Origin of the sequence: uncultured Chitinophaga sp. (genome assembly GCF_902168175.1) — a bacterium.
GTDB lineage: Bacteria > Bacteroidota > Bacteroidia > Chitinophagales > Chitinophagaceae > Chitinophaga.
The window spans coordinates 1-115,343 of record NZ_CABHOU010000025.1; the positions used below are offsets into that span (position 1 = coordinate 1).

General features: G+C 48.2%; 86 protein-coding genes, 2 tRNA genes and 1 pseudogene (1 of these 89 running past the window's edge). 50 read left to right on the forward strand and 39 right to left on the reverse strand.

The genetic code is table 11. The features are described from left to right. The 3 genes from QZT80_RS03415 to QZT80_RS03425 all read left to right on the forward strand — a co-directional run. Positions 1 to 305 (forward strand): KGG domain-containing protein (locus tag QZT80_RS03415; protein WP_295117657.1); only part of this gene is annotated, 305 nt, incomplete at its 5' end. Positions 306 to 436: 131 nt separating this feature from the next. Next, positions 437 to 892, forward strand: a complete 456-nt coding sequence (locus tag QZT80_RS03420; protein WP_295117660.1) for a DUF6496 domain-containing protein — start codon at positions 437 to 439, stop codon at positions 890 to 892. 660 nt (positions 893 to 1,552) lie between these two features. Next, positions 1,553 to 3,256, forward strand: coding sequence for a serine hydrolase (locus QZT80_RS03425; RefSeq protein ID WP_295117661.1), 1,704 nt, complete (start codon positions 1,553 to 1,555; stop codon positions 3,254 to 3,256). On the opposite strand, the gene QZT80_RS03430 is transcribed toward QZT80_RS03425, so the two are convergent. Then, the gene (locus QZT80_RS03430; protein WP_295117663.1) at positions 3,253 to 5,685 is read right to left on the reverse strand and encodes a TonB-dependent receptor; all 2,433 of its coding nucleotides are present in this window, start codon (positions 5,683 to 5,685) and stop codon (positions 3,253 to 3,255) included. The genes QZT80_RS03425 and QZT80_RS03430 overlap by 4 nt on opposite strands. 246 nt (positions 5,686 to 5,931) lie before the next feature. Here QZT80_RS03430 and QZT80_RS03435 point away from each other — a divergent pair, with 246 nt between their 5' ends. Next, positions 5,932 to 6,288, forward strand: coding sequence for an HPF/RaiA family ribosome-associated protein (locus QZT80_RS03435; protein ID WP_295117666.1), 357 nt, complete (start codon positions 5,932 to 5,934; stop codon positions 6,286 to 6,288). 75 nt (positions 6,289 to 6,363) lie between these two features. On the opposite strand, the gene QZT80_RS03440 is transcribed toward QZT80_RS03435, so the two are convergent. Further along, positions 6,364 to 6,552 (reverse strand): hypothetical protein, encoded by a 189-nt coding sequence (locus tag QZT80_RS03440; protein WP_295117669.1) that lies wholly within the window; start codon positions 6,550 to 6,552, stop codon positions 6,364 to 6,366. Positions 6,553 to 6,651: 99 nt separating this feature from the next. On the opposite strand from QZT80_RS03440, the gene QZT80_RS03445 reads away from it, so the two are divergent. Next, the gene (locus QZT80_RS03445; protein WP_295117672.1) at positions 6,652 to 7,650 is read left to right on the forward strand and encodes a hypothetical protein; all 999 of its coding nucleotides are present in this window, start codon (positions 6,652 to 6,654) and stop codon (positions 7,648 to 7,650) included. A 233-nt stretch (positions 7,651 to 7,883) separates the two neighbouring features. Further along, entirely contained in the window at positions 7,884 to 8,408 is a 525-nt protein-coding gene (locus tag QZT80_RS03450; protein WP_295117675.1) for a hypothetical protein, read from the forward strand. Here the strand turns inward: QZT80_RS03450 and QZT80_RS03455 are convergent. Continuing rightward, positions 8,405 to 9,325, reverse strand: a complete 921-nt coding sequence (locus tag QZT80_RS03455; protein WP_295117678.1) for a glycoside hydrolase family 43 protein — start codon at positions 9,323 to 9,325, stop codon at positions 8,405 to 8,407. The genes QZT80_RS03450 and QZT80_RS03455 overlap by 4 nt on opposite strands. Positions 9,326 to 9,475: 150 nt before the next feature. Between QZT80_RS03455 and QZT80_RS03460 the strand changes: the two genes are divergently transcribed. From QZT80_RS03460 to QZT80_RS03470, 3 genes are read left to right on the forward strand one after another with little or no spacing between them, the layout of a single operon-like run. After that, positions 9,476 to 10,885, forward strand: a complete 1,410-nt coding sequence (locus tag QZT80_RS03460) for an ATP-binding protein (RefSeq protein WP_295117681.1) — start codon at positions 9,476 to 9,478, stop codon at positions 10,883 to 10,885. A gap of 21 nt (positions 10,886 to 10,906) precedes the next feature. Then, entirely contained in the window at positions 10,907 to 12,574 is a 1,668-nt protein-coding gene (locus tag QZT80_RS03465; protein ID WP_295117684.1) for an FAD-dependent oxidoreductase, read from the forward strand. A gap of 7 nt (positions 12,575 to 12,581) precedes the next feature. Next, positions 12,582 to 12,845, forward strand: coding sequence for a UBP-type zinc finger domain-containing protein (locus tag QZT80_RS03470; protein ID WP_295117687.1), 264 nt, complete (start codon positions 12,582 to 12,584; stop codon positions 12,843 to 12,845). A gap of 235 nt (positions 12,846 to 13,080) precedes the next feature. Here QZT80_RS03470 and QZT80_RS03475 read toward each other — a convergent pair whose 3' ends face one another. After that, positions 13,081 to 13,302 (reverse strand): hypothetical protein, encoded by a 222-nt coding sequence (locus QZT80_RS03475; RefSeq protein WP_295117690.1) that lies wholly within the window; start codon positions 13,300 to 13,302, stop codon positions 13,081 to 13,083. 216 nt (positions 13,303 to 13,518) lie between these two features. Here QZT80_RS03475 and QZT80_RS03480 point away from each other — a divergent pair, with 216 nt between their 5' ends. The 3 genes from QZT80_RS03480 to QZT80_RS03490 all read left to right on the forward strand — a co-directional run bounded on the left by QZT80_RS03480 (position 13,519) and on the right by QZT80_RS03490 (position 15,995). Then, the gene (locus tag QZT80_RS03480; RefSeq protein ID WP_295117692.1) at positions 13,519 to 14,325 is read left to right on the forward strand and encodes a phosphatase PAP2 family protein; all 807 of its coding nucleotides are present in this window, start codon (positions 13,519 to 13,521) and stop codon (positions 14,323 to 14,325) included. Positions 14,326 to 14,638: 313 nt separating this feature from the next. Further along, positions 14,639 to 15,754 carry an acyl-CoA desaturase gene (locus QZT80_RS03485; protein WP_295117695.1) on the forward strand — a complete coding sequence of 372 codons (1,116 nt, stop codon included), beginning with the start codon at positions 14,639 to 14,641 and terminating at the stop codon, positions 15,752 to 15,754. A gap of 19 nt (positions 15,755 to 15,773) precedes the next feature. Beyond that, positions 15,774 to 15,995 carry a hypothetical protein gene (locus QZT80_RS03490; protein ID WP_295117698.1) on the forward strand — a complete coding sequence of 74 codons (222 nt, stop codon included), beginning with the start codon at positions 15,774 to 15,776 and terminating at the stop codon, positions 15,993 to 15,995. A 75-nt stretch (positions 15,996 to 16,070) separates the two neighbouring features. Here QZT80_RS03490 and QZT80_RS03495 read toward each other — a convergent pair whose 3' ends face one another. Both QZT80_RS03495 and QZT80_RS03500 read right to left on the reverse strand, forming a co-directional pair. Beyond that, positions 16,071 to 16,766, reverse strand: a complete 696-nt coding sequence (locus tag QZT80_RS03495) for a LytTR family DNA-binding domain-containing protein (RefSeq protein ID WP_295117700.1) — start codon at positions 16,764 to 16,766, stop codon at positions 16,071 to 16,073. Beyond that, entirely contained in the window at positions 16,766 to 17,788 is a 1,023-nt protein-coding gene (locus QZT80_RS03500; RefSeq protein ID WP_295117703.1) for a sensor histidine kinase, read from the reverse strand. Before QZT80_RS03500 ends, QZT80_RS03495 begins: the two co-directional genes overlap by 1 nt. 146 nt (positions 17,789 to 17,934) lie before the next feature. Between QZT80_RS03500 and QZT80_RS03505 the strand changes: the two genes are divergently transcribed. The 4 genes from QZT80_RS03505 (at position 17,935) to QZT80_RS03520 (ending at position 24,199) form a co-directional block, all read left to right on the forward strand. Next, positions 17,935 to 19,323 (forward strand): TolC family protein, encoded by a 1,389-nt coding sequence (locus QZT80_RS03505; protein WP_295117707.1) that lies wholly within the window; start codon positions 17,935 to 17,937, stop codon positions 19,321 to 19,323. 12 nt (positions 19,324 to 19,335) lie between these two features. Continuing rightward, positions 19,336 to 22,620 carry an efflux RND transporter permease subunit gene (locus QZT80_RS03510; RefSeq protein ID WP_295117710.1) on the forward strand — a complete coding sequence of 1,095 codons (3,285 nt, stop codon included), beginning with the start codon at positions 19,336 to 19,338 and terminating at the stop codon, positions 22,618 to 22,620. Beyond that, positions 22,613 to 23,701 carry an efflux RND transporter periplasmic adaptor subunit gene (locus tag QZT80_RS03515; protein ID WP_295117712.1) on the forward strand — a complete coding sequence of 363 codons (1,089 nt, stop codon included), beginning with the start codon at positions 22,613 to 22,615 and terminating at the stop codon, positions 23,699 to 23,701. The genes QZT80_RS03510 and QZT80_RS03515 overlap by 8 nt, the downstream gene beginning before the upstream one ends. Before the next feature lie 291 nt (positions 23,702 to 23,992). Next, complete coding sequence (locus QZT80_RS03520; RefSeq protein ID WP_295117714.1) at positions 23,993 to 24,199, forward strand: hypothetical protein; 207 nt, start codon at positions 23,993 to 23,995, stop codon at positions 24,197 to 24,199. Positions 24,200 to 24,550: 351 nt separating this feature from the next. On the opposite strand, the gene QZT80_RS03525 is transcribed toward QZT80_RS03520, so the two are convergent. Continuing rightward, positions 24,551 to 25,306 carry an MBL fold metallo-hydrolase gene (locus QZT80_RS03525; protein ID WP_295117717.1) on the reverse strand — a complete coding sequence of 252 codons (756 nt, stop codon included), beginning with the start codon at positions 25,304 to 25,306 and terminating at the stop codon, positions 24,551 to 24,553. A 52-nt stretch (positions 25,307 to 25,358) separates the two neighbouring features. Between QZT80_RS03525 and QZT80_RS03530 the strand changes: the two genes are divergently transcribed. Beyond that, the gene (locus tag QZT80_RS03530) at positions 25,359 to 27,488 is read left to right on the forward strand and encodes a type IA DNA topoisomerase (protein WP_295117719.1); all 2,130 of its coding nucleotides are present in this window, start codon (positions 25,359 to 25,361) and stop codon (positions 27,486 to 27,488) included. On the opposite strand, the gene QZT80_RS03535 is transcribed toward QZT80_RS03530, so the two are convergent. Both QZT80_RS03535 and QZT80_RS03540 read right to left on the reverse strand, forming a co-directional pair. Then, a complete protein-coding gene (locus tag QZT80_RS03535; RefSeq protein ID WP_295117722.1) occupies positions 27,489 to 27,890 on the reverse strand; it encodes a hypothetical protein in 402 nt (133 codons plus the stop codon). A 6-nt stretch (positions 27,891 to 27,896) separates the two neighbouring features. After that, positions 27,897 to 28,118 carry a hypothetical protein gene (locus QZT80_RS03540; protein ID WP_295117725.1) on the reverse strand — a complete coding sequence of 74 codons (222 nt, stop codon included), beginning with the start codon at positions 28,116 to 28,118 and terminating at the stop codon, positions 27,897 to 27,899. Positions 28,119 to 28,289: 171 nt separating this feature from the next. Here QZT80_RS03540 and QZT80_RS03545 point away from each other — a divergent pair, with 171 nt between their 5' ends. From QZT80_RS03545 to QZT80_RS03575, 7 genes are all read left to right on the forward strand, one after another. Beyond that, positions 28,290 to 28,871 carry an RNA polymerase sigma-70 factor gene (locus tag QZT80_RS03545; protein ID WP_295117727.1) on the forward strand — a complete coding sequence of 194 codons (582 nt, stop codon included), beginning with the start codon at positions 28,290 to 28,292 and terminating at the stop codon, positions 28,869 to 28,871. Between the two features lie 68 nt (positions 28,872 to 28,939). Next, a complete protein-coding gene (locus tag QZT80_RS03550; protein ID WP_295117729.1) occupies positions 28,940 to 30,109 on the forward strand; it encodes a FecR family protein in 1,170 nt (389 codons plus the stop codon). Positions 30,110 to 30,548: 439 nt separating this feature from the next. Next, complete coding sequence (locus QZT80_RS03555; RefSeq protein WP_295117732.1) at positions 30,549 to 33,722, forward strand: TonB-dependent receptor; 3,174 nt, start codon at positions 30,549 to 30,551, stop codon at positions 33,720 to 33,722. Positions 33,723 to 33,733: 11 nt separating this feature from the next. Continuing rightward, a complete protein-coding gene (locus QZT80_RS03560; protein WP_295117735.1) occupies positions 33,734 to 35,260 on the forward strand; it encodes a RagB/SusD family nutrient uptake outer membrane protein in 1,527 nt (508 codons plus the stop codon). Positions 35,261 to 35,271: 11 nt separating this feature from the next. After that, positions 35,272 to 35,802 (forward strand): discoidin domain-containing protein, encoded by a 531-nt coding sequence (locus tag QZT80_RS03565; protein ID WP_295117737.1) that lies wholly within the window; start codon positions 35,272 to 35,274, stop codon positions 35,800 to 35,802. Between the two features lie 68 nt (positions 35,803 to 35,870). Then, complete coding sequence (locus tag QZT80_RS03570) at positions 35,871 to 37,175, forward strand: DUF5077 domain-containing protein (protein ID WP_295117741.1); 1,305 nt, start codon at positions 35,871 to 35,873, stop codon at positions 37,173 to 37,175. Between the two features lie 144 nt (positions 37,176 to 37,319). Then, positions 37,320 to 39,740: a TonB-dependent receptor gene (locus QZT80_RS03575; RefSeq protein WP_295117744.1), complete on the forward strand. Its 2,421-nt coding sequence runs from the start codon at positions 37,320 to 37,322 to the stop codon at positions 39,738 to 39,740. Here QZT80_RS03575 and QZT80_RS03580 read toward each other — a convergent pair. The 5 genes from QZT80_RS03580 to QZT80_RS03600 all read right to left on the reverse strand — a co-directional run bounded on the left by QZT80_RS03580 (position 39,737) and on the right by QZT80_RS03600 (position 44,917). Beyond that, positions 39,737 to 40,750: a lipid A deacylase LpxR family protein gene (locus QZT80_RS03580; protein WP_295117747.1), complete on the reverse strand. Its 1,014-nt coding sequence runs from the start codon at positions 40,748 to 40,750 to the stop codon at positions 39,737 to 39,739. The genes QZT80_RS03575 and QZT80_RS03580 overlap by 4 nt on opposite strands. A gap of 195 nt (positions 40,751 to 40,945) precedes the next feature. After that, positions 40,946 to 42,898 (reverse strand): heparinase II/III family protein, encoded by a 1,953-nt coding sequence (locus QZT80_RS03585; protein ID WP_295117749.1) that lies wholly within the window; start codon positions 42,896 to 42,898, stop codon positions 40,946 to 40,948. A 198-nt stretch (positions 42,899 to 43,096) separates the two neighbouring features. Beyond that, complete coding sequence (locus tag QZT80_RS03590; RefSeq protein WP_295117752.1) at positions 43,097 to 43,747, reverse strand: HAD family phosphatase; 651 nt, start codon at positions 43,745 to 43,747, stop codon at positions 43,097 to 43,099. A 130-nt stretch (positions 43,748 to 43,877) separates the two neighbouring features. Continuing rightward, a complete protein-coding gene (locus tag QZT80_RS03595; protein ID WP_295117755.1) occupies positions 43,878 to 44,456 on the reverse strand; it encodes a hypothetical protein in 579 nt (192 codons plus the stop codon). A 104-nt stretch (positions 44,457 to 44,560) separates the two neighbouring features. After that, positions 44,561 to 44,917 carry a hypothetical protein gene (locus tag QZT80_RS03600; RefSeq protein WP_295117759.1) on the reverse strand — a complete coding sequence of 119 codons (357 nt, stop codon included), beginning with the start codon at positions 44,915 to 44,917 and terminating at the stop codon, positions 44,561 to 44,563. A gap of 148 nt (positions 44,918 to 45,065) precedes the next feature. Here QZT80_RS03600 and QZT80_RS03605 point away from each other — a divergent pair, with 148 nt between their 5' ends. The 3 genes from QZT80_RS03605 to QZT80_RS03615 all read left to right on the forward strand — a co-directional run bounded on the left by QZT80_RS03605 (position 45,066) and on the right by QZT80_RS03615 (position 47,165). Next, positions 45,066 to 45,734: an NAD-dependent epimerase/dehydratase family protein gene (locus QZT80_RS03605; RefSeq protein ID WP_295117797.1), complete on the forward strand. Its 669-nt coding sequence runs from the start codon at positions 45,066 to 45,068 to the stop codon at positions 45,732 to 45,734. A 50-nt stretch (positions 45,735 to 45,784) separates the two neighbouring features. Beyond that, the gene (locus tag QZT80_RS03610) at positions 45,785 to 46,375 is read left to right on the forward strand and encodes a hypothetical protein (protein WP_295117800.1); all 591 of its coding nucleotides are present in this window, start codon (positions 45,785 to 45,787) and stop codon (positions 46,373 to 46,375) included. Between the two features lie 286 nt (positions 46,376 to 46,661). Further along, positions 46,662 to 47,165: a DUF6252 family protein gene (locus QZT80_RS03615; protein WP_295117803.1), complete on the forward strand. Its 504-nt coding sequence runs from the start codon at positions 46,662 to 46,664 to the stop codon at positions 47,163 to 47,165. A 65-nt stretch (positions 47,166 to 47,230) separates the two neighbouring features. Here QZT80_RS03615 and QZT80_RS03620 read toward each other — a convergent pair whose 3' ends face one another. After that, positions 47,231 to 49,231: a beta-L-arabinofuranosidase domain-containing protein gene (locus tag QZT80_RS03620; RefSeq protein ID WP_295117806.1), complete on the reverse strand. Its 2,001-nt coding sequence runs from the start codon at positions 49,229 to 49,231 to the stop codon at positions 47,231 to 47,233. 5 nt (positions 49,232 to 49,236) lie between these two features. Further along, positions 49,237 to 50,307, reverse strand: coding sequence for a cellulase family glycosylhydrolase (locus tag QZT80_RS03625; protein WP_295117809.1), 1,071 nt, complete (start codon positions 50,305 to 50,307; stop codon positions 49,237 to 49,239). A gap of 1,057 nt (positions 50,308 to 51,364) precedes the next feature. Between QZT80_RS03625 and QZT80_RS03630 the strand changes: the two genes are divergently transcribed. The 14 genes from QZT80_RS03630 (at position 51,365) to QZT80_RS03695 (ending at position 80,371) form a co-directional block, all read left to right on the forward strand. Further along, positions 51,365 to 53,590: a fasciclin domain-containing protein gene (locus QZT80_RS03630; protein WP_295117812.1), complete on the forward strand. Its 2,226-nt coding sequence runs from the start codon at positions 51,365 to 51,367 to the stop codon at positions 53,588 to 53,590. 11 nt (positions 53,591 to 53,601) lie between these two features. Further along, positions 53,602 to 56,880, forward strand: coding sequence for a SusC/RagA family TonB-linked outer membrane protein (locus QZT80_RS03635; protein WP_295117815.1), 3,279 nt, complete (start codon positions 53,602 to 53,604; stop codon positions 56,878 to 56,880). A gap of 21 nt (positions 56,881 to 56,901) precedes the next feature. Beyond that, positions 56,902 to 58,395 (forward strand): RagB/SusD family nutrient uptake outer membrane protein, encoded by a 1,494-nt coding sequence (locus QZT80_RS03640; RefSeq protein WP_295117817.1) that lies wholly within the window; start codon positions 56,902 to 56,904, stop codon positions 58,393 to 58,395. Between the two features lie 14 nt (positions 58,396 to 58,409). After that, positions 58,410 to 60,110 (forward strand): fasciclin domain-containing protein, encoded by a 1,701-nt coding sequence (locus QZT80_RS03645; RefSeq protein ID WP_295117819.1) that lies wholly within the window; start codon positions 58,410 to 58,412, stop codon positions 60,108 to 60,110. Between the two features lie 36 nt (positions 60,111 to 60,146). Beyond that, complete coding sequence (locus QZT80_RS03650) at positions 60,147 to 61,583, forward strand: fasciclin domain-containing protein (RefSeq protein WP_295117822.1); 1,437 nt, start codon at positions 60,147 to 60,149, stop codon at positions 61,581 to 61,583. A 39-nt stretch (positions 61,584 to 61,622) separates the two neighbouring features. After that, positions 61,623 to 64,784, forward strand: a complete 3,162-nt coding sequence (locus QZT80_RS03655; RefSeq protein ID WP_295117825.1) for a SusC/RagA family TonB-linked outer membrane protein — start codon at positions 61,623 to 61,625, stop codon at positions 64,782 to 64,784. A gap of 33 nt (positions 64,785 to 64,817) precedes the next feature. Further along, positions 64,818 to 66,575 (forward strand): RagB/SusD family protein, encoded by a 1,758-nt coding sequence (locus tag QZT80_RS03660; protein ID WP_295117828.1) that lies wholly within the window; start codon positions 64,818 to 64,820, stop codon positions 66,573 to 66,575. Between the two features lie 25 nt (positions 66,576 to 66,600). Beyond that, positions 66,601 to 69,453, forward strand: coding sequence for a glycosyl hydrolase (locus QZT80_RS03665; RefSeq protein WP_295117831.1), 2,853 nt, complete (start codon positions 66,601 to 66,603; stop codon positions 69,451 to 69,453). A 24-nt stretch (positions 69,454 to 69,477) separates the two neighbouring features. Beyond that, positions 69,478 to 71,595 (forward strand): hypothetical protein, encoded by a 2,118-nt coding sequence (locus QZT80_RS03670; protein ID WP_295117834.1) that lies wholly within the window; start codon positions 69,478 to 69,480, stop codon positions 71,593 to 71,595. Next, positions 71,595 to 74,969, forward strand: a complete 3,375-nt coding sequence (locus QZT80_RS03675; protein ID WP_295117837.1) for a DUF4450 domain-containing protein — start codon at positions 71,595 to 71,597, stop codon at positions 74,967 to 74,969. The genes QZT80_RS03670 and QZT80_RS03675 overlap by 1 nt, the downstream gene beginning before the upstream one ends. Positions 74,970 to 74,980: 11 nt before the next feature. Further along, the gene (locus QZT80_RS03680) at positions 74,981 to 76,876 is read left to right on the forward strand and encodes a rhamnogalacturonan lyase (protein ID WP_295117839.1); all 1,896 of its coding nucleotides are present in this window, start codon (positions 74,981 to 74,983) and stop codon (positions 76,874 to 76,876) included. Between the two features lie 8 nt (positions 76,877 to 76,884). Further along, positions 76,885 to 77,667 carry a rhamnogalacturonan acetylesterase gene (locus tag QZT80_RS03685; RefSeq protein WP_295117841.1) on the forward strand — a complete coding sequence of 261 codons (783 nt, stop codon included), beginning with the start codon at positions 76,885 to 76,887 and terminating at the stop codon, positions 77,665 to 77,667. Positions 77,668 to 77,671: 4 nt separating this feature from the next. Beyond that, positions 77,672 to 78,796, forward strand: a complete 1,125-nt coding sequence (locus QZT80_RS03690; protein WP_295117844.1) for a glycoside hydrolase family 88 protein — start codon at positions 77,672 to 77,674, stop codon at positions 78,794 to 78,796. 177 nt (positions 78,797 to 78,973) lie between these two features. Then, positions 78,974 to 80,371 carry an arylsulfatase gene (locus QZT80_RS03695; RefSeq protein WP_295117847.1) on the forward strand — a complete coding sequence of 466 codons (1,398 nt, stop codon included), beginning with the start codon at positions 78,974 to 78,976 and terminating at the stop codon, positions 80,369 to 80,371. A 201-nt stretch (positions 80,372 to 80,572) separates the two neighbouring features. Here the strand turns inward: QZT80_RS03695 and QZT80_RS03700 are convergent, their stop codons facing one another. The 6 genes from QZT80_RS03700 to QZT80_RS03725 form a co-directional block, all read right to left on the reverse strand. Further along, the gene (locus QZT80_RS03700; protein ID WP_295117850.1) at positions 80,573 to 82,717 is read right to left on the reverse strand and encodes a PQQ-binding-like beta-propeller repeat protein; all 2,145 of its coding nucleotides are present in this window, start codon (positions 82,715 to 82,717) and stop codon (positions 80,573 to 80,575) included. A 48-nt stretch (positions 82,718 to 82,765) separates the two neighbouring features. Beyond that, positions 82,766 to 83,188 carry a MerC domain-containing protein gene (locus QZT80_RS03705; protein ID WP_295117853.1) on the reverse strand — a complete coding sequence of 141 codons (423 nt, stop codon included), beginning with the start codon at positions 83,186 to 83,188 and terminating at the stop codon, positions 82,766 to 82,768. A gap of 267 nt (positions 83,189 to 83,455) precedes the next feature. Then, on the reverse strand, positions 83,456 to 83,830 hold the full coding sequence (locus tag QZT80_RS03710; protein ID WP_295117856.1) for a group III truncated hemoglobin: 375 nt from the start codon (positions 83,828 to 83,830) through the stop codon (positions 83,456 to 83,458). 835 nt (positions 83,831 to 84,665) lie between these two features. Continuing rightward, complete coding sequence (locus tag QZT80_RS03715; RefSeq protein ID WP_295117859.1) at positions 84,666 to 85,631, reverse strand: alpha/beta fold hydrolase; 966 nt, start codon at positions 85,629 to 85,631, stop codon at positions 84,666 to 84,668. Positions 85,632 to 85,784: 153 nt separating this feature from the next. Next, on the reverse strand, positions 85,785 to 86,384 hold the full coding sequence (locus QZT80_RS03720) for an ankyrin repeat domain-containing protein (RefSeq protein WP_295117861.1): 600 nt from the start codon (positions 86,382 to 86,384) through the stop codon (positions 85,785 to 85,787). A 189-nt stretch (positions 86,385 to 86,573) separates the two neighbouring features. Beyond that, on the reverse strand, positions 86,574 to 87,434 hold the full coding sequence (locus QZT80_RS03725; RefSeq protein WP_295117864.1) for a helix-turn-helix domain-containing protein: 861 nt from the start codon (positions 87,432 to 87,434) through the stop codon (positions 86,574 to 86,576). Between the two features lie 134 nt (positions 87,435 to 87,568). On the opposite strand from QZT80_RS03725, the gene QZT80_RS03730 reads away from it, so the two are divergent. Next, positions 87,569 to 88,369, forward strand: coding sequence for a hypothetical protein (locus tag QZT80_RS03730; protein ID WP_295117867.1), 801 nt, complete (start codon positions 87,569 to 87,571; stop codon positions 88,367 to 88,369). Here QZT80_RS03730 and QZT80_RS03735 read toward each other — a convergent pair whose 3' ends face one another. Beyond that, on the reverse strand, positions 88,370 to 89,125 hold the full coding sequence (locus tag QZT80_RS03735; protein WP_295117869.1) for a LytTR family DNA-binding domain-containing protein: 756 nt from the start codon (positions 89,123 to 89,125) through the stop codon (positions 88,370 to 88,372). A 476-nt stretch (positions 89,126 to 89,601) separates the two neighbouring features. Between QZT80_RS03735 and QZT80_RS03740 the strand changes: the two genes are divergently transcribed. Continuing rightward, on the forward strand, positions 89,602 to 89,919 hold the full coding sequence (locus QZT80_RS03740) for a hypothetical protein (protein ID WP_295117872.1): 318 nt from the start codon (positions 89,602 to 89,604) through the stop codon (positions 89,917 to 89,919). 99 nt (positions 89,920 to 90,018) lie between these two features. Here the strand turns inward: QZT80_RS03740 and QZT80_RS03745 are convergent, their stop codons facing one another. Next, positions 90,019 to 91,191, reverse strand: a complete 1,173-nt coding sequence (locus QZT80_RS03745; protein ID WP_295117875.1) for a heparan-alpha-glucosaminide N-acetyltransferase domain-containing protein — start codon at positions 91,189 to 91,191, stop codon at positions 90,019 to 90,021. A 71-nt stretch (positions 91,192 to 91,262) separates the two neighbouring features. Between QZT80_RS03745 and QZT80_RS03750 the strand changes: the two genes are divergently transcribed. Both QZT80_RS03750 and QZT80_RS03755 read left to right on the forward strand, forming a co-directional pair. Then, the gene (locus tag QZT80_RS03750; protein WP_295117877.1) at positions 91,263 to 92,387 is read left to right on the forward strand and encodes a glycoside hydrolase family 18 protein; all 1,125 of its coding nucleotides are present in this window, start codon (positions 91,263 to 91,265) and stop codon (positions 92,385 to 92,387) included. Between the two features lie 224 nt (positions 92,388 to 92,611). Beyond that, complete coding sequence (locus QZT80_RS03755; protein WP_295117880.1) at positions 92,612 to 93,061, forward strand: lipocalin family protein; 450 nt, start codon at positions 92,612 to 92,614, stop codon at positions 93,059 to 93,061. A gap of 195 nt (positions 93,062 to 93,256) precedes the next feature. Here the strand turns inward: QZT80_RS03755 and QZT80_RS03760 are convergent, their stop codons facing one another. From QZT80_RS03760 to QZT80_RS03775, 4 genes are read right to left on the reverse strand one after another with little or no spacing between them, the layout of a single operon-like run. Next, the gene (locus QZT80_RS03760) at positions 93,257 to 94,240 is read right to left on the reverse strand and encodes a DUF5007 domain-containing protein (RefSeq protein WP_295117883.1); all 984 of its coding nucleotides are present in this window, start codon (positions 94,238 to 94,240) and stop codon (positions 93,257 to 93,259) included. Between the two features lie 20 nt (positions 94,241 to 94,260). Further along, on the reverse strand, positions 94,261 to 94,959 hold the full coding sequence (locus QZT80_RS03765) for a hypothetical protein (protein ID WP_295117885.1): 699 nt from the start codon (positions 94,957 to 94,959) through the stop codon (positions 94,261 to 94,263). Between the two features lie 30 nt (positions 94,960 to 94,989). Next, entirely contained in the window at positions 94,990 to 96,525 is a 1,536-nt protein-coding gene (locus QZT80_RS03770) for a RagB/SusD family nutrient uptake outer membrane protein (RefSeq protein ID WP_295117887.1), read from the reverse strand. Positions 96,526 to 96,543: 18 nt separating this feature from the next. Then, entirely contained in the window at positions 96,544 to 99,669 is a 3,126-nt protein-coding gene (locus tag QZT80_RS03775) for a SusC/RagA family TonB-linked outer membrane protein (protein WP_295117890.1), read from the reverse strand. A 477-nt stretch (positions 99,670 to 100,146) separates the two neighbouring features. On the opposite strand from QZT80_RS03775, the gene mgrA reads away from it, so the two are divergent. Next, the gene (mgrA, locus tag QZT80_RS03780) at positions 100,147 to 101,142 is read left to right on the forward strand and encodes an L-glyceraldehyde 3-phosphate reductase (RefSeq protein WP_295117893.1); all 996 of its coding nucleotides are present in this window, start codon (positions 100,147 to 100,149) and stop codon (positions 101,140 to 101,142) included. 50 nt (positions 101,143 to 101,192) lie between these two features. On the opposite strand, the gene QZT80_RS03785 is transcribed toward mgrA, so the two are convergent. From QZT80_RS03785 to QZT80_RS03800, 4 genes are read right to left on the reverse strand one after another with little or no spacing between them, the layout of a single operon-like run. Beyond that, on the reverse strand, positions 101,193 to 102,581 hold the full coding sequence (locus QZT80_RS03785) for a c-type cytochrome domain-containing protein (RefSeq protein ID WP_295117896.1): 1,389 nt from the start codon (positions 102,579 to 102,581) through the stop codon (positions 101,193 to 101,195). Positions 102,582 to 102,584: 3 nt separating this feature from the next. Continuing rightward, complete coding sequence (locus QZT80_RS03790; protein ID WP_295117899.1) at positions 102,585 to 103,502, reverse strand: sugar phosphate isomerase/epimerase; 918 nt, start codon at positions 103,500 to 103,502, stop codon at positions 102,585 to 102,587. Positions 103,503 to 103,507: 5 nt separating this feature from the next. Next, a complete protein-coding gene (locus QZT80_RS03795; protein WP_295117902.1) occupies positions 103,508 to 105,019 on the reverse strand; it encodes a DUF1501 domain-containing protein in 1,512 nt (503 codons plus the stop codon). Positions 105,020 to 105,025: 6 nt separating this feature from the next. Then, complete coding sequence (locus tag QZT80_RS03800) at positions 105,026 to 107,737, reverse strand: DUF1553 domain-containing protein (RefSeq protein WP_295117905.1); 2,712 nt, start codon at positions 107,735 to 107,737, stop codon at positions 105,026 to 105,028. Positions 107,738 to 107,961: 224 nt separating this feature from the next. Between QZT80_RS03800 and QZT80_RS03805 the strand changes: the two genes are divergently transcribed. Continuing rightward, a tRNA-Gly gene (locus tag QZT80_RS03805) sits at positions 107,962 to 108,037 on the forward strand. A 58-nt stretch (positions 108,038 to 108,095) separates the two neighbouring features. Continuing rightward, on the forward strand, positions 108,096 to 108,275 hold the full coding sequence (locus tag QZT80_RS03810; protein ID WP_295117908.1) for a hypothetical protein: 180 nt from the start codon (positions 108,096 to 108,098) through the stop codon (positions 108,273 to 108,275). 52 nt (positions 108,276 to 108,327) lie between these two features. On the opposite strand, the gene QZT80_RS03815 is transcribed toward QZT80_RS03810, so the two are convergent. From QZT80_RS03815 to QZT80_RS03840, 6 genes are all read right to left on the reverse strand, one after another. Further along, entirely contained in the window at positions 108,328 to 108,945 is a 618-nt protein-coding gene (locus QZT80_RS03815) for an HAD family phosphatase (protein WP_295117910.1), read from the reverse strand. 71 nt (positions 108,946 to 109,016) lie between these two features. After that, positions 109,017 to 110,300 carry a DUF2130 domain-containing protein gene (locus QZT80_RS03820; protein ID WP_295117913.1) on the reverse strand — a complete coding sequence of 428 codons (1,284 nt, stop codon included), beginning with the start codon at positions 110,298 to 110,300 and terminating at the stop codon, positions 109,017 to 109,019. Between the two features lie 209 nt (positions 110,301 to 110,509). After that, the gene (locus QZT80_RS03825; protein WP_295117916.1) at positions 110,510 to 110,695 is read right to left on the reverse strand and encodes a hypothetical protein; all 186 of its coding nucleotides are present in this window, start codon (positions 110,693 to 110,695) and stop codon (positions 110,510 to 110,512) included. Next, positions 110,692 to 111,156: a hypothetical protein gene (locus QZT80_RS03830; protein WP_295117919.1), complete on the reverse strand. Its 465-nt coding sequence runs from the start codon at positions 111,154 to 111,156 to the stop codon at positions 110,692 to 110,694. Before QZT80_RS03830 ends, QZT80_RS03825 begins: the two co-directional genes overlap by 4 nt. A gap of 161 nt (positions 111,157 to 111,317) precedes the next feature. Continuing rightward, positions 111,318 to 111,401: transfer RNA gene (locus QZT80_RS03835), tRNA-Leu, on the reverse strand. A gap of 65 nt (positions 111,402 to 111,466) precedes the next feature. After that, positions 111,467 to 112,615 carry a HAMP domain-containing sensor histidine kinase gene (locus tag QZT80_RS03840; RefSeq protein WP_295117922.1) on the reverse strand — a complete coding sequence of 383 codons (1,149 nt, stop codon included), beginning with the start codon at positions 112,613 to 112,615 and terminating at the stop codon, positions 111,467 to 111,469. 159 nt (positions 112,616 to 112,774) lie between these two features. Between QZT80_RS03840 and QZT80_RS03845 the strand changes: the two genes are divergently transcribed. Beyond that, positions 112,775 to 113,815, forward strand: coding sequence for a glycosyltransferase family 2 protein (locus QZT80_RS03845; protein ID WP_295117924.1), 1,041 nt, complete (start codon positions 112,775 to 112,777; stop codon positions 113,813 to 113,815). Between the two features lie 47 nt (positions 113,816 to 113,862). Further along, positions 113,863 to 114,060: a hypothetical protein gene (locus tag QZT80_RS03850; RefSeq protein ID WP_295117926.1), complete on the forward strand. Its 198-nt coding sequence runs from the start codon at positions 113,863 to 113,865 to the stop codon at positions 114,058 to 114,060. Between the two features lie 120 nt (positions 114,061 to 114,180). On the opposite strand, the pseudogene QZT80_RS03855 reads toward QZT80_RS03850, so the two are convergent. Further along, positions 114,181 to 115,343: pseudogene (locus QZT80_RS03855) on the reverse strand (glutamate-5-semialdehyde dehydrogenase) (its annotated part continues 88 nt past the right edge of the window); the annotation flags it as partial.

Here is a 115,343-nt window from a genome sequence, read left to right on the forward strand (position 1 = left end):
CACAAACTCCAGAAGAAAAACCACAACCGGCGAACGGAAACGAAGAAAAACCTAAATCAAGAAGAGGTTTTGCTGCTATGGACAAATCCAAGCAAAAGAGCATTGCCAGTAAAGGCGGACAGGCAGCCCACAGAATGGGCGTTGCACACCGTTTTACTCCTGAAGAAGCACGCGAAGCTGGCCGTAAAGGCGGTAGCATCGTTAGCATGAACCGGGAACACATGGCAGGTATTGGCAAAAAAGGTGGCGAGGCAACCCGCAAACCACGTGCGCCAAAACAAACCAATTCAGACAAGCAGCCATAGAAGTACACAGAAAATTTAATGTAATACATAAGAGTCCCGGCAGATAGGATCGCGAAGCGGTCTACAGCCGGGACTTATCTTTTTTATCAATTTACCCCGTCGGAGCATTTCATTCACTTAAATTCAATGTTATGGCAAAGAAATACGGTAAAAAAGCCAGCGATAAAGTAGAGCGTGCTATGCACGAGATGAAAAAAGGTAAGTTGAAAAGCGGTAGCACGGGCGAAAAGGTAACCAGCCGCAAGCAGGCAATTGCCATCGGTTTATCGGAAGCAAGAGAAGAAGGTGGCAAAGTGCCGAAAAAAGCGGCTGCTAAGCGAGCTGCGCCTAAGAAGAAGGCGGCAGCTAAAAAAGCTGCACCTAAGAAGAAAGCTGCTGCGAAGAAGGCTGCACCGGGAAAGAAAGCTGCTGCGAAAAAAGCCGCTCCTAAGAAGAAAGCTGCTGCGAAAAAGGCTGCACCAGGAAAGAAAGCTGCTGCGAAGAAGGCCGCTCCTAGGAAGAAAGCTGCTGCGAAAAAAAAGGCTGCACCAGGAAAGAAAGCTGCTGCGAAAAAAGCCGCTCCTAGGAAAAAGGCAGCCGTTAAATAGGCGGCTCCCAAAAAGAAGGCTGCGGCTAAAAAGCGTAGTTAGTCCAATACCTTTCCTACTAATCATAAACAAAATGGCCGGTATGTAATGTATACCGGCCTGGTCATTTACAACAGCCAGGAAAGATTCCAGAGCGTTCAGTCGGTATATACACCGCCCTCCGCCGTTCTACCCCTACCCCAATAGTAAGAGAGCATCCATCAAATAGGTTCTTCACTACGCTCACCGACGTATTTATTCCCTCCATTACGAACGCAACAGTAGAGGCCAAAAAATGTCGGGAGTCGAACAAATGCCGGAAAGTTGGCGTAATAGCCGGCGAAAAACGGGCTATCCTCTCACTCCATTACCTTCATATTACCAAAGGAGATAAACGTTTAAATATGGTACGGATACACCGCCCCCGCTTTAAGCTCATCCTGTTAAAGACTGAAGCCAGTAATAGTAGCTTATTCACCCTCCGGCAGTCTCTGCTGAAAGGTAAGTGAGAGACTCCGTTTCTTCAATTCACCAATCCTGCTAACCACCACCGCCAACTTATCACTAAACAATATTAAAATAGTACCTTGTATTGCATAGTACATTATATTACCTTATCTTTGACCCGATATGTAAGTTTCCATCCTGCTTATCCATTTAATTACGTTTAAACTTCTTTATATGAAGAAAACCTCCGCCCTTCTACTACTCTTTAGTTTGGTTACCCACGCTTATGCCCAAAATCTGCCTGCCAAACTTGACTCTGTTTTAAACTACTACGACCAGCACGCCGGCTTTAATGGCAGCGCCTTAATCGCCTATAAAGGCCAGGTATGGCTATCGAAGGGTTATGGCTACCGCAACGTGGAGAAAAACATTGCCAACGACGAAAACAGCATCTACCAACTCGGTTCCATCACCAAACAAATAACGGCTGCCGTTATCCTGAAACTGCAGGAGGAAAAGAAACTGAGCGTAAATGATAAGATCAGCAAGTACTTTAAGAATTATCCCAAAGGCGACAGTATTACCATTGCCAACCTGCTATCGCACACCTCGGGGATTTACAATTACACCGCCAACAGCGCCTTTATGCAGAAACCGGTAACTGAACATCAGTCGCGCGCGGCTATAATGGCACTTTTTGAGAACAAACCGCTGGCATTTACACCGGGCAGCAATTACGAGTACTCCAATTCCAACTATATGTTATTGGGTTACATTATTGAAGATGTAACGAAGATGCCGTACGAGAAAGCCGTACGCAAATACATATTTAACCCGGCCGGCATGACGAACAGCGGCTTCGATTTCGTTGGCCTCTCCCATCCGAAAAAGACCACCGGGTACTTCAGCCTCAATACTCCCTCGTCGTACGTAGACTCCAGCGTAAGTTATGCCGCGGGCGCTGCGTATGCTACCACCGGCGACTTATACAAATGGCATAAGGCTTTACTCACGAATAAGATCATCAACCCAACTTCTGTTGAAGCGGCTTATACACCGCTGAAAAACAAATATGGCTATGGATGGATCATCGATACTATCACCGGGAAGAAGTTGGTAAGCCATACTGGCGGCATTTATGGGTTCAATACCGTAATAAAGCGTGTTCCGACAGACGATGCCTGCGTTATACTGCTCTCTAATGTAGCTAACAACAAAATGAACGAGATCGCTAACAGCCTGCTTAATACCATCTACTACGGCGCGCCTGTTCCCGTAGCGAAAAAGGTGGAACATACCAGCGAATCACTCCGCCAGTACGTAGGGGAATATAAACTAAGGGAAGACCTGCTGGTAACGATAACTGTGCTGAACGGTGCCTTACACGCCAGGCCTACCAATCAGTCGGACAAAACCCTGGTACCGGACGGCGGCGATAAATTTCATGACAGTGAAAATGAAGATATCCGGCTTAGGTTTCAGCGTGATGCAACTGGCGAAGTGAATGGGTTTAAGTTTCAACAGAACGGCGCCGACATGTTCGCCCCTAAGATCATCCCAAAACTGGTAAAGGATATTTTGCACATGGACAGTGTGTTGTTCAATGCTTTCAATAACCGCGACCTCAATGGTATGAAACAGGTATTTGATACGGGCATGGAGTTTTACCACGATAAAACAGGCCTTACCAATTATGATGATAACATTAAAGCCTTTACCACCACCTTCGCCCTTAACAATCCACCACGCCGCGAACTAATACGCAATTCAGTGGAAATTGTGCCGCTGGGCGAATTCGGCGCACTACAAACAGGAGAACACCGCTTTTGCCGGGTAGAAAGCGGCCAGGTAGGTTGCAGCATTTATAAGTTCGTAACTGTCTGGAAAAAAACATCCGAAGGCTGGAAAGCTTCACGCCTCATTAGCTACGGGCACTAACCCGCCCTGTTAGCCTCATCCTCCGAACCTGTCTTTCTTTCCCGCGCGCCCGCTACCTTGGTATTGCCGAAGCGGTAGGTAAAAGACAGGTTTGCTGTTCTGTTTTGCCAGCGGTTATTGACGCGCAGGTATACATTACCATAATTGGCAGTACCCCTGAAACGGTTACTGGCAAAAATATCATTCACGTTCAACTTCAGGGTGGCCTTTTTATTCAGCACTTCTTTCTGCACACCTCCCCAAACACCACCCATGGCTTTAGAAGCAAAGATGCCGTACACAGTAGGTGCTTCAAACCACCCGCCCAATTCCATTTTTATACCGGCGGGCAATGTAAAAGTATTCGTAACATTCAGGTTCCACGACAACTGCGAGGTATAAAAGGTGCTGGTAGTATCGTTAATCTGGTAACGGGTATGATATACCGAACCATTGCTGTTAATGTTCCACCATTTCGTAAAATCGAACGGCGCGGTAAGATTAAGCGAGTAGTTCACCTGCTTACCCAGATTACGGTTCGTGCTGATCGTGATCTGCGTTTTATCGTTCTGTATCAGGTATTCATCGAACAGATCGTTGGTAACGGAGTAAGCGAGCGATGCGATGTACTTGGTTTTGAACACGTAGGTAAGTTCTGTATTGTGCGTGTACTCGGGCCGTAGGAAAGCATTACCGCGGAAGTAGGTATACTTATCCAGGAAAAACAGGAATGGATTGAGCATACCATAACCGGGGCGGTTAATGCGTTTATTGTAAGCCACGGATAATTTATGATTGTCCGAAAACTTATGATCGGCGGTGAAATTAGGGAAATAGTCGAGGTAGCTGCGCCGGATGCGCTCCTTCAAAGAAATGGACTGTGCGTCCGATTCGGTTTTCTCCAGGCGCAACCCGGCGGTGATATCAGTTTTCTTAAACTGGTGTTTGTAGATGGCATAAGCTGCATAAATATTTTCATCGTAGCGGAACTGGTCGTACTGCTGCAGTGCCGGCACATATACACCGCCTAACAGCGAATCGTAGCGATTGTAGTTGTCCGTCTTCACAAAACTTGCTTTTACACCTGCTTCTATTTTAGACTTTTTGTTGAGGGGCAATACCAGGTCCGACTTTATACTATAAATATCAATGTAGGTATAAGGCCTTACGCTGATACCACTTCGTTGTGTAATAGCACCAGTACCGGCCACCTGCATGCTATCAGCCAGCATATTACTGATGTTGTTATGAAATTTTGCATAGTCGGCGTCTACAGACCATTCGGTGCCTAACGTATCGGCCTTCAGTTTATAATTAAGGTTTAAAGTTGTATTGCTAAAGCGGTTGTTGGTGTGAATGGCGGTATGCAATACCGAATCGACCGCCCCACCTTTATTCGCGATTTGTGTAGCACTGGGTGCTTTACGCCTGAAGGCATTGCTGTAACCATTTACCAGCACACCGATGGTTTGTTTGGGAGTGATGAAAAAGTCGACCCCGGCTTTATAAGACCGGTTCGTGAAATCGTTGGTCTGGAATACATCCTGTTGAAACTGCATAGGGGCGTCGCCGCCGGTTAAACGGTGTAGTTCGCGCGTATTATAACTCTCGCGGTTGCCATAGTTAAGCGTACCGAACGCATTAAACTTTTTTGTACGCCAGTTAATACTGCCCCCTACACCATAAAACCAATAGCGGCCCGCTCCTACGTTCGCATTGATGGTTCCGTTAGTACCTGTAAGTTGTCCTTTTTTAGTTTTTATATTGATGATGCCCGATGTACCTGCAGCATCATATTTAGCGCTTGGGCTGGTAATAATTTCTATCTGCGATACTGTTTCGGCGGGCATGCTTTTAAGCAGTTCGGCCAGGGCTTCATTAGAGAGATAAGTCAGTTTGCCATCGAGCATCACTGTTACACCCGACTTACCCCTTACTGCCAGGTTGTCGCTGTTATCAACCGATACACCGGGGGCACGACGTAACAAGTCCATTACGCTGTTACCCGCTGCTGCCACGCTGCTCTCCACGTTCAGTACTGTTTTACCTTCGGCATGTTCTACATAGGGTTTTTGCCCGGTAATATTTACTTCCTTCAGCGATTTGGCAGAAGTGCGAAGACTGACAGCTTTCAGGTCTGCCTGGCGGTTCCCCTCCCCGATCTTAAACGTTTCACTGTTGTGAGTGGTAAAGCCCATTTGGGTAATTTGCAGGAAATAAGTGCCATCGTCTACACCTTCGATTTGGCAACGCCCCTCCGCATCGCTCATTTGTCCTTTAAGTAAGGAGCTGTCAGCCGTTTTTTTAATGGCTACGCCAGCGTAAGGCAAAGGTTTACCGGCTTCGTCAAGTATTCTTACGAACACTTTGCCGTTACTTTTATTTTGCGCACACAGTGGCAAAATGGCAGACAGGCATAACATGGCAGCCAGGATGATTTTTTTTCTCATACAAGTATTTAGAATGCGTTCTGGAAGACGGGGTTGGTTTCTGTTTTTACTGACAAATGTGTTGCGACATATACCAAGCTGGGGCACTCATTGGCCGCTGCATATACTTTAAAGACGGGTTAACCGGCAAAAGGTTGCAAAATGTCTAGGTATTTTTTTCAGGTGGATAAGTTGATGCCGCTCATCCTGCTATACGACCGGTCTTTTCTGGCATAATTACTGCGGCCAGTTAAAAAAACTACAGATATGGAACCTATCATTCAGTCATTGGGATTTAAAGCAAAAACCGAGTTGGAAGATTTTATCACGGATAAGCTACAGGGGATTAAGTACGATAAGATCATTAAAACGGAGGTAACGCTGTTCCTCGGCCCGGATAGCGACCCCGCCAATAAAGTATGCGAGATAAGACTGCATATACCCGGGAACGATTTATTCGCTAAGAGGAACGCTGAGTTTTTCGAGCCTGCCGTAAATGAGTGTATAGATGTACTGCAAAGGGAGGTAAAACAACTGAGGGAGAAGCAGATCGACCGCCGTCAGGCCGATGCCACAGCTATACAGGATGCACTGATGAGCGGTGGTGTGGAAGAAAACGACTAATACTCCGTTAAATCTATAAGTAAAACAGGCGCCATAAGCGCCTGTTTTCGTTTTATGCCGTGTAGTATACTTTCCTCAGGTTTCCCCGGGAAAAGTATCTCTGGGTGTACCGCCGCCCGTTTTCTTATCATCGATATTAAGCGGGGCCCTGTCTCTATTGATGAGTTTATCCTCCCCACCCTTCTTTTGTTTTGCCTTATGTACAAAGTAATAAATCACCACGGCGGCTAACAGTATCAGTGCAATTAATGGTATTGGCTGCATAATTTCCTGTTTTAGTGCAGTATGTGGAGAACAGATACTATGCCTGAAAATTATTTATGGATTTTTTAACAGCTTACATCTTCCTGCCAAAGTTCATGTATGCGAAAACATATCGTCTGTTTGCTGGCCGCACTTACGGCAGGAGCCTGCTTTTTGCGCATAGGCAACCGTTTCCTGAGTCCCTGGATACCTGTTAAGATTATACTGGCGATCGCGCTGCTGCTATTGCTGGCCGGGATATTATCCCCCTTCTTCACCCGCAAAAAACAACACGATATACCCTGGCTGCAAGGCATTATCCGTTACGCCATTGCCTTTGACCTTACCATGTTTGGCTTACAGAAGATATTACACCTGCAGTTCCTGACCCCACTCGCCAAACTGGACGAGCCTTTTAGCCGCTTTAGCGCCGAAGATCTTACCTGGGCGTACTTCGGCCACTCTTACCCCTTCGTGGTAACCATCGCTTTGGCGCAGATCAGCGGTTCGGTATTACTGCTGTTTTCGCGGACCCGGTTGCTGGGTGTTTTTATCCTGTTACCCGTAATGGCCAACATCATTTTTATCGACCTGTTTTATCATCTGGCACCAGGCGTATTAGCACATGCCTGTATCATGATGGCCGGCCTTATTTACCTGTTATTGCTGGATTACCAACAGCTGCGTATTCTCTTTTTCGCTCCCCAACCAGGCATTCCGGCTAATAACCGGGTAATAAAACCACTGTTACGCCTTTCATTGTTCGTCATACCCTGCGCACTGTTGCTGAGCTACAATTTCCCGGATAAACATCCGGAAATAAAAGGCCGCTACGAAGCCCGATACATTAGCGGCTCGCTGGATTCGTTGCGAATTGTATACCTCGATATTGCAAATGAAATTGTACTCGACCTAGGTGGTATTGACAAAAGGTATTATGGCCGGTACGCCTATGACAAAACAACTGGTGCGTTACAGGCAACCTGGCACTTTGGGCGCAATGCCACCGATACATTACATGCGCGGCTGGTTAAGCATAACGATCGCATCGAACTCAAAGGCACTTTAGGACTGGATGAACTAACGTACGAACTGCAAAAAACCACAGACAGACATTAAATTAGCAGCAAAAAGCAGCTAAATACTACCTATGTTTAATACATGCAACATGGGAACTGTACAAACCAGGCATACAGAAACTGAGCATCAGTTACAAAGCGGGTAATATGCACCTCAGTGAAAACAATCTTCAACTCATCCATTACTCGCCGGGAGTACAGGTAATAGCCTGGCCGGAGGAATTGCAGCCTTAATGGCACAGTATTCCGTGGTTATTGGTTAAACGAATGATCATGGATAAGAAAAATCTGCTCATGCATACAGACATCCAGGACAGTGAAAAGGACCAAAAGAAACTGGCGCCTGAAGAAACGTCCATGGAATTACCCGAGGTAAAAGACATTCCGGGCCAGGAACATGTTCACGCAGCACCATTAGGCGAACTGGCCGATACCACCGCCTCTTCTGACGGTGAGGAAGGCACCGGCGTACTGGACGACCTCAATGGCGACGACAGCGTGACTAACGACGATACCAATGTTACCAACACCGAACGCGAACTGCTGGACCGCGCCGCTAACGAAACACCCGGCGACGAAGGCGCATCTGACCTCCGCCGCGCACGCCTCGACAGTGTGGACGAAGACGGTGATGTACTGAACGAAAAAGGTTTTGGCTACGACAATACCGGCGCCGACCTGGACGTACCAGGATCGGAAGACGACGACACGGCCGAAAGTGCAGGCAATGAAGACGAAGAAAACAATGCCTACAGCGACGACAAAAACAACGACGAAGAGACCATCGGTATCCCTTAACGGGTTAACCAGGTAAAGCTGCCAGGGATAAGCTCCGGCAGCGCTCCCGTCCAGTTAAATTGTATGATGGCGGTTTTGCGTGGCGACACCTTTGTGGACGTGTTGTGCGTATGTAACACATACCACCAGCTATTGCCCGCACGCACCACATCACCATGCCCCGAACCGTTTTCGCCGGTATGTTTCCTGCTGATAAAGGGATTGCCGGCCTGCTTTACCCATGGACCTGCAGGCGACTGGCTTACAGCGATACCCACGGCATAATCGGGGTTCCGGAAGTCGTTGCAGGAATAAAACATATAGTATTTACCATTTTTCCTGATCACGGTTGGACCTTCGGATACAGGCCATGAGGCATTTTGCGTATCCTCCCAACCTTTTTCCGCATGCAGGCATTCCTGTAAAGTACCGGGAATAAATGCGTCCAGTGCAGTATTAAGTTGCGTTACGAAGATGCGGTTACCTTCATCAAGGCGCACATGATAGAGGTAAATTTTGCCGCCATCGAACAACACGAACGGATCGATCATTCTTTTATCTGCCGGCAAAGCCTGCAGTTTTTGTTGTTTAAATGGGCCACCAGGATTATCGCTAACCGCGATCGCAATATTTTCATTGGCCGTATAAGCCATGTAAAACTTTTTTTGATAACTAAACACCTGCGGTGCCCAGAACCCTTTTGTACCGTAACTATCCCCCACCTTCAGGGCCATCCCCCCGGCTTTCCAGCTCTGCATATCCTTAGATGTATAAACCGGTATGCCCTTATCGGCATTGCCGCCAGCAGTACCATAAGCATAATACAATCCTTTGTGCCGGATAATGGTAGGATCGGCCAGTAAAAGCGGGAGGCTGTCGCCGGCAAAAACGCGGGCACACAGGAGTAAAATGACGATGACGTGGACTAAACTTTTCATCCGCCTAAGTTACTCGAATAAGGGAAAAAGTAAAATCCGGGCTGCCTGTTGTTGTACAATTCATCGATTTACTATTACAATTCAGCCACCGTTTCGCCTGCCACAAATATTCGCGCAAATATTACCTAACTTTAAGCACGCAAAGTTTTTATGAACATGATTTCTGTTACCAGCGAATACCTGCAAGGCATAGACGTTTTACGGAACGTACCCGAAGATCAGTTACAGTGGCTGATAGACAGCAGCGAGCATTATACCGTAGCCCAGGGCGATTACCTGTTTAAAAAGGGCGATGCCCTGGATAAACTGGTGGTACTGGTGGAGGGCCGTGTGTTCATGTACATTGCACAAAACAATGAACAGCGTGAAATTACCACCCTGCAACCCGGCACCATTACCGGTTACCTTCCATTTTCCCGCGCTACGACCACCTTTGCCAACGGCCAGGCCCTGGACGATTTGCAGGTAATGTCGCTGCCACAGCCACAGGTGCGCGAAATGATCTGCGAGCGATTTGAATTAACAGAAGCGCTGGTGCATGTAATGACCGACCGTGTGCGGGAATATACCTCCAACCAACTGCATAATGAAAAGATGACCGCCCTCGGTAAACTTTCCGCCGGCCTGGCGCATGAATTGAACAACCCCGCATCCGCCGTGGTACGTGGCGCCGTTTCCCTGAAACAACACCTGCAGGCCATGCCCGACTATTTTAAAGAAGTAATGCGCGCGCAGCTCCGCCCCGAAGATGTAGACATGGTTGGGCAGATCATGTTTGCCGTCATCGACGCCCATCAGCATAAAAAACCTTTAAGCATGATGGAAAGGGCCGATCAGGAAGATGAAATAGCCGACTGGTTATCGCAATTCCCCATCAGCAACGTGCAGGAGATCTCAGAGAACTTCGTGGAGTTTGGCTTCACCATCGACAACATGGAAGAGTTCCGCAAACACATCCCGGAAAAAGACCTCTCCCCGATCCTGAACTGGGTAAATAAAAACCTGGTAACAGACAAGATGGTGGCCGATATTGAAGACGCTTCGCAACGTATATCCCGCCTGGTACAATCGGTGAAAATGTTTACCCATATGGACCAGGGCTCATCCAAACAGCTGAGCGATGTACACGATGGCCTCAAAAACACGCTTACCATGCTGGAATACAAATTGCGTAAGGGAAACATACAGCTGGTGCAAACTTTTGACCATAACCTGCCGCCCATTAAAGCGCTGGTAGGAGAACTGAACCAGATATGGACAAACCTGATAGACAATGCAGTGGATGCGATGGACGGTCAGCCGAAAAGCATCCTCGAAATTAAAACGGAAAGAGACAGGGATTGCATAAAAGTACACGTGATCGACAATGGGCCTGGTATTCCGGAAGAAATCAGAAACCGCATATTCGATCCTTTCTTTACCACGAAAGGTATTGGCAAAGGCACAGGTTTAGGCCTCGATATTGTTTGCCAGATCGTGAAACAACACAAGGGCGCTATTAAGGCAGATTCTGTACCCGGCCGTACAGACTTCTGGGTATCCCTGCCCATTAACGGATAAAATATAATATTGTAAGTCAACATGACGAACCTACCTCTCATATTTTGTATTGACGACGATGCGCAGGTATTGCGCGCCATCGTGCGCGACCTGAAAAGCAAGTACCGTGAACACTACCGCGTACTCAGTACCACGGTGGTGAAAGAAGCGTTGGACAGCCTGCTGGAACTGAAGAACAAAGGCGAAACAATTGCCCTGTTCCTCACCGACCAGCGTATGCCCGAAATGGACGGTGTTACCTTCCTCGAGCATGCCCGCAAGTTTTACCCGGACGCCAAACGTGTACTGCTTACCGCCTACTCCGACACAGACGCAGCCATTAAAGCCATCAACACCGTTCAACTCGACTATTACCTGGTAAAACCCTGGGACCCGCCAGAGGAAAAGCTTTACCCGATTATGGACGAACTGCTGGACGAATGGCAGGGCGTGTACCAGCCCGAGTTCCGTGGCATTAAAGTAGTGGGCTACCCGTTTTCCCGCGATTCGCATGCGATAAAAGACTTCCTGGCTGGCAACCTCATTCCTTACCAGTGGATGGACGTACAAACCTCCGAAGAGGCACAACGCCTGCTGGCGCTCAACAATCTTCCTACGAACAAAGTGCCGGTGGTGTTTATGGAAGATGGCTCATACGTATGTAAACCAACTATCAGCCAGATAGCCGAAAAAGTAGGACTGAACCCGCAGATCAAACACGACATGTACGACGTGGTGATTATCGGTGCCGGGCCTGCCGGTTTGGCAGCGGGTGTATACGGTGCATCAGAAGGATTAAAAACCCTGCTGATAGAAAGGCGTGCGCCGGGCGGACAGGCTGGTACCAGCTCGCGCATCGAGAACTATTTAGGCTTCCCTACAGGCCTTAGCGGATCGGAACTGACACGCCGCGCCATTACACAGGCCACCCGCCTGGGCACGGAGTTCATTACCCCCCAGGCCGTAAAAGATATTAAACAGAGCGGCGGTTATAACAAGATCATCCTCGACGATGACCGGGAGATTAACACCCGCAGTATTGTGATTACCACCGGTGTAGACTATCGTAAACTGGATACCAAGGGTGTGGCAGATTTTACCGGTGCGGGCATCTATTACGGCGCGGCTATGACCGAGGCACAGGCCTGTAAAGACCAGGACGTGTTTATTGTGGGTGGTGGCAACTCTGCCGGGCAGGCTGCTATGTACCTGTCTAAGTTCGCCCACCGCGTAAACATCCTGATCCGTAAAGACGATCTTACCAGCACGATGTCGTCCTACCTGATCGACCAGATAGCGGGTACGGAAAACATTGTAGTACGGGGTAAAACCGAGATCATTGAAGCACGTGGCGATACCAAACTCGAGGAACTGGTGATACAGGAAATAGGGACCGGCAACACCACGACGGAAAAAGCCGGCGCCCTGTACATCTTTATCGGTGCCAAACCATTTACCGACTGGATTAAGATGAATATCATCAAAGACGGGAAAGGGTTTATTGAAACCGGCCGGGAGTTGAAGAACTACGACAACTTTTCGAAGATCTGGAAACAGAACCGCGATCCTTACTTACTCGAAACCAGCTGTCCCGGTATATTTGCTGCCGGCGACGTACGCGCCAGCGCCATGAACCGCGTAGCAGCAGCGGTGGGCGAGGGATCGATGGCTATCAGTTTTGTACATAAATTCCTGGCAGAAGTTAAATAAACAATCTATGGCAGTTTGCGAACATATTAAGGCAATAGAAGAAGTAAAAGTTGGAAAAGAAGGCGTTTGTGAAGAGTGTATCAAAACCGGTGCAGAATGGGTGCATTTGCGTACCTGCCAAACCTGCGGCACTACACTTTGCTGCGACGATTCCCGATTTAAACACATGACCAAACATTATCACCGTACACAGCACCCGGTTATCGCATCCGCAGAAACCGGCGAGCAATGGCTGTGGTGTTACCCGGACGAATCGTTCTCTGAATATTGATTTTCAGCACATTAAATATCCACGGGGATTTCACCATGCCTGTTTATGCAGGGAGCTAGATTGGCAAACCAGCAAACATGATATAAATTATATCTCCGGAGATAAAAATTATATGATCGTCGATGCAAAAAGAATCGGCATCGATATAAAATATAATGTCGCAGCTACTTTATCGTGCGTTGACGATTCAAATTGCATGGCCGAAGACTCTTTTTTGCGCGCAATTGCATGATTTTTAATGTAGCCGGCCGCAAAAAGCTGCATCGCCGATATAATTTACATCTCCGGACATGGAAATTATATCGACGTCGATTCTTTTTACATCATCGTTCATACCGGGAACAACACCGGAGATGTAAGTTTCTTCAGCGATGATACATTTTGTATAACCGGAGGTGCTTTCAGCAATATCGATGATATAAATTGTGACAACGACGATACTTTTTACAGGAAGCATGATTGAAATTCAGTCATGCTTCCTTGTTTTTACATGACCGCCGCTGCAAAATTGCATCTTCCCCTGTCAGCTATACCAATGCTATCTTAACATAACCTTATCATTTTACCTCACAATAAGGCATTGTAAAGGCACGTTATACCGGTCTATCTTCCCATTTGCCGGCAGCGGCTTGCAGGAAGATGGATTTACCCTGGAAATGAGCAGAATAATCATATGAGCGGAAGACATATCACTGTCCTTGTACTTTTCGTTTGCGCCGGCAGCAGCACAGCCAGGTGCCAGGCCATCCCAACAGAAAACTTCTTGTCAGATACGCCGCGTATCGAGTGGACAATGCGGACGAAGATGCCAAAAGAGGATAAACCTTTTTCACGCAGGGCGTTTATTATACCGGCCTCGATGATCGTATTTGGTGCAGTAGCGGCCGGTAGTGATGAATTACGGCGTATTGATAAAAATCTGCAGTACGAACTGTACGCAGAAAATCTTCCGAAAAGAACGAAGATTGACAATATACTGCAGTTCACTCCGGCGGCCAGCGTGTACCTGCTTAATATGGCCGGCATCAAAGGAAAGAATAACCTGCGCGACCGTACGGCTATTTTCATGATGTCGATGGCGATTATGAACACGACCGTTTTTACCACTAAACGTCTTACACAGCAACATCGTCCGGATGGCTCCAACTACAGTTCCTTTCCCAGTGGCCACACGGCCAACGCTTTTGCGGGTGCAGAATTCCTGCGCCGGGAATATGCAGACGTATCGCCCTTATATGGTATTGCCGGTTATGCCGTAGCGGCCACGACCGGCTACCTGCGCATCCGCAATAACAAACATTGGTTCAGCGATGTGGTAGCAGGCGCTGGTATCGGCATTCTTTCCACCGATCTAGCATACTACCTGTATCCAAAAATAAAAGACAAAATATTTAAGAACGGTAAACCTTCATCAAGTACAGTTATAACGCCCATGTATTCCAATGGGAGCTTCGGTTTCGGGCTTTCAAGGACGTTTTAACATAATACTTACCGACGAAAGAGAGGCGACTGTGATGGTCGCCTTTCGCTATTTATAGGAAGAACTGTAGTATCATTGCACCATGGTCACATTTGGGTCATGGCCTAAATTATAATGTTGTTGTGCCATTTTATTAGTCTACCTTTAAAGAGCTTCGAAATACTTCTTTACCTGATTTCACTACAATTAACAGTCTAACGATATATATAATTTGTTGTAAGAGTTCCAGTAGAATTACATTTCCTACCTTCTCCTCCTCTGGTATTTAAAGCCGCTAAATCGAAGCTGAATTTTTTACGTTGAAATTTTAAATATGATCACCCGTCAAAAAAAAGAGATTGTGCGTTTTGCGCCCAAAGGCAATAATAGTTTTGCCGAAAGCGTAAAGCTCAATGTTGAAGCATACTTTGCCACTCATGGCCTGTCGAGTTACGGTAATGCCGCCATGTGGTATAAAACCGTGTTTATGGTATTGCTCTATTTTATCCCCTACCTGGTAGTAACATTAGGATTTGTTGCGGGTAATCCCTGGCTATTCCTGCTGATGTATGTATTTATGGGTTTAGGTGTTGTAGGTATCGGAACTGCAGTTATGCACGATGCCAACCATGGCGCCCTGTCCAAAAACAAAAAGGTAAACGGCTTTATGAGCCACATCCTGGAAGTAATTGGGGGCTACACCGTTACCTGGAAAATACAGCATAACATTTTACATCATACCTACACGAACTTAAACGGGCTGGACGAAGATATTACACCTACCTTTTTACTGCGTTTTACACCCAGTGCAGAACGGAAACGTTATCATCGACTCCAGTTTATTTATGCCTGGGGTATATATGCCATCATGACGCTTTTCTGGATGACGATTAAAGACTTCCGGCAGTTGTGGCGCTATAACCAGCACAAGCTGCTTGTTAAAGAGAAAACAACTTTACCCACGGCAATGACGCATCTTACGTTGTTTAAAATGTTCTATTACGGGTACATCATTGTACTTCCCATCCTCTTCTCCGGCTTTGCCTGGTGGATGATCGTGGTAGGTTTTGTAGTGATGCACGTGATTGCCGGATTATCGCTGGCGAGCATATTTCAGCTGGCACATGTCATGGAAAGCTCATCATTTGCCGAACCCGTAACGGACAACCAGGGCAAAAAACAAATGGAAGACAACTGGGCAGTACACCAGCTGCTTAACACCAGTAACTACGCACCTAAAAATGCGCTGCTTACCTGGTTTATCGGCGGACTGAATTTCCAGATAGAACACCATCTGTTCCCTAATATTTGTCACGTACACTATTCAAAAATTTCGCCTATTGTACACCAAACCGCCAAAGCCTACGGCTTACCGTACCATGTACAACCTACCGTACTAAAAGCCTTGTGGAGCCATACCATGATGCTGAAGCAACTTGGCCGTGAATAAAGTAAAAGAACATTCACATATGAAAAACATCAATTTCCAGGGTTTCCAGCATTCAAGCAACTGGAACCTTAAACGGAGCAACCTGCAAAAAGAGTATTACCCTGCTATCACCGAAGCAGACCTCGACTTTGAAGAGCAAAATGAACAGGTAATGTTGGAAAACATACAAAAGAAGCTTGGAAAAAGTGTAGCAGAGCTAAAACGTGTAATGGACAAAAACAGTCCTAATCACTATTACTAATCAGGTGCATTAACTACTGTGTCTATATATGAATGGAGAGAATGTATGGTTACAGGTCCCACCTGTAACCTTTTTTTATCCGTTCAGCCGCTCTATCAGCTTTTGCCTGTAAGTAATACCCACCGGCATACGGAAGTCGTTTACCTGCACATAGTCCTTTCCATGTGAACCAATTTTCTCAATAGAAACGATGTACGATTTATGAATACGGATAAACTTGGCTGATGGCAAACTATGTTCGAGATCGTTGGTAGTAATGGAGGCGAGATAGGTTTTATGCGGTGTAAACAGCTTCACATAGTTACCCAGGCTTTGTGTATACAACAGTTCATTAAGATCGATATCCACCATCTCCCCATCTACCTTTACCGCCAGTGAACTGGGGGCTATCACCACGCTGCCACGGTCGCTTACATCGTAATAGCTAAAAAAACGGTCTACACACACCAGGAAACGCGGAAAAAAAATCGGCTTCATCAGGTAATCGATCACACCATAGTCATAACTTTCCAGTGCAAACTCCGAATAGGCAGTAGTTAACACTGTTTTAGGGGGATGAGTTAAACTGCGTAGTAAGTCCAGCCCGGTAATTTCAGGCATATTAATATCGAGAAACATCAGGTCTACCTCATGCTGCTCCAGGTACTGTTTAGCTTCCACACCATTATAAAACTGGCCGATCAGTTCCAGGTCGGGCACCTGGTTCAGGTGACTGATCAGCACATAATGTGCTGCCGGTTCATCATCTACAATAATACACGTCTTCCTCATTATAACTGCAGGTTAAATTCCACAATATATTCATCTCCCTTCTCTCCCATTTCCAGCGTATACTTTCCGGCATAAAGGATGTTAAGCCTTTCCACCGTATTGCGTAATCCTATTTTGGTAGAAGTAACCGCAGCCTTCTTTTTCGGCACCGAGTTCACGATCCTGAAAGAAAACCTTTTGTTTTTTACCTCGGCAAAGATATGGACAAAACAGGCGTCGATAGAGCCTGTGCCATGCTTAAACGCATTTTCCACGAAAGCGATCAGCAACATGGGCGAAATACGATAATCGCCCTCCACATCCATATCCTGCTGGTAGCTGATGTCGCAGCGGTAGCCAATACGTTCCTTTTCCAGCAGGATGTAACTTTCTATAAACGACAATTCATCGTTCAGCGCCACCATTTCCCTTTGTGAGCTTTCGAGCTGGTAACGCATCAGCGTAGATACCTGCATGATAAGATCGGGCGCACGTTTCGGAAATTGGAGACTGATGCCGTATAAGGTATTAAAAGTATTAAACAGGAAGTGCGGGTTTAACTGGCTGCGCAGCAGGTTCAGCTGCATTTCGGCGATCAGTTCCGCCTCCTTTGTTTTACGTTTTTGTTCGCGGTAGTACTTTAAGAGCAAAATTGGGCCCATGATGCAGATAAAAGTGGCGATCATGGAGGCCAGGTGATATAGATAGGAATCCTGCTTTACCGATTTGTACAGATAACAGTTTTTATACAACCATTCGCCGGCCACTTCATGTAAGATACCAGCAAACACCAATGCCAGTAATATACTTGAACCCGTATACACCAGCGGTTTATGATCTTTAAGCAGGATGGGCAGCAGGAAGTAACGGTTCAGCTGAGCGTGCGAATAAAGTACAAAGAAGTACAGGCAGCCCTTCCAGAACTTTTCCCAGGTGGTAATAAGCACCCAGTCGTTCATGGAGAACAAAACGAAAGTAAATATCAATATGATTAATTCCTGCAGCCACTTCTGCTCCAGGAGGTTTTTTGTACCTATTCTCAAAACGGATGCATTTACAATTCCTGCAAAATAAGGGTTTGTGTTTGATTTAACATGATCCTTAATGACGAATTGCATTGGTCATTTACAACTATAATAAGTGATGAAGATGAAGTTATTTCGCGTTTGGATTTAAGCCATGTTTACGAATGATCCAGAGAAAAATTATCCTTAGCTCGGCCTTTCTTTTGTGCTCAACAGGCCTGTTTGCACAGGTGTTGACGGTCAAAGATGCAATAGAAACGGCAGTCACGAATTACAACAGTATCAAAGCCAAAGCGGCCTACGCCAGCGCCTCCCGCGCTTCCGTAACACAGGTACGCCGCGAAGTAATGCCCAACCTGGTAGTATCAGGTCAGCAGGACTATGGCACCGTAAACGGGCAAAACGGCCCGGCTTACGGGTTTGGCGGTTTTGGTGTGGCATCTTCAGGCCTCCCCTTAGCGGAACAGAACTGGAATGCAGCGTTTGGCGCGCTTTATCTCGCCAACTTTAACTGGGACTTCTACACTTTCGGAAAAGTACGCGAACGTATTCAAACTGCGGAACGTATTGCCGAAAGAGATGCTTCCGACCAGGAACAGGAAAAGTTCCAGCACGAGGTACGTGTAGTGTCTGCCTACCTCAACCTGCTGGCCGCCCAGCGTATTACCCGCTCGCAGGAAAACAACCTGGCCCGGGCCGATACCTTCCGGCTGGTAGTAGTTACCAAGGCACGCAACGGCCTCATCGCCGGTGTAGACTCCTCCCTGGCCAACGCCGAAGTAAGTAACGCCCGGCTGGCCCTTATCCGTGCAAAAGCCCTGGAGCAGGAAAGAGCCAACCAATTGTCGTTGCTGATGGGCATTGCACCGCAGCAGCAGTTTACGCTCGATACACTGTTCATCACCCGCATACCCGGCAACGTGGTATCGGCCGACACTGTATCTTCCCAACACCCCCTGTTACAGTTTTACAACAACCGTACGCGGGTAAGCCTTGAACAGGAGCAGTATTACAGGGCCATGAAGTATCCTAACTTTTCCCTGTTCTCTGTATTCCAGACCAGGGCCTCTGGTTTCAGTCACCTTTACGCTTCCGACCAAACGCAGTTCACACATAATTACTGGGATGGTATTAAACCCAGCCGCAGTAACTACCTGTTTGGTGTAGGCGTAACCTGGAACCTTACTTCCATACTGCGCGCAGGCCAGCAGGAGGTAGCACAGCACAAGGTTACGGAAGGTATGCGTTATGAGGCCGACCTGGTAAACCAGCAACTGAAAGCCCAGCAGGACCTTGCCGGCGTGAAAATGAAGAACGCGCTGGATGCTTACAACGAAGCACCTTTACAGGTTCGGTCTTCGTCCGACGCCTACCTGCAACGCTCGGTATTATACCGCAACGGTCTTAATACGATCGTGGATGTTACCACCGCGCTGTACTCGCTTAACCGCGCCGAAACCGACCGTGACATCGCCTACAGCAATGTATGGCAGGCACTGTTACTCAAAGCTGCATCGACTGGCAACTTATCCATATTTACGAATGAATTTTAATCCGACGGACCAATGAACCTAATTCGCCTAGCACTCCGGAAACCCATATCAATCATGGTATTGGTGGTAGGACTGTTTTTCTTCGGTATATCGGCGGTGAGAGATATTAAGGTAGACATCCTGCCTAACATGAACCTCCCTGTGATCTACATCGCCCACCCGTTTGGCGGCTACACGCCCGACCAGATGGAAGCTTACTTCGGTAAACAATATGTAAACATACTCCTGTTCGCCAACGGTATCAAAAGCATTGAAACCAAAAACGTTCAGGGCCTTACGCTGATGAAGCTTTCGTATTACGAAGGCACCAACATGGCGCAGGCAGCAGCCGAAGTAAGTGCCCTCGCCAACAGGATACAGGCCGCCTTCCCACCGGGATCGCAGCCGCCTTTCGTGATCCGCTTCGATGCTTCGTCGCTGCCGGTAGGACAACTGGTACTGAGCAGTCCCACCCGCAGTAACAACGAATTACAGGATATCGCCAACGTTTATGTACGTGCGATGTTCACCTCTGTACCCGGCCTGCTTTCGCCCCCACCCTTTGGCGGCAGCCCCCGTACCATCGAAATTAACGTGGACCCGGAAATGCTCCGCTCCCACAACCTTACACCCGACCAGATCGTGGAAGCCATTCGCCTGAATAACCAAACGGCACCTTCCGGTAACGTACGCATCGGCGATAAAAACTACATCACACCAACCAACAATACCATCCGTAACCTGAAAGAGTTTGAGGATATTCCCATCTTTAAGGGCGGCGTACAAAACCTTTACCTGCGGGATGTGGCTACTGTTAAAGACGGGGCTGATATCACCGCCGGCTATGCACTGGTAAACGGAAAACGTTCGGTATATGTGAGCATTGCCAAGGCAGGCGACGCATCTACCTGGGAAGTGGTAAAAAGACTCAAAGCCAACCTGCCGCGCATTCAAAGCACCTTACCCGAGGATGTAAAACTCAGTTACGAGTTCGACCAGTCGGTGTATGTGATCAACTCGGTAAAAAGCCTGGTAAGTGAAGGCATCATTGGTGCGGTGCTTACCGGTTTAATGGTACTGCTGTTCCTGGGCGACCGGCGCGCAGCACTGATCGTAATCCTCACCATCCCTGCCTCCATTATTTCCGGCGTATTGTTCCTGAAGTTATTCGGGCAAACGATCAATATCATGTCGCTGAGCGGCCTGGCGCTGGCCATTGGTATATTGGTGGATGAGAGTACGGTAACGATCGAAAACATTCACCAGCACCTGGATATGGGTAAACCAAAGGCACTGGCCATTTGGGATGCATGTAAGGAAATCGCTTTCCCGAAACTGCTCATCCTCTTCTGTATCCTCGCGGTGTTTGCCCCGGCCTTTACCATGACAGGCATTCCCGGTGCATTGTTCCTTCCACTGGCTTTGGCCATCGGATTCTCTATGATATTCTCTTTCCTGCTTTCTCAAACCTTTGTGCCCATCATGGCCAACTGGATCATGAAATCGCATCATAAGAAAGGAGACAAACGTACGGATGAAGAGATATTAAGAGATGCCAAACTTTCACCTGAATCGGAGAAAGATACTTTTGACCAAAAGAAAGTACTGGTAGAGCGTGACGACTTTAACAACGACGGTAAGATCAGTTTCTTCGAACGTTTCCGCAACCGCTTTATGCGCTTTAGCGACAGGCTGATGCCGAATCGTAAACTGGTAACAGTCCTTTACCTGGTGATCATAAGCGGCCTGGCCGTATGGATGCTCAACTCCATTGGTAAAGACGTACTGCCCCGCACTAACTCCAGCCAGTTCCAGCTGCGCCTGCGTGCCCCGGACGGCACCAGGGTAGAAAGAACAGAGCAGAAAGTAATTGCGGTGTTGAACGAACTGGAAAAAGAAGTAGGCAAAGAACATATCGCGATTTCATCCGTGTACGTTGGGCAGCACCCCGCGCTGTTCTCCGTATCGCCTATCTACACCTTTACGGCTGGCCCGCACGAAGCCGTGTTCCAGGTGGCGCTTAAAGACTACCACCACGACATGGACGAGTTCAAAGAGCGCATCCGCGAAAGAGTGAAGAAAGAACTGCCTGATGTAAAGATCTCCTTTGAGCCGATAGAACTCACCGACAAAGTACTGAGCCAGGGCTCTCCAACACCGATCGAAGTACGTATTGCCGGTAAAAACAAAAAGATCAACGAAGAATACGCGAATAAGATCGTAGCGAAACTAAAAGAGATCGATTATTTCCGCGACGTACAAATTGCGCAACCTATCAAATATCCTGCGTTAAACATCAATATCGACAGGGTACGTGCAGCACAACTGGGCGTTGATCTGAATGAGGTATCCCGTTCTCTGATTGCCTCTACTTCCTCCAGCCGTTACACCGATAAAAACACCTGGATAGATGAAAAGGCCGGTCAGCCCTACAGCGTGCAGGTGCAGGTACCGCTTAACCAGATGACCAACGAGGACCAGCTCGGCGAAATCCCGTTACTGCGCAACTCCGCCCGTCCAATTCTCAGCGATGTGGCCACCATTACCGCTGATACCGTGAATGGTGAAAATGATAACCTTGGCGCGATGCCTTATTTATCGGTAACCGCTAACCTGTATAAAAAAGATCTGGGGGTGGCATCCGACGATGTAGACAAAGCACTGGCATCGCTGGGTGAACTGCCACGTGGTTTGTTCATTGATCGTATCGGGTTAAGTACCGTATTGAACGAAACGCTCAGCAGCCTGCAATCGGGCCTTATCGTAGCGATTGTGGTAATATTCCTGATGCTGGCGGCGAACTTCCAGTCATTCAAAGTATCGTTTGTAGTGCTTACCACCGTACCTGCCGTGGTACTGGGATCATTGCTGATGTTACGCCTTACAGGATCAACGCTGAACCTGCAATCGTACATGGGTATCATTATGTCCGTAGGCGTATCTATCGCCAACGCCGTATTGCTCATCACCAATGCCGAGCAATTGCGTAAACACAGTGGCAACGCTTTATCTGCGGCAAGAGAAGCTGCAGGCTTAAGGCTTCGCCCGATCATTATGACCAGTGTGGCCATGTTGATGGGTATGTTACCAATGGCCATCGGTCATGGCGAAGGTGGCGACCAGATCTCGCCATTAGGCCGCGCCGTAATCGGTGGACTATTATTCTCCACCATTGCCGTACTAGTTGTATTACCGCTGGTATTCGCATGGGTGCAGGGTAAAACATCTACCCAATCCATTTCCCTCGATCCGACCGACGAGGAAAGCAAACATTTTATATCATCATTATCCGACAAAAATACACAGACCAATGCGTAGGACATTCATGTTACCGGCTGCCATCCTTTTAGTTTCCGCATCAGTGGCATGGGTTGGCTGCGACTCGTCTAAAGGTGAACCCGCGAAAGAGGCAACCGCAGCCCCGGTAAAGGAAACCATCAGCCTCGAAAAAGGCACGATATCCACTAATCTTACCCTTCCTGGCGAGCTCATTGCTTTTCAGCAGGTAGACCTCTACGCCAAAGTGAGCAGCTTTGTAAAAACGCTCACCGTGGATGTAGGCAGCGAGGTAAGGGCAGGGCAGTTACTGGCCGTGCTGGAAGCGCCTGAGATCAGTTCCCAGTTATCAGGCGCCAGCTCCAGGTTACAGGCACTCGAAGCTGTATATACCGCCAGCAAAGCCAATTACAACCGTTTGCTCGAAACCAGCAAAACACCCGGCACCATTTCGCCCAACGACCTGGATATGGCCAATGGCAGGCAGCAGGCCGACTACGCATCTTTGCAGGCCGCTAAAGCCGCTTACAAAGAGATCAGCGATAACCGTAACTACCTCGAGATACGTGCCCCGTTCAATGGCGTAATTACCTCCAGGAACGTAAGTGCCGGCGCTTTTGTAGGCCCTAACGGCAAAGAGCCCATCTTCACCTTACAGCAGCAAGACCGACTGAGGCTGGTAGTGGCCGTACCCGAAGTATATTCCGTATTCCTGCGCAAAAGCGATAAAATAGATTTCTCCGTGAAGTCGATGCCCGGCGAACAGTTCTCCGCCAACATCAGCCGACTGGCTGGCGCGCTGGACAACCGGCTGCGTTCGCAGCGTATTGAGATGGACGTGCCCAATACTAATAAAAAGCTGTTGCCAGGCATGGTAGCTGAGTTAAAGGTAGCCTTACCCGCCACCGACAGTGCTTTCGTGGTACCGGCATCCGCCGTACTGACCTCCTCCGAAGGCGTGTTCGTAATTAAAGTGAATAATAACAAGGTAGAATGGGTGCCCATTAAAAAGGGACGCGAAGCCGACAAAAAAGCCGAGATATTCGGCGACCTCCACACTTCCGACACCATCGTGAAAGAAGCCACAGAGGAAGTCCGCAACGGCTCTACCTTCAAAAAATAGGTTGTTGTTTTCGATTTATACGCTACGGCCGTCATCCTCCGGGGTGGCGGTCTTTTTTTTGTGGAACGGGCGGAAGGATATGATTCAGCCGCCGTTGCGTCGCACACTGAAGCGGCAGTAACAGTATCGGGCAATATTTAGTTCTTCCATGGCCGCGGTGTTTACACCACGCTGTAAAGAATTTACTTAAGTACTGGTAATGCCATATATAACTGTTCCGGCTATATCGTGCCAATACGCCTCGCCCGACCCGGTACAATGCATTCAACCAACGGATGACAATCCTATTGTGTGCCCGCACTAGCGGGCCTCAACCTGTTCACGGCGAGGAACGAAGCCATCCTCATGGGTGTGTCCGCACTAGCGGGCCTCACCCTGCTCGTCATGGCGAGGTACGAAGCCATCCTCGTGCGCAGTCTTCGCCTCAGTAAAGCCCTGCGGGCAGCGTGTTTAGCATGGGCAAAGCATCCGGAATTCCGCGAGGCACAGACTACATGAAAGTAAGCCCATAACGTTGCCTGCCATCCCTACAACCAATTATTGCAGGCAGTGACTACGCACGAGGATGGCTTCGTTCCTCGCCATGACGGGAAGAGATAGGCCGTTGAAGGGAGCGACCTAACGGTGGCTTAATCCCTATTCCCCGCCAGCCATAAACTATCAAACAAATGCCAGCAAATGTACATTGACCCGCATACCGCCCTGCCCTACTTTTGTAATCAAGATATTTGGTTGATAAATAGTACGAAAGTACAGTTGTTTGTTAGCGGAGACCGGCGAAACATGTGAATGTTCGGCATTAACCGGGCGTAAAAAAGGTGTGCAGATAGCCGCACACCTTTTTCGTTTTTATAAGTAAATAATATCTCCATCGTCGGGCACCATTATACGAGGATCGTGCGCAGTGGCCGCCCTTAATTCAGGTCGTTTCTGGTGGCAGTGATTGACGGTATCGAGATGTACGCAAACGATTTTGGCAGCATCGCTGTGTTTGGCCACCGTTAGTACATCGTCGGCCGTCATTGTAATGGGATCGCCCATATCGAACTGGGCGGCGCCGGCGTTGAGTACGATGAAATCCGGTTTATATACCCTCAGTGCATCTTCCACTTCTTTACACCATACCGTATCGCCGGCAATGTACAGGGTATGTTGCCCGTCATTGATCATAAAGCCGGAAACAGGAGCCATTTTGATGGCAATATCGCCAGTGCCATGCTGGCCGCCGGTGCGCGTAAAGGAGAGTTGCCCGAGGCCATATTTTACGTAGACAGGCGCAACACTGCTAAAACCCTGGTTGCGGAACTGCTGCTCGTCTTCGGGCTGACCGAGGATAGGCATTTCCTTTGAGATCATTTCGCGGGCGGTAACATCCCAGTGATCGTTGTGGGTGTGGGTAACCAGCACCATATCTACTGTGGACAGCAGTTGTTCGAGTTCTTTATCGGTTAAAGGCAAATCTACCATGGGATTACGGAGGCCGTTACTGGTCCAGACGATGGGATCGTAGGTGTTTTTAGCGGCCAGGAAGGGGTCCACCAATATTCTTTTTTCGCCCATATCTACCACCAGCGTGGCATGCCTTATTAGTTGTAGTCTGATCATGGCTGTTAATTTAATAAATTATCCGAAATTCGCCCTCCAAGGTAAATGAACAATGAAGGTTTGTATAGCAGAAAAACCAAGCGTAGCAAAAGATATTGCAGAAGTACTTGGCGCCAAAACGCGCAAAGACGGGTACTATGAGGGCAATGGCTACCAGGTTACCTGGACCTTCGGGCATTTCTGCACCCTCAAAGAGCCGCACGACTACACCGAACAATGGCGTTACTGGCGGCTGGAAGACCTGCCCATGATACCTCCCAGCTTCGGTATTAAACTCATCGACAACAAAGGCGTAGAGAAACAGTTCAAGATTATCGAAACACTGGTAACCGGCAGCGAGGAGGTGATAAACTGTGGTGATGCCGGCCAGGAAGGAGAACTGATTCAGCGCTGGGTGTTGCTGAAAGCCAAATGCGTGGCGCCCGTAAAACGGTTGTGGATTTCTTCGCTTACGGAGCAGGCCATCAGAGAGGGATTCAATAAACTCAAAGACGCCGACCAGTATAACAACCTGTACGCTGCCGGCAGCGCCCGCGCCATCGGCGACTGGCTGCTGGGCATGAACGCTACACGCCTGTTTACGAAAAAGTTCGCGGTAGGCAAAGTAACCTTGTCGATCGGTCGCGTACAAACCCCTACCCTGGCCATGATCGTAGCCAGGCAAAAGGAGATAAACGCGTTCCTTTCTGAAGAATACTGGGAGCTAAAAACCATTTACCGCGAAACGGAATTCACCGCCACCATCGAGCGGCTGAAGAACGTGGAGAAAGCGAACAAAGGGCTGGAGTACTTAAAAGAACATCCTTTTGAAATTACCTCATTCGAAAAGAAAGAGGGTAAAGAGGGTAATCCCCGGCTGTTTGACCTTACCTCGCTGCAGGTAGAGGCCAACAAAAAATTCGCTTTCACCGCCGATGATACACTGAAACTTGTGCAGAACCTTTACGAAAAGAAGCTGGTCACCTATCCCAGGGTAGATACCACTTACCTTTCGGAAGACCTGCATCCTAAGGTAGAAGGCATCATGCGTGATCTTACGCCATATGCCGCCCTTACCGCTCCTATTCTCGCCAAACCCATCCCCAAACTCAAATCGGTGTTTGACGATAAAAAGGTAACGGATCACCATGCCATCATTCCTACTGGTGTATATCCCGGAGGCATTCCGGTGGAGGAGAAACGTATCTACGACCTTATTGCCCGCCGTTTCATAGCGGCCTTTTACCCGGAGTGTAAAATATCTAATACTACGGTACTGGGTAAGGTAGGCCAGGTAGAGTTTAAAGCGACCGGTAAACAGATACTGGAGCCTGGCTGGAAGGAGGTATATGCGAACGATGTAAAGGACAAAAAAGACGGTGAAGAAGATGAAGAGAAAGTACTTCCTTTATTCGTTGTAGGCGAAAGTGGCCCGCATACACCGCGTGTGCATATGGGCAAAACCACGCCTCCCAAACCTTTTACAGAAGCAACGTTGCTGCGCGCCATGGAAACCGCCGGCAAGCAGGTGGACGATGAAGAAATGCGCGAGTTGTTAAAAGACAACGGCATCGGCCGGCCCTCTACCCGCGCTAACATCATCGAAACCCTGTTCCGCAGGAAGTACATCGAAAAACGGAAAAAGAACATCTTCGCCACTCAAACCGGCATGGACCTTATAGATACCATACAATCAGAACTTCTTAAAAGCCCCGAGCTTACAGGTGTGTGGGAACGTAAACTGCGGCTCATCGAAAAAGGCGAATACCAGATGGAAATCTTTAAGCAGGAACTCATCACAATGGTTATCGATTTAACCCGCGAAGTGAAAACCAGCGCCTACAAAGCGATTACCGTTACTACCGCGCCGCCACTGCCAGAGAAAAAGGAAGAAAAACCAAAGAAGGAATCCAAACCTAAAGAGCCGAAGAAAACTGTAGCGATAGAAGAAATGAACTGTCCGAAGTGTAAGTCGCACCCGTTGAAGAAAGGGAACACAGCATACGGTTGCGCTAATTTCTCGGTATGCGGGTTTAAACTACCGTTCGAAGTTTTGGGCAAAAAACTCAGTGAAAAACAGGTGGCTGATCTGGTACTGAAGGGCAAAACAACACAGATTAAGGGGTTGGTGGTGCCGGGCAGAGAAGCTCCTGTGGACGGCAAGCTGGTATTGAACGCAGACTTTGTGGTTGGGCTGGAGTAATTACTCCGGCCGCGAAAGGCGTTTTAGTTTTTCGGTTAGCTCCAACGCGCGCGACACTTTTACATCAATCTGCATTGCCCGCAGCTTCTCTTTGCTTTCATCGTCGAGCGTTGGATTAGCCAAAAGCCCTTCCAGATCGATCATGGCAATTAACCTCGTTCTTTCTAAGGCCCGTTCTTTCCGATACCGTTTAAATTCCTGGATTACAATATTGCTTAACCATGATAATGATATCATGAACGGTGGTACAAATACTATTAAGTATGTTTTGAGTGCGAAAGTATCAGGCAGTTTTTCAAGGGCGAATAACCAGATCATTCCTCCCCCGGCATTTATAAGTTGTTTTCTATCAAAATGGGCATCAACAACAATCGGATCTAAATGGTTAACCTTTTCCTCCAATGGCTTTTATTTTAGTTTACTCCACACTTCTAAAAAATGTCTTATTTCTTCGCGGCTGTGGCGGTATGGCGACAGCTTAGCCGTATCTCCATCCGGACTTTGTATAACTATCGTATCAGCATCGGAAAACCACCATTTTACAAAGTCAATTATATTCAGAACAATCGGAATGAGAAACAAGCATCCCGCGATGATCAATAGAATAATTTCCAGAGGTTTTATTGCCATAACATTTCATTTACTCCCCGAAAATAATTCATTCTTTTATAGACATATCTTCTCTTCCTCACTTTTTTCCTCAAACTGAGAAATTGTCAGTTTCACTTAAGGTTGGCTCGAATTTTTTGGTTTAATCAACTACATTTTTTTTATGTTTACAAACACTTAAACCATCCGTTATTGTCCACAGCCGTAGCAAATATCAATACCGACCTGTTACAGAGGGTGTCCCGGGGAGATGAGCAGGCGTTTCGCGAATTGTTTCATGCATGGTCGGACCCATTGCATGCTTACATCTGTCGCCTTACCCACTCAAACGAGCTGGCGGAAGAGATCGTGCAGGACATTTTCCTGCAAATCTGGACCACACGCGAAACCCTGGCTTCCGTACGTAACTTCCCCCCATACCTGTTTGTTATTTCGCGTAACCACGCCCTTAATGCGCTTAAAAAAGCGCTCCGTGAAAAGAAACGACAGCAGGCCTGGGAAGCGGTGAATACGCAGGAATGGGACGACAACACCAACCTCGAACCGCAACTGGGGCTCATCGAAACGGCTATTTCACAGCTTCCGCCACAACAGCAAAAGGTTTGGATACTTTGCCGCCGACAGGGCAAAAAGTACCAGGAAGTGGCGGAAGAAATGCGTATCTCCCGCGAAACGGTGAAAAAATACCTGCAATATGCCAACCAGTCTATTATGGAATACGTAGCCGCCCGTACCGATGCCTGCCTGCTTTTCCTTCTCTTTTTCCTTTCCTGAAAAAAAGTTCATCCCGGTAGCCCCTTTTGATTTTTTTTGTTGTTCCTTATACGATAACGCATTTTATCATGCCAATACCTGAAAACAGACTTTCACATCTTTTCGATCGCTGGGTACACCAGCAGGCAACGCCAGCGGAACACGACGAGCTGATGGCACTGCTGGACACACCCGATGCGGAAGCCCAACTGGAGCCGCATATGAAGGAGGTATGGCATAAAATGCAGGCAAAACAGGCTTACACACCAGACGAAAAAGACCGGATCGTAAACCACATACTGGATGGCCGCCCTGGTGTACAAGCTACACCTATACGTAACATAAACCGCTACTGGTGGGCAGCCGCTGCGGTATTAGTGCTGGCAGCCGCGGGCATTGGGTATTTCACAATGCTTACGCGCCCGGGAACGTCTTCGGTGGCTATTACTTCAGCTCCGGATGTAGCACCGGGCAGGCAGGGCGCTATTCTTACCCTCGCCAACGGACAAACCATCGTACTCGATTCACTCAATAATGGTGTAATCGCTAACCAGAACGGTACACAGGTAAGCCTTAATAATGGTCAACTGAACTACGACGCGGCGCAGGCGGGCGAAGTATTGTATAATACCATCACCACACCCCGGGGCCGGATGTTCCAACTGGCATTGCCCGATGGTTCGCTCGTATGGCTGAATGCTGCCTCTTCCCTCCGTTTCCCGACCGCTTTTAGCAGTAAACAACGGCTGGTGGAGGTGACTGGCGAGGCCTATTTCGAAGTGGCGCAGAACATATCGCAGCCTTTTATTGTAAAGATCAGCGAGGGCATGCAGGTGGAGGTAATGGGCACCCGCTTTAACGTGAATGCTTATGCGGACGAAGCAGCCATTACAACCACCCTGCTCGATGGCGGTGTGAACATTAATAACGGCGGCCTGCGTAAAACGCTCAAACCGGGCCAGCAGGCGAGTGTTAAAGGCAATGACGTAAAAATATCCAACGATGTAGATACCGACCTCGCAGTGGCCTGGAAAAATGGCTTTATCAGCTTCCAGGGCGCGGGCCTGCAGGACGTAATGCGCAAAGTGGCCCGATGGTACGACCTGCAAGTGGTGTACGAAGGTAAAATCCCCGAAACCGAGTTTGATGGCGACCTTCCAAAGAATCTAAAACTATCACAAGTAATAAAGATATTAACCAAAGTCGAAGTGAAATTCAGGATAGAAGAAGGGAACAAGCTGATTGTACTCCCGGAATAATAAAATACGCAGATTAATACAAGAAGACAGGCTGTTCCATATTTGTGATTTCAACCAAGGCCCGCTATGGTAGCGGGAGAAGAATAATATTGTCTAAACGTTTATGTTATCTATGTTCCATTTATTTGATCGCAAAGTAAACAAGTAAAATTGCCGGAAAAACAAGAACGGGGAAGTGTTTGCAGCACTTCCCCGGGAACGGTCTTTTGGCTAATCACGCAAAAAAAGTCTTCCAGGACGATTTCTCATTTAATTAACCTTAAACCATTACAAAAGTATGAAGTTTTACACTTTTTGTAAGCAGGCTTTCTATGCCCATATAAAAGCGGCATGGCCAACAACCAGATCTGAATTATTTAAAGCTCCGGAAGTGCCAACAGCACTCATGTCGGAATTACTACGACCGCACAACCGGCGCTACAAAACATTGCTGAGAACAATGAAACTGATCACGCTTATCCTTTTTACTGCCTGCATGCACGTGAGCGCCAAAAGCTGGTCGCAGAACGTTACCTTTTCAGGCAACGACGTACCGCTGAGCAAGGTTTTCGGCGCCGTCAAGCGACAAACGGGTTTTGTTTTTTTCTATAACAAAACCATGCTCCGCGAAAAAAGCAACGTCACCGTTAAAGCGGTTAATCAACCCATGGAAGCATTCCTGGAAAACGTGCTCGACGAACAGGGGCTCGACTACAGCATTGAAGATAAGGTGATCGTCATAACACGCAAACCATTGGATGGCGGCGAAAGCAGTCTGCCACCTGTAACCATCACCGGCCGTATTACCGACGATGAAGGTAACCCGCTGCCCGGCGTGTCTATCAAAGTAAAAGGTACTACCAAAGGAGCTACCACTAATTCTGATGGCATATACAGCATTGCTAACATTCCCGACAATAGTGTACTCGAAATTTCCTATATCGGTTTCTTCAGCCAGGAGGTGGCAGTAAAAGGACAAAGCGCTATTAACCTGCAACTTAAGCCAGCCAGTAAAGATATTGAAGGCGTAACCGTAGTCGGTTATTCTACCAAAAACGTAAAATATTTGTCCAGCGCGGTAAGTACTGTGTCCGGCGATCAATTAAGGGATGTTACTTCCAACAACGTATCCAGCCTGCTGCAGGGTAAAGCAGCTGGTGTTGTAGTATCGGGCAACTCCGGCGACCCTACCACCGGCGCGGCCATACAGGTAAGGGGCCAAAGTACCATAAGCGCTACCAGCGGACCGTTGATTGTCGTAGATGGCAATATCGGCGGCACCTATAATCCTTCTGACGTGGCCTCTGTTACCATACTCAAAGATGCCGCAGCTACCGGCCTCTATGGCTCCAGGGCCGCTAATGGCGTAATCATCATCACTACGAAACAGGGTAAGGCAGGCAAAACTAAAATCGAGATCAATGCGGTTACTGGTTTTAATAAAGCGACAAATGGCAATTTTAAGCTGATGAATTCGCAACAGCTATACGACTACCAAACCAGCTTTACTACCCGTAACGATTCGGTACTGAAAACGAATACCGACTGGTTCGATCTTGCCACCCGCAATGCCTTCACGCAGAACTATACGATTTCTGCCAGCGGCGGATCTGAAAAAACACAGTTTTACACCTCTGCCAACTTTTATAAGGAAGAAGGCACCTTACTCGATAACAGCAGAACAAACTATAACTTCCGCGCTAACATCGAACATAAGTTAAGTGATAAGGTGAAGATGAACGTTTTGCTGAACGGCATCTTTTCTAAACTATACAACCACCATAGTGGCACCTTGTACGGCGCGTATACTAACCTGCCATGGGATAACCCGTACAACAGCAATGGAACAGTGAGGTTCCCCGGTGCAGGCGGCTGGCTGGGCAGGGAGCAGCATAACTTTCTGTACTCACTGCAATACAACCAGAGTAACGCCCGCAATTTCGATATGAACGGCGACCTGAACCTGGAGTATGCAGTAACGAAACACATTACCCTTTCTTCCTACAACCGTACGTCCTTTTCGAACTATAAGGATATGGACTACTACGACCGTCGCAGCAAAGAAGGCACTGCCGACCTGGGCGCGCTGTACAGCGATATCTCCTACAATAACATCCTGCTTACTTCTAACCGTGCCCGCTATGAGAACAACTTCGGCGATCATAACCTGTCTGTACTGGGGGTTTGGGAGGCCGAAAAGAGATTGTATGATGTGAACAGCGTATCCGGCCGCGGTTTGCCGCAGGGCATGACTGCCATGAGTACCGCTACGGAAGTAAAAAACAATCCAACCGGCGGACGTAACGAATATAGCTTCCAGAAATGGCTGGTACAGGGCGATTATAACTTTGCCAATAAGTACTTCCTGCTGGGCTCCTTCGTACACGATATCTCTTCGAAATTCGGTAATAACAATCCCGGCGGCAGCTTCTATCAACTGGGCGCTTCCTGGATATTAAGCAGCGAGCATTTCCTCAAAACGAACAATACCATCAGCTTCCTGAAACTGCGCGCCAGCCATGGTACTGTCGGCAATGCACCGGCAGGCGATTACCAGAGCCTTGGCCTTTACCTCTTCGACCAATCGGCCAGTTATGCCGGGCAAACGGGCTCCTACCCATCGCAGAAAGCAAATCCGGACCTTACCTGGGAAAAGATCATGGTCAATAACCTGGGTATCGATATCGGCCTCTGGAACAGGATTGATGTCAACGTGGATGTGTACGACAAACGTGCAAAATCACTGCTGATGTCGCGCCCATTACCGCTAACCAGTGGTTATGCAAGTGTGCTGGAAAACATCGGTTCCATCAGTAACAGGGGTATAGAATTAACGCTTAACACCAAAAACCTGGTAGGCGAATTTAAGTGGGAAACCAGCTTTAACATTGCCCATAACCGCAATAAAGTAACCAAGCTGAATGCAGGCGATAAGTTTGCCAGTCCGGGTGCTACACAGCCTGTTGGTTTAGATGAAGACATGGACAAATGGTATATGCGCATATGGGCGGGCGTTGACCCGGCCAATGGCGATCCGCTGTGGGAAAAGATCGTAACCGATGCCGATGGTAAAGAGTACTTAACTTATACTAACTCCTACAACGCCGCTACCCTGCAATACACCGGCACATCATCCGCCCCTAAATTCACCGGTGGTATGCTGAATACCTTTTCTTATAAAGGATTTACCCTGAGTGGCTTCTTCAACTTTGTGTATGGCAACCAGATCATGAACAACCTCCGCCAGTTCTTTGACTCCGACGGGTTATACGACAGTTACAACCAGATGGTGCTGGCCGAAGGCTGGAGCAGGTGGACCAAACCAGGCGACATTGCCACACACCCGAAACCATTACTGGGTGGCAACAAAGCCGCGAATGAACCATCTTCGAGGATCCTGGAAGACGGTAGTTACCTCCGCCTCCGTAACGTACGCCTGGCTTACGACCTGCCACAATCTGTAATACGCAGGGCTAAACTGGCCACAGCCAGGATATTCCTTAGCGGTGATAATCTATGGACAGCTACCCATTTCTCCGGTACCGATCCTGAAACCAATTTTTCTGATGGCAACTCCAACACGAAGTATCCCATCAGCAAAAAATTCCTCTTAGGCGTAAGTATTGGATTCTAAAAACCAGCAACATGAAACTTAACCATCTTTTTACTATACTCATAGGCGGCGCGATTTTATTAAGCGCCAGCTCCTGCAAGAAATACTTTGAACCTTCTACCGCCAAATCTGAGGAAGAAGCACTGAGTAATGCAGATGATGTACAATCTGCGACCATAGGTACTTATGCGGTGCTTAAAAACCCGACGTACGTACGCAGCATTCATTTTTTATCGGAGTACCCGAGCGATAATATCGCGCAGGGGCAGGCATCTTCGGATGCACTGTCTAATGCTTACCGTTACACGCACCTTATTGACATGAGCCATGTATACAATGTTTGGCAGCAGTCGTACTTCGTGATTAACGCTGCTAACCGCGTTATTGCTTTTGTACCCGACGAGTCGAACACCGCCCTGCGCCAGCTGAAAGGTGAAAACCTGTACCTGCGCGCCATGATGTACTTTAACATGGCCCGCGTATTCGGCCGCCCCTACCCACAGGGCGACGGCAGCTTTGAAGCGGTCCCCATCGTAAAGGAAGACAGCAAAGAAGAATTCCCGGCCCGGAATACCGTAAAAGAAGTATACGATTTCGTGATCGCTGACCTGATTAAAGCTGCGGAACTGATGACGGAGAACAAGAACAACAATTTCGCCTCTAAAGAAGTAGCCTATGCATTGCTAAGCCGCGTATACCTGTATAAAGGCGATAACCAGAAGGCGATAGAGTTTGCAGATAAAGTGATCAGCTCCAACCGTTACACTTTATTGCAGGGTGGCAATTATACCAACTACTTCAAAGGAGTACCCGAAGACAATGATGAAACGATCTTCTGTATCCGTCACATAAAAACCGAAAACCGCGACTTCAGCGCTATTGGTTCTATGTACTACAGCGAAGGCGGGCAAGGGGCTACCGGTTGGGCAGAGATTTATGCTTCTGAACAATTCATAAACTTCCTCGACCTTCATCCGGGCGACCTTCGTCATAGCTTTATTACGCCGTACACCACTACCGGTGTTATCCAATATCCTTACACCGTGCCTGTTGCCACGATACTGTACAATACTAAACTGAACCCTAAAACGCCCATGTATTACATCAACAAATACAATAACCAGGAAGGGCTCACCAACCTCAGTTCTCCCGTGTATTTACGTTTGGCGGAAATGTACCTTATCCGTGCAGAGGCGAATGCTAAGATCGGCGGCGCCAATTCACAGCTGGCGCTGGATGATGTAAATACCATCCGCACCCGTGCAGGACTAAGTGGCACGGCATTACACACACTGGCGAGCATACAGGCGGCTGGCAAAACTGCATTAGATATCGTACTCGAAGAAAGAAGGCTGGAGTTTGCGTTTGAAGGACACCGCACCTACGACCTGTTCCGCAATAACAGGCCGCTGACAAGGAACTATCCAGGTACACATGCGCTGAACAACAATCCTACTACCAACATCACGCAAACCGTGCAGCCTACCGACAACAGGGTGATCTTCTTCATCCCTAACCGCGAACGCCTCGTGAACAAAAAACTTACCCAAAACCCTTAATCCTGATCAGCATGAAAAAACAACCCCTCAATATATTCTTTGCTGCAGCCCTTTTCATGGGCTGCGGTAAGGCAGATGTGGTAACATTTTCCGACAAATCCACTATTAAAGCTGCCGACAGAAGCGCCTGGACCATCACCGCTTCTACCGAAGAAACAGATTGCGAAACCGCAGGCGCCGCACTGGTACTCGACAACAACATCAACACCTTCTGGCACTCGGCCTATTGCACTGTTGCAAGCAGTTACCCACACTGGTTGAATATAGATATGAAAGCGCCCATTAAAATGGTTTCGGTAGATATTACCGCCCGGCAAAACAACGGTAACGGGATGACGAAGTTCCGGCTCGAAGGCAGTACCGACGGCGCCAGCTGGACCATGCTGCGCGACAGCGTAAACTTTACCGGTGCAACCAAAACGCCGCAGAGTTACGCTGTGTCATCCGCCAACGCCTACCGTTACCTGAAACTGACGGCACTTACTGGTCCCAACGCCAACAACTTCCTGGCAGAGATCAGTGTGTTCACCGCGAAAGAATAAGGTTCGACGGGGCCACCTCCGATCACTCCGTTTTAACGCAATCACTCATCATCTAAACGAACAACGCAATGAAAATACCTTTCATCACCGGCGCGGCATTAGTATGCTCGCTCCTGTTTTCGTGCAGTAAGAATAGTGGGGATGACCAAACTCAGATTGACGATACCGCCGTATTACCACCAGCCGCCAGCTACTCCGTACCGCTGGCAGGCAACGGTTTTGTTACTACCCTTGCCAGCGGCGGTGTAGAAGTGATTACCGGCAACGGCCTTGGCAACTGGACAAATGCAGGCAGCATTACCAGCGTGTACTTCAGGGTCGGGCTTACCGGTACACTCAATGTATCTATAAGAGCAAAAGTAGCACCGAGCGGCAGCAGCAATATTAAAGTAACGGTAAATGGTACCGTGTTTAACAAAACCATTACCGGCAGCAGTTACGCCACGCATTCCATCGGTTCCGTAACCGTAAACACTGCGGGCTATATTAAAGTAGACCTGCAGGGCGTAAGTAAAACAGGTAGTTACTTCGGCGATGTGTCCGACGTGATCATCAGCGGCGCAGCTACAGCCAATAACGTAGTGTATGCCAATGATGCCGCCAACTATTACTGGTCGAGGAGAGGCCCCTCCGTACACCTCGGTTACTCTGTACCGTCGGGCAACACTGCCGAATGGTTTTATAACGAAATGACTATCCCCCCGGGCGAAGATAAAATCGGCTCTTATTTTATGAGCAACGGGTTTGGGCAGGGTTATTTCGGTATTCAGGTAAACAGCGCTACCGAACGCCGCGTGCTGTTCTCCGTTTGGGACCCATCTGTAGGCACCACCACCCTCGTGCGCAAAGGTACGGGCGTGGTAGATAATACGTTCGGTGGCGAAGGTACCGGCGGACAGAGCTACCTGGTGTTTAACTGGAGCGTGGGCACTACCTACAAATTCCTGAATAAAGCCGTGCCCGATGGCACAGGCGGCACCGACTACTCCGCCTGGATTTACACGCCCGAAACCGGCACATGGCGCTTTATCGCCACCTGGAAAAGGCCTAACACCGTAACTTATCTCACCGGTATTCACTCCTTCCTGGAATGTTTTTCCGACACCAGGGGTTACCTGGGCCGCAAAGTGCATTACAACAATCAGTGGATCCGGAACACCGCCGGCAACTGGGTAGAACTGACGACTGCCAACTTTACAGCAGACGCTACCGCTACGAACGACCAGCGCCGTGACTATGCAGGCGGCGTGGAATCAGGCAAGTTCTTCCTGAAAAACGGTGGCTTCTTCAGTAATTATGTTACCTACAATCAAAGCTTTACCCGCACGGCTTTAGGTGTTCCACCTTCGGTGAACCTGAATACCCTGCCCTAACGACTGTTTATTTTGTGATCGGATGTTCCCGGAGAACAATATTCAGAACAAGGTCCTGTCTTTTGGCAGGACCTTTCCTTTTTACCGCTCAACCATTTTCCGGCACTGCTCCTCTCCCGATTGCGTAATTTTCATGTTCCTACAATGACCATTAAAACACTGTTTACCGATATGCGCGCGCTTTTTGCCATCCTGTTTTTTATGCAGCTCACCGTTGTTTTACATGCGCAGAACAACCAATATACTATTTCGGGTACCACCATCGACGATAAAGGAACTGCGATACCTTTCAGCACTGCGGTGTTGTTCCGCAGTAAGGACTCCTCCCAGGTTACTGGCGCAGTAGCGGACGAAAAGGGGAAGTTTGCCATTAAAGTCGTTCCCGGAAAATACTTTCTGAAGATAAGTCTGCTCTCTTTCCAGGATAAATACATCAACAACATTAACCTTGTTAATAAAGATCTTAATACCGGCAACATTACGTTAAAAGCCGGCTCTAAAACACTTTCGCAGGTAGAGATCATCGGTGAAAAGAAACTGATGGAACTGGAGCTGGACAAACGCGTGTACAATGTGAGCCAGGATGTAAGTAACATCGGTGCCAATGCCTCGGAAGTATTGTCGAACGTGCCCTCCGTAACGGTGGACGTAGATGGGAATGTGGCACTGCGCGGCAGCCAGGGTGTTCGTATACTGATCGATGGCAAACCCTCTGCCCTTACCGGCATCAAAAGCACGGACGCTTTACGCAACCTGCAGGGCGCTATGATCGATCGCATAGAAGTAGTCACCAATCCCTCTTCACGTTTCGATGCCGCCGGGGAAACAGGCGTAATCAACATTATCCTTAAAAAGAATAAAACAACAGGTTTTAACGGCAACTTTACGGGTACTACCGGTTATCCCGCCAACTATGGAGCAGCTTACAGTATTAACTACCGTAACGAAAAAATGAACCTGTTCTCCAGCTTCGGTCTTAACTACCGTAAATCGCCGGGCAAAGGCACTTCCGAACGGAGGTTCACCGGCAAAGATACCAGTTACAATTACAACGAAACCACCAAACGCGAGCGTAAAGACCAGGGCGCGAACATCATGGTGGGCATGGATTACTACCTGAATACGCTCACCACGCTTACCGGCTCGTTCATGTATTCCGGCGGCAAAGAAAGGAACACCACGAACCTGCAATACGACGATTTCGACGAAAACGGTACGTTAAGCAGTTCTACTTTGCGCATTAATGATGAAAAAGCCACCGAAAGCAATACAGAAGCCACCCTCAGCTTCCGTAAGAAGTTTGCCGATAATGATAAACGCGAATGGACGGCCGATGCCAAGTGGACCAGCAGCGGCGATGTGGAGAAATCGAATTATAATACACAGATGCTGCTCAGCTCCGCCAGGCAGTTACAGCGCTCCGACAATCCTACCTGGGAAAGGAACCTGTTGTTACAAACTGATTATATTCATCCCTTTGGAAAAGATGCCCGGTTTGAAACAGGCCTGAAAGCGACAATACGCATGGTATCGAACGACTTTTTAGTGGAAGAGGCTGACGATAGTGGCAGCTGGACTGCACTTCCGCAGTTCGATAACAACATGGAGTTTACAGAAAAGATTTACGCAGGTTATGCGATGTTCGGTAGTAAAGTGCAGAAGTTCTCGTACCAGCTGGGGCTGCGCGGTGAGATATCCGATATCCGCACCGGTTTGATTAAGACCAACGAGGTTAACAAGCGCAATTACTTCAACCTGTTTCCCAGCACCAGTTTCTCCTATCAGCTCAATAACCTTAACACCCTACAGTTAAGCTATAGCTATCGCATTAACCGCCCTAATTACCGCGATTTGACGCCCTTCTCCGACTTCTCGGACCCACGTGTATATTTTGTAGGCAACCCGAACCTGAACCCGGAATACACACATTCCATGGAGGCAGGGCATTTATTGGAATGGAGCGGCGGCTCCATCCTGTCGGGCGTATACTACCGACACAAAACCGGCGTAGTAGAACGTATCAGTGTGCTGGACAGTATTACCGGCATCAACAATATCAGACCTGTTAACCTGGCTACCCGTAACGATATAGGGGTGGAAGTAAACCTGGCGCTGACTTTGGCCACCTGGTGGAAATTCAATACCAGCGCTAACCTGTATCGCGCCGTTTCCGATGGTGTGTTTGAAGAAAAGACCTATCATAGCGAAGCAACTACGATTACGAACCGCACTACTTCACGCATGACTTTCTTTAAATCTTTGGATTTCCAGGCGTCGCTGAACTACCAGGCACCAAGGGTAAATACGCAGGGTAAAGACCTGGCGCAGTACTCCATAGATCTTGGACTGGCCCAGGATGTATTTAAGGGCAAAGGCACACTTACCTTTAACGTACGCGATTTAATGAACAGCCGCAGGAGAAGATCGATCACTGATATTGAAGGCTACTACGCAAAGTCGAATTTCCAGTGGCGCGCACGCCAGTTAACGCTCACCCTCAACTACCGTTTGAACCAGCAGAAGATCGAAAAGAAAGAACGGGAAGAAGGAATGGGAGAAAACTAAAAACCTAAGTAAAGAGATATGTTACCGACGTTCTGTGCCGGGAGTTCCTCAAACTCTTTGGTGCAGAACTTCTGAGAGCAGGAAAGTGTAAATTGTTTGAAGCTGAACACAAAGCTGATATCTACATCGGCCAGTACCTTTTTCATCGGCGACCTGCTTAAATTACCCGCCGCTTCTCTCACCGCCGGCTCCACCACCACATCATCCGCAAACAAACCTCCTTGTAACAGGCTGTTGTAAACCACATATTGCACAGAGGGCCTCGCCGTAAGGTAAAACTGTGAAAGTTTTTTATTAGCATATTGGCCGATCAATCCGTTGAAGTAAGGCATCATACTGCCCGTCCGCATCAAAGCATGTGCTTCTATAGCATTGAGCATAGTGCCCGCATTTATCCTCGCCCCGCCAATCAGTTCAAACCCACGTTCGAGATGGGTTAGTTGCTTTTCGTACGTAAGGTTGTAGTTGAACAGCAGGTCGTTTTGATACTGGTAATCCCAGCCACGCGGGGTTGTAAAGCCGAACCAGCCGTGAATCATTTCCTGTGTTTGCCGTGCGAGAGAGGCAGGCCCCATTACACCCAGCACCCATTCGGTATGAAATCCTTCTTTTTTACGGGGATGAAAGGCGTAAACAGCGTGATGTGCTGTAATAGCGCCGGAGTATGGATAATCAGTCGGTTTATAGGCAGGCATGCCCACACTTAACGGGGTAATCATCACTTGAAAGATACCCCAGCTGCTGTTATACACGGTACTATCGCCCAAACCCGGTGCCAGCCGGTCAAGCAGGAAACGAGGTTTACGCTTGTTGACATAGAATACATCGAGGCGGGTGCCATTGGTATAACCGCCATCAGCCACTTTTCCGCCCACCTTAATACCATCATTATCCTCATACACCCGCACCAATACTTTAACCTGCCCGGTAGTATCCTGGGCAGAGGTAATGACAGGGAAGAGAAATAATATCAATCCGAATAAAATGCTCCGCAGAGCGCCGCTATTCATACCGCTTCGATTGTTTATACGACGAAAAACAGGGCAATTTAAAGAATAATGTGATATATGGGGATGCGGATAGGGAAAATTAATGTCAGATTAAAATCTCCCCAATAATACACCATCCCTCCCTAAAACACAAGCGTCCGCCGCAACTATGCGGACGGACGGCTTGCTTTCCTTCCAATTATAAAACCAAAAACTTTATCTGATCGTGTAGCTGAATTTACCTTGCTGGCCGGGCTTCTTCGCAGTCAATAACACTCTTTTCACCGCACGCCCGTCCCACGCTGTTTTAAATGCTTCGTCCTCGGGCGTTTTCAACTCTACCGCTGCCTGCGATGCTTCCCAGTAGTTGCCGTCGTACAACAGTTCTGCGGTTTTGCCGTCGGGTAAGGTGAGGGTCACTTTGCCTGGCGAGGTAAGCGCTATATCACAGGTGGTCATAAACGATTGTGTGAGCGATTGTAATGCTGCATTGGCGCTGTAATTATCTGTTATCACCACGCCTTTACCTCGTTCCAGCTTCACCGCCCTTACCCAGCTCTTAAGCCCGGTTTCTTTAGGATAAGCTGTTTCGAGGTGCATGTTTAATACGGGCGATTTACCGCCTTCATACTTTACCTGCGTGGCCTCGAACTTACGCCCTGCCTGCTGCTCAATGCCGTTAATGGTGGGCAGGTTATGGTAGGGAGATGTGTTGAACCAGAGTTCATAACGCTGCGGCGAAAAGGTACGCGCGGTGTAAGTACCACGACCGGCATCGATGATCAGCGGCTGACCATGTGCATAGATAATGAAGTCGCCTACATCGTTATGGTTATGGCTTTCGTTGTTATGCCCGCCGTGTGTGGCTACATAATACTGATCGCCATCCCGGGCGGCCATCATTTGTATATCTGATAACCATACGTCTTTTACATTGGGTTGTGCGCCGGGCGAAGCGGCACATTCGCCTGTCGCCTGGAGGTTGTACAGGTAACGCATACAATGCCAGCGGGTAGTGTTACCGCTGCCGCTTTTTAACTGCCTTGCACCGTACCTGCCATAGGCCCAGCTGCCGAATTCTTTCATCTTATCATCGCCCATCGCTTTACCGAGGCGGAACAACATCAGACCATCGGGCTGTGTTTTGGCGGGAGCATCGGCTACGTTGATAAAGTAGTCGCCGGAGATGTGCGTTTTATAGATGTACGAGGCCATCTTTTGAATGATGTCTTCTTTGTAGATGTTTACTTTACCGGCCGTGGCATCGTCCATCAGGTTGAGTGCGTCGAATACGCAGCCGCCTGCTGCAAACCAGTAACTGGGACCTTCATCGCAGCTACCATCAGCGCCAAGGCCGTTTACGTACTGGTCAATCACTTTCATGCTGCGTACGTACGCTTCGGCGCGCAGTTTCTCGTCTTTATCGAGGAGCAGGCTGGCGTTCAGGTAATTACTGATGACCCAGGGCGCCCAGTTATTTAATATGGCGTTGGGATTGCCGCCGCCGAGGTAACCGTATTTAGCGGTCATCATGGGTTTCAGCACGCGCCTGTTCACTTCATAGTAGATGCGCGGACGGAGGAACTTAGATGCCTTCTCCATAGAAGCACCAGCGAAGTAATCGGTCCAGGCGAGCATGCTGGCTGTTTCAGCAGCAAACAGGTCTACGATGGGATCTTCTACGTTCGGTAAACCGCTTCCGCCCTTCTGTCCGCCCAAATGTGCTGAGGCTCCCCAGAAACTTTCTTCGCAAATCGACCATACGCCGTTCATAATGTCATTACTGAAACGTCCTTTGCCTTCTATGGATTCGGCAATCATCAGGTCCCAGAGTTGTTTGCGTTTAGGGAAGGTGAGGGCTTCGTAGCGGCTGCGGTTACCGTTACGGGTAAATTCTATCGCCACCGAAGCGGGAATGCCTTTAAATTCTTTCTTCAACCAGCCCTCTCCTGCCTTAATAAATTGCTGTAACACACTATCGGGGAACTGTGCTTTCCAGTCGTCGGGCGTATTGGGAAAAGGTTTCCATTTATCACGTGGTACCAGCGAAGCACTCACCGTTTCGGGCGAATAACGTTGCAGCAGGTTGCGGGGAGTAATTTGTGCTATCAACAATACGGGTGCTACTGCGCATAAAAGCAGCAAGAGGCAGTGCTTACGACCTATCATATGGATCTCAGTTATATGTTCTTAAAACCGATTTGCTGACAGCCGTTGCAATCGAGTGCATCTACAGCCCAAATTCGCTCTAATTCATTGATTGTAAACAGGGTACAGCATAACGTGGTGGGCTATAAGAATAACCCTATTGCTAATGTAGTAAAACGTTTGTATAAAGTAGTTATTTTTTGGCAGACGGTTTACCGGCTACACCAGCGACCACACAAATGTGTCGTTGTAATCTTCTATAAAGCGGATCACATTTTCGTACTGCCTGAACTCGTCTTTGTCGTGCATGGTAGTGATCACCACTGCTTTCATGCCGGCCTTTAGTGCAGCCTCCACGCCCTTAGGACTATCTTCGAACACGATGCAGTCTTCGGGTGCTACGCCCAATGCTTCGGCAGCTTTAATAAATGTTTCGGGATGGGGTTTGCTGTCGTTTACATCGTCGGCGCTGATGATGACGCCAAAGTAATCGGCGGCATTGAGTTTTTCGAGTACGTAGGTGATGTTGGAGGTAATGGTGGCGGAGCCTATGGCCATCTTAACGCCTTTGGCGTGAGCAGCATCGAGGAACTTCGCCAGGCCGGGAATCCATTCTACATAAGGGGAATAAGCCTCCAGGTAACGGCGTTCTTTTTCGAGGGAGAGGCGGTCCATTTCTTCGGCGCTGAAACGCTCGCGACCAAAAATGCGGCGCAATACGTCGTTGTTTTTGCCGTACATCTCTTTTTTCACCGCATCACGGCTCAGGTTGTGCTGCAGGTCTTTGGTGATGATATCGAACCAGGCGATGGTGTGGTATTCCATATCATTGATCATGGTGCCGTTAAAATCGAATAAGAATGCCTTCATGTTATAAAATTAAGGGAACTGCGGCAGGCTTCATAGCACAATTGTCTGTTTTACATGGATAAATAGAAACGGGCCGTTCAAATGAACAGCCCGTAATAGCTAAATTTATACTAAAAACAACAACTGTGGTTTACCTGTTGAGTGCCTGCAACCCGCCATTGGCAGCCGTGTTGTACAGTTCCATCACCTTAAATTGTTTATGGAACTTGTCGTACGCTGTTAATTCACGGTCGCTGCGAAACTGTAAGTCCAGCAGGGTGTGAAACTGCCTGTTAGCAGGAAAGGCCTGTTTCAGGTTCGCTTTAGTGAGGGGCAATAACTCGCTGCCCGGCTGCACACTGAAGTAATACCTGGTTTCCTTCGTACGCTCTTTACCGTTCTGGATATGCTCCAGGCGGCTGTAAAGCAGGAACTGATCGTTATCTACTATTTTATATGCTTCGTTATTAAAGAAGCGGTAGTCCTGGTTATTTTTATCCCTGTAACCGAACACTTCGCTCTTATCGAAAGTGCTGGTTTTACCATCTTTGGATGTCACTACTTTACTGCGGTTAAATACGGATTCAGCATTAATCTTATCCGCATCATTGGTACGTTTGCTTTCATAATCCTGCTGTGTCATATACAAACCTTTGCTGGTTTGAGCCATTACTGAGGTACCGGCAAACATTGCAGCAATCATCGCTGCGGCGAAAAGTGTCTTTTTCATCGTAAATACATTTTAGTCTGGATAAATAAATAGAGATCATGCAACGCATGACTGTCCCTGCGCCCTTTTAGTATGGGCCATGAATGATGGATTTAATTGCGGGACTATAAGCGGTAAACGCAATGCCGTATATACACCGGCACTTGCTGGGGAATAACATTGGATGGCAAATTGCCATCAATTTTACCGTCCACTTGGGTGTGGCGGCCTGTAAGGTTGGAAGGGGCTTTCCGGCCCTGTGTTTTTTTCAGCTTCAACTGTTGCTGAACCTGGTGTTCTGTTGATCCTTCTACCGATCTTTCGGTTTCTGTTCTGTTCTTATCCTCTTTTCCCCCTCCTGTAGTATCTTCTATATCCCCACTACCCGTCCATACGCTGCCGGCAGCGCTTACCTGTATAGCCGAACTGTAGCACAGCGGCAGGTAAATGAACAATAGTAGTATGGATATTAGCCTTCTCATTTGAACTGTGAAAATACCGTAGGTTTTATCGAAAATACATGATACTTATCATACTCGGAACAACTTGACATTTTTTTAACAGTTCCGCAAACGGAATGCCATTTGATACTTGCTTGTAAAGGCAGAAAGAACGCCTTACCTTCATATTATGAGCACAAAAATCCGCGCTATCATTACGGGCGCCACCGGTATGGTGGGCGAAGGGGTACTGCACGAAGCACTGCTTCATCCCGATGTGGAAAAAGTACTGGTCATTAACAGGCGACCATGCGGTTATACGCATCCGAAACTGGAAGAGATCATTCATAAAGATTTCTTTAATATCACGCCCATTGCCGACCGGCTCAGAGGTTACAATGCCTGCTTTTTCTGCCTGGGCGTGTCTTCTATCGGCATGAAGGAGCCCGAATATTATAAAAGCACCTATATTCTTACGCTCCACGTAGCCGGCGTCCTCAGTCAGCAAAACCCGGATATGACTTTTTGTTATGTATCGGGCAAAAGCACAGACAGCTCCGAAAATGGGCGGTTAATGTGGGCCAGGGTGAAGGGCAAAACGGAAAACGACCTGATGAAACTCCCTTTCAAAAAAGTGTACCTGTTCCGCCCCGGTTTTATGAAAACGACCCCGGGACTAAAAAACACGCTGCCCGCCTACAAATATGTAGCCTGGATGTACCCGATCGGTAAAACGTTGTTCCCGGGCAGTTTCGGCACACTTCGCGACGTAGGACTGGCCATGATCAACGCAGTACAAAAAGGATATCCTTCGCAACACCTGGAGGTAAAGGACATCGCGAGGCTCGCGGCTATTTGAATATTCTCTTTTTTTAATGTATCGTTGCAGCAATTAAACCCGTTAACGCCATGTTCTTGTTTGGGAAAGCCGCTGTAGGCACATTATACCTGCATAACAATCAATGTATTAAAACCGATTTCATACTGATAGGGTTCCCCGTTTTCCCGGTGGCCTCGTATTACCAGTTAAGCCAGGAGAAAGGTATTCCCATCCCTCTTCACCTTAAAAGTGTATTGTATGCTTACGGCCGTAACCTTTTACCCCTGGTAGGCCTGGTCATGATGCTGACGTGGCCGCTGCAAAACCCGCTTGCGCCTATCTCTCCCATCATTCCCATACTCGGCCTACTCATCCTGGCGCTCAGCATATTCTGCTGGTTCACCGCACGCGGTCCTAAACCGGATGAAGTAAAAGTGAGAGAAGCGCTTGAAAAAGCAATAGGTTACAATATGCTGCCGCAACAACTCCCCGAAGAACTACGTACTGCTATCTTCGACGAATTGATATTAAAGGTGAACAAGGAATTTGGCTTTCGTCCGCTGGAGGAAATACTGGTGAGTGAGGAGTATAATACGCTGCTGTACTGCGCCGCCTACTACATGGATAAAGTGCAGCCGAACAGTGTAACAAGCGAGTTTCTGCAAAAACATCAACTTTAAATAAAAGGCTCCGGGTTTGTTCAGTTACCCGGTAACGTTTGCCGGCATCAAGGTCCCGAAGCTTTACCAGCTGCAGGTGCCGCAATCTTCTCCTATACCAGGGCCGTGATACCCGGCAAACCTAAAGCTCCGTTACATCCAACACCGCAAAGTCAAAACAAGCCGTAAACAGCCGCTGTTTAGTACCCCCGCGATGCAGTTGAGCGGGCATTACGGGCATCCGGATGATGGATCGTAGCAGTATTGGCAGGTTTGCAATAGCTTGGATGGCAAATAAGTCATTGTTATGCAAACTCCCCTGTTCCTGTTACTCGTGCTGATCGCCGCACTGTTTACCGCCTGCTCTAAAAGTGATGGTAACGAAGTAGCCGCCAAAGATTTCTTCATGTCGGGCACCTACGATGGTAAGAAGTTTGACTGCACGCTGGTAAACCCCATTGTTGGCGGCGGCAGAATAACTATACAGGGCATTACCGCCAGTGGTCAGAACATCCTGATCAAAGTACACGCCGAAGCTGCAGGTTCGTATAATTTTGGCGACGAAAGCATAGCCGGCAAGGCCTTTATGGGATACACCGACAACTCCGGCAATCCGGGTACGCATACCAACTACGCCACATGTGGCCCCCCGGTAGTTATAGGCTACTCCGGTGGCAGTGTTAGCATTAAGAGCTTTGGCATTTCGGGCGGCATTATTGCAGGCACGTTCCAGGCTACGCTGTACGACGATCGCAATTGCGAACTGGTATCGAAAGAAATCAAAGGAGAATTTCGCACGCGCAGGCTGTAAAATAAAAACAGCCGGACCAAACGCCGGCTGCCTGTTGTTCATAGCAATATGTAGATGTTACTATCTTAAGGTACCACCGGGAAAGCTACTATACGCAGCTTCGAACAACCGAATGGTATTAGTGTAATGGTTTGTGCTTCACGCTCCACTTCGCCCTGGTACACGTCGACGCGTGTGGTTACCGGTTGTATCGCCAATCCTTCCACTACTTTCCATTCTGGTATACGTTTACCTTTGGTGGTAATGGTGATGGGCGCGCTGCTGGCATTCCAGGTGAAATGTGCGGGCATGGGTTTCGTTTTTACTTCCAGGTACTTAACCGGGTCTTTCACTACTTCCCTTGGCAGGCCGTAGTTCCAGGCACTTGTGGGCCGTATCTCGTAATACTTTCCTTCTTCTTTGATGGAATCTGTTTTCCACTGTTCTTCTATCTTTAACGCATACACGAGCGGGCCACGTTCTACTGCCCTGGAGTTCTTCGCCCAGTTGCTCGTTTTCACTTCCATCGGGAACTGCAGCTGCACCTGGTCGTTGTTGCTCCAGTTGCGATCTACCTTAATAATGCTGCCAGCTGCGCCTTTCGCAAAGGCTTTGCCGTTTACCAGTACCGTAGCTTCTTTACACCATTCCGGCACGCGCAACGATAATGGGAAATTTACGTTTGTTTTTGTGCTGATGATAAAACTGATATCACCACTAAAAGGATAATCTGTTTTCTCCGTGATCGTTACCGGCGTATTGCTTTTACCCACTTTCGCCGTTACTGTACAGGGACTGTACAACATCGCCGCCAAACCCTTGTCGGCCGTGCCGTAAAAGAGGTTAGCCGTGAACTTCGTCCAGCCCTGGTGCATATTGGCAGTGCAGCAGGTGTAACCTGCATAGGGGCCAAACACGTTATTCATTCCCCTGTCGAAAGGCAGCGAGAACTGAAACACACCACGTGTAACCTGTACCTGGTTGGCCACCATGAAGTACTGCCGCGACATGAAATCGTCGGTGATCTGTCCCGGTAATGCGTTAAACGTCATGCGTTCGATAGCATCCGCATACCACTGGTCGCCGGTTACGGTTAATATTTCTTCCAGCGAGAACATACTTTCAACCGTGGCACAGAGTTCCACACCCTGACCCGGATCGTTGCCGTGCAGGTCTTCATCGGCTGAGAACATGCCGTGTGGCAGTCCATGCAGCGTCATAATATCACGGAAGCCCGTTTTCAGGGAATCGAGGTACGTTTTATTGCGGGTGGCCTGGTAATAAATGGCAGGCAGTTTAATGCCCATACCCACGTTCACGCCGTGGCGGTCCATCCAGGCATGACTGTTTTGCTGTGCGGCCGCATCCATTACCCAGTTACGTTCGCCCAGGTACTTTGTCCATGGCGTGGTTTGCACATAAATAAGATCGCCGAGCTGCAACAGGAATTTATCACCGGTGATGCGGTACAACCAGTAAATGCTCATCAGGTTATCGCCGCCGCGTGAGGTAGCCCATTCCGTCCATTTGCCCAGCGGACATTTATTGAGACTGGCAAGCTGATAGCGAAAATACTTCGTCATAAACGGGATCACGCGCGGATCGTTGGTAGCGGTGTAATACTGCTGTAATACTTTCAGCATCACCATTCTGGGCCACCAGTCTTCACCGGCGGCGCAATCGTCCATTGTTTTTTTACCGGCCAGTTCCTCTTTGGTCAGCGGGCCAAAGAAGCCCGAAGGCCGTTGATGGTCCAGCGTCCAGTTAATGTAACGGAGTACCTTTTGTTTCAGGGCAGCATCGTTTAACTGGTAAGCCAGTGGTACAGCACCATCCAGCCAGTAAGGCGTTTCTTCCCATCCATCTCCTTTTCCTCCCAGCCAGCCGTTATTGTCGCGCACCTTCCAGTAGTACTCGTCGAGGTGGCCGGTAGCACCCTGCCTCATGATCTGTAACTGGTCGAGCAGCCAACCCGCAGGCTTAACCGCGCCCAGTGGCAGGGGCTCGTATTTTAACGGCTCAAGTTGCCGGGCCGTTCCTTGTAAGTAGCAGCCCAGCAATGCAGCAGCCAGTATCTTTTTAAACATGGACCTTATTTTTTACCCGTCAATTGTTTGATGAGGTCAACTTCCTGCTGACTGTACGGCGTACCGTCTGTGCGGAAAATATCGTGGAACCAAACCTTAGGTTCAGCACCGTCCGGCATTGGGGTATCCCAGGCGTAAATGGTATTCGATTTACCCGCTACAAAACCCCAGTTAATAGCAGCAATTTTCTGCTTTTTAAGGATGGGCATAATGTTATCGAAGCGGCTGCCACGGGTGCGGGCCATGTATTCCGTACAGATCAGCGGCCGGCCGGTTTGCACCAGGAACGAGTCGATCCAGCGCTGGTGCTGATCTTCAGGGGCGTAGTTGTGGTAAGTGATCACATCCGAATTTTCGAGCTGAAACTTGTTCAGGTCTTTCAGGTGTAACGCCCAAACGCCTGCAGACAGTGGCTGCGAAGGATCTACCTGGCGCCCCCAGGTAAAAGTTTGTTTCAGCAATGGCATACTTTGATTGCCATAACCCGAGTTACCTGGTTCGTTGTATAAGTCCCAAAGCAAAATGCGGTCGTCGTTGCGGAAAGATTGCAGGATATCCTTCACATATTTCTCCAGCATTACGCTGGAAGTGAGGTCCATAAAAGAAAGCAGGCCAGGGTCCTGTACCCATCCAGAGTTGTGTACACCCGGTTTAGGAGCAGGTTGTTTACCCGTTTTGTAAGTATTGTTCCAGCAGTCATCAAACAGCACGAACACCGTTTTCACTTTATGTTTGGCCGCGATAGAAAGGTAAGTATTGATACGTTTTTTAAACCCGGCAGCATCCGCCTGCCAGGCCAGATGATGCAGGTATACACGCATTACGTTCATCCCGATACTTTCGGCCCAGCCCAGTTCCTTATCGATCTGCGCGCTGTCGAACGTTTCAGCCTGCCACATCTCCAGCTGGTTAATGGCGTTGCTCGTGATATAGTCTGCACCGGCCATCCAGGGCAGTTTGGCGTACCAGGCATTGGCCTTTTCCTTACTCCACACCTGCCTTTCCTTTTTCTGGGCCATGGCGTTTAAACCTGCGAGCATGCTACATGCTAAGAGAATTGTCGAAAATTTCCTCATCTTAAAAAGAATAGTTTTTAGTGATAATCAGGACCGGGGGCAGGCTCCCGCCTATGTATACACGACACTGAAGGGTACAGGTAGCTGTTCATAAACGTGGAATTCTTGCCTTTTGTGCTGTTTTGGCCCGTCTGTAAAGGAAATATTAAAAACCGGTCTGCTCTATGCAATATGTTTCAAAATTTCGGCAAAATGTTTCATTTTACCTATAGCTGATAAGGATTCCGGGTAAAATTTAAGTGTTAGACCGACAGTTGTAAACCTTCCTGATTCCCCGCTTATGCAACACCACTGCGAAAAACAGGATAGTGCAGGATGGTTTATCAATATGAAAAGAATAAATTTATCACTGTATTTAGCCCTGTTTTGGGGCAGTTTCAAAAGTATTTAAAACTGATAGTATATCACCAAGATCCGATCGTAGCCAGGTTTAGCATGTAGAATAGTGAATCAATCAAAAACGACCAATTTCATCCCTGGCAGGAAGAAATTTGCAGTAGAAAAAGAGGGAAAAATGAGTACAAAAAAAGGAGTCAGTAAATACCCTCTCCACCGTCGGTTAAACGACCGGATCAAAAGTCCTGAAACAGTGGACTGCAGATGCATACATCCAATTTACCAATCCAATATATCCATCAAAAATAAGGCATAAAAAAATCTACGCAAACGATTGCGTAATTGATGAAATAATTGATCATCAAAAGCACTATGTTTGAATTATTGAGCGATAGAAATTGTGCGTAACAACCAGCGTAGCAAGAAACTATAGAAGGCGACAAACTCAATACTGATAAGCATTAGAGGCTGGCAATAGAAGCAAGAACACGTTATTGAATTTCACACGTTATAGATTTTCGTCGGTATGTTTTTACCGCATGAAAACAAAAAACTGATTACAATGTACAATCAACTTTATCCCTTTCTGCTAAGTCCATGGCTATCGCAGAACAAGCAACCGGAGCGTCAGCCATCCGGTTTTACCAGGCCAGCAAAAACGGGGGAAGCCTCTTAAATATTCCGATCCAAATTATTGTCAATTAACATTTCTTGATCCACGATGAGAAACTTGTCTTATAGATCAGTATTACTTACATCCCTGATAGTTTTAGCCTTCGGCTGTAAGAAAAAAGCCTGGGATGAGTACTATGGCCGGCCCGACGACCTGGAGCCGCCTATTTACCAGGTACTGGAAAAGAAAGGGAACTTTAAATCCCTGCTGGCAGCAATCGACAAAGCCGGCTATAAAAGAACACTGTCGGGCGCAGGGTACTGGACATTCTTTGCTCCTACCGATTCTGCCTTCGACGTTTACTTCAAGGCCAGTAACATTAGCGGCATTACAGCGCTCGACAGCGTTGCCTGCCGCAAAATCGTTACCTACTGCCTGGTGTACAACGCCTTTAAGAAAGAACGTATGGGCGACTACCAGGCCAACACTGGCTGGGTGCCTAATACTGCTTTCAGGCGTCGTACCGCTTACTACAATGGGGTTTACGACGGTGTAAATACGCAGGGCCAAACTGTAAAAATGATTGCCAGCAACCGCAACAACAACGGTACAACATTTTATGTGGATGCAGACAACAACAACAAATACATTCCTTACTTCGTAGATAACTTCCTGGCCGGCAAAGCCCTTACCGCCGCCGATTACAACTACTTTTACCCTAACACTGCACTTACCAGCTTTAACGTGGTAGACGCTGTGGTTACGGAAAAAGACGTTCCGGCAGAAAACGGCGTGGTGCATGTGGTAAACAAAGTTATTACCGCCTTGCCGGGCCTCGACGAATACATTGGTACCAACCCGAACTACAGCGAATTCAAAAAGCTGTTCGACAAGTACCTGTTAACGTACGCCATTAATGCTACCGCTACCAACAACTACCGCATTGTAAGCGGCAACGCGGCAGACGTGTACACGAAGATTTACAGCAACGCCCTCGGTTTTTCGCCTAACAACGAGAACTTCCTTAAACTTACTGATAATGACGGTCAGCAGAACAGCTACAGTATGTTCGTGCCGAACAATGCATCGTTTACCGCTTACCTCAACTCCGTGCTGCTGGAAAACTATACCAGCATCGACGAGCTGCCTATCGGCGTTGTTTATGATTTCGTAAACGCGCATATGTGGTTAAACGCAGTGTGGCCCAGTAAATTCGCTACAACGTTCAACGTGCTGGGCGAAGAGGCCAGGTTTGATCCGGGTGTAGATGTGGTAGACAGGAAGATACTGAGCAACGGTATGTTTTATGGCACCAGTAAAGTGCAGGAAGCAAACGTGTTCAGCAGCGTGTACGGTAAGGCCTACCTCGATCCGCAGTTTTCCATGATGACAGGGCTGCTGAACCAGGAACTGAAATTCCAGATCTCTAACATCCGCCAGAAATACACGGTACTATTGATTAACAACGCCACCCTCAATGCGGCAGGCTTCTTTGCTGATCCCAGCGTAGATAATAACCCCGCTTACCAGTGGCGGTATGTTCCACCAGGCGGCGGGTCGGTGCTCACCAGCTCTTCGGCACTGGTACGTTTGTTACGTGTACTTAACCTGCATGTAATTCCGGGTGTGGATGTAAAAGACCTTTCCGGTTCCGGTGTGGCCTTAACCTACGGCGGTGAGTTCGTTCGTTATGAAAATAACAAAGTATGGGCTGCAGGCAACCTCGATTCACTCAGGCCGGTAGACAAACTGGTGACCAAAACGGCCAAAAACGGTACTACCCACAGCTTGAGCGGCGTACTGAACTTCTCCGAAACCTTTATTGGTAAACATATAGAGAAGATCGGCAGTCCTACTACATCTGCCTACAATTACTTCTGGCAATACCTGAGAAACTCGTCGATCTTCACCGCTGCCACCGGCGACATCCTTAACATTGCGGCGGGCACACCTTATACCATCTTCATTCCGGACAATGCCGCCATACAGAAAGCCGTAACAGAAGGTATGCTGCCGGCAGGCGCAGGGGGTGTTCCCAACTTCAACCCGGCGAGTCTTGCGGATAAAGAACTGGTGAATAGCTTCATCTACTATCACATCCTCAATAAAAAATCGGTAGCTACCGATGGCCAGGAAAGCGGCTCATTCGAAACACTGTTCCGTGATGGCGCCGGCGACCCCACCTCCATTTTCGTGGATAACAGCCTGGCCAACGCCATGGTACTTACGGACATGAACAACCGTAAAGCCAACATCATACTGGCGCAGAGTAACTACCTGAGCAACCGCTGTGTGATTCACCTGATCGACAACTATTTAAAATATACAGAATAATACTACCAGGTATGCTGAATTTTATAAAAAAGATAGCTTGCATATATGCGCTCATCGGCCTTTCCGCAGCCGTCGCTGTAGCGCAACAGCCCTCTGCCGAAGGCACGCTCGTAAAGGGTAAGGTGCTCGACTCCAAAAGCAGGGAGGCCCTGATTGGCGTTTCTGTAGCGGAAGTAGATGCAGACGGCCGTATCGTAAAAGGTACTGCTACCGACGTGGAAGGCAACTTCATTCTGAAAGTGACTAATACCAAAAACAAACTTACCGCTTCCTATATCGGCTACCGCACCAACTCGCAGCCAATTGCGGGCAAAACCACCGTCAACTTTATGATGGTGAGCGGTACGACGGACCTCAGTGAAGTTAACATCGTTGGCGGTCGTATGACTGGCAACGGTTTACTGCCCATTAAAGAACGTAACTCCACCCTCTCCATTTCAAAAATCAATGCAAAGGAGCTGGAGGAAATGCAGGCCGCCAGTATTGACCAGGCATTACAGGGAAGGTTAAGCGGTGTCGACATCACAGCTTCCAGCGGCGACCCCGGTGCGGCGATGAACATCCGTATACGTGGTGTTTCATCTATCAGCAGCACCGGCAACCCGATGATCGTAGTAGATGGTATGCCTTTCGAAACAGAGATTCCCGGCGACTTTAACTTTGGCGCAGCAGATGAACAGGGTTACGCGCAATTGCTGAACATCTCTCCCGCCGATATTAATACCATCAGTGTACTGAAAGATGCGGCAGCCACTGCAGCCTGGGGTTCCCGCGCGGCAAACGGCGTACTGCTGATCACCACCAAACGCGGTAACGTTGGTAAACCCAGCATCACCTATACCTTCAAAGGGTCGCAATCGTACCTGCCAGATGCTATTCCATTGCTGAACGGCGACCAGTACTCCACCCTTATTCCCGAAGCGTACATGAACCGTACCGGCCTGCCGCTTAGCACCACTGCCACCCGCGAGTTCAACTACGACCCTAACGATCCTTACTGGTATTATAACTATAGCAACAATACTAACTGGATAGATGCGATTTCCCGTACAGGTTACCTGCAGGACCACAACATCAGCATGAGCGGTGGTGGTGAAAAAGCAAGGTATTTCGCCTCTACAGGTTTCTTCGACCAGAAGGGTACCACCATTGGTACGGGACTGAAGCGTTTGAACACCCGTATCAACCTGGACTACTACATTTCAGAAAAGATAAGGATCTTCACCAGCATCGCTTACACGCACACCGATCAGCAGCGCAGTTACCTGAGCAGCAAAGACGGTGCTATCCGTGGTATGGCTTATATCAAAATGCCGAACATGAGCGTGTTTGAATTCGACGAGTACGGCAATCTTACCCCCAACTACTTTTCGCCTGTCAGTAACGTACAGGGTACTTATTCCCGTATTTATAACCCGGTAGCCATGGCCACACAGGCCAAGTACGACATTGGCGGCGACAGGGTAGTACCCAGGTTCCAACTGAACTACGACATCGTTAAAGACATTCTCAAAACTACCTTAGACGTACAGTTCGACATCAACAATACTAAAAACAGCAGCTTCCTTCCACAGATCGCCACCGGCCGGCCTAACACCGAAACCGTGGTGAACAGGGCTTACGAAGGCGATATCGACATCTTCAATATCAACACTAAGTTTGACCTGGTTTTTACACCACAGTTTAAGAAAGCACCAGATCATCACCTCATCACCTTCCTGAGCATTATGGGCGCCGACGCCAAATCAGTAGGCCAGGAGTTAATGACATCCAACACTGCCTCTTCTCTCATTACTGATCCAAGCGCGCCTTCGCGTACACAGAATGAAGAACTGGCAGTAGTATCCGGTGTTTCTCAAACACGTTCGGTTGGCGCGGTAGTTACTGCGCAGTACGACTGGAAAGAAAAATATATCGTGAACGCTACCCTCCGCGGCGACGGTAACTCAAGGTTCGGCCCCAACTACCGTTACGGCCTGTTCCCTTCTTTTTCTGCTAAATGGAGAGCCTCTTCAGAAACCTTCCTGAGTGGCATTAAAAACCTCGACGACTTAGCGTTCCGCGCCAGTTATGGTCAGGCAGGCGAAGCGCCCCGGTACGATTACACCTTCTACAACCGTTACTCCACCTACGCCTGGAGCTACCTCGGCGAAAGCGGTGTTTATCCAGCCAATATGGAATTGAAGAACCTGCGCTGGCAAACCATTCACGGTAGCAACGTAGGGGTGAACATGTCGATGTTCAACGGCCGTTTCCGTATGGACGCCGACATTTACCGCAACCGTACAAAAGATCTTTACTTCGATAACCTGCAGATCGGTTCTTACAACGGTTACACCGGCACCAATATGAACGTGGGTACGCTGGACAACCAGGGTTGGGAAATAGCTGTATGGACTACCCCTATCAAAAGAAAAGACTGGAGCATTGGTTTCGACTTCAATATTTCCCGTAACGAAAATATCATCCGCGAGATTTCCGAATTCTATCCCAGCAGCAAAGGCGATGTAACCGCACAGGGTGAGTACATGCGTTTACTGCAGATCGATAATCCTTTTGGCTCCTTCTACGGTTACCGCTACAAAGGCGTTTATACCGACAAAGACGCTACAAGGGCAAAAGGCGCATCGGGCAAACCGATCGAGGGCCCTAACGGCCAGCAGATCTACATGCGCTTTAACTATCCCACCATCGATTACACCTTCCAGCCAGGCGATGCTATTTACGAAGACATTAACCACGATGGTAACATCAACTACATGGATGTGGTATACCTTGGTAACAGCAACCCTAAACTGTCTGGTGGTTTCGGTCCGTCTTTCAACTGGAAAGACAAACTTCGTGTTTCCACCTTCTTCAACTTCAGGTTGAAATACGATATCATCAACGGTACCAAGATGAACACCAGCAACATGTTCTACTTCGATAACCAGAGTACTGCAGTACTGCGCCGCTGGCGTAAAGAGGGCGATGTAACCGACATTCCCCGCGCCGTAATTGCGGGTGGTTACAACTGGCTGGGTAGCGACCGTTACGTAGAAAACGCTTCCTTCTTACGTTTCCGCACCATTACCGCCCGCTGGACATTCGACAAAAAATTTATCGCCAGGCTTAAAATGAAGACCCTGAGCGCGTACATGACAGCAGAAAACCTCTACACCTTTACCAAGTACACCGGCCAGGACCCTGAGGTTACCGCCACCGGTTCCGATCCGTTCAGGATAGCTTACGACTACTCCATGACACCGCCGGCAAAAACGTTTACCATCGGTTTAGTAGCAGGTTTCTAACAACAAAAAATGAAGCAGACAATGAAGAACAAGATATTATATACATGTTTACTGATGGTAGCGCTGGGCGCTTCCTCCTGCAGCAAATGGCTGGAGCTGAAACCCCAGGATGGCATTGTGCGCGAAGAGTTCTGGAAAACAAAAGAGCAGGTGGATGCCGCCGTTACAGGCATATACGCCTCTATGCTGGGCACCGGCACTTCCACTCCCCTCGCCGAGTTACTGTTTATCTGGGGCGAAGCCCGTACAGACATGGTTACACCAGGCTTCAGGGCCAGCAGCAGTGAGAACGACATCGTGAATATGAACATCCTGCCCACCAATGCCTTCGCCAACTGGCGCACGCTGTACGCCACGATCAACTATTGCAATACCGTTATACAACTGGCGCCTGGTGTATTGGCAAAAGACAACACCTTCACACAGGCACAACTGGACAGGGCCATGGGCGAAGCCTATGCCATCCGCGGCATGTTGTACTTCTACCTCGTAAGAACATTTAAAGATGTTCCTTTAAAACTCGACGCCACGATCAGTGATGAGGACATCAGGCCGATGGCTAAATCCAGCGCCGACAGTATTCTAAACCAGGTAGTACTCGACCTGAAAACTGCCGAGCCGCTGCTGCCACTCACTTACGGCAACCAGGCAAAAGATAAAGGCCGCGCCACCCGTTATACAGTAAACGCCATATTGGCCGACGTATACCTCTGGCGTGAAAAATATGCAGAATGCGCTGCAGAGTGCGACAAAGTGATCAACTCAGGCAGCTTTGGCCTGGTAGGCACTTTCACCTCCATGTTCGACGAACTGTTTTTCAGGGGTAATTCCGCTGAAGCCATTTTCGAATTGCAGTACGATGCTCAAAAAATCAACACCTTTCACCCGATGCTGCTGAGCAGCACCCGCAGGTGGGGAGCAGCACCGCACCTGATCGAAGAAGTGTACGGCATAGATGTTATTAACGCCGTTCCGATCGTAGATAAACGTGGCGACGGCTGCTCGCTTCGCGCCAACGACCTTACCATCTGGAAGTACATGGGTGCTAACGACGCCGGCTCTGCCCTTAGAGCAGCAGAACAATCGTACGCCCACTGGATCTTTTACCGTTATGCTGATATACTGCTCATGAAAGCAGAGGCCATTAACCAGATGGACCAGCCGCTCGAAGCATCCCGCCTGGTTAAATCCATCCGCACCCGCGCCAATGCACTGGACTTCGGTATGGTAATGGACAGCACCGATAAACAGGGCATGGAAGAATACATCCTGCAGGAACGCCAGCGTGAGTTTGCCTTCGAAGGAAAAAGATGGTATGATGTAGTGCGCAATGCAAAACGTAACAACTTCGCCAACTTCCGCTACCTCACCGATATGGTGGGCATTAGCATACCAAGAGAGCGCCAGCAGGTGGCCTTCAACAAACTGAAAGACGAAAACAGCCTGTACTTCCCAATATTCCTGTACGAGCTGCAATCGAATAAATTACTGGTGCAAAATCCATTCTATAAATAAATTAATTCCCTGTTATGAAAAATAACCTTTCATACATCCTGGCTTTCGGTTTACTGTCGTTCGTTTTCGCTTCGCAGTCGTGCCAGAAAATGGATATTAAAATAGAAACAACCGGCGATGTGAACATCGTAGGGTATCTTGAAAAATACCCCGATTCCTTTTCGCTGTTCAAACAGATACTTGACCGTACAGAAACCTCCGCGTTCCTGAATGCGTATGGTGCCTATACCTGCTTCGCTCCTACCAACACCGGCGTAAAAACCTGGCTCACCAAAAAAGGTGCAGGCTCTGTAGATGCGGCCGACCTGGAAACATTAAAAGACCTCGTAAGGTTCCACCTGTTGCTGGATACCATTACCACCTCGTCTTTCAAAGACGGTAAACTACCTGTGCCCACCATGTTCAGTCAGTACCTGGTAACGGGTGTAAGTAATAAGGGCGGGCAGTCGAGCTACCTCATTAACAGGCAGGCACTGGTAACCCAGTCGAACATTAAAGTAGGCAACGGTATTATTCACCAGATCGACAACGTGCTGGAGCCTTCAACCATTTCGCTTGTTAAACAGCTTGAAGCCAAACCAGAGTATTCCATCTTTGTACAGGCCATTAAAGAAACAGGCTTTTACGACAGGCTGAATACGGTAGATCCGGATACCTCTAAACGCTGGCTCACCCTGATCGCTGAAAGCAACCAGGCACTGGCCGACAGTGGTATTACCTCGTACGCTGCGTTAAAAGCCAAATACTCTAAAACCAGCAGTCCTGCCAATGCAAACGACAGCCTGCACATGTATATCGCTTACCATATACTTGACGGTGTAAAATTCCTGGGAGATATTATTACCTCCCCCGCTCACCAAACCCTGCAACCACAGGAAGTGGTGAGTACGCAGTTACTCAATTCAGAAGTAATAGTAAACGAAGATGAATTTAATGGTGTAGTAGAAAAAGGCGTAACCCTTATCCGCAACACCAGCGACAATGCAGCTACCAACGGCGTTTGGCATGATGCGGGTGCACACTTCTCTGTAAAATACCGTAAACCGACTGCGGTTTATTGGGACGTGAGTTCTTTCCCTGAAATCATGAAACTGGCCGCCAACTATAAAAAAGCAAGCTTTACCTGGACACGCCAGAGCGAAGCCAACCAACCCATTAAGGATCATTACTGGGGATGGGGTACACTGGCCAGCACCAACATCTTTACTTACAGTTACAGCACCACTTCCAGCGTTACCCGTTACGCCGTAAATTTCGACTGTAACCAGCTGCCGCTCGGCTTGCCCAGCAGGCCTATCTGGTGGGAAATGATGACCCCTCCTATTATCAAGGGTAAATACAAAATCTGGATCTGTTACTCCCGCAGCAAACAATCATCCAGCTCTAACCAGCTTTGCCAGGTTACCGTAAACGGCGAACTGATGCCGCGTACTATCAACTTTACCGATCTGCGTCCTAAGGGCAGCGATGCTGAACTGGAAGCTATTGGCTGGAAACAGTACACCGAATGGCGCGAATACCGCACCGACTCTAACTATGCAGGCAAACTGGTAGGTACTTACGAATTCATGACCACGCAGAAACAGCAGATCAGGATCATTCCTATTACCGGTACACAGAACAACAACTTCATCGATATGATCCATATCATTCCGGTGGATGAAAACCAGGTGTTGCCAAGGTTCTCTACAGACGGGTCTAAAAAGTATTTCTAGTTGCCAGTAGCAGCATCATTAAAAAATATTCGAACAATGCGTATCAACATCTATAAAATATTACTCGCCGTTACACTTGGAAGCACCGCCCTTAGCGGTTGCGAAAAGTGGGACGAGCACAATACCGTAAACGACGCATCACTCAAGAAGGACCTCATGGCACAGATAAGCGCCGATGGTTCACTTAGCAAATTCGCCGAGCTGCTTACCAAATCGGGCTACGATAAAGTGTTATCCTCTTCAAGGACCTTTACCGTATTTGCCCCCACCAACGACGCGCTGGCCAGCCTCGACGCTGCCATCGTTAACGATACTGCGAAACTGAACCGCTTTATCGCCAATCACATAGCTGCGCAAACGTTCTACACCACCAGTGCAGATACTACCCTGCGCATTGCCCTGCTGAACGGCAAATACGCCGACCTGCTCGACAAAAAAATAGAAAACGCTACCATCACAGTTGCCGATAAACAAGTGAAGAATGGTGTACTGCAAGTTATCAACCAGTCGATGCCCGTACTGAGCAACGCCTGGGAAACACTGGAAACCAACGCCGCCATTCCTGCCAAACAGAAAGCTTACATGCTTTCCCTGTTCCGCAACGTGTTTGATGCTACCAATGCGGTAAAAATAGGGGTAGATGCGACTACAGGCCTGCCCATCTACCAGCCTGGTACCGACTCTGTTCGCACTAATATTTTCTGGAGAAACGTATACGACCTGCGTAACGAGCAAAAGAAGTATTCCCTTTTCGTACTGGCAGATGGTGCCTGGGATGCAGAAATAGCGAAATACAAACCTTACTGCAACGGCAGCACGGCCGACAGTACCACACTGTTAACATCCTGGACGGTAGTAAAAGACCTGGCCAGGGATACGGTGTACCGCGATGCAGAACTGCCCGACACTATTCTTTCCAAATTCAATGTGAAAGTACCAGTGGGCAAACTGAACATCGTACAAACCATTAAAACCAGTAACGGTAATATTTATGTGATGAGCAAAGCGGACGTAAAACCTTCCGACAAACTGAAACCTTACGTAATAGAAACGGAGAACTGGCGCACCATGAGCGCAGAAAAACGTGGCAACATGTACATACGCGACCGTGTGAACACCCTTACCGGTAAAATGTTCCGCGATGTACTGGCCAACGGTCATGGTACGGCCCTGTTCAACCTGGGTTACCGTATTACAGATGTATACAGCACAAAATACAGGGCTTACTGGGTGGCAGTAAACGACGTAATTACCAACACCTTTACCCAGAAAGTGGGTATAGGCGAAGCTACAGCGACCTTATTGCCGTATGTGAACGTTGCACCAAACGTATACAGTGAAGTATACCTCGGCGAGTTTACACTGGCCAACTACCAGTCCGTACTCAATATTTACCTCACCGCAGCCAACAGTACCTCCGCAACTGCCAATGTGCTTGTATGCGATTACATCAGGCTGGAACCTGTATTTTAAACTGACAGCATGTACTACTATACCAATAAAAAATTAGGGATGAAAACGATCATTACAGCTGCAGCTTTTGTGCTGATGACGGGTACGGCATTCGCACAAACCGGCCAGGACGACAATGTGAAGGCTGCAGCAGAAGCCGGCCGCGGTGTTATACTGGTAACAGGTATTATTAAAGATGCAGCCACCGGTAAACCCGCCGCAGGTATCCGTGTGGAAGTGGAAAAGTTTTCTGCTGCCATTACGGATGCAAATGGTAAGTTCTCTTTAAAAGTACCCTCCTACAACGCGCAGGTAGTGATCAGTGGCGAAGGTTACGATACCCGCCAGGTACCACTAAAAGGCCGAAAAAGCCTTTCCGTTAGCCTGCAGGACGCCAGTCACCAGTCGTTCAATGAAACGGTGACACTGCCTATGGGCACGCAACCTAAAACAAGTGTTACCGCTTCGGTAACCCAATATAATGTAGATGGCTGGACGGCTAACTCCGAAACAGCTGATGGGTTGTTGCAGGGCCGCGTAGCGGGTCTTAACAGCATTCGCCGCTCTGGTGTGCAGGGCGCAGGCGCCAACTTGTTCCTCCGGGGTTTTAATTCGCTGTATGCGACCAACAAACCGCTGATCGTAATAGACAATATGCTCTATGATAATAACGATTACGGGCAGAGCATCATCGCCAACAACTACACCAATCCGCTGGCACTCATTGATCCTAAAGACATCGATAACATTACCGTACTACGTGATGCTTCGTCTATTTACGGTACCAAAGGCGCCAACGGTGTTATTCTCATTACTACATCAAGAGCAAAAGAGCAGGCTACCCGCATTAGTTTCGGCGCCTATTCGGGCTTTAACAGCGCACCCGACAAGTTACCGGTGATGAAAGCGGGCGACTACCGCACTTACCTCAGCGACATACTGCAGAGTAAAGGTCTTACCGCCGCCCAAATCGCCGCCCAACCATTCATGAACGACGATCCGAAAGCGCCGGGATATGCCGCCTACCATTACGATACAGACTGGCAGGATGAAGTGCTGAAAAGCAGCATGACCAATAACTTCTACCTGAAAGTAACCGGTGGCGACAACATTGCTACTTACGGTTTGAGCGTAGGCGCCACCAAAAACAACGGCATCGTAAAAAACACCGATTTTTCGCGCTACAACACCCGTTTTAACGCAGAATTTAACTTTACGCAAAAGTTTACCGGTTACGCTAACCTTAGCTTTGCCTACAACGAGCAAAACCTGAAAGACCAGGGACAGGCAGAACATACCGCGCCCATCTTCCTGTCGCTTATCAAATCCCCCTTCCTCCACACCCATGTGTTGAACGACGAGGGTGTACAGAGCCCGAACCTTGCGCCGGTAGATACACTCGGCATTGGTAACCCATCTGTACTGATCGGTAAAATGCAGGCTTACAACAAATATTACCGTTTCCTCGGTTCTTTTGGCTTTAAATACGACATTAGTGACAACTGGAGCGCCAGCACATTATTTAGCGTGATGTACGACAAAGTGCGCGAAAATATATTCGTGCCAAGCGTAGGCGTTGCGAAAGACACACTGGCCAATGCCATCGCCAAAAACAGGCTGGGCTCGCAGGTTAAACGCATCTTCTCCCTTTACAGCGACAGCCGCATTAGTTATAACAAAAACATCAACAACGCTCATAACATTAGCGCCAATGTAGGTTTGCGTTACCAGAAAAATAGTGCTGAGCAGGATTTTGCGTATGGGTTTAACTCTGCTACCGACGAACTCGTAAGCGTGCAGAACGGTCTGGCCGGCTTACGGCAAGTTGGCGGTGGTATTGGTGAATGGAACTGGATGAGCATTTACCTGAATGCCGACTACAGCTTCCTCAACAAGTACTTCCTTTCCTTTAATGTAGCTGCCGACGGCTCTTCGCGCTTCGGCAAAGACGTTGACAAAGGTATTAGCATGAGCGGCACACACTGGCCGGTAATGCCTTCTATCGGCGCAGCCTGGCTCATTTCTTCCGAAAACTTCATGACCACCTCCTGGATCGACCTGTTGAAATTACGCGCTACTTACAGCATAACAGGCAACGACGATATTGGTAACTATACCGCCCGCCAAACTTATGGCGCACAGAACCTGCTGGGTATGCAAGGCCTGGTAAGGAACGGTGTGGCCAACACCTCACTTCAATGGGAAACCGTGAAGAAATTCAATGCAGGCCTCGACTTCGCCATCCTGAACGAGCGCCTGAGTTTGAGCTTCGACGTGTTCAATAACAAAACGAGCAATATGCTGGTATACGAGGAAATTGGCGCAGCAACAGGCTTCTCCACTATCCTCACTAATAACGGCAGCATGAAAACAACCGGTTACGAAGCCGCCGTAAATGCGAGGATCGTCAACAGTCCGAAAGTGAAATGGGACCTGGGTGTGAACATGAGTACTTACAAAAACCAGATCATCTCTGTACCAGGCGGCAGCATTACCAATGAATATGCAGGTGCCACGCTGTACAGCGGTAACGGTTATCCGGCCTCCCAGTTCTGGGGGTATAAAACAGATGGCGTGTATGCTACCACTGAACAAGCGCAGACTGCAGGTTTAAGGAAGAAAAACTTCGACGGCAGTTACAGCTCATTCGGTGCAGGCGATGTAGCCTTCGTGGACCTTAACAACGATAAGATCATTGATGATGCCGACCGTCAGAACATCGGTAATCCTACTCCCGATTATATCGGTGGTATCAGCAACCGAGTGATCTGGAAAAACTTTGAATTTAACGCCCTGTTCACCTTCAGCAAAGGTAACTCTGTATACAACTACACCCGTTACCGCCTCGAAAGCGCTTCGGGCGTAGAAAACCAATTGGTGAGTGTAAACAACAGGTGGCGTTATGAAGGGCAAACAGGCGCTTCTCCTAAAGCTACCTACGGCGATCCGCTGGGCAACAGCCGCTTTTCCGACAGGTGGATAGAAGACGGATCTTACTTCCGCCTTCGCAGCCTTTCCCTGCAGTACTACATTCCCATTCAGAAAAGCATCCTGAAAAGCGCTACCGTGTATGCCACCGGTAACAACCTTTTCACCCTCACCAATTATAAAGGGTACGATCCTGAGTTCAGCGCAAACCCAAGCATATTTTCCCAGGGTATAGACACTGGCCTCGATCCGCAGTTCAGGAACGTGACATTGGGTGTAAGGATCGGATTGTAAAATTATCAACCTAAAAAACGAATTGCTACGATTATGAAGAAGATATCAATAAAAATTTTCCTGCTGGCGGCCGCTGTGTCCGCAGGATCGGTATCGTGCAAAAAAATATTCGACGTAAAACCAAAAACAGAGCTGGACGTAAGCCAGATGTACCGCGACGTTTATGATGCAGATGCAGCATTAATTGGCCTGTACGGCAAATTCATGTTGCTCTCTGAACAATATATCATTTTGAACGAACTGCGGGCCGACATGCTGGAATACACCAGTAATGCAGACGAGAACCTGCGCCAGATAAGCACGCACAGCGCCACGGCCAGTAATCCGTATGCCAGTCCCCGCCCCTTCTACGAACTTATCATCAACTGTAATGATGTACTGAAGAATTTCGACATCATGCGGAAGGACAATAAACTGAATGAAACAGAATATGCGCATCGTTACTCTGATGTGGGCAGCCTGCGTTCGTTCCTGTACCTGCAGCTCGGCATCCACTTTGGCGAAGTGCCATACGTAACCAGTGCGCTGGAAACCGTAGACGCGATCAAAGACCAGAAGAACTTTCCAAGATTGAGCTTTGACGCCCTGCTGGATACCCTCATTAAATTCGAAGAAGCCTTACCCTTTAAAGGAGAATACCCTGCCGGTACTAACCTGAACATCACCGTAGACGGTTACCCTACCGCCAAATGGTTCATCAACAAACGTGTGTTATTGGGCGACCTGCACCTGTGGAAAGGCAATTATAACAGCGCTGCCAGCTGGTACAGAGAAGTAATGGAAACAGGTACTACCGGTACCCAGAACGGATCGTACTACAGCATGTATAAAGTAGGCTGGGACAGCAACGGCGATATAGATCACTACATTAACTATGGCCGTGCAGGTGATGCCAGCACGCTTACACTGAATTCGCAATGGCGTTTTATGTTCGAGCAGGCCATGACCACCGAAGGCTTCCGCAGAGAGTGGGTTTGGGCTATACCGTTCGATAATAAGTTTAAGCCGGGTAATCCTTTTATCAAACTGTTTTCGCCCGTTGGCGGTCAGTACCTGGTAAAACCTTCGCAGGATGCCATTGACAGGTGGAACAGTGAAAAACAGCGCCCTGTAACCGTAGCAGGCACTGTATCGGGCCTGCCTTACGATGCACGCGGTCAGCTTACCTGGCGTGAAATCGGCGGACAGCCAGTGGTAATGAAATACCTGTATAACTACCTGAACTATCTGACCAATGCGCCTACCAATATTTTGCAGAAAGATGGTAAATGGTTCCTGTTCCGCCAAACGCACCTGCACATGCGTTTTGCCGAAGCCGCTAACCGTGCAGGTAAACACCGCCTTGCATGGGGTTTCTACAACTCCGGTTTCGCCGGCGCTTATCCTGCCAGCGGCTCCAATGTGACCAATTTCCAGAACACACTGTCAGAACCCTATCCGTTTAACTTCGACGGCCGTAACAGCGGCAGCACCGGCGTACCTTACTACAGGGCCGACTGGTACAGGAACATCGGCATCAGGGCCAGGGCTAACCTTATTGACCAGGCCGTACCTGCTACCGACAGCTTACTGAACATCGAAAGCGGATTGATTAATGAAACAGCTCTCGAAAACGGATTTGAAGGCACCCGCTGGCCCGACCTGCTGCGCATCGCTTTGCGTCGTAACGACCCGGCTTTCCTTGCTGATAAAGTATATGCCAAATTACAGAAAGACGGTGTTGCCGAAGCTTCTGCCGTAAGAGCCAAACTGATGAACAAGGCAAACTGGTACCTGCCTTTTAACTTTTAGACGATTAAAATAGTAACTTATAGACATGTTGAAATGGAACCATCTGTGCATATGTGCCCTGCTAACTGCCAACGCCGCTTCGGCGCAGGTAAAGTGGCCAACGGTAACCCAAAGTGCCAAACCCTGGACCCGCTGGTGGTGGGAAGGGAGTGCTGTAACTGAATCCGGCCTCACCGCCACTATGGAACTGTATAAAAAAGCAGGACTGGGTGGATTGGAAATAACACCGATTTACGGCGTTAAAGGACAGGAGAAAGAATTCATCCCCTTTCTATCAAACAAATGGATGGACCGGCTGCAATACACCTTAAAAGAAGGCAAAAGGCTGGGATTAGGGATAGATATGGCCACCGGTACCGGCTGGCCCTTCGGAGGGCCCTGGGTAACAGACGACGATGCCAGTAAATATGTCACTTATAAAACTTATCAACTCCAATCCGGCGCGCTCCTCAGCGAGCCGGTGGAGTTTATACAGGAACCGTTGTTCCGCAGCGCTAACAGTACACCCTTCGATAAAACACCGGAAGTACTGGAGCCTATATCGGCCACCAAAAACCTGCAACAACTGGCAATAGACCAGGTACGTTTTAAAAAGCCACTGCCACTGATAGCCCTGCTGGCGTACGATGCAAAAGGCAACGTAACCGACGTTACCGCGAAAGTGGGCAAAGATGGAAAATTGAACTGGAAACCAGCTACCCATGTTACCCTCTACGCCCTGTTCCAGGGATGGCATGGTAAGATGGTAGAACGCGCCGCACCCGGCGGCGAAGGCATGGCAATTGATCACTTCTCCCTGCCAGCTATTCAACACTACCTTGGTCATTTCGATACCGCTTTTAAAGGCCGCGATTTATCCAGCCTGCGCAGTTTCTTCAACGACTCTTACGAGGTAGATGATGCAAGAGGACAATCGAACTGGACACCTGAATTTTTTGCGGAGTTCAAAAAGCGTCGCGGGTATGATCTGAAGAATGAATTACCTGCGCTGTTCGAAAAAAGCGAAAATGAACATCACCTGCGTGTACTCTACGATTACCGCATGACGGTGTCCGACCTGCTGCTGGAAAAGTTCACACAGCCCTGGCATACATGGGCGAAAGCAAAAAACAAACTGATTCGCAACCAGAGCCATGGCTCCCCTTCAAACATACTTGATTTGTACGAGGCCATCGATATCCCTGAAACAGAGGGTACCGATATCCTGCGTTTCAAATTCGCGACCTCGGCTACCAGCATTGCAGGCAAACCATTTGCCTCTGCAGAAGCAGCCACCTGGCTCGACGAACATTTTAAATCTACTTTAGGTGATGTGAAACAGTCGGTGGACAAATACTTTATCGGCGGTGTAAACCACATCTTTTACCATGGCACTAACTACTCACCACCCGGTGCAGCCTGGCCCGGCCAGTTGTTTTATGCCGCTGTTCACTTCACACCCGCCAATCCCTTCTGGAGGGATTTTGACGCTTTAAACAACTACGTAGCCCGCTGCCAGAGTTTCTTACAGCAAGGCAAAAGCGATAACGATGTATTGCTTTACTTCCCCTTCCACGACCGCAACTCTCAAACCGGCCGCGACCTGTTACATCACTTCGATGGCATGGAAGGCTTTGGCAAAACCAGTTTTGAATTTGCAGGAGAAGAACTGCTGAAGAACGGTTATGCTTTCGATATGATATCCGACAAACAGGTGCTTAAACTTACAGGCAAACTGCAATCGGTTGGTGGCAACTACCAGGCATTGTTATTGGCAGATGTAAAGTACCTGCCGCTGGAAACACTGCAAAAGCTCCTGCAGCTCGTAAACAACGGTGCTACGCTGCTCGTGTATAAACAATTACCACAGGACGTGCCTGGTTTGGGTAACCTGGCTGCAAGGCAGGCGGCCTTTAAGAAACTGATCTCCGGCATTCGTTTTAACAGTGAAGGACAGGCCATCATCGGTAAAGGAAAAATAATCATCCACAAAGACATTAACGAATTACTGGCGGCCGGTAAAGTACGCCAGGAGCAAATGGACGGACTGGAATTTGTAAGAAGGCGCGTGAACAACGGGCATTATTACTTCATCAGCAATCCTACCGGCAAACGTTTTACTGGTTACATTACACCGGCCGTACAGGAAAAATACGTACTGGCATTTGATCCTATGCAACAACGCGCGGGCATTGCCAACACGCAAACAGGTGCAGATAAACGCCAGCAGGTGTTTATTGACCTGGAAGCCGGCGAAAGCTGTATACTGCAAACTGGTAACACACCATTCTCCGCATCTCCTTACCCTTATACTACACCCACCGGCAAACCGGAGGTAATTAACGGTGCCTGGACTTTAGAATTTCTCGAAGGCGGCCCGTCGTTACCCGCCACCGCCACGCTGAACAAACCAACGGCGTGGACAGCACTGGAACAACCCGGTGTTAAAGAATTTTCCGGCACCGCGAAATACAGCGTAAACTTTAAACAACCCGCTCATCAAAATAATGCAGACGCCTGGGTAATAGACCTTGGCAAAGTTTCGCAAAGTGCGGAAATTGTACTGAACGGGAAAAAGATCGCTAAACTGATCGGCCCTGTGTTCAGGTACACCATTCCGGCCGACGCTTTTAAAGCCGACAACCAGCTGGAGATCATCGTTACCAATGGTATGGCGAACCGCATTATCGATATGGAGAAAAAAGGCATCAGCTATAAAAACTTCTATAATATCAATTTCCCTGCAAGAAAAGCAGAGAATCGCGGCACCGACGGACTGTTTACGGCCGTTAACTGGCAACCCGAACCTTCGGGACTGTTATCGGAAGTTACCTTAACACCGGTGAAAGTATCACAGCAGAAAGCGATTAAAAAAGATATGTTACAAGCCGTTCCTTAACAGACGGAAAACCACGACTATTACATGAAAGTTGCTCTATTTATTTTAAGTGCGTTCAGCTTTATGACGGCCAATGCCCAGCGCATTAACCGCGAAGCGCTCGTGCGCAGACACACCGTTCGTATTCAACAGGCCGATTCCTTATCGTCGCTCTCACTCGGCAACGGTAACTTCGCATTTACTGCCGACATTACCGGCCTGCAAAGCTTTCCCGATACTTATGCCGGTGGCGTGCCTCTGGGCACTCAATCGGTATGGGGCTGGCACAGCTATCCTAACACAGAACAGCTGCGGTTCGATGAAACGCTGCGTGTATATGATCTCGATGGTCGAAAAATCCCTTATGCTGTTCAGATAAAAGAACCGGAGCGGAATAAGAAAGCTGTAGAGTATTTCCGTGTAAACCCTCATCGTTTGCAATTGGGCAATGTTGGTTTAGTATTGATAAAAGAAGATGGCAGCAAAGCGGCGATAGGTGATATTAAAAACATTAAACAGGAACTGGATATGTGGACGGGGGAGCTTCGCAGTTCCTTTACCGTGGAAAATCAGCCGGTGCAGGTAACTACTTATTGTCACCAGCAGCAGGATGCGATTTCTTTCCGCATTAACTCACCACTTTTAGCCTTACAGCGTATAAAAGTACAGGTGCAGATACCATCGCCTAACGGTCAGTTTAAAGACGTGGGTAACAACTTTGTAAATTACAGCGGGCAGCGCCTCGAACTAATCAGTCAGCCCGCAGGCATTGCGCTAAAAGTATTGATAGATACCAGTTCCTACTTTGTAACGATGGCCTGGCAGCAGGCCGCAGCGATGCAGATGCAGAACAACCGCCTGTTGATCAATCCAGGTACGGGCGCGCAGTTTAACTGCACCGTAGCCTTTTCCGAAAAGCAGCCATCGCAGCCCCTCCCGGCTTTTGATCAAACGGCACTAAGCAGCAAAACAAGCTGGAAAGCATTTTGGTTAAGTGGCGGCGCGGTAGACTTTGCGGGGAGTAAGGACAAAAGAGCGGCGGAACTGGAAAGGCGCATTATCCTTTCTCAATACCTTACCAAAATACAATGTTCAGGCGCTTATCCTCCGCAGGAAACAGGACTTACATTCAACAGTTGGTATGGCAAACCTCACCTTGAAATGCACTGGTGGCATGCCGTACATTTTGCTTTATGGGGCAGGCCCGAGCTGATGGAGAAAAGTCTTGACTGGTACTTCAAAGCAGCGCCGCTGGCTAAGGAGCAGGCTCAAACTCAACACTTCGACGGACTGCGCTGGCAGAAGATGGTAGACCACGAAGGAAACATATCACCATCGTCCGTTGGCTCGTTCCTGATATGGCAGCAACCGCATTTCATTTACATGGCCGAATTGCTGTACCGCAGCAAACCCGGTAATGCCGTGCTGGATAAATACAAAGAGCTGTTGTTTGCTACGGCAGATTTCATGGCCTCCTACCCTGTGTATGATTCTGTAAAAAAGCATTACAACCTTGGCAGGGGACTTATACCGGCACAGGAATGCTTCGATGCCGTAAGTACGTTCAATCCTACTTACGAACTGGCTTACTGGCACTGGGCGCTGAATGTAGCGCAACAGTGGCGTAAACGCGCCGGACTTCCGCGTAACGAGAAATGGGATCAAGTACTGAACAACCTCGCTCCGTTACCTAAACAAAATGATGTATACCTGGCTACCGAAAGCACGCCGGATTGTTATACCAACGAGCGTTACCTGGCCGATCATCCAGCCGTACTGGGCGCTTACAGCACTATTCCTGCCGCTAATGGTCTTGATACGACCATCATGCGTAATACACTTAACCTGGTATGGAAGATCTGGAAATGGAACGACACCTGGGGCTGGGACTTTCCGCTTACCGCAATGACAGCGGCCCGCCTGCACGACCCTGTCAAAGCAATAGACGCTTTACTGATGCCCATACGCACAAATACTTACCTCGTAAACGGGCATAACTACCAGGATGGCAGGCTTACCATTTACCTGCCCGGCAACGGCGGTTTGTTAAGCGCCATCGCTATGATGTGTGCGGGTGTAGACGGCGATAAGGGCACTAACATAGGCATCCCTAAAAACGGCAACTGGAAAGTGAAGTGGGAAGGATTAAAAAAGATGTATTAATGACAGGGAAACGAAACCATATAATCACCCTGCTTCTTACCTGCGCCAGCACATTTGTACAGGCGCAAACCACACCGCTGTGGCATAATAAACCGCGTACCGTACACTACCTGCCTGAGGGTAACGACTTCGTATGTACAAACGGCAAACTTAGGTTTAACCGGGCCTTATACGGTACCAATACCGGCTTTAGGGCCGAGGCAGGCGACTTACCCGATTTTGCACTGTACCTGCCGGGTATGGGTGGTAATTTCAGGTTTGGGTTGATGGAAAATACCGGTAACAAGTGGCTGAGCGAAGCAGCGAATATCAAATCCATTTACCGCCCCGGCGGTATGTTATACGAAATAAGCGACCCTATGCTGGGCAACGGCAAAATGTACATCCGTGTACTGGCGCTGGCTGCAGCAGAAGGACTCATCATCGAAACATCGTTTGAAAATGTAAGCACGCCGGTTACACTCATGTGGGCATACGGCGGCGCTTCCGGCAAAAAGTTCTCCCGCGATGGCGATATAGGTGCCGATCCTGAATCGGTGTTTTACCTGCACGCAGTAAATTGTAAGGATAATAAGTACGAACTGGGCGGCAACCGCTTTGTGTTATCGGTGGGTAACGGCAAACAGATAACGGGGTTAATGCCCGCCGCTGTAAAAACATCCGATGCTACGCATACCGGCATCAAAGAAATTATCAATGGTGATAAAAAGGATGCGCCCATTGTAACCGGCAGCATGCCTGTAGTCAATACCAAACAGTACTTCCTGCTGAAAGTGGGCGATACAAAAGAAACCGCGGCACAACTGCCTGCATTATTTAATGAAGCGGAGAAATCGCGTCAAACACTGGCTAACCGTGTACAACTAAAAACACCCGATCCTTACCTGAATACATTGGGCGGTGCGTTAAGCGTGGCGGCCGATGGCATTTGGGAAGATCCCACGTACCTGCACGGCGCAGTAGCCTGGCGTATGCGCCTCAACGCATGGCGAGGCGCGTATGTGGCCGATCCGCTGGGTTGGCACGACAGAGCGAGGAAACATTTCTCCAGTTATGCTTTATCACAGATTACAACACCGCCTGTTACGGGCGTGGTGGCCGATACGGCGTTAAACCTGGCCCGCCAGCAGGAGAAAGTAGGCAATGCCTTATTCAGCGAAGGTTACATTTGCCGCAATCCCAATGGCGATATACGTGCGCACCATTATGACATGAACCTCGTGTTCATCGATCAATTGCTTAACCACTTTAACTGGACAGGCGACCTGACTTACGTACGTGAAATGTGGCCGCTGCTTAAGCGCCACCTGGCCTGGGAAAAACGCAACTTCGACGCCGATAACGACGGCCTGTACGACGCCTACGCTGCCATTTGGGCCAGTGATGCGCTGCAGTACAGCGGTGGTGGCGTAACACATACATCTGCCTATAATTACCGTGCAAACAAAGTAGCGGCACAACTGGCAAAGTTATTAAAGGAAGATGGCAGCGCTTACGAAAAGGAAGCCGATCATATCGCCAAAGCGGTTTCGCAACAACTGTGGCTGAAAAGCAAAGGATGGTACGCTGAATATAAAGACCTGCTGGGCAACCAGCTCGTTCATGAACACCCCGGTGTATGGACCATCTATCATGCGATAGATTCAAAATTGCCGGATGCCTTTGAGGCCTGGCAAAGTTTGCAATACGTTCAATCACAACTACCACATATACCGGTGCAGGCCGAAGGCTGGAAGGAACAGGGTTTACAACTGGTAAGCACCACCAACTGGCAGCCTTACACCTGGTCGCTTAACAACGTGGCGCTGGCGGAAAACCTGCATACAGCGCTGGCTTACTGGCAGGGCAACCGTAGCGAGGATGCGTTCGCACTGTTCAGGAGCGCGTTGCTCGAAAGCATGTACCTCGGCGCCAGTCCGGGTAACTTCCAGCAGCTTTCGTTTTACGATGCCGTGCGCGGCGAATTGTACCGCGACTTTGCCGATCCGATCGGCATGGCCGCACGTAGTCTTGTAGAAGGACTCTTCGGCGTTCAGCCGGATGCGCTGAACAACACATTACTGATACAACCAGGTATGCCTGCCCACTGGAACGAGGCTTCCTTATCGGTACCGGATGTAAGCATTGCATTTAAGCGCACTGGCAACACGGACAACTATGAGATCAAATCTTTCTTCCCTAAAAAAATGAATTTAAAACTGGTCGTACCGGCTTTAAAAGATAATTGGGAAGATGTGGTGGTAAATGGTAAAAAGGTGACCGCGCAAATAGCACCTAACACAGTGGGTAAGCCGTCGCTGATCATCAATGTCGCTCCGGCGGCCACTTACAATGTGGTAATCCGATGGAAAGGGAATAATATCTCTACCCCGGTATTTAACAACCTCAGTCTGACACCTGGCACCGCAGCGGTAACCAACCTGTTCGATCCACAAAAGTGTTTCAAACGGGAGGTAAAGAACTTTAAAGAATTTACGATCGCTGAAAATGTAACACCCGGTAACAAAACATTCTTTCTTCAATTAGAGCAGGGCAAACTGAAATGGTGGGCGCCGGTGAGCTTTAATGTTGAAGGGCATACAACGATTACGAAAGAAGCGATTGTAAATAACAACTCCGTTTTCGAAAAAGTAATGGTCCCTTTCAATGAAAAGGTGACGCAGATATTTAAACAAAAGTATCTGTCGCCCCGGCCCGCTGTACCTACGCTGCAACTGCCAACACAGGGTATTGGCAACTGGTGTTATCCAAATGCTACCGCCAATATCAGCGACGAAGGCTTAAGAAAAGCGGCGGGCGCGAATAATGAAGTGCGATCTTCCAAAGGTGTACCATTCAGTACGCCTGGCGATAGTCTTCAAAAAAATATACTGTTCACTTCCATGTGGGATAATTATCCGCGCCAGGCGAGTATTACCGTTGGTGGCAAAGCATCGCACCTGTGGCTGTTGCTGGCCGGATCGACCAATGCCATGCAGGCACGTATGTGCAATGGGCTGGTAATGGTGAATTATACGGATGGAAGTACAGACACGCTGCAACTAAGAAACCCGGAAAACTGGTGGCCGATTGAGCAGGACTTTATGGCGGATGGTTTTGCATTTACCACCAGTGCTGCTCCTCCTGAAAGGCTGTACCTGAAAGATGGTGTATTTGCAAAAGGCAAAACCAGGTACGATGCCATTAAAGGTTTCTCAACACGCGCGGTGGACGGTGGCGCTGCTACTGTGCTGAACATGCCGCTGCAGCCCAACAAAACGCTGCGATCTATTTCGCTGCAAACGGTGGCCAATGATGTAGTGATCGGATTAATGGCAGCTACTTTATTACGAAACGAAGCACCTGCAGCTAATACCGCTGTAGCTATAAAATAATATCCGTACTGATGAAAAGACTAATCTTATTACCGCTGTTACTCGCTGCTATGAGCCATGCATCTGCCCAAAGGCAAATGGAACGCCTGGACCGTGGTGTGATCGCCATTCCGGAAAACAATGGCGGCAATTTTATAAGCTGGAGAATGCTGGGCACCGACGATCCGGCCATTGGCTTTAACGTATATCGCGCCAATGCCGGCAAAAAAGCAGCGTTAAAAAAACTGAATACTACTCCGATTACGAACGTTACTTCTTTCCATGACGACAAGGCTGAAAACAGCGCTGCATATACCTATGTAGTAAAGCCCGTCATCAGGGGTAAAGAAGTGAATGAACCTAACAGCTTCGAGCGGAAGGCGAATGCCGCCGCTTACCTGTCCATTCCGCTGAAAACGCCATTGGGTTATACGCCTAACGATGCCTCTGTGGGCGATTTGGATGGCGATGGCAGTTATGAAATTATCTTACACCAAACCGGCCGTGCAAAAGATAATTCGCAGGCAGGCATCACCGACCCTCCTATTTTCCAGGCCTACAAACTTGATGGCACATTACTTTGGACGATCAATCTTGGTAAAAACATCCGCGAAGGTGCGCACTACACACAATTCATGGTGTACGACCTCGATGGCGACGGACGTGCAGAAATAGCCATGAAAACAGCCGATGGCACGATCGATGGCAAGGGCAAAGTGATCGGGGATTCTACAAAAGACTATCGCAACGACAAAGGTTACATACTGGCCGGGCCAGAATTCATGACCATCTTTGACGGGCTCACCGGTGCCGAACTGGCCACCACCAATTACATTCCGGCCCGTCATCCTTCTTCCATCAACCCTACCACCGACGAATTAAAAGCTGTCTGGGGTGATGGGTATGGCAACCGTATGGACCGTTTCCTCGCCTGTATTGCTTACCTCGATGGCAAACAACCTTCGCTGGTGATGACGCGTGGTTATTACACCCGCTCCGTACTCAGCGCCTGGAACTGGCGTAACGGCAAACTCACGCCTGTATGGACATTCGACAGTGATGAACCGGGCGATAAAAACCGCGCCTACCGCGGCCAGGGCAACCACAACCTTACTGCTGCCGATGTAGACGGCGATGGTAAAGATGAAATTGTATTTGGTGCGATGGTAGTAGACGATAACGGAAAAGGTTTATACTCCACCGGCCTCGGTCACGGCGATGCCTTACACGTAAGCGACCTTGATCCCAGCCGTCCGGGTTTGGAGATATTTGATATACAGGAGCGTTTCGATGATGCAGGCGCACACTTCCGCGATGCCCGCACCGGCGAAATACTCTGGAAAAAACCAAGCATGAAAGCCGGCGAAGATGGCGAAGGCCCCGGCCGCGGACTGGCGCTGGACGTAGATCCGCGTTACCCCGGTTACGAGTGCTGGGTAGCTGGCGCTGGTATTACCGGCATGTTCGATGCAAAAGGCAATAAAATTGCCGACAGAACACCCGCCTGTAACATGGGCATCTTTTGGGATGGCGATGTGTTAAGTGAAATACTGAACGGCACCAATATCGATAAATGGGATTATCAGAACAGCAGAACACAACCTTTGCTGGATGCTGCCAAATTCAATTGTGTAAGGAATAACGGTACCAAAGCAAACCCGGTACTGTCTGCCGACATACTTGGCGACTGGAGAGAAGAAGTGATTTACAGAACAGCCGACAATAATGAGCTGCGCATCTTTTCCACCACTATTCCTACCGATAAAAAATTCTATACACTGATGCATGATCCGCAGTACAGGTTGAGTATTGCCTGGCAGAACGTTGCCTACAATCAGCCGCCGCATACCGGTTTCCACCTGGGCGAAGGCATGCAGGCACCACCGAAACCGAGCATCATCATCAACCCAACAAAAAGCAAAAAATAGAACAACATATGAAGATCAGGAAATATCTTTCGCTTTTAGCTATTGTACTGCTGGCCTCTTCCTTTACCTGGATGGCACCCAAACCTACGCTGTACATTATTGGCGACTCCACCGTACGTAACGGCGACGGTAGCGGTAAAAATGGTCAGTGGGGATGGGGAACGCTGGTACACCAATACTTCGACACCAGTAAATTAACCATCGCCAACCACGCTATTGGTGGCCGCAGCAGCAGGACATTTATCAACGAAGGTCGCTGGGACAAGATACTGGAAACATTACAGGCAGGCGATTACGTACTCATCCAGTTTGGCCATAACGATGGCGGTCCGCTGGACGATACAGCCCGTGCCCGCGGCAGTATTAAAGGCATTGGCGAAGAAAGCAAAGAAATTTACAATCCTATCCGCAAACAGCAGGAAGTAGTATACACCTACGGTCACTATCTCCGGAAATATATTAAAGATGCGAAAGCCAAAGGCGCGATTGCGATCGTTTGCTCGCCCGTCCCACGCGACAACTGGAAAGAAGGCAAAGTAAACCGCAGCAACAACGATTACGGCAAATGGGCAAAGGAAATTGCTGAATCGGAAGGTGTGCCCTTTGTTGACCTCAACAATCTTATTGCCGATAAATATGAAGAGATGGGTGCAGAAAAGGTGAAACCACTATTCTACGGCGACCATACGCATACCAGCAAAGAAGGCGCAGAGATCAATGCCGCAGTAGTGGCCTCCGGTGTTAAGAACCTGAGCAACTGCTCCCTTAGTACTTACCTGAAAGAAAAATAAGACGATGAAGATATTTGCAAGCACATTAGTAGCGATTACGCTGACCTCCAGCCTGCAGGCACAGTCGCTCCCGAACAAAAAGGAAACGCTGAAACAGTTGCGGCTTACCAATGAGTACTTCGTAAACAAATGGCCCGACCCGGGAAAAGTAACCTTTGTAGGTAAGGAACGACCCAGCAACCTCTGGACACGCGCCGTGTATTACGAAGGACTGATGGCTTTATACAGTGTAGACAAACAGAAAAGCTATTACAATTACGCCGTACAATGGAGTGAAAGCCATAAATGGGGCCTATGGGGCGGTATACAGACCAACAACGCCGACAACCAGGCATGTGGCCAAACCTACATAGATCTTTACCGTGTAGACCGTAAACCAGAGCGTATTCGCGATATACAGGCCTGTATGGAGCGCGTAAAGAACTCCCCGAACGTAGAAGCATGGTGGTGGATAGACGCCCTGCAAATGGCGATGCCGCTGTTTACCCGGCTGGGGGTAGAAACCAAAGACACCAGTTATTTCCGTAAGATGTACGAAATGTATGCTTACACCAAATACAAACACGGCGAAAAAGGACTGTACAATCCTGCAGATAAATTATGGTGGAGAGATAAAGACTTCGATCCTCCGTACACCGAACCTAATGGCGAAGATTGTTACTGGAGCCGCGGTAATGGCTGGGTGGTAGCCGCATTGGCCCGCGTACTGGGCGAACTGCCTAAGTCCGACCCGCATTACCAGGAATACCTGCAGGATTACAAAGACATGTTACAGGCCCTGCTGCCCATACAACGCGAAGACGGTTTCTGGAACGCCAGTCTGCACGACGCCAACAACTACGGCGGTAAAGAACTGACCGGTACTTCCCTGTTCGTTTACGGTATGGCCTGGGGCATCAACAATAAAATCATCGATAAAAAAACCTATCTGCCGGTCATTACAAAAGCGTGGAATGCGCTGTTAAAAGACTGCATACATCCCGACGGCAAACTGGGTTATGTGCAGAGTACAGGTAAAGAACCTAAGGACGGGCAGCCCGTAACCTTTGATAAAATTCCCGACTTCGAGGATTTTAGCCTGGGTTGTTTTTTACTGGCCGGTAGCGAAGTATACAAGCTTAAAAAATAAGTACTCATAATTTCGATTAGTTTTAGTGAAAGGTTAAAAATCAGCCAAGGGCCGGGTTCTCCCGGCCCTTCGTTATGTTAGTACACACTTTAATAAGTAAATTTGGCCAGAGCTGTTTATTTCCATCCGGAAAACACCCAATTATCTCAAAACGACCTTTACGGAAAATAACAACATATGAATATCAGGAACAAAATGATCGCGCTGGCGATGGCGTTGTATGCGCCGGCCGCTATGGCACAAACGAAGAAGCCCAATATCATTTTCATTATCGCTGATGATCTTGGATACGGGAACCTCACTGCTTACAATCCAGGCCACAAAGTACCCACGCCTAACATCGACCGGCTGGCGAAAGAAGGAACGAAGTTCACGCGCTTCTATTCCGGCAATACAGTATGTGCGCCCAGCCGCTGCGCACTAATGACCGGCAAACACATGGGCCATGCCTACATCCGTGGCAACAGCCGTGAACCATTGCGTTTGCAGGATACAACTATCGCTACACGCCTGCATAACAACGGTTATACTACCGGCATGTTTGGCAAATGGGGCCTGGGAGAAGAGAATACAAGCGGTGCGCCAGAGAAGCACGGCTTCGATGCGTTTTACGGCTACCTGAATCAAACCCACGCCCATCACTACTACACCAACAGCCTGCTGGAAATACAGAACGGCAAAACCGTTCGGGTACCACTCGACTCAACGGAGTATTCAGATGAGCTGATCGTACAAAAAGCACTGAGCTTTATCAAAAGCAATAAAGACAAACCGTTCTTCCTGTACATGCCCCTCACCATTCCCCATGCGGAGCTGTATGTACCACAACCTTACCTGCAACGCTGGCTGAATGCCGATGGTAGCAGCAAACTGGGGCCGGAAACGCCTTTTGTTACGGCAGAAACCAAATCCTACCACTCGCAACCACAGCCACACGCGGCCTTTGCCGGTATGATCACCAAACTGGACGAGGATGTGGCCCGGGTACTGGCATTGGTAAAAGAACTGGGGTTAGACGATAACACGTACATCTTTTTCACCAGCGATAACGGCCCGCACAAAGAAGGCGGGGCCGATCCTGAATACTTTAACAGCAATGGTCCTTTACGTGGCATTAAACGCGATTTGTATGAAGGTGGCATTCGTGTACCGTTGTTAGTAAGAGCGCCCGGTAAAGTGCCCGCAGGCGTTACCAGGAACGACATCTGGGCTTTCTGGGACATCCTGCCTACCTTCTGCGATCTTACTAATGCCCCGGTTCCGGGTAACATTGACGGACTTTCGTTTACATCTGCGCTGGCAGGCAAAAAACAAGTACAGCAGCATCCGTATCTCTACTGGCAGTTTAATGAAAAACAGTACAAAGAAGCCGTGCTGCAGGGCGACTGGAAACTTATCCGTCTAAAAGCTAAAGGTCAGCCGGAAGTGGTGGAACTATACAACCTCCGCAGCGACATTGGCGAAACCCATGATGTTGCGAAACAGCAACCTGCGAAAGTGAAAGAGTTGTACACGCTTGCGCAGCAATCCAAAACCAAACCAGAGAACAGCATTTTCGACTGGGATATCGAATAAAAAAGAGGATGCAAAAGCATCCTCTCAACAGTTAATTTTAACACTATAGGAGCGCCGGGGGCATAGCCTTCCGGCGCTTTTACCTTTTAAAATGGCAATCCATACAGCCAAGTATGGTGCCATAAAAAAACCATTGTGTATCAACTACTTCATTGTTCTCCATCGTTCATTTCCGGGCTTAATCGTTCGGTAACGAACGACTTACGGTAAGTTATATGCCACGTAACTATCGCCCGACTTTGTGCCCAGTTTACCGCCACCACACGCGATGACCAGGTACTGTTTGCCGTTTAGCAGGTAAATAGCAGGCGTGGCAAAACCGGCGGCCGGCAATTTCGTTTGCCATAACAGTTTGCCGGTTGTTTTATGATAAGCGCGTAACATCTCATCTTTCGTAGCAGCAATGAATAATAACCCACCGGCGGTAACTACCGGCCCGCCATAATTCTCTGTACCGGTTTTAATACCCCTGTCCGCAAATGCAGGGTGTATACCCAGTGTATCTCTCCACACGTACTCACCGGTATTCATATTAATAGCGCTGATGGTACCCCATGGCGGACTGATAGCAGGCAGACCGTCTTTGGTAAGAAACTTATGATAACCCGTGGAAGCAAAAGGCAGATCGCGCGTAGTGTCTGCGGGTTTCTGCGGACCTTTGTAAGGCAACGGTTGCTGTTTTTTCAAATCGAGTACAAAAGAGGCAATCGCTTCTTTTTCTTCATTACTCAGGTGTTTAAACCCAGGCATCATACGCCGCCCGTTATTGACCAGGTCCATAAACTGGGGGGCATTGTATTTTTTATTGACGTTGATCAATGTAGGATAATTACCGCCGCCCTGCATTTCGGGACCGTGGCAGGTCATGCAGATCGTTTTGTACAAACGTTTACCCGCGGCCAGGTTTGTTTCCTTTTTGGCAGCGCCGTTTTTCACATCTACCATGGTAAGCACCCAGGGCATTTCGTTCGCATTCACATATAACATACCAGTTTCCGGATCGAAAGCCGGGCCGCCCCATTCGCCACCACCGTCGAAACCGGGGAAGATAATAGTACCCTGGCGGGATGGAGGGGTGAACATATGGCCCTTGCGGTAAGACTGCCAGCGCGTGCGCACGTCATTTAAGGCCGAATCGGGCAGCAGGTAGTTAAGGTCGGCCTCTGTCATCAGTTGCCGGGTAAAAGGCGCTGGTTTAAGCGGAAAAGGCTGTGTAGGCCAGGGCTCGTCGCCCGGCAATGCCCCGGTATCCGGTACAGCACGTTCTTCTATCGGGAATAAGGGTTTACCTGTTTCTCTGTCCAGCAGAAAAATATAACCGGTTTTAGCCGTTTGCGCCACCGCCTCTCTCTTTTTACCATCAAGCGTAACCGTTACTAATACCGGCGGACCAGGCAGGTCGCGGTCCCATATATCGTGGTGGATGTTCTGAAAATGCCAGATACGTTTGCCTGTGTTGGCATCCAGCGCCAGCAAACAATCGGCGTAAAGGTTAGAGCCCTTACGTTTACCACCGTAAAAGTCGAAGGAGGCAGAGCCGGTGGGTGCAAAGAGAATTCCTCTTTTTTCATCCAGGCTAAAACCTGACCAGGAATTAGCGCCACCGATGAATTTATAGGCATTCGGATCTTTCCATTCACTGTATCCTTCTTCACCTGGTTGCGGAATGGTATGGAATATCCAGCGTAGTTTCCCGGTGCGCACATCATAACTGCGGATGTGCCCTGGTGCAGCATCGCCGTTTTCGGACACCCGCGAGCCGATGATGATCATATCTTTATACACCATGCCTGGTGAGGTAGTGATCACGAAACGGTCTGTAGCCGCTTCGCCCAGGTCGCTATGCAATGATAGTTTGCCTTTATTGCCAAAGCTTTCCACCGGTTTACCGGTAGCAGCGTTGATCGACCAGAGATAAGGGCCGGCGGTGAAGAACAACCGCCTGTCCTCCCCTTCCTGCCAGTAACTCACAGAACGTAATACGTGAATAGCAATGGAATCACCCTCTGCCTGCGGATCAAATATCCACCTCGGCTTACCCGTAGCGGCATTTAAGGCCAGCAGTTTAAGGCGTGGTGAAACACCGTACAGCGTACTATCGATCATAATAGGATTACACTGTATTTCAGAATGTGTAAGCGTGTCTGCATCGCCGGAACGATATTCCCAGGCTACCTGTAGCTGCTGAACATTCGAGGTATCGATTTGTGTAAGGGAAGAATATTTTAAGCCTTCTTTGCTGCCATTGTACACGCGCCACGAGTCGTACTGACTGTTTGTGCCGGGCTTACAGGAAAAAAGGGATAACGCGGATAAGAGCGTAACGTGGAACGGTCTTAAATTCATAACTGTGAAAGGATTATCCCCCAAGATACTTACTGACACGCATAAATGCTAGTTCGTTTTACAAACATGGCATTGCCTGCTGCGTTGCCAGTTGCGTACATGCGCCATAATAACCAGCGTAGCGCCTCCCAGCTTGGCAACAATTTCGAAAGTACTGCCATGAACGAAGTTGCCGGCTACCATCATCAACATACCTGTACCAAACCAGGCTAACATATAAACCCTGCCATGTACCTGGCGATAACCTTTCCAAAGCGCCCGGCCGCCTATTAACAGCGACACCAGGATGGTAAGCACCTCCAGGTAAATATTTTCCAGTATTTCTATACCAAATAAGGGCAGCGTGGTAAACAAAACAGGCAACAACACGCAATGTACCGCACAGGCTAACGAAGCCCCGATGCTGATCATATCCCATTTTTGCTGATAAGTGCTGCGCAGGTTTACTGCCTTCCTGTTATTTCTGTCCATATCACTATACTTACGGTTGCTCCGGAGGGCAAATGTACAGATTTTGCAACAAAGATGCAATATAATTTAAAGAGAGGGGGGAATGAGGGTTAGGGAAAAAGTAAAAGGCGGTAAGAATACCGCCTTCAGTTATTTTAACCATATCCTATGAAAAACCGATGCAAATATAGGAAGGGCCCTGTATCTGTCAAGCGTCAATTCGTAAACGGCGGTTTTTAGTTGGTAAACGATAGAAATAACCATTTGTTAACAACTAATTAACCAACGCTAACGCCCACCCGAAACCTTAAACTGCATGATACCTGCAATAGAATCCGCCCTTCTGATAGCTTCGTCTGCCGTAGGACCAGCATAAAGCTCTTTCACCGTTTGTCCCCACAAGGCCAGCCAGCGCTCGAAATGCCCTCGTTCCATGGGCGACAGGCGATTGAGCTGGATGTGTTTGAACATGGCGCCGCCTTTATAGTCGGTACCGCCCAGCAGTATATTTTCCCAGAATGATGTAATGAGCGGAATATGTTCGTTCCAGTTGATCTCCTTCACCGTCGTGAAAAAATGCCCGATCAACGGGTCGATGGTTGCCTTTTTATAGAACGCTCTAACGATTAGGGCTATATCTTCTTTTGTAGTGATGTCCTTCATGGTCTATTGATTCAGTCCATAAAATTACACAATACGTGGCTAAACAGGGGCTAAAACAGTGGTCCAGGCAACTATTCCGATAGGGAAAGGGCGATGGCGCGTGGTTTGTTCCTTGATTTATGCAAACAATTAAACAGGACTGCTAACAAATTCCGGGCATGCAGTTTTAATATACTTTAAGCTTCCATATACATCCATGAAAAACCTCACAGGGAGCGCAAGATGTGTTCCCTGTTCGCTTTCCGGTTAACAACCACGAAGCACAAAGCCTGGCCGCCGTGGCATTATTCACCCCGGCGGCAGGCAATGGCCCGGTAAAGTCCACCCCTGCTGTCCATTTTTTAAACCAATATGTCAAAGAACTTCATGGGTTTTGCGCAGGCGGCTTTTCCACCTGCTACAGTCCCACAACCCTGTCCGAATGCATCCTTTCGACGGTCCGGCAAGGGTTTAATTACTGACGAACGAATCCTTTTGATTGTCCGAAAAGCAAAGGTACGGTCGTGAAATGCCCATTGGGTGGAGAAAGGGGTGAAGCATAGAGAAGCTTGGGACGAAGCATATAGAAGCTTGGGACGAAACACCCTGGATGCGGCTGTAAACCTCTGCCAGCAAGGGATAACACCGAATAGTAGATATATAAATACGAAAAACACTGAAAGCCAATATATTGACTTCCCATAACCATAGGGAGTATTATGGAACATATAGCGAAGGTATATCGATCCTATATCGATCCTATAATATCCGTCACCACCAGCGCGGGTTTCAGCGGAAATGGATATAGGATGGATAAAGGATCGATATAGGATGACCGATGAAAGTAGCTTGTATTTTAGCCCTGATGCTCGATAAACCGGAACGTCCGTAACTCCGACCAGTAACGGTCGAAGCCCCATCCGGCAAAGCCGACATGCCCGCCGTAACGGGGTGTTTCCAGGAAAAACTGTGGGTTACCGGCTGCCTCTTCGTAAGGGTAACAGCCCTGCCCCAGGAAGGGATCGTCCTGTGCATTGATGAGCAGCACCGGGATACGTACATTGGGGATAAACTGACGGCTGCTGCAGGCCGCCCAGTATTTCTCGGCATCCTCGAAACCGTGAATAGGTGCCGTATAACGGTTATCGAACTGGCGGAAATTTTTGATTGTTGCGAACCCGGTAAGATCTACTTTACCCGGAAAACGTACGTTCTTTTCTTCCAGCTTTAGCCCCAGTTCGCGGATGAAACGCTGCATATAAATATAGTTTACGCGCTTCTCTAATTCGCCTGCCCCACTTTTCAAATCGCAGGGCACCGAAATACCTGCCGCCGATTTAATCAGCGGGTGAAGTGAAGCACCGTTTTCGCCAACGTATTTCAGCGCCACATTGCCACCCAGCGAAAAACCTACGATATGAATGCTGTTATATACTCCGCTGTCGGCCAGGTATTGAACCAGTGTATGAAGATCGCCGGTTTCGCCGCTGTGATAACTGCGTAACAAGAGGTTGGGTTCACCGCTGCAACCGCGGAAGTTCATGGACACAGTATCGTAGCCACCCTCATTAAAAATGTTCACCATACCCAGTACATAAGGGCGGGTAGAATTACCCTCGAGACCATGCAGCACGATCACGATACGTTTACTGCCCGTACGGCTGAAATCGAGATCAAGGAAATCGCCATCTGGCGTGGTAATGCGTGTACGGCTGTACTGTACACCCTTTACCTTCCGGAAAAGTGACGGAAAAATGGTGGCAATGTGGCGGTTGCGCAACAGGCGCGGGGCCAAATATTCTGACTGACTCACAACTGGCATACGCCTGCAAATTTAACGATTTGCAGGCAAGGTATTGACCTTACCCTCTATTTCTATATTTCCACGCCGGTCACAGGCTCCATATCTCAACATAAAAAGTTAAGCCCGACCTATAAAGGTCAGGCTATTTTTCTAGGATAATGGTCATATACACTACTTTGCGCCTGCCTGCATCAATCGCCACGCTATCTCTCTAAATCCTCTGTACACGGCATGCTGCAAAGGTGTTACACCCTCTTTGTCTGCTATATTCACATCGCAACCGGCTGTTACCAGCATCTGTACCACCGTTTCGTACTGCGGGCCGCCATTCCCGAGTATGATCGCTTCCAGAAGGGCTGTCCAGCCAAGGTTGTTAACATGATCAACCGGAAAACTTTTGTCTTCCAGAAGGGCTGCCACAACGGCCAGGTGGCCTCGCTCGCAGGCGGGTATAAGAGCCGTGCCGCCGTAGCGGTTTAACACCTTATAGTCAGCGCCATGCTGCATACTCAATCGCACAATTTCCTCGCAACCGCTGGCAGCGGCATATAAAAAGGGAGAATTGAGTAGTTTGTCCTGTGCATTTACGTTAGCGCCCGCTGCTATCAACAGCCGGGCTGCGGCAGTGTTGCTCCTGTATACGGCAAGCATCAGGGGCGTTCGCCTATCTTCATCTTTAAGTTCCACGTTCACACGCCCCTTTAACAAGCCGGCAATTATCACGGTATCATTCATCACTACTGCTTTCACTAATTGCTTTTCTTCTATCATGCCCTTCTTTTTGGATGCTGTGCCTGCATCTGATCACAAATCCCAATAAACCCAGGCACAGCATATATTTCATCGATCGCTATGACGACGCAAAGATACGGCTGACCAAACGGCTGCAAGGGTGTGTATTGTGTGCATTCAGGTACTTTCTGAAGAGGCAGGTAAACAGGACGGGACTAATCGCAACTTTTAAGGTACTTTTTGAACATGCTTGCGGAACGCCAGGGGCGAAAGCCCTGCATAACGGCGGAAAAACCGGGAGAAATAAGAAGAATCGGAGAACCCGAGACTGTAAGCGATCTCTTTGACGTCCTGCGTAGTGAGGGATAACATACGTTTGGCCTCCAGCAGCAGCCTGCTACGGATACAATGCCCGGCCGTAAGACCTGTTTCCTTTTTGCTGGCGATGTTAAGGTATTGGGGCGTAACATGCAGTTGCTCGGCGTAGTATTCCACAGCGGCATTGTCTTTATAGTTCGCCTCCAGCAGCTCCAGGAACTGTTTTACCACCTGCCGCAGGCCAGGAACATCCTCTGCAGGAAACGCCGCTTCGTAACCACGTTCTACCAGGGTTAACAAAACCCACAAACGATGCGTTAAAATACGGATAGACAACAGATCACCCCGGCTGTACTCCTTTTCCATCGCCTCCAGTTCGCGTAGCACGATCTCGAACGCCCCTTCCTCCATATGTAACAGTGGTTGGGCAGATGCTGAAAAGAAAGGCCACTGGCCGGGCGGAAAGTCCACAAACTCAGGGCCGTACATTAATTGAAAGCCAGTCGTATCCGGGTGTAACTCCCAGTTATGGGCCTGACCGGGTGCCAGGAAAAAAACGGAACCAGGCGTCACGTCGTATTTAGTAAAATCGATATGATGGGTACCGCCGCCACCGGTAACAAAGAACATCATGAAAAATTTATGCTTGTGGGCGTGCGGCAGACTAAACACCCCCTCCCGCTCATGCCGGAAAAGACTGAACTGCTCCTCTTTGAGAGGTTTGCATACTTCTTTGAGATCAACAAGGGGTAAATGTGGGGAATTTGACATCTTATCCCTAATTTACTTTATTTCGCTGATTCGCTGAACAGGCGGACCGCGGAAAAAGACATTCCGGGATAAAAATTATGCAACCTGCCATGGTTAGCGGCGCTCACTTAGTTTCGGGATTTAATTTTATTGTTATGAAAAAATGGCCCCTTATTCTCCTTTCCTTTTGTATGCATACGGCTTTACAGGCCCAGGACGTGGTAAGCGCCGAACTGGCCTTTGCGAAGTATGCGGCAGACAGCTCTGTAAAACAGGCGTTTCTCCGTTATGCAGACAGTAATGGTGTAGTGTTCGACGGTGGCATGGCCCGCAACACGATCAGGTTTTGGTCGGCAGCTAATGAAGGCGGCTTTACGCTTGTTTGGCTACCCACGTTTGCAGCCACATCAGGTTCTGGCGACTTAGGCTTTACCACCGGCCCTTACGAAGTACGACGCACGTTAAATGATACGGCAGTTGCTGCCGGGCATTACACCACCGTATGGAAGAAAAATGGAAAAGGTGAATGGAAGTTCCTGGCCGACCTCGGCATTTACTACAAACCTTCGTTATACCAGCAACAACCAGTACAAACCTTTAACGGCCTCACCCCTTCCACCGACAGCGATTCGGCTATTTATGCGCTGGAAAAAAATATCATCCTGGCGCACGACACCATTGCCGATGAAGCCTTTCGACGTACGATGGCCGACAGTGTCTGGTTTAACATCGAGGGCATTGGTCCCTTCCAGGGAAAAGATAGTATCATGAAAGCATTGGAGCGGGTGCCCATTAGCCTGAAGTTTAATCCAATGGCCGGTGGCATTTCGCAAAACAGGGACCTGGCGTATGTGTACGGTACCGTAAAACATAACCAGCGTAATGAAGCCTATATGCGTATTTGGGGGCACACCCGCGAGGGCTGGAAACTGCTATTACAGGTATTAAAGTGGTAACTATTCACCCAGCCATTTCTTAAATTCATTGGCCCGCAACCGGCTGACGATAATTTCTTCATAAGCAGCCGGCTGTACCTGCACTTTTAACTTACCGCTAAACCAGGTGTGTACTTTCTCAATATGACCGTAGTTAACGATGAACTGCCGGTTAACGCGGAAAAACACCGTGGGATCAGTTTCACCCTCTATTTCATCAAGGCGTTTATCAATGATAAAATCCTGGTTGCTGCGGGTTTTAATAAACTGCAGTTTATCTTTGGTATAGAAATAAGCAATTTCGGGTAGAGATACGGAAATGAGCCTGGTACCGCTTTTAGCCAGGTAACGTGATTTAAAACTTTCACCGTTCAGGTCCTTGAGTAACGCATTAATACCGGCATTGGGGGCCGAACGTTGTGCATGCCACTTACGATATTTCAGAATAGCCGCCAGCAGCTCTTCGCGGCAAACGGGTTTAAGCAGGTAATCTACACTGTTAAGCTTAAATGCTTTAAGCGCATGTTCCTGGTAAGCGGTGGTAAAAATCACCGGCCATTCCACATCTATTTTTGAAAAGATTTCAAAGCTTTGCCCGTCGCCCAGTTCTATATCCATAAAAATGAGGTCCAGCTGGGGTTTGCTGGCGAAAAAACGGATAGCAGCCTCGATGCTGTCCAGCACAGCCACCACTTCTATATCGTGGTCTACTTCGCGAAGCATATTTTTGAGATGATGAGCGGAGAGAGCTTCATCTTCGATAATAAGCACTTTCATGGCACAGTTGTTTAGGTGAATCGTTCCGGGAACAAAATTCGTCATTTCGGCAGCAGTTGTTCCATTTTACAGCTTATCAAGACATATTTATGTGAGATACGGGCTCCGTTTACCGTAGAAGGATGCAGGGTTGTATATGTATGCTGGTGGTAACATCGCTTCCAACAGCATGTAGTCAACATTGTTTCCAGTAATGCGCCCCGGATACAATGCTTTTTATTATACCGGAAGTTCGCTCCTCACAATGAGCCAAAGAGTAATGCCCATTAATGCAACAACCGCTGAAGGGTGTGACACAACGGCGGCTGATAGCAGTACTTCCGCTCATTCCATAACAATTTTTAATTTTTTCACTGCGGATTAATTACAGGCGAAACGGCTAGATTTGTATAACAAGTGCAACGCTAAAGTAGCCCGCGTGGCACGCGTTCTAAACTACCCAGGCAAACTGATTGACCCTAAAAACAATTAGTAAGATGCAACAAATGGAACACACCATTGAGGTCCTGGAATCATTAGCCAATGGAATAGACCCGGTTAGCCGTACGCCCATCCCTGCAGGTAGTTCGATTCAACACCCGGTAATACTGCGCGCCCTCTTCAACGCAGTAAAAGAATTGAAAATCAGCGCCCAAAAGGGCAACCAGGGAAACAAGTGGTCGAACACAGAAGAGGAACAATTACGACAACACTTTAACGACGGAAAACGAATTATAGAGATGGCCCGCATCCATGGTCGCACAACAGGCGCCATCAGGTCGAGGCTTATCAAGATCGGGTTGCTCGAAGCCTGAATCTCCATTTAGCTTGCCAATTTTAGCGCCGGGAGAAGCTCGTTATGTACATGCAGGTTAACCCTGAAATGAGACTGATGGGCTTTCCCGGATTTTTGTTTACAGGTAACTCAACCACACTTTCTGCTTATCCTGCTGCTTATATGCACCGAACCACTTACAGGGCAGGTAAAGCGCTGCCACTACACTTATCCAGATAACGTACACACCCCATAACGGCACGCCCATATCTGCCGGCCTGTAGTGAAAAAATGGGCTCACCACATCGTTTGCGCCATACCCCTGTGCATAAAACATCACGATACTAATAACGCGGATCAAAAAGAAATGGGTAACGTAATAAAAGAACGGCACACGCCCATATACACTGAGTATTTTACTTGTTTTATTTTCAAACGCGGCCAGTAGTAATAATCCTGGGCCAATCGTCATGCAAAGAAACAATAATGAAGGAGGGTATTTAGTGGTATTGATAAAGGACAGAAAAGTTTGCATCGCAGTCGGAAATACCTCCCAGTGCGCAGGATCGCCATATCCATTCACGTAACGGAGGATGATGAACAAAAGAATGGCAGCAGTGCCAGTATTCACTAAAATCCGTTTCCGCTGCAGGGGTTCGACCGTAAATATCCGTCCGGCGCAGTAACCCAGCATCAGCACACCCGTCCAGGGCAAAATGGCATAACTGCTTAAAATAACATGCCCTGGTGCGATCGGCAGAATGAGTCCGCGCGACGTCATGAGTACGCCCCATACAGCGCTGGCCACACCGGTTTGCGGGATATCCATATAGTCGGTTACGTTATGGAACAGGAACAGCAGGGCGCCCAGTATGAATATGAGCAGGTAAGAACCGCGAACGAGCAGGCCCAGGATGATCATACTAAATCCTATCGCCCATATAACCGCCAGTACCAGCATATGGTAGCCAGGATCGGCGGTGAGAATAAGCGTCATTAATACGATTTCAACCAGTATCAGCCAGAGTCCTCGTTTAATCAGGAATGATCCGAGGGCAGCCGGTGTTTTACTGCGTCCGGAAAGCCAGGCGGACACGCCGGCCAGGAAAACGAACAGCGGGGCACAAAAGTGCGTGATCCAGCGCGTAAAGAACAATACAGGCGTAGTGGTAGCCACATCCAGCGGATCGGCCTTAAGTGCGCCATCATGCGTAAAGTCGCGGGTATGGTCCAGCGCCATAATGACCATAATAAGACCACGGAGCAAATCTACGGACGTGATACGTTTGGAAGGGGTTATCAGATCATTCATTGGATAAAAATTACGTTATGCCATTCATATAAGATACGGCGAATTCCTGAACCTAGTTAGTATATTTAGTGATGCGTTATGTAAAATACTATGGCCCTGTGCTGGCCCTCCTGCTGTTAGGTTTGGCGTTTCGCCCCGCAGCTCCCCTGCCTAAAGTGGTAATTGGTTATGTTGGCGGGTATCGCGGACTGGTAGACGTTTCGACGATCAATGCCGCGCAGCTCACCCACATCAATTACGCCTTCGTAAACATTGACAAAGGCCGCGCCTGGCTTACGAACGAGCGTACAGACACGGTGAACTTCAGGAAACTGAACACCCTCAAAACCATCAACCCTTCCCTTAAAATACTGATTTCCATTGGCGGCTGGGCCTGGAGCGAGAACTTTTCGGACGCGGTACTTACTGAAGCCGGTCGTCGGCTGTTCGCCCATACAGCCGTGGACATCGTTCGCAAATACAAGCTGGACGGTGTAGACATTGATTGGGAATACCCTGGTATACCCGGCGAAGAGGGTAACGTTTACCGCCCGGAAGACAAACAAAACTTCACCCTGATGTTTAAAGCGATACGCGCATCGCTGGATACACTTCAGCGACAAACCGGAAAAAAGTACCTGCTTACCACTGCGGTTGGCGGCTCCAAATCCTGTGTAGACCATACTGAAATGGATAAGGCCCAGCAATACCTCGACTATGTGAACATTATGACCTACGATTACAAAACGGAAGGTTCAACCACTGCCGGCCATCATACTAACTTATATGCTGCTACCGGCGATGCTGGCGGGTCCTCCGCCGATCGTAGTATCCGTTTATACATAGAGGCGGGTGTTCCTGCCAGCAAAATTGTGATGGGCATTGCGTTTTATGGCCGCGCATGGCAAATGAAGGATGCAGAAAACAATGGCCTTAACCGCAAACCTGTAAAAGGCGTTCGCGGCGGCGGTTATACGCAGATCAAAGACAGTTTGCTTACCAGCGGCGGTTATGTTCGTTACTGGGACGATAGCGCCAAAGCGCCTTACCTGTTCCATCCTCTTAAAAATATATTTCTTACTTATGATGATGATAACTCCGTACAACACAAATGCGCCTACGTAAAACAACAGGAGCTGGCAGGTGTGATGTTCTGGGAATACAGCAGCGATCCAAAGGGGTATCTGCTGCATTGCATCAATAAAGAACTGAGATAACGACACGAAGCCCCGTCCAAATACGACGGGGCTTTTTCATATCACACCCATTTATTTACAACCCACCATGTAGAATCTTCATTTCAGTGAAGTGCTGTTTGTTGTGCCCATTGCCTGTACTATGTTTGCATCGTAAAAGAACCCCAATACTACCTGTCCCGGTGAATTTGTTCTCTACCATACTTGATCCCTTAAACGGTATTAACTCTAAAGAACTTTTAAACATGAACAAGTTAAAATTAGCCCTGCCATTGGCTTTGGCAGCTGTATTGTTTTCCTGCGACAAGGACGACGACAAACCCAAAACGATCAAAGAAAAAATAATCGGCAAATGGGGCTTCCAGTCGATTACTTCCAGTAAACCAATAACCTGGGAAGTTGGTGGCGAACCTACGACAGATGGATTTACGCATCTTGCTACCTGCGTAAAAGACGACTACCTCGTATTTAAAGCCGATAACGTGCTGGAAGAAAATGAAGGCGCTACTAAATGCGATCCTCAGGCAACACAATCAACAAATACAGAATGGTCTATAGACGGATCGAACATAGAAATTTCCGGCGAAACTTTTAAATTCATTTCGGTAGATGGCTCCACCCTTAAAGTGTCTGATGTAGTAGATACAGAAGAACAGGGCGAAGTAACGCTGACACTTGTCCTCAAAAGGAAGTAGGTGTTAACGTTTAAAGGAGAACCGCCGTCCCGCTTTTGCGGGACGGATTTGTTTCTGGTGATGCGCCGCTACGTGCCGGTAGCCGGCGTAAGCCAGAAGGTCTTCCATCGTACTCTCTAAATAAAAAACACAACAAACATTACTGTCTGTTGTGTTTTTTATTTTATTAAAGCCGTTGTTACTTAACAGTCGCTGTTATTTATGAACCGCGTCAGAGCAAACGATTTCCAGCAGGTAAGTGCCTTCGAGTTTTACTTTGAAGTCCCAGCGGGGATTCAGTGAATAACCACCCTGAGGATACCCATCAACCGTTACAAACTGGCTGGGGATACGGTAATACATGAGTCCACCCCAGTTATAACCTGTGTTATCTATATACGACGCAAGCGGGAATGGCGCTACTTCGAAATCACAAATCATTGCAGTGTCGGTGAAAATAACCGGATTAAACCTGGCATAGTTCTCAAAAACAGGCCTATCGCCGCGCCTGATCACTTCGCCGTTTTTCGGATTGAAGGCTTTGCCGTTTTTGTCAGACACCTTCAGGATCAAACGAGCGCCATCACCGGAAAGTTTGGTGATATTAAGCACCGGGTTACGAATGCCGACAGAGGCACCGGTAGCATCGCTGAACACAGCGGCAGCAGTAGCATTCACCTGGAAAATATCATCAGTGGTAGGATCTACTACTTTTATTTTTGAGAACTTCTCAAAAGTCTTTTTGCCGGCCACGTTGCTAACTTCCATATCGAAGCTGTAACTGCCAAGTGGCAAATTAACCGATGCCTTATTAAAGGTAAACTGGCCGCTCACTTCATTGAAGTACATCGGCTTCAGTTTTTGAGTTTCCCTTTTAGTGTTCAAAGCCGCCAACGTTGTATCTGTTTCCGGATTGAACGACATACCTTCTTTAAAAACAACTACATCGTAGTCGTTAAAAAACTCGGCGGGGGCGGGTTTTCCCGTAGCATCATCGGTAAGGTTCATCAGTTTAAATGTAATAGGCGGTGTCGACTCATCTGCATTCACCCTTTCCGACTGAGCGAGCGTAAAGCCCCTTTTGCAGTATACTGCGGTGTCCTTATAACGCATCTGCGAGCTGAGGAAGCCAGGCGTAACCTTTTCGCAACCTGCAACCACTGCGCCTAGTATGGCTATTGATACAATAATCTTTTTCATCTTAGATAAGTTTAAAAAGGTTAGTTACTGGTACGTTCTGAGTTAAAGAACAGGTGATGATTGCCAAACATAACATGTATGATACCTGTGTTGGTAATAATACCGGAAGTCTGACAGTCTTCGATAATATCCTTTTCCTCAGGCGGCACATTGTCCGGATCGGCCTGCTCGTCATCCCTGGTGCCGATTATTTTACCCAGCTGAACGTAATCTACATATTTAAGATAGGCGCCATAATCCTCGCGGCGCGACAGCCGGATGATAAACTTCGTATTCGGAATGGCTCCCAGTTTACTGTCCAGCACTTTACCTGCAACAGTCATCTGGTCGCGGTTAATCTTGCCGGGAAACATGTAAGTCAGTAACGAGTCTTTCAGCACCTGCAAAGGAATGCTATCCATTGAATAGGGCATATTTTCGTCATTGTAGATCTGGTCGCGGATAATCTTTTTCGCCTTCATAAAGTCTACTACTGCGTAGTTGGTAGCAGCGAAAAAAGTAATATCGCTATTCACCATTTCTTTAAGTCCGGCCCTGTCGATCAGGTAAACGAGCGAATCGAAAATCCCTTTTTTGGATTTCAGATAATCGTACGTGGTCATATCTACTTTCGCATTATGGAGGCCGCCATCATTTTTATAATCATCTTTTTTACAGGCCTGGAAGGTGGCTGCAAAAACGATCAATAAAACGGTTGCTATCGTGAGTTTCTTTTTCATACACTTGTTTTTGAGTTTTGATATCGTTTATTACACTCTTCCGCGCCAGAAAGATGTTTGCAGGAGGAATGGGTTGCCTCTGAAAAGGCGTGGGTCCACGGGCCAGTAAAACCCTTCCTGTAAGCGTCTTTGAGCGGTAAGCCAATCTACAATGTGTGTTGCACCGGTACGAACGATATCATAAAAATTATGACCTTCGAGGTACAACTCACGGCCTCTTTCATTGATATAATACTCTATCATTTGTGACTTGGTATAATTCAGATCGGGATACTCGGGGGCACCATTTCTCTTACGTACAACGTTAATAACATCATACGCGTCATGCAGGCGGCCCTCATAAATCGCGATCTCAGCTCTCAGCAGTTCCAGGTCGGTAAGGCGGAAGATGATCATATTGTTGCTTAAGTATGGATCTTCTTTTTTACCAGGCCTGCGGTAAATAACATTGCTGAATTTGCGGCACATTGGACGTGGATTATCCCAGAAGTCGAAGTTTTTTGTATAACGTACGTCTGGCATAAGCGAATCGGGATAATGGCTCTCGAAGTAGCTTGGCTGCACGGCCATACGGTTTGCGGCACCTTTTCCTGCCAGGTAATCATTTCGCAGGAACTTCATACCAATACTATTGTTAGATCCTTCCAACTGATCTTCTGCCATGGCAATCTCGAAAATGCCTTCGCTGGATTTGCCGATGAAGGTCCTGTAATAGTTGGCACCAGAGGTATCGGTGTGAGAATATCCGCCATATGCCATTACTTGTGCAATGGTTGTATCTGCGCTATGCACATCCGCCAGGTTAACCGTAGAAAGATTAGCCGTAGTTGCTCTCCAAAGGTAGGCGTGAGCAAGCAATGCGTAAGCAGCGCCTTTGTTCGCCATTACCGGCCCTGCACCAACGGTGTAAGAGTCGTAACCCCATCTCATCAAACTTGCAGCCTCCTGCGCGTCCTTGATGATCTGTGCCAATACTTCGGCTTTAGGCGTACGAGGTAACTGAGGCGCGGTAATCGGGTCGGCATACGCTTCCAGTACCAAAGGCACATCACCCCAGATGCGGGTCATTGTAAAATAGGTGTAAGCACGAATGAACAGCGCCTGCCCTACCAGTTTATTCCTGAATTTCACGGGATCAGAATCACCTTCATCATCATCACTCACCATTGCATCCGTCATTTTCGGGATACGTGCGATAATTTCATTGCTCATCGTGATCACTTTAAAGAAATCGGCCCAGTTGCCGTAAGTGTTCACGTTGTACTGGAAAGTGAAGTCACCACCCTGAATACCTTCCAGACCGTCTCCTTCATAATCAATTACATAGTAGGCTTTGGCCAAACCATCGCCATACATATTATAGCGCCAGCCCGTACTCAGTGCAGAACGCAGCAGCGAGTAGTTGCCTGCCAGTGCATACCTGGCGTCACGGCCGGTTTGCCAGAATTTCTCTGAGTAGGTAGAGTTCTTAGGCTCCTGGTTCAGGATTTTAGTGCAGGAAGCTGTACCCAGTACAGTCGCTGCTAATATTGCTAAGATGCGTAGTTTCATTTTCTTCGTTTTCATGTCAGACTAATTTACCCGTTAGAAATTGAGGTCGATACCCAGTGTGTATTTCTTAGGGATGGGATAACCACCACCATCATACTCACCATACTGATTCACGTTTTCTGCATCAGGTAATTTTTTGGACTTCTGGATCATCAGTACATTGTCCATCATAGCATATACTCTGAACCGGTCGAGCTTCAGTTTTCTCAGCAGATTGGCGGTAACGTTGTAGCTGAGGGTGATGTTTTTCACACGGAAGTAACCACCTGGCTCCATAAAGAACGACTGGGCCGAAGTATAGTAATAACCATAAGTACCGTAGTCAAACTTCGCATAGGTAGCTTTATCGCCTGGTTTTCTCCAGATATCAAGTTTAGAGATATCGGGTGTGCTGGCACCTACGAAGCCGAGTGCGTTGGTAGTTGAGTTGCTGAACTGGTCTGCTTCGAAAATGTTCATTACATCACGTTTGAACGTGTAAGTACAGAAAACGCTCAAATCGAAGCTTTTCCAGTTAAATGAGTTGTAGAAACCACCGGTGTAAAGCGGATTAGGATTACCCATCGCCTTTTTGTCAGGGTTAATACCATCATTGAAAATATCTACATTAAAGTCACCATCAAGGTCCGCGAAGATAAAGTCGCCGCCTTTGTAGATGTAGTTCGGGTTCCTGAACTTATCACCAGTGTAAGGATTACCTGGAACAGCATCGTCATCTACATATACACCTTTTGTCTGTAAAAGATAGAAAGCGTTTACAGGCGCCCCTACAGACATGATGTGCAGTTTATCGAACCTGTCGCCGGATGTGAATACGAGGTCGCGGCCGCCATTAGGTAATGCGGTGATCTCACCTTTATTATAAGACAGTACTAACCTGCTGAACCATTTTACTTTGCTGGTAGAAGGCAGCGGGTTTGCCGCGATCGTTAAATCCAAACCGTAGTTACGCACACCAAGGGAGTTGGTGAGAGAGTTGTTGTAACCAGAGGTGTAAGGCAGTGTGATGCTGAATAACTGAAGTGAGTTTTCCTTGTTATATACATCGATCGCTGCGGAATATTTACCTTTCTGCACTTCCAGGTCAAGACCCACGTTCCACATATCAGATTTCTCCCAGCTGAGATTATCCTGAGCGGCCTGGCTAAAATCTGGTGTTACGGCAGAAACACCGTCGTACGAAGTGGCTCCGTTATTTCCGTTAAATGCGCCATTATTCACACGGTACAGGTTATACTGCAGATAATTTTCTTTAGGCAGGGCACCGGAGCTACCATAACTTGCTCTTACTTTAACGAGTGAGAACAGGGTGTTGTTTTTCAGGAAACCTTCTTCAGACAGCAGCCAGGCAGCTGATGCAGACGGGAAGAAACCCCATTTATTATTCTTACCGAATTTTGAAGACCCGTCATAACGTCCGCTAAAGGAGAAGATGTATTTGGTGTCGAAGTCATACGCTAAACGTGCGTAGTAAGATAACAGGCCAAACGCGTCATACGAAGCGCCCACGTCCGTATTTATTTTCTGAAAACCACCGATGATCTGGATTTGGTCGGACACACCGTTTGTACCGCTGGCAGCCATTGCCTGATACTGATCAAAGTTAATATCCGTACCCACCACTGCACTCAAAGTATGTTTACCAAAAGTATTAGAGTAGGTAATAAAGTTGGATGACAACATGGTTGACCTGGTAGAGTTGAACGAGGCAGAGGTGTTACCGTTACCTGTCAGGGAGTTAGGCATATTCTGATCTCTACGGGCTACCTGGTAGATATAAGAGTTTTGAGAAGCAAGACGTAAGTGTGGAGTGATAGAAAGTCCGAGGTTGAGTGCAAAGGACATATTATTATCAATGTTCTTGTCCAGCATTTTATCGTAAGCACCCAGTAATGCGTCCTTTAATTCCGGGTCCAGTGCCAACAGCGAAGAAGGCATGTTACCTGCACCCAGCGACATAGGCACATTGTCATCACCATTACCACGATCTTTATCAGAGCGGAAATAAGTAATAATAGGATTGATGTCCAGTTTATTATCAAGCGCCCTGGCGTTGAGGGTAAAGCGGGCAGTGTACCTGGAAAAACCGGTAGCTTTAATGATACCGTCCTCATCGTAGTAACCCAGGCTGAACCGATAGCTTGATTGTTCGCCACCACCGCTGATATTCATATCCGCATTGGTGATCAATCCGCGCTGGAAGAACAAATTCTGCCAGTCCGTGTTAGCGTTATATGCCGGGTTAAGACTGTCTGTTAAAATGTACGGCAAATTACGTTTCTGTGTAAGGGTCAGTGGATCGATCAGGTCCATTTTCTGACGACGCTCGGTTACGCCCATAGTTGCATCACGCAATTCCGGACGGGTAATGTAACCTGTGTAAGCACTCACACCTACTCTCGTGCGGCCGCTGGTACCCTTTTTAGTGGTGATCAATATTACCCCGTTGGCTGCCCTGGAGCCGTAGATCGCTGCGGCAGATGCATCTTTTAATACGTCGATGCTCTCAATGTCCATGGGGTTAATGCCTGCGAGGTAGTTGGAGGCCGAGCCGCCCGTTGGTCCTTCGTACGATTCTGTGGGCAGCGGCACACCATCTACAACATAAAGTGGATTGTTTACCACGTTGTTTTGGTCGTAACTGCTGTTTACAAGTGAATTACCGCGAACAGATACGCTGGTACGCGCGCCTGGCATACCGGTATAGTTCTGTACGTTCACACCCGACAAACGACCCTGCAACATCTGATCGAAGCTGGCCGCCGGCTGGTTCTGTAATTCTTTTCCGGAGATACTGGAAATTGCTGCGGTAGTAGTTTTACGCGTTACTTTCTGATAACCGATAATCACCGATTCCTGTAGCGTACTGTTCGACGGTTCCAGTTTGACGTTAAGGCTACCCTCTCCTGCTACTTTAAGCGTTTTTGTTTCATAGCCAATAAACGAAATTTCTAAAGTGGCTGCGGCGGGAACATTTAAGGAAAATTTCCCCTTGTCGTCTGTTGCGGTCCCTGTGTTGGTGCCTTTAACCCTTACCGTCACGCCCGGTAAGGCATCTTTGCCATCGGTTACTGTACCGATGACCTTTACCGCCTGCGCATTCACATAGGGAGATATGAGAATACAAAGCAGGACGAATAAGTAAACTTTTTTCATCATGACTTAGAATTTGGTTGATAAGTGTGAATTTACTGACTGGTTGAATCTAAACGTTGACGGAAATAAACATGATCTTACCGAATTTTAACATAGTGTTAAGATATAAAGCGCTATCCTAAGTTACAATGCTAAATCGGATTTGCAACCGGCCAACTGTTTAAATTAACCGATGATCAGACTAGTATAGGTATTTGGCATGCGGAAAGGGGAGGATAATTAATGTTAAAATGCTACTAGTTTATAATAACTGGATAATTTTAGTTTACCCGGATACAAGAATATTTCATATTTTATAAATAGCTCGGCCCTGAGAATTTATCCACATTTATACTTAATACTCACCCCAAAAGCCTGCTGATCGACCAAAACCCCTGATATAGTTTTTCTTGTAATGCATTACTGGCTACGTGACTACTTCTTATTTCAAATTCAATCTATTATATTAGTCCATTCATCTTAGGCATATTAAAAACAGTCATGCAACAATACACACCAGCACAAAACAGGTACGAACAGATCCCGTACAACCGCTGCGGCAAAAGCGGCATCAAACTGCCAGCCGTTTCATTAGGTTTATGGCATAATTTCGGTTCAGTAGATGTTTTCGATAACGGCCGCTCAATCGTCCGCCGCGCTTTCGATAAAGGCATTACACATTTCGACCTCGCTAATAACTACGGCCCTACGCCTGGTTCTGCGGAAGAAAATTTCGGCACTATCCTTAAAAAGGATTTTCCAGGATACTTAAGAGATGAACTGATCATTTCTTCTAAAGCCGGATATACCATGTGGCCCGGCCCTTACGGCGACTTCGGTTCACGCAAATATCTCATCTCCAGTCTTGATCAGAGTTTGCAGCGTATGGGACTGGATTATGTAGATATCTTCTACTCACACCGCCCCGATCCCGACACACCGATCGAAGAAACAATGGGCGCGCTGGACAGCATTGTGCGCCAGGGCAAAGCCCTGTACGTAGGCTTATCCAACTACTCGGCCAGCGAAACAGAAACAGCGGTAAAAATTCTGCAATCACTTGGCACGCCCTGCCTTATTCATCAGCCTAAATACAATATGTTTGAAAGATGGGTGGAAGGCGGTTTGCTGGATGTGCTGGAAAAATACGGTGTAGGCTGCATTCCGTTCTCACCACTTGCACAAGGCATGCTTACCGATAAATACCTGAATGGTATTCCCGCAAACTCACGCGCAGGCAAGGTTACAGGGCACCTGCAATCAGATGAGATCACCGAAGAAAAAATTGGTAAGATCCGTAAGCTGAATGAACTGGCGGGTAAACGCGGGCAGTCGCTCGCGCAAATGGCGCTTTCGTGGTTACTGAAAGATAAACGTATTACCACCGTACTGATCGGCGCCAGTTCTGTACAACAACTGGACAATAACCTGGCTTCGCTGAATAACCTGGATTACAGCGCAGCCGAACTGGATGCAATAGAAGCGATCCTGAAATAATTGTTGATTTTATATGGAGAGCGTTGGCATCAATGATTGCCAGCGCTCTTTTATTTTGCAGGCTTGGTAAATTTAGTCGTATCGCCAGGCAGTGTTTTCACAATATAACCGCCCGAATCGAGGCTTGTATGCGGGAACGCCTGCTGTAAAGCCGCCCAGCCGTTTCTGTCCACTTTGGTTTGAAACAGGTACACGGCCTTTAATGCAGGCAAAACTTTAAGTGCCCTTACACCATCAGCTGTTACTTCTGTACCTACGAGGTTGAGGTGCCGAAGATTGGTTAACCCGGTCATTTGCGGCAAGGCTTTATCGGTAATTCGCGTATGATCGAGATGGAGGCGTAAGAGTGCTTTGCATTGTGCGATGGCAGGCATTACGGCATCTGACATGCCGGTATTACTCAGTTTCAGAGAAACGATCTGCTGCTTTAGTGGTATGAATAACTTAGCGATGGTATCACTGATTTGTGTACTGGCGACGAAACTTACTTCCAGGTAATTACTTCCCTGCGATATAGGCATAACGGTGGCACCCGCTGCGCGAAGGGCCTGCACATCTTTCGTAGCGGCAGCTACTACAGGCGTCGCCGTAATATCAGCTTCCTCTACACTACCACCCTGCAATGCCGCCAGTATCGGGCTTATTTTAGCATCGGGTGTTGTTTCTTTCACCTTTTTATCCAAAGATGCACCATTATTGATCCACCAATGTAGTAAGGCAATTTCCTGCTCCGTAAGTTGCGGTTTTTCTTTTGGCGGCATGTGTTTCTTTTCCTCCGGCTCCAGTAACAAACGACGCATCAACTCACTCTCTGTAGCATTGCCGGCAACGATCGCGGGCCCCGTTTTACCGCCTTTCATCAGCAACCCTGCAACATCCATCCGGAGATTACCCTTTTGTTTTGTAGCACCGTGGCAGGAATAACACTTCTCCTGGAACACAGGCTGAATAATATCTGTATAAACTATCGCATTCGGTATATCGGCAATGGGTTTACGAACAGATTTACTTCCTTCTTCTTCATCGAACGAAAAGGACAAATAATCGGAGCCATGTGTAAGCGAACCTCCGTAGTGACCGGCTACCGAAATAAACAACAGCAATAACGCCCCTGTAACGTTTACGAGCAAACGTCGTCCCCGTATGGTAAGCACATACAATAGCCCGGCTAGCACTGCCACGCCAATGCCCATCCACATATGCACATTGAGTGTAGCTTTATCGTACTCGCCACTCAGCGAAAGCAGGTAACCTGTGATGCAGGAAAACAATGCGGCCAAAGCGCCTATCAGTAATGTTACAGGCACTGCGGGTTGCAGTGCTTTAAATTTTTGTGAGTAAGACAACCATTGCAACAACAACGCCATCAAAAGAATACCTATTGGCAAATGCACGAGCAGCGGGTGAAACCTGCCGGTAAAGGAGATAAATGTGCCCATTTTTTACTGATAACGTTTACGCAAAGTCTGCATCATGTATACATTAATCGCCCATTGATCGGCCAGTGGCTTGCGGGTATAAGGTTGTACGGGCATATAATCGGGCGGACCAAATTCGGTAAGGATGGTCATGGTTTCGCCTTTTTGCTTTTTCATTTCTACTATTTTATCCCACCAGGCGAAATGCGCTTTAACGGCCCGCTCCCACTCCGGTGCCCGGGGATCGTTTACCTGCGGCCCCTGCGGATGGCCAATACGCGCGTGTATATGATCTACGCGAGGCAATACCATGTCCATCGTTTCAGACTGGTCTTGCAACAGGCTTTCGCTTACGTTACACCAATGCGATACGTCGAGGGTCATTCTTAAAGCGGGGTCTTTTTCTAGATAATGCCTGGCTACCGGCGCGGCGAACAACATACGCGAACGGTGCGATTCATGGCATATTTTTATGCCGGTGCTTTTCGACAATGCCTGCGTATGTTCCAGGAAAGCCTGGTTCTGCTCAAAGCTAAAGTAGTCGCGGCCAGAGTGACAGTTGATATATAGAGGACGCTGCACTTTGTTATACGCTGCGGCGTCAATACTCTTTTTAAAATAGTCGAGATGCGTGTTAAAGTCAGACTGTGAACCGCCGCACAGGAAACCTACAGCCAGTCCGTACTTCTTTAACGCAGCAAACATACGGTCTGCTTTTTCCTGTTCGCCTGGCCACCAAAGTTCCAGACCATCGTACCCTTCTTTTTTTACAGCGGCACATAGTTCTTCTATTGTACCTCCATACCCCCAGTCTGTCCCCATCACCTTCAACTGAAACCCTGGCTCAGCCTTTGTAACAGCCACCGCATCAAGGGAAGAAAGAAACATTGCTGCGGCAGCCGCCGTTGTTGTACCAATAAATTCTCGCCTGTTTTGAGCCATAGTGTTTATGCAATTATGTCTTTTATCACCTTTCCTTTAACATCTGTAAGGCGGAAAGGTCTTCCCTGGAACGGATAAGTAAATTTTTCGTGATCAAACCCGAGTTGGTTCAGGATAGTTGCCTGCACATCAAACACATCTACTTTTCCACTGATGGCGCTATATCCTATTTCATCTGTTTCGCCGTGTACATGACCTTTTTTGATACCGCCGCCGGCCATCCAGATGGTAAATGCGTCGGTATGGTGATCGCGGCCAAGGAAAGGGTTCTGTTTACCATCGCGGTTTTCCATCATGGGTGTGCGACCAAATTCACCGCCCCATACCACCAATGTTTCATCCAGTAATCCTCTCTGTTTAAGGTCCAGCAGCAGCGCGGTTACAGCCTTATCAGTTTCGCGGCACTTATTTACCAAACCGATGTCAATGGCCAGGTCGGCGCCTGTACCATGTGTATCCCATCCCCAATCGAACAGCTGTACAAAGCGTACGCCTTTTTCCACCAGCTTACGCGCCAGCAGTACATTATTAGCAAAAGATGCCTGCCCCGGTTTGGTGCCATACATCTCATGTATATAATCCGGTTCGCCGCGGATGTCCATTACTTCCGGCACCGCAATCTGCATACGGTAAGCCATTTCATATTGGGAGATACGGGAAAGGATTTCCGGATCATTAAATTCTTTATACGATTGCTGGTTTACCTTATTGATGGCATCAATAGAAGCTTTACGCAAGTCGCGGCTCATGCCTTTAGGATCGTCGAGGAATAAAACGGGCGCGCCTTCGCTCCGGCATTGTACGCCCTGGTATACACTGGGCAAAAAGCCGCTTCCCCACACACTTTTACCCGCATCGGGATTTTTACCGCCGCTGGTAAGCACCACAAAACCGGGCAGGTTCTCGTTTTCGGAACCCAGTCCGTAGGTTACCCATGAACCTAAACTCGGACGGCCCAGCCGCGCCGATCCTGTATGCACCAACAACTGAGCGGGCCCGTGGTTAAACTGATCGGTGGTTACCGCTTTCAGAAAACTTACTTCATCCACCACGCCCGACAGGTGAGGCAACAAATCACTTACCCATGCACCGCTCTGCCCGCGTTGTTCAAACTTTGCCTGCGGGCCCAGCATTTTAGGTACGCCTCTTATAAATGCGAAACGTTTGCCTTCCAGCAGCGACTGCGGACAATCCTGTCCGTCCAGCTTTTGCAGCTCGGGTTTATAGTCGAAAAGTTCAAGCTGCGAGGGAGCGCCGGCCATGTGCAGGTAAATCACACTTTTAGCTTTGCCGGCAAACGGTGGCAACTTCGGTAACATCGGATGCGCCGGATCGAAAGCAACGGAGGGTACTGCCGGCGCTGCGCCGTTCCCACAGCCGCCGAGTAAGGCGCCTATCGCTAATCCGCCGAGCCCCATGGCGCTTTCTTTTAAGAAATGCCGGCGTGTCTGCAAACGCATCACGTGTTCTTCCGCCTCTTTTAACAACCTTTGATTATGTAGTTCCTGCTGGGTCATGGTGCGTTAGTTTTTGGTCACTGCTTCGTCCAGATTAAATAATGCGTTGGCCACCACGGTGAGGGCAGCATCTTTTGGATTATTGCCCAATGTACTGTCGGCAGCTGTCTGATAGCCAGCATAAGCGCTTTGGTACAATGTTTCCAATGCCTGCAGTTTTTCGGCAGATAAGGGTTTGTACAACATCAACTCATATCCTTTGGCGATCTGCGCCTTTAGTTCTTCCCCACCCTCTTTTTTCATACGTGCCGCAAAGTGCCTGGCCAGGTCGAGGAATGCAGGATCGTTTAGCGTTACAAGCGCCTGTAACGGTGTATTGGTACGGATGCGCCTGGGTGTACATACCTCTCTGGCCGTTCCGTCAAAAGTGATCATAGCGGGATAGGGCGAAGAACGTTTCCAGTAGGTGTATACAGCACGGCGGTACATTTCATTACCGGTGCTCATGATCCACTCTTTACCGTTCCAGGGCGACTGCCATATTCCTTTAGGTTGATATGGGAACACGCTGGGGCCGTACATTTTTGCATACATGGTATTACTTACACACAGTGCCTGGTCGCGCACCTGTTCCGCACTTAACCGCACACGCGGGCCACGGGCATAAAATTTATTGAACAGATCTTTCTCCTTTGCATCATCCGTTATCCGCGAATCCTGCCGGTAGGTGGCGCTCATCACCATTGTTTTAAGTAACTGCTTCGTACTCCAGTGCTGCGTATTGATAAATTGTAAAGAAAGATGATCAAGTAATTCGCGATGCGTAGGCGATGCGCCTTGTGTGCCAAGGTCTTCGAGCGTTTCTACGATGCCGGTGCCAAATAACTGTTCCCACATTCGGTTCACCATCGTGCGGCTCACCAGTGGGTTTTTAGGGCTGGTCATCCACATAGCCAGTCCCAGCCGATTATTGGGTGCATCGGCAGGCATAGCCACCTGCAATGATTTAGGTACACCAGGTTTTACCTGCGCTCCTTTCACTAACCAGTTGCCACGTTCAAACACATTTGTTGGGCGTTGCATGTAAACGGCATTATCCATCATGATGGGTGTGGTCGTGGCGTCAGGCGTGTTTATAAGGGCGAGGTAACTGTTGTAAGCACTGTCTGCGCCCGGTTTATCATTGCCGGGGAAGGGCTGGGTAAAATGTAACCAGTCAAACTGCATACCACCGGCATCTTTTTTAAGAGATGCTCCACTATAAGTGAACCAGATATCATGTTTACCATCCATGGCCTGCAGTGGCACCTGCATTAGTTGCCAGCCATTTGATTTGGGCATTTTGATTTTGCAGAGTAATGGTCCGTCGCGTTTGTCTGCATGCAATTCCAATATACCATCCGGTATCCAGCTTGCATAACGGAACAACAACTGATCTTTTTGCGTAAGATCTACATCCCTGAGCCGTGCTACAGAATGGTTGCGCATAGCCAGCCATTTTGTATCGTTCAGTTCACAATTTTCGAAACTATCCGTTGTTAAAGAATTATACGCCGGATCGGTTGTTTTAACGAAGTGAAGAATTTTCTGCTGATCAGCTGCGCTGGTATTAGTAGTTAACCAGGTACGCAGTTTTTCATATTTGATGCTGTCGCCAGCTTTGTATTCGCGCAGTAAGGGATAATCAGCATAAGTATCCTCATCGCGCGTGTTATTAAAGTAGGCAAGGAAACTGTAGTACTCGTCGTGTACGAACGGGTCGTAAGGATGGCTGTGGCATTGCACGCAGGCAAAGGTGGTACCCATCAGCGCTTCCCAGGTGGCATTTACGCGGTCCATTACGGCAGCGGTACGAAACTCCTCGTTATCGGTACCGCCTTCGTCGTTGGTGAGTGTGTTGCGCTGAAAGGCCGTGGCAATGTACTGCATGTCTGTAGGCTGCGGCAACAGGTCGCCGGCCACCTGCTCTGTGATAAAACGGTCGTAGGGTTTATCTTCATTGAAAGATTGTATCAGCCAGTCGCGGTAACGCCATATACTGCGACTGTCGTCGCGTTCGTACCCTTTGGTATCTGCATAACGGGCGAGGTCCATCCACATGGCCGTCCAGCGTTCTCCGAAATGCGGGGAGGCCAACAGGGAATCTACCAGTACCTCGTATGCTTTATCACTGCTGTCATTGAAAAACTGGCGGGCAACACTTTCGGGGGCAGGCATACCGGTAAGGTCGAGGCTTACACGGCGCAGTAAGGTTGCTTTATCGGCCTGCGGCGATGGCTTCATATCTTCTGTTTCCAGTTTCGATAAAATGAAGCGGTCGATATCGTTGCGTACCCAGGGATCTTTTGTTTCCGGCACTTCCACCGGTTTAAGCGGCACATATGCCCAGTGTTCGCCCCATTCAGCGCCCTGTTTCACCCAGGCCGTGAGGATATTAATTTCTTCTTTGCTGAGCGGCTCGTGATCATACGGCATCCGTTCTTCGGGATCGTCCAGGGTCAGGCGACGGATCATTTCGCTTTTTTCGGGATGACCGGGAATAATAGCTGGTTTACCAGATTCGGTAGTATCCAATGCTTCTTCGCGGAACAACAGGCTGAAACCGCCCTGCTTTTTCACGCCGCCGTGGCAACTGATACATTTTTTGTTGATAATGGGTTTTACATCGGCACTAAAATCAACTTTACGCTGATTAAATGTACAGGTAATAAATACCATCGCCGCTGCAAGCAACAAGGTTACCCAAAAAAGTTTGCGATGAACCAAAGAAAGCATCATTGCTCTTTGAAAGTTGGTGATAAAAATGAGTATCCCTCCGTGGAATGTTCTTCTATAGATCTTAACGTTGTCAACAATGTACAAACAGATTTCAACTTCTCCTAACTCTTTACACGAACGGCTTCCAGGAAAAATCTATACTTTTTTTGAAAAAATATTTGGCGAATATATTCTGTTTCCTATCTTTGCAATCCCAAAACGGGAAAACAGTTCTTAAAAAACACGCGGAAGTAGCTCATTTGGTAGAGCACGACCTTGCCAAGGTCGGGGTGGCCGGTTCGAGCCCGGTCTTCCGCTCCAGTAAAAAGCCTGATCAATAGATCAGGCTTTTTTATTTGTAGTAACGCCTGCCTGTTTCATGAATTACATTCAAATCTTACTCCCACTAACTATCGGCATTTTATTAACTGTAGGCGCCAGGAAAATACCTGTCACCGACGACCCTAAATCAATTCGCAGAAGGTCGCTCGTGCGCTGGGCAGGCATACTTCACCTGGTGCTGGCCGGCGTATACCTCGTTATCCTGTTAGCCAAATAAAAAAAGTGGGCCGGTGTATACACCAACCCACTCTGTCTGTTCCTGAATTATCCTACAAAATTCCTCTCCCTTTTAAAGCCACTTCCAGCTCCTCCGACGATGTAAAATGTATCGTTTCAATACCATGCTGCTCCGCCGCTTTCACATTACGTAAGTTATCATCGATAAAAATAGCATGCTTCGGATCGATATTAAAACGATCGAGTAACAGCTGGTAAAATGCAGCATGTGGTTTACGCATTTTTTCGTCGCCGGATACCAGTATTCCATCAAACCAGGCAAAGAAAGGATATGTTTCTAAAGCGATCGGGAACGTTTCGCCCGACCAGTTGGTGAGGGCGTAAATTTTATAACGACCGCTTTCCTTAAGCGTTTTAAATATCTCTACGGTGCCTTCCAGCGCTCCGTTCAGCATTTCTACCCAACGACCATAAAAAGCGCGTATCTGAGGCTCAAATGCCGGGTGCTGTGCAACCAGCAGTTCCGTTGCTTCCTGCAAACTACGCCCGCCATCCTGCTCCTCGTTCCAGTCGGAGGTACATACATTAGCCAGGAAGTGTTCCATTTCGGCTTCTTCTTTAAATAATTTACGGTAAAGATACCTGGGGTTCCAGTCGACCAGCACGGCGCCTAAATCGAATATGATGGTGTCGTATGTTTTATTTTCCATGTTTTAAAAATACAATGCCGCTTTCGAATCATCAAAAAGCGGCATTGAAAAATATGTTAAATACTGGTTTACTAATCTAAGAAACCCTCCGAAGCGTCTTCCAGCAGGCGCAGGTCTACCGAGTCGGTACCGGCTATGCCTTCGATGGAGCCTTTAATGTGAGCAGCGTTCAGCAACACTTTTTCCAGTTGCTTTTCCCTGGCTTTCCACAATTTCTCCATCGCATCCCGCTCTTTCTGGATCGATATCTTCATGGCCATAAAACCTTCGCGTATCGCTTTCCATTGTTCCGCAAACTCGCTGCTGGTAAGGTAATGATACAGCAGATGCATCTTATCACCCTTGTTATCCTGCGTTTTCATCACTCCAAAAACTTTCAGCACCCCTTCTCTCAGTACATAAGCCAGGCTTCTCACTTCCGCGAAAGTGCATATCCAAATACCATCTCTTTCACCGAAACGGTCTAAATCCTTTGGCATGGTTTGGGTAACCAGTACGGCCACGTCCGCACCCTGACTGCGCATATCGGCTTTCAGTTTCTCCACCCATTGTGGAGAAAACTCTTTAGTACGTTTGCTTTCATAAATGATTTTACCGCATTCCTGTCCAAACTTATTACGCACCGTCTGGAAACAGTCGGCCCCTTTTACACCTTTGCCTACCTCGCTTACGGTATCGAAAGGAAAAGCCATCCGTAACATCTCTTCCAGTGCCAATTCCTGCACTTCGCCCTGTAACTGCATAGAACCCTGTTCGGCCTTACGCTTCATCTCTTCGGCCAGTTTACGCTGATCTTCGAGTTGTTTCTCCAGCTCCTTCATTTTCATCTGCAGTTCCATTTCCTTTAACCCGGTGCGTTCAGATTCCTCTTTGCGGATCTTCTCCGCCATCTGACTGCGCTCTTCAAGCATACGTTTCTGCACGTTCAGCTCCATCTCCTCTTCACGGGTTTTGAGTTCCTGTTCTTTGCGCAGGAAGTCGAGTTCTTTATGTCGTGCTTCTTTTAGCTTCTCCTCATTGTCCTGGTTGGCCTGTTGCAACATCTGCAAACGGTTCTCGAACTCGCCCATTGTAGAACGGCGAATTTCTTCAGACAGTGTTTGCTGAAGTTTTTGTTTCTCCTGCTGTAATTCGGCTTGTATCCTCCTGTCGTAGTCTTCGGTTTGTTTAATGCGCTCCTGTTCCAGCTGCTGCGTCCTTTGGGCCAGCTGCTGTTTCTCCAGGTTCAGCGCATCGGTACGTCTGCGCCACTCGGCTTCCATTTTGCCACGCATCTCTTTCTCAATATCTGCGGCAAACGCATCTTCCATCACAAATTGATGTTTGCAATTAGGACAGGTTATTGAAGTTCCCATAATTCACATGATATTAATAGCACTTTAAAACTAAGTACGGCTTGCGCAGTGTATGTGCGCAGGCTGTAAAGGTAGTTGAATTTGCAGTTGAAAGTAAAGATGTTGTACAAGGTGTGAAGATAAGACTGTTGATGTATATACCTGCTCTTCAAAATAAAAACCCACCCCATTGAGGAGCAGGTCCATTTATACAGTAGTGGTAATATCCATTATTTTGCCTGACGCGCTTCCTCTTCCAGATCCTCCGGAAGCTTTATGTTAGCCAGCAATTTATTAGCGAGTGCCAGCTTTTCAGGAAACAAGACTTTACCCGAATATTTAGCATCCATAGCCGGATCGTAGACCCACGTGGTTCCGAGTGCTTTTACCGGCTTAATGTCCTTTTTCTTTTTCATACATCTAATTTAATTGATTTTCGCTTAACAAAAAAACCCAAATACGCTACTCCTCTTTCAAATTTAACCATCGTCAACCGGCGCGTACAAAGACCGTAAATCTCCAATTTAACAGACAGCTCGTCAAAGTGAATTGTTAACGCCATCCTATACAGTCTTGTTCTGCCTGGCGTGCTGCCTGTGAAGAAAACATACACATCTTCATAACGGTCGCAAAACATTCTCACGGCACTTGCAACGGTGGCTAGTATCATATTCCGATCGCCGTTATCATTTCTTACCTGGTCATCAATTCCTCCATCATTCTGCGAATCGCCGAATGCGAGATTATATACAAGTGGATGCCCGGTCTCCACGAATTGTATTACCTTACGGATATCTCCCCTAGGCCCTCTGCTTATAAATTCGTATTCAAGCCCATCGGCACTCACCGCACCCCAGCTATAAGTCTTCAGGTTCATAACAAATCATTATCCCGTTAAAGAAAAACGCATTGTTAACCCGCAGCAGGTTGCCGGTGTTTGGGGTTAACAATACAAATAATTTCGTCTGCCTTAAATAGATAACATTGGAGAAATAAAAAACCCACTCCTTACAGAGTGGGTCTTATTCAATTTGTCAGTGCGGAGGAAGAGATTCGAACTCTCAAGCCCTTTCAGGCACTACCACCTCAAAGTAGCGCGTCTACCAATTTCGCCACCTCCGCGTGTTGCTTAGGGTGTGCAAAAATAAACTGTTTTTCATAACCAGCAAATCTTTTTTAAAAATTCCTCATTTCCGTAACATGATACGGAACGTTGTACCCTTGTTTACTTCGGATGCGCGAACGAACAAACGACCCTTGTGATACTCGTCTATAATGCGTTTGGCCAGCGAAAGCCCTAATCCCCAGCCTCGTTTTTTAGTACTGAAACCAGGCCTGAAAATCTTTTCCTGTATGGCTTTGGGGATGCCTTTGCCGGTATCAGTGATATCAATAATGGTGTGCGCGGGGTGACTTTCTATATTAATACTGATGCTTCCTTTGCCTTCCATTGCATCCAGCGCGTTCTTTAAAAGGTTCTCTACCACCCAGTCGAACAGGGGCGGCGAAATCATTACAGGTATCTCGGGCTCGCTGCTCTCCAGCGAAAAAACGATCTTCTGCGACGAACGTTTGCGGATGTAGGCCATCATGTTATTGATCTGTTGCACAATATCGCGTTGCTCCAGGTTCGGCACACTACCTATCTTCGAAAAACGGTCGGTGATGAGTTTCAAACGATCCACATCTTTCCTTAACTCTGTTACAATGGGCGCATTCTCTTCTTTCTCTTTTAACATTTCCAGCCAGGCTTCGATCGACGATAATGGTGTACCCAGCTGATGTGCTGTTTCTTTCGCCATACCCACCCATAGCTGATTTTGCGTAGCCTTGTTGGTAGAAGATAAAGCGAACCAAACTACGCCAATGAACAGCGCTACCACCATCAGTTGTATATATGGATAATAACGTACCTGCTTAAGTATCAGCGAATCGCCGTAGTAAATAAAGTTATATGCATTGTGGCTGGTATCTACCTGCATTACGAACGGCGCATGTTGTTTACGAAACACCGCTAACTGCCCCTTTAAATAGGCAGGATTTTGCGTCACGCTCACCGAATCGAGGTTACGATGATCGAGTATGTTGCCTTTTTCGTCGGTAAGTATTAATGGGATGGTGGTGTTATTGGTCACAATCTCTACCGCCAGGTTCAGGTTGGCGTCGGAAGAGGCCTGCAGCAATTCCTTATTGGCTTCCACCCAGGTGGCAACCTTCTTCGTTTCTTCCTGTTGTATGTTCTCGGAAAGATTATTGGCAAACCAGATGGTAGCGGCAATAATGATGGCAGCTACGGCCACCAGCACAAACTTCCATCCCAGGTACTGTTTAAACATGCTGTGTTTGAAGGTTCTTTAACGTTTTAAATATAGGAATATTTTTGCGGTGCCTCTTAAAACAGGGAATTTAACACCACTTTATTGCATATATTAATTGGCTTTGTTGCATATTTGCAGCGCTTTAAATTTCTTTTCACGCGTTAAACGATCAAACGTTTGTCTGTATTGCCATCAGTTGCGGTAGTTATTTTGAACTGGAACGGGAGATCCTTTCTCGAACGTTTCCTGCCTTCGGTATGCGCATCCACGTATGCCAACCTGAGGATAATACTGGCCGACAATGCTTCTACGGACGATAGCGTGTCGTTTACGGAGGCACATTATCCGCAGGTGGAAATTATCCGGAATGAAAAGAACAGCGGGTTTGCAGGTGGTTACAATGAAGCGCTCCAACTGGTAAAGGCCGACATTTATGTACTCCTGAACCAGGATGTGGAAGTGGAAGCCGGCTGGATAGAACCTGTTATTACATTGATGGAAAGCGATAAAAACATCGCTGCCTGTCAGCCAAAATTGCGGGCATTCGCCAACAAGGAAGAGTTTGAGTACGCCGGCGCTGCTGGCGGCTGGATGGATATTCTCGGTTACACCTTCTGCCGTGGCCGCATACTGTACACCACCGAAATAGATAAGGGTCAGTACGACGACGTCCAGGATATCTTCTGGGCAACTGGTGCCGCACTGTTCATCCGGTCGGCCTGTTTTCACCAGGTAGGCGGGTTCGATCCTTTCTTTTTTGCGCATATGGAAGAGGTAGACCTTTGCTGGCGCCTGCAAAGAGCCGGCTACAGGATTTGTTACTGCCCGGAGTCGAGGGTGTATCATGTGGGCGGAGGCAGCCTGCCACAGGGTAATCCACGGAAACTGTACCTCAATTTCAGGAATAACCTGATCATGCTGTATAAAAACCTGCATCCAAGCGATAAACTCATCATTTTCCCCCAGCGCTTTTTCCTCGACCTGCTGGCTGCCGCCAAAAGCCTGGTTTCGGCGAAACCGGGCGACGCAAGGGCCATTTTCCGCGCTTACCGGCATTATATTGGATGGAGGCGTAAGGTGTGGCCGGGTTATGCCGACAACGATCTGCCTAAACCTAAACTGCTGAGCATAAAAGGGGTGTTCCACGGGATCATGATCTGGCGCTACTATTTCCTGGGCAGGAATAAGTTTTCCGACCTGGCAGGCAAAAAAAAGTAGGGATTTGAAATTTTACTTTGTAAGTTTGCAACGCGAAAAATAATCATATGGAGAATACAGTTGAAAATAAGAAGGACATTACAGCCAACTGGGTATCATCTTCCCGTTTCTTTTTTTACGTGCTGTTAGCATGTATATTGGCTGGTAGCCTGGGTGGTTGCTATGGTCTGTACCAACACCGTTACAAAGGCAAACCAAAGGTTAGTATTCCTGAAAGCACCTTGTACAATCCTAAGTATAAATAGTTTTCTGTAACAGTATATCGTACTATAAAGCCCCGGAAAAGTTCCGGGGCTTTTTTTATGGGCCCAACATGGGTAATACTATTTAACATCGTTGCGTCGCACCCTTAAACGGCAGTAACACTACCTAACCTGCCCCTCTCCTCTTACAAACCACTTTTCTGTTACCAGCTTCTCTAACGCAAAAGGTCCGCGGGCATGCAGCTTCTGGGTCGAAATACCTATTTCTGCTCCCAAACCGAACACGCCACCATCGGTAAAACGTGTAGAGGCGTTGATATATACCGCAGCGGCATCTACCTCCTGCAAAAACCTTTCGCCCAACGCCATATCCTGCGTAACAATCGCTTCTGAGTGTTTAGAGGAATATTCCCGGATGTGCGCCAGCGCCTCGTTCAGTCCGTTCAATACTTTCACGGAACATTTGAAATCGAGGAACTCCCGCCCAAAATCTTCTGCGGTGGCTTTAAACAAACGGGGGTAACCAGCCGCCTGCAAAATAGGGTAGGCTTTCTCATCCGCATAAATTTCCACCTCATAACCGGCCAGTTGCCCTGCCACCAAAGGCAAAAATGCAGCGGCCACCGCCTCGTCCACCAGCACGGTATCCAGCGCATTACACACCGACGGGCGCGATACTTTGGCATTCGTCACAATGGCAGCGGCCTTGGGGAGATCGGCGGTTTGCTCTACATAAGTATGGCATACGCCTGCCCCGGTTTCAATCACCGGCACACGCGAGTTTTCACGCACATACTCAATAAGCTGCTGAGAACCTCTCGGAATGATGATATCAATATATTTAACAGCACTCAGCATATCGGCTACCAGGGCGCGATCTACGGGCAATAATTGCACAGCGTTCACATCGGCCCCAAACAATTCCAATACTTCGCGAATAATGGCTACTAATGCGGTGTTGGTGTAAAAAGCGTCGGAACCGCCCCTCAGTACGCACACATTGCCCGAACGTATGCACAGCGAAGCTACGTCCACCGTAACGTTTGGCCGCGATTCGTATATAACGCCCACCACGCCTAAGGGTACTGACTTCTTCTGGATGAACAGTCCGTTCTCCAGCTTCCTTTCAAGCAATACCTGGTTGGCGGGATCTGGCAAGCCCGCCACTTCACGTAAACTGGAAGACAGACCAGCTATACGGTCGGCGTTCAGTAACAGGCGGTCTTTTTTAGGATCACCGTCTGGCATGCGCTCGAGGTCCTTTTTATTTTCTTCGATAATATGGGCTGTGTTCTCCTGTATCCTGGCTGCCAGGTGCTGCAACA

Bases quoted from the DNA above. Each gene is read 5' to 3' on its own strand.
- QZT80_RS03740 (WP_295117872.1), top strand. From the start codon at position 89,602: ATGCAACAAATGGAACACACCATTGAGGTCCTGGAATCATTAGCCAAT.
- QZT80_RS03620 (WP_295117806.1), bottom strand. From the start codon at position 49,231: ATGTTTAAAAAGATACTGGCTGCTGCATTGCTGGGCTGCTACTTACAA.
- QZT80_RS03505 (WP_295117707.1), top strand. From the start codon at position 17,935: ATGATCCAGAGAAAAATTATCCTTAGCTCGGCCTTTCTTTTGTGCTCA.
- QZT80_RS03440 (WP_295117669.1), bottom strand. From the start codon at position 6,552: ATGCAGCCAATACCATTAATTGCACTGATACTGTTAGCCGCCGTGGTG.
- QZT80_RS03615 (WP_295117803.1), top strand. From the start codon at position 46,662: ATGCAAACTCCCCTGTTCCTGTTACTCGTGCTGATCGCCGCACTGTTT.
- QZT80_RS03790 (WP_295117899.1), bottom strand. From the start codon at position 103,502: ATGGCTCAAAACAGGCGAGAATTTATTGGTACAACAACGGCGGCTGCC.
- QZT80_RS03575 (WP_295117744.1), top strand. From the start codon at position 37,320: ATGACCATTAAAACACTGTTTACCGATATGCGCGCGCTTTTTGCCATC.
- QZT80_RS03460 (WP_295117681.1), top strand. From the start codon at position 9,476: ATGAACATGATTTCTGTTACCAGCGAATACCTGCAAGGCATAGACGTT.
- QZT80_RS03515 (WP_295117712.1), top strand. From the start codon at position 22,613: ATGCGTAGGACATTCATGTTACCGGCTGCCATCCTTTTAGTTTCCGCA.
- QZT80_RS03725 (WP_295117864.1), bottom strand. From the start codon at position 87,434: ATGTCAAATTCCCCACATTTACCCCTTGTTGATCTCAAAGAAGTATGC.
- QZT80_RS03820 (WP_295117913.1), bottom strand. From the start codon at position 110,300: ATGGGAACTTCAATAACCTGTCCTAATTGCAAACATCAATTTGTGATG.
- QZT80_RS03770 (WP_295117887.1), bottom strand. From the start codon at position 96,525: ATGAAAACGAAGAAAATGAAACTACGCATCTTAGCAATATTAGCAGCG.
- QZT80_RS03540 (WP_295117725.1), bottom strand. From the start codon at position 28,118: ATGGCAATAAAACCTCTGGAAATTATTCTATTGATCATCGCGGGATGC.
- QZT80_RS03720 (WP_295117861.1), bottom strand. From the start codon at position 86,384: ATGATAGAAGAAAAGCAATTAGTGAAAGCAGTAGTGATGAATGATACC.
- QZT80_RS03630 (WP_295117812.1), top strand. From the start codon at position 51,365: ATGAGAAACTTGTCTTATAGATCAGTATTACTTACATCCCTGATAGTT.
- QZT80_RS03435 (WP_295117666.1), top strand. From the start codon at position 5,932: ATGGAACCTATCATTCAGTCATTGGGATTTAAAGCAAAAACCGAGTTG.
- QZT80_RS03745 (WP_295117875.1), bottom strand. From the start codon at position 91,191: ATGAATGATCTGATAACCCCTTCCAAACGTATCACGTCCGTAGATTTG.
- QZT80_RS03430 (WP_295117663.1), bottom strand. From the start codon at position 5,685: ATGAGAAAAAAAATCATCCTGGCTGCCATGTTATGCCTGTCTGCCATT.
- QZT80_RS03850 (WP_295117926.1), top strand. From the start codon at position 113,863: ATGGAGAATACAGTTGAAAATAAGAAGGACATTACAGCCAACTGGGTA.
- QZT80_RS03735 (WP_295117869.1), bottom strand. From the start codon at position 89,125: ATGAAAGTGCTTATTATCGAAGATGAAGCTCTCTCCGCTCATCATCTC.
- QZT80_RS03580 (WP_295117747.1), bottom strand. From the start codon at position 40,750: ATGAATAGCGGCGCTCTGCGGAGCATTTTATTCGGATTGATATTATTT.
- QZT80_RS03840 (WP_295117922.1), bottom strand. From the start codon at position 112,615: ATGTTTAAACAGTACCTGGGATGGAAGTTTGTGCTGGTGGCCGTAGCT.
- QZT80_RS03670 (WP_295117834.1), top strand. From the start codon at position 69,478: ATGAAAGTTGCTCTATTTATTTTAAGTGCGTTCAGCTTTATGACGGCC.
- QZT80_RS03480 (WP_295117692.1), top strand. From the start codon at position 13,519: ATGAGCGGAAGACATATCACTGTCCTTGTACTTTTCGTTTGCGCCGGC.
- QZT80_RS03450 (WP_295117675.1), top strand. From the start codon at position 7,884: ATGGATAAGAAAAATCTGCTCATGCATACAGACATCCAGGACAGTGAA.
- QZT80_RS03560 (WP_295117735.1), top strand. From the start codon at position 33,734: ATGAAACTTAACCATCTTTTTACTATACTCATAGGCGGCGCGATTTTA.
- QZT80_RS03635 (WP_295117815.1), top strand. From the start codon at position 53,602: ATGCTGAATTTTATAAAAAAGATAGCTTGCATATATGCGCTCATCGGC.
- QZT80_RS03565 (WP_295117737.1), top strand. From the start codon at position 35,272: ATGAAAAAACAACCCCTCAATATATTCTTTGCTGCAGCCCTTTTCATG.
- QZT80_RS03605 (WP_295117797.1), top strand. From the start codon at position 45,066: ATGAGCACAAAAATCCGCGCTATCATTACGGGCGCCACCGGTATGGTG.
- QZT80_RS03755 (WP_295117880.1), top strand. From the start codon at position 92,612: ATGAACAAGTTAAAATTAGCCCTGCCATTGGCTTTGGCAGCTGTATTG.
- QZT80_RS03625 (WP_295117809.1), bottom strand. From the start codon at position 50,307: ATGAGGAAATTTTCGACAATTCTCTTAGCATGTAGCATGCTCGCAGGT.
- QZT80_RS03510 (WP_295117710.1), top strand. From the start codon at position 19,336: ATGAACCTAATTCGCCTAGCACTCCGGAAACCCATATCAATCATGGTA.
- QZT80_RS03695 (WP_295117847.1), top strand. From the start codon at position 78,974: ATGAATATCAGGAACAAAATGATCGCGCTGGCGATGGCGTTGTATGCG.
- QZT80_RS03785 (WP_295117896.1), bottom strand. From the start codon at position 102,581: ATGGGCACATTTATCTCCTTTACCGGCAGGTTTCACCCGCTGCTCGTG.
- QZT80_RS03660 (WP_295117828.1), top strand. From the start codon at position 64,818: ATGAAGAAGATATCAATAAAAATTTTCCTGCTGGCGGCCGCTGTGTCC.
- QZT80_RS03465 (WP_295117684.1), top strand. From the start codon at position 10,907: ATGACGAACCTACCTCTCATATTTTGTATTGACGACGATGCGCAGGTA.
- QZT80_RS03445 (WP_295117672.1), top strand. From the start codon at position 6,652: ATGCGAAAACATATCGTCTGTTTGCTGGCCGCACTTACGGCAGGAGCC.
- QZT80_RS03665 (WP_295117831.1), top strand. From the start codon at position 66,601: ATGTTGAAATGGAACCATCTGTGCATATGTGCCCTGCTAACTGCCAAC.
- QZT80_RS03475 (WP_295117690.1), bottom strand. From the start codon at position 13,302: ATGCTTCCTGTAAAAAGTATCGTCGTTGTCACAATTTATATCATCGAT.
- QZT80_RS03775 (WP_295117890.1), bottom strand. From the start codon at position 99,669: ATGATGAAAAAAGTTTACTTATTCGTCCTGCTTTGTATTCTCATATCT.
- QZT80_RS03420 (WP_295117660.1), top strand. From the start codon at position 437: ATGGCAAAGAAATACGGTAAAAAAGCCAGCGATAAAGTAGAGCGTGCT.
- QZT80_RS03700 (WP_295117850.1), bottom strand. From the start codon at position 82,717: ATGAATTTAAGACCGTTCCACGTTACGCTCTTATCCGCGTTATCCCTT.
- QZT80_RS03455 (WP_295117678.1), bottom strand. From the start codon at position 9,325: ATGAAAAGTTTAGTCCACGTCATCGTCATTTTACTCCTGTGTGCCCGC.
- QZT80_RS03425 (WP_295117661.1), top strand. From the start codon at position 1,553: ATGAAGAAAACCTCCGCCCTTCTACTACTCTTTAGTTTGGTTACCCAC.
- QZT80_RS03685 (WP_295117841.1), top strand. From the start codon at position 76,885: ATGAAGATCAGGAAATATCTTTCGCTTTTAGCTATTGTACTGCTGGCC.
- QZT80_RS03795 (WP_295117902.1), bottom strand. From the start codon at position 105,019: ATGACCCAGCAGGAACTACATAATCAAAGGTTGTTAAAAGAGGCGGAA.
- QZT80_RS03705 (WP_295117853.1), bottom strand. From the start codon at position 83,188: ATGGACAGAAATAACAGGAAGGCAGTAAACCTGCGCAGCACTTATCAG.
- QZT80_RS03825 (WP_295117916.1), bottom strand. From the start codon at position 110,695: ATGAAAAAGAAAAAGGACATTAAGCCGGTAAAAGCACTCGGAACCACG.
- QZT80_RS03810 (WP_295117908.1), top strand. From the start codon at position 108,096: ATGAATTACATTCAAATCTTACTCCCACTAACTATCGGCATTTTATTA.
- QZT80_RS03610 (WP_295117800.1), top strand. From the start codon at position 45,785: ATGTTCTTGTTTGGGAAAGCCGCTGTAGGCACATTATACCTGCATAAC.
- QZT80_RS03590 (WP_295117752.1), bottom strand. From the start codon at position 43,747: ATGAAGGCATTCTTATTCGATTTTAACGGCACCATGATCAATGATATG.
- QZT80_RS03600 (WP_295117759.1), bottom strand. From the start codon at position 44,917: ATGAGAAGGCTAATATCCATACTACTATTGTTCATTTACCTGCCGCTG.
- QZT80_RS03830 (WP_295117919.1), bottom strand. From the start codon at position 111,156: ATGAACCTGAAGACTTATAGCTGGGGTGCGGTGAGTGCCGATGGGCTT.
- QZT80_RS03595 (WP_295117755.1), bottom strand. From the start codon at position 44,456: ATGAAAAAGACACTTTTCGCCGCAGCGATGATTGCTGCAATGTTTGCC.
- QZT80_RS03760 (WP_295117883.1), bottom strand. From the start codon at position 94,240: ATGAAAAAGATTATTGTATCAATAGCCATACTAGGCGCAGTGGTTGCA.
- QZT80_RS03765 (WP_295117885.1), bottom strand. From the start codon at position 94,959: ATGAAAAAGAAACTCACGATAGCAACCGTTTTATTGATCGTTTTTGCA.
- QZT80_RS03645 (WP_295117819.1), top strand. From the start codon at position 58,410: ATGAAAAATAACCTTTCATACATCCTGGCTTTCGGTTTACTGTCGTTC.
- QZT80_RS03640 (WP_295117817.1), top strand. From the start codon at position 56,902: ATGAAGAACAAGATATTATATACATGTTTACTGATGGTAGCGCTGGGC.
- QZT80_RS03585 (WP_295117749.1), bottom strand. From the start codon at position 42,898: ATGATAGGTCGTAAGCACTGCCTCTTGCTGCTTTTATGCGCAGTAGCA.
- QZT80_RS03710 (WP_295117856.1), bottom strand. From the start codon at position 83,830: ATGAAGGACATCACTACAAAAGAAGATATAGCCCTAATCGTTAGAGCG.
- QZT80_RS03525 (WP_295117717.1), bottom strand. From the start codon at position 25,306: ATGATCAGACTACAACTAATAAGGCATGCCACGCTGGTGGTAGATATG.
- QZT80_RS03800 (WP_295117905.1), bottom strand. From the start codon at position 107,737: ATGATGCTTTCTTTGGTTCATCGCAAACTTTTTTGGGTAACCTTGTTG.
- QZT80_RS03530 (WP_295117719.1), top strand. From the start codon at position 25,359: ATGAAGGTTTGTATAGCAGAAAAACCAAGCGTAGCAAAAGATATTGCA.
- QZT80_RS03650 (WP_295117822.1), top strand. From the start codon at position 60,147: ATGCGTATCAACATCTATAAAATATTACTCGCCGTTACACTTGGAAGC.
- QZT80_RS03675 (WP_295117837.1), top strand. From the start codon at position 71,595: ATGACAGGGAAACGAAACCATATAATCACCCTGCTTCTTACCTGCGCC.
- QZT80_RS03730 (WP_295117867.1), top strand. From the start codon at position 87,569: ATGAAAAAATGGCCCCTTATTCTCCTTTCCTTTTGTATGCATACGGCT.
- QZT80_RS03815 (WP_295117910.1), bottom strand. From the start codon at position 108,945: ATGGAAAATAAAACATACGACACCATCATATTCGATTTAGGCGCCGTG.
- mgrA (WP_295117893.1), top strand. From the start codon at position 100,147: ATGCAACAATACACACCAGCACAAAACAGGTACGAACAGATCCCGTAC.
- QZT80_RS03550 (WP_295117729.1), top strand. From the start codon at position 28,940: ATGCCAATACCTGAAAACAGACTTTCACATCTTTTCGATCGCTGGGTA.
- QZT80_RS03690 (WP_295117844.1), top strand. From the start codon at position 77,672: ATGAAGATATTTGCAAGCACATTAGTAGCGATTACGCTGACCTCCAGC.
- QZT80_RS03680 (WP_295117839.1), top strand. From the start codon at position 74,981: ATGAAAAGACTAATCTTATTACCGCTGTTACTCGCTGCTATGAGCCAT.
- QZT80_RS03750 (WP_295117877.1), top strand. From the start codon at position 91,263: ATGCGTTATGTAAAATACTATGGCCCTGTGCTGGCCCTCCTGCTGTTA.
- QZT80_RS03470 (WP_295117687.1), top strand. From the start codon at position 12,582: ATGGCAGTTTGCGAACATATTAAGGCAATAGAAGAAGTAAAAGTTGGA.
- QZT80_RS03715 (WP_295117859.1), bottom strand. From the start codon at position 85,631: ATGCCAGTTGTGAGTCAGTCAGAATATTTGGCCCCGCGCCTGTTGCGC.
- QZT80_RS03490 (WP_295117698.1), top strand. From the start codon at position 15,774: ATGAAAAACATCAATTTCCAGGGTTTCCAGCATTCAAGCAACTGGAAC.
- QZT80_RS03570 (WP_295117741.1), top strand. From the start codon at position 35,871: ATGAAAATACCTTTCATCACCGGCGCGGCATTAGTATGCTCGCTCCTG.
- QZT80_RS03495 (WP_295117700.1), bottom strand. From the start codon at position 16,766: ATGAGGAAGACGTGTATTATTGTAGATGATGAACCGGCAGCACATTAT.
- QZT80_RS03555 (WP_295117732.1), top strand. From the start codon at position 30,549: ATGAAACTGATCACGCTTATCCTTTTTACTGCCTGCATGCACGTGAGC.
- QZT80_RS03655 (WP_295117825.1), top strand. From the start codon at position 61,623: ATGAAAACGATCATTACAGCTGCAGCTTTTGTGCTGATGACGGGTACG.
- QZT80_RS03485 (WP_295117695.1), top strand. From the start codon at position 14,639: ATGATCACCCGTCAAAAAAAAGAGATTGTGCGTTTTGCGCCCAAAGGC.